This window comes from Mucilaginibacter sp. P5_A6, assembly GCF_056400585.1.
In genome coordinates this window covers 172,570-287,912 of sequence record NZ_JBFUKZ010000001.1, presented here as the reverse complement: position 1 = coordinate 287,912, position 115,343 = coordinate 172,570, and the positions used below count along the sequence as shown (strand labels likewise).

Annotated in this window: 96 protein-coding genes (2 of these 96 only partly in view); 42 read left to right on the top strand and 54 right to left on the bottom strand. The window is 41.8% G+C overall.

Translation table 11 applies throughout. The features are described 5' to 3' along the window. The 3 genes from AC1DO4_RS01245 to AC1DO4_RS01235 form a co-directional block, all read left to right on the top strand. Window positions 1-1,635, top strand: the 3' portion of a protein-coding gene (locus tag AC1DO4_RS01245; protein ID WP_477412202.1) for a sodium-translocating pyrophosphatase. The gene continues 633 nt to the left of window position 1, outside the view; the window shows 1,635 of its 2,268 coding nt (coding positions 634-2,268); its start codon lies beyond the left edge, outside the window; its stop codon occupies window positions 1,633-1,635. Between the two features lie 1,049 nt (window positions 1,636-2,684). Continuing rightward, window positions 2,685-4,163 carry an amino acid permease gene (locus tag AC1DO4_RS01240; RefSeq protein ID WP_477412200.1) on the top strand — a complete coding sequence of 493 codons (1,479 nt, stop codon included), beginning with the start codon at window positions 2,685-2,687 and terminating at the stop codon, window positions 4,161-4,163. Window positions 4,164-4,300: 137 nt separating this feature from the next. Next, window positions 4,301-4,870: a MarC family protein gene (locus AC1DO4_RS01235; protein WP_477412198.1), complete on the top strand. Its 570-nt coding sequence runs from the start codon at window positions 4,301-4,303 to the stop codon at window positions 4,868-4,870. Window positions 4,871-5,346: 476 nt separating this feature from the next. Here the strand turns inward: AC1DO4_RS01235 and AC1DO4_RS01230 are convergent, their stop codons facing one another. The 4 genes from AC1DO4_RS01230 to AC1DO4_RS01215 all read right to left on the bottom strand — a co-directional run bounded on the left by AC1DO4_RS01230 (window position 5,347) and on the right by AC1DO4_RS01215 (window position 10,506). Next, the gene (locus AC1DO4_RS01230) at window positions 5,347-6,516 is read right to left on the bottom strand and encodes an RsmB/NOP family class I SAM-dependent RNA methyltransferase (protein WP_477412196.1); all 1,170 of its coding nucleotides are present in this window, start codon (window positions 6,514-6,516) and stop codon (window positions 5,347-5,349) included. Further along, window positions 6,513-7,757 carry an ABC transporter substrate-binding protein gene (locus AC1DO4_RS01225; protein ID WP_477412194.1) on the bottom strand — a complete coding sequence of 415 codons (1,245 nt, stop codon included), beginning with the start codon at window positions 7,755-7,757 and terminating at the stop codon, window positions 6,513-6,515. Before AC1DO4_RS01225 ends, AC1DO4_RS01230 begins: the two co-directional genes overlap by 4 nt. Continuing rightward, window positions 7,714-9,243 (bottom strand): glutamine-hydrolyzing GMP synthase, encoded by a 1,530-nt coding sequence (guaA, locus tag AC1DO4_RS01220; protein WP_477412192.1) that lies wholly within the window; start codon window positions 9,241-9,243, stop codon window positions 7,714-7,716. The genes AC1DO4_RS01225 and guaA overlap by 44 nt, the downstream gene beginning before the upstream one ends. A gap of 903 nt (window positions 9,244-10,146) precedes the next feature. Next, complete coding sequence (locus tag AC1DO4_RS01215) at window positions 10,147-10,506, bottom strand: hypothetical protein (RefSeq protein WP_477412189.1); 360 nt, start codon at window positions 10,504-10,506, stop codon at window positions 10,147-10,149. 150 nt (window positions 10,507-10,656) lie between these two features. On the opposite strand from AC1DO4_RS01215, the gene AC1DO4_RS01210 reads away from it, so the two are divergent. Then, window positions 10,657-10,995 (top strand): single-stranded DNA-binding protein, encoded by a 339-nt coding sequence (locus AC1DO4_RS01210; protein WP_477412187.1) that lies wholly within the window; start codon window positions 10,657-10,659, stop codon window positions 10,993-10,995. Window positions 10,996-11,535: 540 nt separating this feature from the next. On the opposite strand, the gene AC1DO4_RS01205 is transcribed toward AC1DO4_RS01210, so the two are convergent. From AC1DO4_RS01205 to AC1DO4_RS01190, 4 genes are all read right to left on the bottom strand, one after another. Beyond that, on the bottom strand, window positions 11,536-12,978 hold the full coding sequence (locus AC1DO4_RS01205) for a PAS domain S-box protein (protein ID WP_477412185.1): 1,443 nt from the start codon (window positions 12,976-12,978) through the stop codon (window positions 11,536-11,538). A gap of 61 nt (window positions 12,979-13,039) precedes the next feature. Continuing rightward, window positions 13,040-13,744: an SDR family NAD(P)-dependent oxidoreductase gene (locus tag AC1DO4_RS01200; RefSeq protein ID WP_477412183.1), complete on the bottom strand. Its 705-nt coding sequence runs from the start codon at window positions 13,742-13,744 to the stop codon at window positions 13,040-13,042. Between the two features lie 159 nt (window positions 13,745-13,903). Continuing rightward, complete coding sequence (locus tag AC1DO4_RS01195; RefSeq protein ID WP_477412181.1) at window positions 13,904-15,679, bottom strand: aromatic amino acid hydroxylase; 1,776 nt, start codon at window positions 15,677-15,679, stop codon at window positions 13,904-13,906. A 96-nt stretch (window positions 15,680-15,775) separates the two neighbouring features. Next, complete coding sequence (locus AC1DO4_RS01190; protein WP_477412179.1) at window positions 15,776-16,906, bottom strand: flippase-like domain-containing protein; 1,131 nt, start codon at window positions 16,904-16,906, stop codon at window positions 15,776-15,778. Window positions 16,907-17,167: 261 nt separating this feature from the next. On the opposite strand from AC1DO4_RS01190, the gene AC1DO4_RS01185 reads away from it, so the two are divergent. Next, window positions 17,168-18,037, top strand: coding sequence for a carbon-nitrogen hydrolase (locus tag AC1DO4_RS01185; protein WP_477412176.1), 870 nt, complete (start codon window positions 17,168-17,170; stop codon window positions 18,035-18,037). Between the two features lie 128 nt (window positions 18,038-18,165). Further along, window positions 18,166-19,233: an agmatine deiminase family protein gene (locus AC1DO4_RS01180; protein WP_477412174.1), complete on the top strand. Its 1,068-nt coding sequence runs from the start codon at window positions 18,166-18,168 to the stop codon at window positions 19,231-19,233. 98 nt (window positions 19,234-19,331) lie between these two features. On the opposite strand, the gene AC1DO4_RS01175 is transcribed toward AC1DO4_RS01180, so the two are convergent. The 8 genes from AC1DO4_RS01175 to bglX form a co-directional block, all read right to left on the bottom strand. After that, on the bottom strand, window positions 19,332-22,130 hold the full coding sequence (locus AC1DO4_RS01175) for a glycoside hydrolase family 2 protein (protein WP_477412173.1): 2,799 nt from the start codon (window positions 22,128-22,130) through the stop codon (window positions 19,332-19,334). Between the two features lie 161 nt (window positions 22,131-22,291). After that, on the bottom strand, window positions 22,292-23,845 hold the full coding sequence (locus tag AC1DO4_RS01170; RefSeq protein ID WP_477412171.1) for an FG-GAP repeat domain-containing protein: 1,554 nt from the start codon (window positions 23,843-23,845) through the stop codon (window positions 22,292-22,294). 174 nt (window positions 23,846-24,019) lie between these two features. Beyond that, window positions 24,020-25,576 (bottom strand): FG-GAP repeat domain-containing protein, encoded by a 1,557-nt coding sequence (locus tag AC1DO4_RS01165; RefSeq protein ID WP_477412169.1) that lies wholly within the window; start codon window positions 25,574-25,576, stop codon window positions 24,020-24,022. Between the two features lie 16 nt (window positions 25,577-25,592). After that, a complete protein-coding gene (locus tag AC1DO4_RS01160; RefSeq protein WP_477412167.1) occupies window positions 25,593-26,912 on the bottom strand; it encodes a vanadium-dependent haloperoxidase in 1,320 nt (439 codons plus the stop codon). Window positions 26,913-26,922: 10 nt separating this feature from the next. Then, entirely contained in the window at window positions 26,923-30,540 is a 3,618-nt protein-coding gene (locus AC1DO4_RS01155) for a VCBS repeat-containing protein (RefSeq protein WP_477412165.1), read from the bottom strand. Window positions 30,541-30,622: 82 nt separating this feature from the next. After that, window positions 30,623-32,389, bottom strand: a complete 1,767-nt coding sequence (locus AC1DO4_RS01150) for a RagB/SusD family nutrient uptake outer membrane protein (protein ID WP_477412163.1) — start codon at window positions 32,387-32,389, stop codon at window positions 30,623-30,625. Window positions 32,390-32,414: 25 nt separating this feature from the next. After that, a complete protein-coding gene (locus AC1DO4_RS01145; RefSeq protein ID WP_477412161.1) occupies window positions 32,415-35,582 on the bottom strand; it encodes a SusC/RagA family TonB-linked outer membrane protein in 3,168 nt (1,055 codons plus the stop codon). Between the two features lie 932 nt (window positions 35,583-36,514). Next, entirely contained in the window at window positions 36,515-38,827 is a 2,313-nt protein-coding gene (gene bglX / locus AC1DO4_RS01140) for a beta-glucosidase BglX (protein WP_477412159.1), read from the bottom strand. Between the two features lie 198 nt (window positions 38,828-39,025). Here bglX and AC1DO4_RS01135 point away from each other — a divergent pair, with 198 nt between their 5' ends. Beyond that, window positions 39,026-39,787, top strand: coding sequence for an NUDIX hydrolase (locus tag AC1DO4_RS01135; RefSeq protein ID WP_477412157.1), 762 nt, complete (start codon window positions 39,026-39,028; stop codon window positions 39,785-39,787). A gap of 211 nt (window positions 39,788-39,998) precedes the next feature. Here the strand turns inward: AC1DO4_RS01135 and AC1DO4_RS01130 are convergent, their stop codons facing one another. Next, window positions 39,999-40,235, bottom strand: coding sequence for a hypothetical protein (locus AC1DO4_RS01130; protein ID WP_477404402.1), 237 nt, complete (start codon window positions 40,233-40,235; stop codon window positions 39,999-40,001). 145 nt (window positions 40,236-40,380) lie between these two features. Between AC1DO4_RS01130 and AC1DO4_RS01125 the strand changes: the two genes are divergently transcribed. From AC1DO4_RS01125 to AC1DO4_RS01115, 3 genes are all read left to right on the top strand, one after another. Next, entirely contained in the window at window positions 40,381-42,249 is a 1,869-nt protein-coding gene (locus AC1DO4_RS01125; protein ID WP_477412155.1) for a M1 family metallopeptidase, read from the top strand. Between the two features lie 225 nt (window positions 42,250-42,474). Next, window positions 42,475-43,773, top strand: a complete 1,299-nt coding sequence (nhaA, locus tag AC1DO4_RS01120; protein ID WP_477412153.1) for a Na+/H+ antiporter NhaA — start codon at window positions 42,475-42,477, stop codon at window positions 43,771-43,773. A gap of 220 nt (window positions 43,774-43,993) precedes the next feature. Further along, window positions 43,994-44,803, top strand: a complete 810-nt coding sequence (locus tag AC1DO4_RS01115) for a hypothetical protein (protein WP_477412151.1) — start codon at window positions 43,994-43,996, stop codon at window positions 44,801-44,803. Window positions 44,804-44,938: 135 nt separating this feature from the next. Here the strand turns inward: AC1DO4_RS01115 and AC1DO4_RS01110 are convergent, their stop codons facing one another. The 4 genes from AC1DO4_RS01110 to AC1DO4_RS01095 form a co-directional block, all read right to left on the bottom strand. Then, entirely contained in the window at window positions 44,939-46,150 is a 1,212-nt protein-coding gene (locus AC1DO4_RS01110) for an AGE family epimerase/isomerase (protein WP_477412149.1), read from the bottom strand. Between the two features lie 79 nt (window positions 46,151-46,229). Beyond that, window positions 46,230-47,414, bottom strand: a complete 1,185-nt coding sequence (locus tag AC1DO4_RS01105; RefSeq protein ID WP_477412147.1) for a glycoside hydrolase family 130 protein — start codon at window positions 47,412-47,414, stop codon at window positions 46,230-46,232. 14 nt (window positions 47,415-47,428) lie between these two features. Further along, complete coding sequence (locus AC1DO4_RS01100; protein WP_477412145.1) at window positions 47,429-49,282, bottom strand: sodium:solute symporter family protein; 1,854 nt, start codon at window positions 49,280-49,282, stop codon at window positions 47,429-47,431. Window positions 49,283-49,838: 556 nt separating this feature from the next. Further along, complete coding sequence (locus AC1DO4_RS01095; protein ID WP_477412143.1) at window positions 49,839-50,717, bottom strand: AraC family transcriptional regulator; 879 nt, start codon at window positions 50,715-50,717, stop codon at window positions 49,839-49,841. A 518-nt stretch (window positions 50,718-51,235) separates the two neighbouring features. Here AC1DO4_RS01095 and AC1DO4_RS01090 point away from each other — a divergent pair. Genes AC1DO4_RS01090 through AC1DO4_RS01080 form a run of 3 tightly spaced genes read left to right on the top strand, consistent with a single transcriptional unit; the run spans window position 51,236 to window position 53,847 of the window. Beyond that, entirely contained in the window at window positions 51,236-52,042 is an 807-nt protein-coding gene (locus AC1DO4_RS01090) for an MlaE family ABC transporter permease (protein WP_477404293.1), read from the top strand. A 12-nt stretch (window positions 52,043-52,054) separates the two neighbouring features. Further along, window positions 52,055-52,828, top strand: coding sequence for an ABC transporter ATP-binding protein (locus AC1DO4_RS01085; protein WP_477412140.1), 774 nt, complete (start codon window positions 52,055-52,057; stop codon window positions 52,826-52,828). A 23-nt stretch (window positions 52,829-52,851) separates the two neighbouring features. Beyond that, window positions 52,852-53,847, top strand: coding sequence for an MlaD family protein (locus tag AC1DO4_RS01080; RefSeq protein ID WP_477412138.1), 996 nt, complete (start codon window positions 52,852-52,854; stop codon window positions 53,845-53,847). A 363-nt stretch (window positions 53,848-54,210) separates the two neighbouring features. Here the strand turns inward: AC1DO4_RS01080 and AC1DO4_RS01075 are convergent, their stop codons facing one another. Both AC1DO4_RS01075 and AC1DO4_RS01070 read right to left on the bottom strand, forming a co-directional pair. Further along, entirely contained in the window at window positions 54,211-54,405 is a 195-nt protein-coding gene (locus AC1DO4_RS01075; protein WP_477404287.1) for a hypothetical protein, read from the bottom strand. A 525-nt stretch (window positions 54,406-54,930) separates the two neighbouring features. Further along, on the bottom strand, window positions 54,931-55,326 hold the full coding sequence (locus tag AC1DO4_RS01070; RefSeq protein ID WP_477412136.1) for a nuclear transport factor 2 family protein: 396 nt from the start codon (window positions 55,324-55,326) through the stop codon (window positions 54,931-54,933). 142 nt (window positions 55,327-55,468) lie between these two features. On the opposite strand from AC1DO4_RS01070, the gene AC1DO4_RS01065 reads away from it, so the two are divergent. Beyond that, the gene (locus AC1DO4_RS01065; protein WP_477404283.1) at window positions 55,469-56,479 is read left to right on the top strand and encodes an AraC family transcriptional regulator; all 1,011 of its coding nucleotides are present in this window, start codon (window positions 55,469-55,471) and stop codon (window positions 56,477-56,479) included. A 258-nt stretch (window positions 56,480-56,737) separates the two neighbouring features. After that, window positions 56,738-57,130, top strand: a complete 393-nt coding sequence (locus AC1DO4_RS01060) for a DUF6896 domain-containing protein (RefSeq protein WP_477412134.1) — start codon at window positions 56,738-56,740, stop codon at window positions 57,128-57,130. Here the strand turns inward: AC1DO4_RS01060 and AC1DO4_RS01055 are convergent. Continuing rightward, window positions 57,127-57,585, bottom strand: a complete 459-nt coding sequence (locus tag AC1DO4_RS01055; RefSeq protein WP_477412132.1) for a hypothetical protein — start codon at window positions 57,583-57,585, stop codon at window positions 57,127-57,129. The genes AC1DO4_RS01060 and AC1DO4_RS01055 overlap by 4 nt on opposite strands. 311 nt (window positions 57,586-57,896) lie before the next feature. On the opposite strand from AC1DO4_RS01055, the gene AC1DO4_RS01050 reads away from it, so the two are divergent. Continuing rightward, entirely contained in the window at window positions 57,897-58,094 is a 198-nt protein-coding gene (locus tag AC1DO4_RS01050) for a hypothetical protein (protein WP_477412130.1), read from the top strand. A gap of 94 nt (window positions 58,095-58,188) precedes the next feature. Here AC1DO4_RS01050 and AC1DO4_RS01045 read toward each other — a convergent pair whose 3' ends face one another. The 6 genes from AC1DO4_RS01045 to AC1DO4_RS01020 all read right to left on the bottom strand — a co-directional run bounded on the left by AC1DO4_RS01045 (window position 58,189) and on the right by AC1DO4_RS01020 (window position 65,392). Then, window positions 58,189-61,839 carry a carboxypeptidase regulatory-like domain-containing protein gene (locus AC1DO4_RS01045; RefSeq protein ID WP_477412128.1) on the bottom strand — a complete coding sequence of 1,217 codons (3,651 nt, stop codon included), beginning with the start codon at window positions 61,837-61,839 and terminating at the stop codon, window positions 58,189-58,191. A 228-nt stretch (window positions 61,840-62,067) separates the two neighbouring features. Then, a complete protein-coding gene (locus AC1DO4_RS01040) occupies window positions 62,068-62,427 on the bottom strand; it encodes a hypothetical protein (RefSeq protein WP_477412126.1) in 360 nt (119 codons plus the stop codon). Window positions 62,428-62,663: 236 nt separating this feature from the next. Continuing rightward, window positions 62,664-63,023 (bottom strand): hypothetical protein, encoded by a 360-nt coding sequence (locus tag AC1DO4_RS01035; RefSeq protein WP_477412124.1) that lies wholly within the window; start codon window positions 63,021-63,023, stop codon window positions 62,664-62,666. Beyond that, a complete protein-coding gene (locus tag AC1DO4_RS01030) occupies window positions 63,020-63,664 on the bottom strand; it encodes a TNT domain-containing protein (protein WP_477412122.1) in 645 nt (214 codons plus the stop codon). The genes AC1DO4_RS01035 and AC1DO4_RS01030 overlap by 4 nt, the downstream gene beginning before the upstream one ends. Window positions 63,665-63,930: 266 nt before the next feature. After that, complete coding sequence (locus tag AC1DO4_RS01025; RefSeq protein ID WP_477412120.1) at window positions 63,931-64,272, bottom strand: HopJ type III effector protein; 342 nt, start codon at window positions 64,270-64,272, stop codon at window positions 63,931-63,933. A 121-nt stretch (window positions 64,273-64,393) separates the two neighbouring features. Next, window positions 64,394-65,392, bottom strand: coding sequence for a family 43 glycosylhydrolase (locus AC1DO4_RS01020; protein ID WP_477412118.1), 999 nt, complete (start codon window positions 65,390-65,392; stop codon window positions 64,394-64,396). A gap of 500 nt (window positions 65,393-65,892) precedes the next feature. Here AC1DO4_RS01020 and AC1DO4_RS01015 point away from each other — a divergent pair, with 500 nt between their 5' ends. Next, window positions 65,893-66,168 carry a DUF4342 domain-containing protein gene (locus AC1DO4_RS01015; RefSeq protein WP_477412116.1) on the top strand — a complete coding sequence of 92 codons (276 nt, stop codon included), beginning with the start codon at window positions 65,893-65,895 and terminating at the stop codon, window positions 66,166-66,168. A gap of 34 nt (window positions 66,169-66,202) precedes the next feature. On the opposite strand, the gene AC1DO4_RS01010 is transcribed toward AC1DO4_RS01015, so the two are convergent. Continuing rightward, window positions 66,203-67,885 (bottom strand): D-arabinono-1,4-lactone oxidase, encoded by a 1,683-nt coding sequence (locus AC1DO4_RS01010; RefSeq protein ID WP_477412114.1) that lies wholly within the window; start codon window positions 67,883-67,885, stop codon window positions 66,203-66,205. A 235-nt stretch (window positions 67,886-68,120) separates the two neighbouring features. Here AC1DO4_RS01010 and AC1DO4_RS01005 point away from each other — a divergent pair, with 235 nt between their 5' ends. Beyond that, complete coding sequence (locus AC1DO4_RS01005; protein ID WP_477412112.1) at window positions 68,121-68,378, top strand: VOC family protein; 258 nt, start codon at window positions 68,121-68,123, stop codon at window positions 68,376-68,378. A 152-nt stretch (window positions 68,379-68,530) separates the two neighbouring features. Here the strand turns inward: AC1DO4_RS01005 and AC1DO4_RS01000 are convergent, their stop codons facing one another. Continuing rightward, on the bottom strand, window positions 68,531-69,241 hold the full coding sequence (locus tag AC1DO4_RS01000) for a hypothetical protein (protein ID WP_477412110.1): 711 nt from the start codon (window positions 69,239-69,241) through the stop codon (window positions 68,531-68,533). A 155-nt stretch (window positions 69,242-69,396) separates the two neighbouring features. On the opposite strand from AC1DO4_RS01000, the gene AC1DO4_RS00995 reads away from it, so the two are divergent. Next, window positions 69,397-70,152 (top strand): hypothetical protein, encoded by a 756-nt coding sequence (locus tag AC1DO4_RS00995; RefSeq protein WP_477412108.1) that lies wholly within the window; start codon window positions 69,397-69,399, stop codon window positions 70,150-70,152. A 157-nt stretch (window positions 70,153-70,309) separates the two neighbouring features. Here AC1DO4_RS00995 and AC1DO4_RS00990 read toward each other — a convergent pair whose 3' ends face one another. The 3 genes from AC1DO4_RS00990 to AC1DO4_RS00980 form a co-directional block, all read right to left on the bottom strand. Further along, window positions 70,310-72,205, bottom strand: a complete 1,896-nt coding sequence (locus tag AC1DO4_RS00990) for an SPFH domain-containing protein (RefSeq protein ID WP_477412106.1) — start codon at window positions 72,203-72,205, stop codon at window positions 70,310-70,312. A gap of 223 nt (window positions 72,206-72,428) precedes the next feature. Beyond that, window positions 72,429-72,830, bottom strand: coding sequence for a type II toxin-antitoxin system VapC family toxin (locus AC1DO4_RS00985; protein WP_477412104.1), 402 nt, complete (start codon window positions 72,828-72,830; stop codon window positions 72,429-72,431). Beyond that, entirely contained in the window at window positions 72,827-73,123 is a 297-nt protein-coding gene (locus AC1DO4_RS00980) for a type II toxin-antitoxin system Phd/YefM family antitoxin (RefSeq protein ID WP_477412102.1), read from the bottom strand. Before AC1DO4_RS00980 ends, AC1DO4_RS00985 begins: the two co-directional genes overlap by 4 nt. Window positions 73,124-73,232: 109 nt before the next feature. On the opposite strand from AC1DO4_RS00980, the gene AC1DO4_RS00975 reads away from it, so the two are divergent. The 5 genes from AC1DO4_RS00975 to AC1DO4_RS00955 all read left to right on the top strand — a co-directional run bounded on the left by AC1DO4_RS00975 (window position 73,233) and on the right by AC1DO4_RS00955 (window position 75,631). Further along, window positions 73,233-73,391, top strand: coding sequence for a hypothetical protein (locus AC1DO4_RS00975; protein ID WP_477412100.1), 159 nt, complete (start codon window positions 73,233-73,235; stop codon window positions 73,389-73,391). Between the two features lie 55 nt (window positions 73,392-73,446). After that, a complete protein-coding gene (locus AC1DO4_RS00970; protein WP_477412098.1) occupies window positions 73,447-73,854 on the top strand; it encodes a lipocalin family protein in 408 nt (135 codons plus the stop codon). Window positions 73,855-74,062: 208 nt separating this feature from the next. Further along, window positions 74,063-74,608, top strand: a complete 546-nt coding sequence (locus AC1DO4_RS00965; protein ID WP_477412096.1) for an RNA polymerase sigma factor — start codon at window positions 74,063-74,065, stop codon at window positions 74,606-74,608. Beyond that, window positions 74,589-74,858, top strand: coding sequence for a hypothetical protein (locus AC1DO4_RS00960; RefSeq protein WP_477412094.1), 270 nt, complete (start codon window positions 74,589-74,591; stop codon window positions 74,856-74,858). Before AC1DO4_RS00965 ends, AC1DO4_RS00960 begins: the two co-directional genes overlap by 20 nt. Window positions 74,859-74,947: 89 nt before the next feature. Next, complete coding sequence (locus AC1DO4_RS00955; protein WP_477412092.1) at window positions 74,948-75,631, top strand: ClpP family protease; 684 nt, start codon at window positions 74,948-74,950, stop codon at window positions 75,629-75,631. 134 nt (window positions 75,632-75,765) lie between these two features. Here AC1DO4_RS00955 and AC1DO4_RS00950 read toward each other — a convergent pair whose 3' ends face one another. From AC1DO4_RS00950 to AC1DO4_RS00930, 5 genes are all read right to left on the bottom strand, one after another. Further along, window positions 75,766-76,992 carry a multidrug effflux MFS transporter gene (locus tag AC1DO4_RS00950; RefSeq protein ID WP_477412090.1) on the bottom strand — a complete coding sequence of 409 codons (1,227 nt, stop codon included), beginning with the start codon at window positions 76,990-76,992 and terminating at the stop codon, window positions 75,766-75,768. Window positions 76,993-77,066: 74 nt separating this feature from the next. Beyond that, entirely contained in the window at window positions 77,067-78,239 is a 1,173-nt protein-coding gene (locus tag AC1DO4_RS00945) for a BamA/TamA family outer membrane protein (protein ID WP_477412088.1), read from the bottom strand. A gap of 258 nt (window positions 78,240-78,497) precedes the next feature. Next, entirely contained in the window at window positions 78,498-78,848 is a 351-nt protein-coding gene (locus tag AC1DO4_RS00940) for a glycine zipper domain-containing protein (RefSeq protein ID WP_477412086.1), read from the bottom strand. Window positions 78,849-79,060: 212 nt separating this feature from the next. Beyond that, window positions 79,061-79,873, bottom strand: a complete 813-nt coding sequence (locus tag AC1DO4_RS00935) for an alpha/beta fold hydrolase (protein WP_477412084.1) — start codon at window positions 79,871-79,873, stop codon at window positions 79,061-79,063. Between the two features lie 7 nt (window positions 79,874-79,880). Continuing rightward, complete coding sequence (locus tag AC1DO4_RS00930; RefSeq protein ID WP_477412082.1) at window positions 79,881-81,197, bottom strand: gluconate:H+ symporter; 1,317 nt, start codon at window positions 81,195-81,197, stop codon at window positions 79,881-79,883. Between the two features lie 395 nt (window positions 81,198-81,592). Between AC1DO4_RS00930 and AC1DO4_RS00925 the strand changes: the two genes are divergently transcribed. Together AC1DO4_RS00925 and AC1DO4_RS00920 are read left to right on the top strand one after the other, a co-directional pair. Further along, window positions 81,593-81,952, top strand: coding sequence for a response regulator transcription factor (locus AC1DO4_RS00925; protein ID WP_477412080.1), 360 nt, complete (start codon window positions 81,593-81,595; stop codon window positions 81,950-81,952). Window positions 81,953-82,970: 1,018 nt separating this feature from the next. After that, window positions 82,971-83,342, top strand: coding sequence for a response regulator (locus AC1DO4_RS00920; RefSeq protein ID WP_477403848.1), 372 nt, complete (start codon window positions 82,971-82,973; stop codon window positions 83,340-83,342). A gap of 69 nt (window positions 83,343-83,411) precedes the next feature. Here AC1DO4_RS00920 and AC1DO4_RS00915 read toward each other — a convergent pair whose 3' ends face one another. The 3 genes from AC1DO4_RS00915 to AC1DO4_RS00905 form a co-directional block, all read right to left on the bottom strand. Continuing rightward, a complete protein-coding gene (locus AC1DO4_RS00915) occupies window positions 83,412-83,783 on the bottom strand; it encodes a hypothetical protein (RefSeq protein WP_477412078.1) in 372 nt (123 codons plus the stop codon). A gap of 71 nt (window positions 83,784-83,854) precedes the next feature. Further along, window positions 83,855-84,361 (bottom strand): GbsR/MarR family transcriptional regulator, encoded by a 507-nt coding sequence (locus tag AC1DO4_RS00910; RefSeq protein WP_477412076.1) that lies wholly within the window; start codon window positions 84,359-84,361, stop codon window positions 83,855-83,857. A 175-nt stretch (window positions 84,362-84,536) separates the two neighbouring features. Beyond that, on the bottom strand, window positions 84,537-85,601 hold the full coding sequence (locus tag AC1DO4_RS00905; protein WP_477412075.1) for a hypothetical protein: 1,065 nt from the start codon (window positions 85,599-85,601) through the stop codon (window positions 84,537-84,539). Window positions 85,602-85,907: 306 nt separating this feature from the next. Between AC1DO4_RS00905 and AC1DO4_RS00900 the strand changes: the two genes are divergently transcribed. The 7 genes from AC1DO4_RS00900 (at window position 85,908) to AC1DO4_RS00870 (ending at window position 95,540) form a co-directional block, all read left to right on the top strand. Continuing rightward, window positions 85,908-89,027 (top strand): tetratricopeptide repeat protein, encoded by a 3,120-nt coding sequence (locus tag AC1DO4_RS00900; RefSeq protein WP_477412073.1) that lies wholly within the window; start codon window positions 85,908-85,910, stop codon window positions 89,025-89,027. A gap of 35 nt (window positions 89,028-89,062) precedes the next feature. Continuing rightward, complete coding sequence (locus AC1DO4_RS00895; RefSeq protein WP_477412071.1) at window positions 89,063-90,943, top strand: hypothetical protein; 1,881 nt, start codon at window positions 89,063-89,065, stop codon at window positions 90,941-90,943. A 37-nt stretch (window positions 90,944-90,980) separates the two neighbouring features. Beyond that, window positions 90,981-92,081, top strand: a complete 1,101-nt coding sequence (locus AC1DO4_RS00890; protein WP_477412069.1) for an HU domain-containing protein — start codon at window positions 90,981-90,983, stop codon at window positions 92,079-92,081. Further along, a complete protein-coding gene (locus AC1DO4_RS00885; protein WP_477412067.1) occupies window positions 92,078-92,791 on the top strand; it encodes a MotA/TolQ/ExbB proton channel family protein in 714 nt (237 codons plus the stop codon). The genes AC1DO4_RS00890 and AC1DO4_RS00885 overlap by 4 nt, the downstream gene beginning before the upstream one ends. Beyond that, complete coding sequence (locus tag AC1DO4_RS00880; RefSeq protein WP_477406599.1) at window positions 92,788-93,189, top strand: ExbD/TolR family protein; 402 nt, start codon at window positions 92,788-92,790, stop codon at window positions 93,187-93,189. Before AC1DO4_RS00885 ends, AC1DO4_RS00880 begins: the two co-directional genes overlap by 4 nt. A gap of 137 nt (window positions 93,190-93,326) precedes the next feature. Continuing rightward, window positions 93,327-94,145 (top strand): energy transducer TonB, encoded by an 819-nt coding sequence (locus tag AC1DO4_RS00875; protein WP_477406601.1) that lies wholly within the window; start codon window positions 93,327-93,329, stop codon window positions 94,143-94,145. A 75-nt stretch (window positions 94,146-94,220) separates the two neighbouring features. Continuing rightward, on the top strand, window positions 94,221-95,540 hold the full coding sequence (locus tag AC1DO4_RS00870; protein WP_477412065.1) for a bifunctional folylpolyglutamate synthase/dihydrofolate synthase: 1,320 nt from the start codon (window positions 94,221-94,223) through the stop codon (window positions 95,538-95,540). A gap of 12 nt (window positions 95,541-95,552) precedes the next feature. Here the strand turns inward: AC1DO4_RS00870 and AC1DO4_RS00865 are convergent, their stop codons facing one another. Then, on the bottom strand, window positions 95,553-96,077 hold the full coding sequence (locus AC1DO4_RS00865) for a GNAT family N-acetyltransferase (RefSeq protein ID WP_477412063.1): 525 nt from the start codon (window positions 96,075-96,077) through the stop codon (window positions 95,553-95,555). A gap of 61 nt (window positions 96,078-96,138) precedes the next feature. Beyond that, entirely contained in the window at window positions 96,139-96,630 is a 492-nt protein-coding gene (locus AC1DO4_RS00860; RefSeq protein WP_477412061.1) for a lipocalin-like domain-containing protein, read from the bottom strand. 119 nt (window positions 96,631-96,749) lie between these two features. Here AC1DO4_RS00860 and AC1DO4_RS00855 point away from each other — a divergent pair, with 119 nt between their 5' ends. The 4 genes from AC1DO4_RS00855 to AC1DO4_RS00840 all read left to right on the top strand — a co-directional run bounded on the left by AC1DO4_RS00855 (window position 96,750) and on the right by AC1DO4_RS00840 (window position 99,845). Further along, window positions 96,750-97,085 carry a winged helix-turn-helix transcriptional regulator gene (locus AC1DO4_RS00855; protein WP_477407797.1) on the top strand — a complete coding sequence of 112 codons (336 nt, stop codon included), beginning with the start codon at window positions 96,750-96,752 and terminating at the stop codon, window positions 97,083-97,085. A 94-nt stretch (window positions 97,086-97,179) separates the two neighbouring features. Next, window positions 97,180-98,172: an L-glyceraldehyde 3-phosphate reductase gene (gene mgrA / locus AC1DO4_RS00850; protein WP_477412059.1), complete on the top strand. Its 993-nt coding sequence runs from the start codon at window positions 97,180-97,182 to the stop codon at window positions 98,170-98,172. Window positions 98,173-98,281: 109 nt separating this feature from the next. Continuing rightward, window positions 98,282-99,259: a Gfo/Idh/MocA family protein gene (locus tag AC1DO4_RS00845; protein ID WP_477412057.1), complete on the top strand. Its 978-nt coding sequence runs from the start codon at window positions 98,282-98,284 to the stop codon at window positions 99,257-99,259. Between the two features lie 82 nt (window positions 99,260-99,341). Continuing rightward, the gene (locus tag AC1DO4_RS00840; RefSeq protein WP_477412056.1) at window positions 99,342-99,845 is read left to right on the top strand and encodes a hypothetical protein; all 504 of its coding nucleotides are present in this window, start codon (window positions 99,342-99,344) and stop codon (window positions 99,843-99,845) included. Window positions 99,846-99,907: 62 nt separating this feature from the next. Here AC1DO4_RS00840 and AC1DO4_RS00835 read toward each other — a convergent pair whose 3' ends face one another. After that, window positions 99,908-100,084 carry a DUF6496 domain-containing protein gene (locus tag AC1DO4_RS00835; protein ID WP_167335440.1) on the bottom strand — a complete coding sequence of 59 codons (177 nt, stop codon included), beginning with the start codon at window positions 100,082-100,084 and terminating at the stop codon, window positions 99,908-99,910. 268 nt (window positions 100,085-100,352) lie between these two features. Here AC1DO4_RS00835 and AC1DO4_RS00830 point away from each other — a divergent pair, with 268 nt between their 5' ends. Then, window positions 100,353-101,447, top strand: a complete 1,095-nt coding sequence (locus AC1DO4_RS00830; RefSeq protein WP_477412053.1) for an AI-2E family transporter — start codon at window positions 100,353-100,355, stop codon at window positions 101,445-101,447. Between the two features lie 62 nt (window positions 101,448-101,509). Here AC1DO4_RS00830 and AC1DO4_RS00825 read toward each other — a convergent pair whose 3' ends face one another. Then, on the bottom strand, window positions 101,510-101,710 hold the full coding sequence (locus AC1DO4_RS00825) for a hypothetical protein (RefSeq protein WP_477412051.1): 201 nt from the start codon (window positions 101,708-101,710) through the stop codon (window positions 101,510-101,512). Window positions 101,711-101,792: 82 nt separating this feature from the next. Between AC1DO4_RS00825 and AC1DO4_RS00820 the strand changes: the two genes are divergently transcribed. The 4 genes from AC1DO4_RS00820 to AC1DO4_RS00805 all read left to right on the top strand — a co-directional run bounded on the left by AC1DO4_RS00820 (window position 101,793) and on the right by AC1DO4_RS00805 (window position 105,093). After that, a complete protein-coding gene (locus AC1DO4_RS00820; protein ID WP_477412049.1) occupies window positions 101,793-102,755 on the top strand; it encodes an MBL fold metallo-hydrolase in 963 nt (320 codons plus the stop codon). Between the two features lie 25 nt (window positions 102,756-102,780). Then, window positions 102,781-103,671: an alpha/beta hydrolase gene (locus AC1DO4_RS00815; RefSeq protein ID WP_477412047.1), complete on the top strand. Its 891-nt coding sequence runs from the start codon at window positions 102,781-102,783 to the stop codon at window positions 103,669-103,671. Window positions 103,672-103,753: 82 nt separating this feature from the next. Beyond that, window positions 103,754-104,134: a hypothetical protein gene (locus tag AC1DO4_RS00810; RefSeq protein WP_477412045.1), complete on the top strand. Its 381-nt coding sequence runs from the start codon at window positions 103,754-103,756 to the stop codon at window positions 104,132-104,134. Between the two features lie 74 nt (window positions 104,135-104,208). Then, complete coding sequence (locus AC1DO4_RS00805; protein ID WP_477412043.1) at window positions 104,209-105,093, top strand: alpha/beta hydrolase; 885 nt, start codon at window positions 104,209-104,211, stop codon at window positions 105,091-105,093. A 120-nt stretch (window positions 105,094-105,213) separates the two neighbouring features. Here the strand turns inward: AC1DO4_RS00805 and AC1DO4_RS00800 are convergent, their stop codons facing one another. From AC1DO4_RS00800 to AC1DO4_RS00770, 7 genes are all read right to left on the bottom strand, one after another. Then, window positions 105,214-105,771 carry a hypothetical protein gene (locus AC1DO4_RS00800; RefSeq protein ID WP_477412041.1) on the bottom strand — a complete coding sequence of 186 codons (558 nt, stop codon included), beginning with the start codon at window positions 105,769-105,771 and terminating at the stop codon, window positions 105,214-105,216. 21 nt (window positions 105,772-105,792) lie between these two features. Then, entirely contained in the window at window positions 105,793-106,590 is a 798-nt protein-coding gene (locus tag AC1DO4_RS00795) for an FHA domain-containing protein (RefSeq protein ID WP_477412039.1), read from the bottom strand. 11 nt (window positions 106,591-106,601) lie between these two features. Next, window positions 106,602-110,693 carry an FtsW/RodA/SpoVE family cell cycle protein gene (locus AC1DO4_RS00790; RefSeq protein ID WP_477412037.1) on the bottom strand — a complete coding sequence of 1,364 codons (4,092 nt, stop codon included), beginning with the start codon at window positions 110,691-110,693 and terminating at the stop codon, window positions 106,602-106,604. Beyond that, window positions 110,693-112,126 (bottom strand): PP2C family protein-serine/threonine phosphatase, encoded by a 1,434-nt coding sequence (locus AC1DO4_RS00785; RefSeq protein ID WP_477412035.1) that lies wholly within the window; start codon window positions 112,124-112,126, stop codon window positions 110,693-110,695. Before AC1DO4_RS00785 ends, AC1DO4_RS00790 begins: the two co-directional genes overlap by 1 nt. Window positions 112,127-112,216: 90 nt before the next feature. Continuing rightward, window positions 112,217-113,179, bottom strand: a complete 963-nt coding sequence (locus AC1DO4_RS00780; RefSeq protein WP_477412033.1) for a hypothetical protein — start codon at window positions 113,177-113,179, stop codon at window positions 112,217-112,219. Window positions 113,180-113,212: 33 nt separating this feature from the next. After that, on the bottom strand, window positions 113,213-114,646 hold the full coding sequence (locus AC1DO4_RS00775; protein WP_477412031.1) for a serine/threonine protein kinase: 1,434 nt from the start codon (window positions 114,644-114,646) through the stop codon (window positions 113,213-113,215). A gap of 272 nt (window positions 114,647-114,918) precedes the next feature. Then, window positions 114,919-115,343 carry the end of a glycoside hydrolase family 20 protein gene (locus AC1DO4_RS00770; protein WP_477412029.1) on the bottom strand. It continues 1,861 nt past the right edge of the window, so 425 of the gene's 2,286 nt are visible here — the last part of the coding sequence; its start codon lies beyond the right edge, outside the window — the gene reads right to left on this strand; it ends in the stop codon at window positions 114,919-114,921.

Here is a 115,343-nt window from a genome sequence, read left to right as displayed (position 1 = left end):
CTTGTAGGTAAGGTAGAAGCCGGAATCCCCGAGGACGATGTGCGTAACCCCGCCACCATCGCCGATAACGTTGGTGATAACGTAGGTGACGTAGCCGGGATGGGCGCCGATTTATTTGGATCGTACGTGGCAACTATGCTTGCCACCATGGTGCTGGGCCGCGAAATGGTTGGACACGACGGAAACGCATTAGCAGATAATTTCGGAGGTATTGGCCCTATTTTATTGCCGATGGTGATCGCCGGCATAGGCTTAATATTCTCTATCATTGGAGCATCGTTTGTAAAAATTAAAAACGAAAACGACAGCGTACAGAAGGCATTGAACATAGGTAACTGGATGTCAATTGTATTAACCGCAGTTGCCACCTATTTTGTAGTACAATGGATGCTGCCTGCAGGTGAGTTCCGTATGGTACGTGATATTGATGCAGCCGGTACATTAAAAGGCGGAGCAATGGAATTTACCAAAAATGGCGTCTTTCTGTCGATAGCGGTGGGCCTGATAGTGGGTACACTAATGTCGATTATAACAGAATACTATACCGCCATGGGTAAACGCCCGGTGCTGAGCATTATCCGCCAGTCGTCAACCGGGCATGCTACCAATATTATTGGCGGCTTAGCTGTGGGTATGGAATCAACCGTGTTGCCTATCCTGGTTTTAGCTTCGGGCATTTATGGATCATACCATTTTGCAGGGTTATACGGGGTTGCTATCGCCGCTGCCGGTATGATGGCTACTACGGCTATGCAATTGGCAATTGATGCCTTTGGCCCTATTGCTGATAACGCCGGTGGTATTGCCGAAATGAGCCGCCTGCCCGAGGAAGTACGCCACCGTACAGACAATTTAGATGCCGTAGGTAACACTACCGCCGCTACAGGCAAAGGTTTTGCCATTGCATCTGCCGCGTTAACCTCGCTGGCCCTGTTCGCCGCCTTTGTGGGTGTTGCAGGCATCGAGCATATTGATATTTACAAGGCCGATGTTTTGGCCGGCTTGTTTGTGGGCGGCATGATCCCGTTCATCTTCTCGGCATTGTGTATCTCGGCAGTAGGTCGTGCAGCTATGGCGATGGTAGAAGAAGTAAGGCGCCAGTTCCGCGAGATCCCGGGCATTATGGAATACACGGCCAAGCCCGAGTACGAAAAATGCGTGGCTATATCAACCAAAGCCTCTATCCGCGAGATGGTTGCGCCGGGATTGATCGCGCTCATCACACCTATCATTATCGGTTTCTCTTTCGGTCCCGAAGTATTGGGCGGCTTATTGGCCGGTGTTACCGTATCCGGTGTGCTGATGGGGATCTTCCAGAGCAATGCCGGCGGTGCATGGGATAACGCTAAAAAATCATTCGAAAAGGGTTGTATGATCAATGGCGAAATGCACTACAAAAAATCAGAACCACATAAAGCATCAGTAACGGGTGATACCGTGGGCGATCCGTTTAAGGATACCTCGGGCCCATCAATGAATATTTTGATCAAACTGATGTCTATCGTTTCGCTGGTTATTGCACCGCATTTGAATGCAAACCATGTTGCGCCAACTGCTATGAAACAGGAGGTTAAAAAACAGGTTGTTGTACAGGCTTATACTTCGCCTGTAATTAGAGTGGATAAAAAAGGATAATATCGTTTTCAATATATGAAAAGCCACCTGGTGAGGGTGGCTTTTTTTATAAGTGTTCCGTTTGAGGGCAATGGAACACCCCGAACGCTTTGGAACGCATTATAGCTGATTATCAACAACTTAAGCTTTTTAAAAATCAACAAAGACCGGAACACTTATCAAACTGATAATCAACATTATAAGCCAAAAAATTAACTCCTGATTAAAATCAAGCTGCCGATCTGCACTCCAATATCCGAAATTTATCTCGCGCAAAGACGCAAGGACGCTAAGTGATTTGCTTTTTTTTCTTTGCGTCTTGGCGTCTTTGCGTGAAAAACTTCTCCATTTAAATCCGTTCAAAACCTATGCATTAAATACACAGTAATCCTGCTTTCTTTGTTGATTAATTTCTATATAGTGTCCCTATCTTCATTATAAGTACACTTATTTTAAGAAAAATCAATTTATATCGTGATATATTAATTAGAAACTTATCATCCGCCTATCTCTCAAATCCGGCAAACTTTGGCCTCAATTTAGCAAGCACAAAAGTCATAAATCAAAAACCAGCAGTTTAATGGCATTTAAAAAATTGGAAAAACAGTAATGACGCGTTGATTTTAGAACCCAACAACCATGTACGAGCGTAGCGGCAATCGCGAACTGTGCAGGTCCACCCTGTATAGCATGCGATTGCTTCGTACCTCGCAATGACATAGATTAAATTAAAAAATAACACTGATAATCAACAACTTGCAGACACGCCTTTATAAGACACAAAGCAATCCCGACTATGCAGATCGGATTTGCAAAGCTGCGCTGTAAGACGGGGATTGCTTCGTACCTCGCAATGACGCGTGGATATGCGCCTTATTAGAAGTATAAAAATATTTTTTTAATAAATCATTTTCAAACAACTTTTTAGCTAAATACTTCATTTTCAAATTATAATTTGGGTAATTTAATCAAGTCCATTGTTACATTCTGCTCTTTATCTTTTCAATAAATTTAAGTACGTTTGGGGATGACTGATTTTATTAATTTTAACTGAATATTTAATTACAATTATGCGATTTAAAAAACCTCTTGATTTATTACTAAAAGAAGCCGCAGAAACAGGCGGAACTACATTAAAGCGTACTTTAAGTAGTTTCAACCTTGTTACAATGGGTATCGGTGCAATAATTGGTGCAGGACTATTTTCATTAACCGGCCTCGCCGCTGCTAACAACGCTGGACCAGCAGTTACCATTTCATTTGTAATTGGTGCAATTGGGTGTGCGTTTGCAGGCCTATGTTACGCAGAGTTTGCAAGTATGATACCTATTGCAGGATCGGCTTATACTTACTCTTATGCCACAATGGGCGAGTTTGTCGCCTGGATAATTGGCTGGGATTTGGTATTGGAGTATGCATTAGGAGCAGCAACAGTTTCTATAAGCTGGTCGCAATACCTCACTAAATTTTTACATTTTTTCAATATAGAATTTCCCCCGCAGTTTACCAAGTCGCCATGGGAAGATATTACGCTTGCCGACGGTAGTGTGGTGCATGGCATCATGAACCTGCCTGCTGTTTTCATTATAGTATGTTTATCGTTATTGTTAATCCGCGGAACAAGAGAATCCGCTTTTATCAACAATTTACTGGTTGTACTTAAAGTAGCGGTGGTATTGGTATTTATAGCTGTTGGTTGGGGCTTTATCAATCCGGCTAATCATACACCATACATACCACAAAATACAGGAAAATTTGGCGAGTTTGGCTGGTCGGGAGTATTACGTGGCGCGGGTGTGGTTTTCTTTGCCTTTATTGGTTTTGATGCTGTTTCAACCGCAGCGCAGGAAGCCAAAGATCCCAAGCGAGGCATGCCAATAGGGATAATTGGTTCGTTGGTAGTATGTACCATACTGTATGTGCTGTTTTCGCACGTAATGACAGGTGTTGCAAATTACAAGGAGTTTAAAGAAAGTGCAGCTCCAGTTGCGGTAGCTATTGCCAAAACCCCTTACGCCTGGTTGCAAAAAGCTATCATTGTTGCTATATTGGCTGGTTATTCATCAGTAATATTAGTGATGTTGATGGGCCAATCGCGCATATTTTACACCATGTCTAAAGATGGTTTAATACCAAAGGCATTTTCAAAAGTTCACAAAAAATTCCAAACTCCATATAAATCAAATTTACTATTTGCGGTATTTGTAAGTATTTTTGCTGCGTTTGTACCGGTAAGGGTAGTAGGCGAAATGGTATCTATCGGCACCTTGTTCGCGTTTGTGCTGGTATGTATCGGCGTATTGGTAATGAGGAAATCAGATCCGAATACACCACGTCCATTCAGGACACCATGGGTTCCGCTTGTGCCTATTTTAGGTGTAATAATATGTGTTTTAATGATGGTTTCACTTCCTCTTGATACCTGGATAAGGCTGGCAGTATGGATGATAATTGGTTTAGTAATTTATTTTGCTTACAGTAAAAAACATTCATTGATCAGGAAAGGCATTGTGAGCATACCACAGGATCCTGTAAACCCTCATTTATAAGATATCAAAACAATACAATTAAAAAAAGGCACTGAAAATCAGTGCCTTTTTTATTAACTTCTTTTTTAATACCCGAGCTTTAATTGCACTTTTGCTCAGTTTCCGGTTAAAGTCAATAAAGAATAAATCCTAAAGCCATGCATCCACTAATTTTCAGGGAGGTATTATCAGTTACGATGATCCTTTTCGCTATTATTGATATCCTGGGCGCTATACCCGTTATTATCCAGGTACGCCAGCGTGTGGGGCATATCGAATCGGAAAAAGCAAGCATAGCAGTATTGATTTTAATGATCGTTTTTTTGTTTGTGGGCGATGAACTGCTGGCCATTATCGGGCTCGATATTTCATCATTTGCAATAGCAGGCTCGTTGGTAATATTTATTATCGCCATGGAAATGGTATTAGGCGTCGATTTTTTTAAGGAAGAATTACCTCAATCTGCATCAATCGTCCCTATCGCCTTCCCCCTTATAGCCGGCGCCGGCACCATGACCACCCTGCTCTCATTAAAATCGCAATATCAAACTCAAAATATCATTGTGGGCATTGTACTCAACACCATAGTTGTTTACCTGGTACTCAAAAACGTAAAATGGCTCGAGAAACTGTTAGGGCCGGTTGGGCTTAGTATATTACGCAAATCGTTTGGGATAATTTTATTGGCTATAGCTATAAAACTTTTCAGGAGTAATACGCATTTGTAGATGTGCAGATTACAGATTTCAGATGTGCAGATGGGGCTGCAAGTGCTTTCATCCCCCCCGTCATTGCGAGGCACGAAGCAATCCCAAACTATGCAGATCGGATTTGCAAAGCTACTCTGTAAGTCCTACCGTGTGTACACATCTTTATCCTCAGGTTTCTTAAAGTAAGATTGTCATTTCGAATCCTTGGAGGGAAGGCCTATGGAGGGCAAGGGTGAGAAATCTTGTACGACTTTCAAGCGAACTATGCATGTCAGCTTAGCATATCGCACAAGATTTCTCTTTCGCGCCCCGCTCATTCCTCCCCTTGCTCCATCGAAATGACATTTTCTTATTAAAAAGATGTGTACACACGGTAGCTGTAAGTCGGGGATTGCTTCGTGCCTCGCAATGACGGTAGGAAAAAGCATTGTCCAAACCGCCAACAACCTCGCAACGGTTGAAGCGTATTAAGCCTCGCGGTTTTCACTCCCCCTTCAGGGGGCCGGGGGGCTCAACCTCGCCACAAACATTGTATCGGCCTTATGCTCATAGCCTTTCAGCACCTTGCTTTCTTCCAGCTTTAGGCCAAGCTCTTTTACAAGGTAATCAACCACATCTTCATTCTCGCCTTTAAAGGCCGAGCAGGTGATGTAAATAAGTGGTTTGCCGGGCTTAAGATATTTCACCACGTTTTGGGCGATGCTTTTTTGCAGGCGCTGAAAAAATTCAATTTTTGCAGGCATAAACTGGGCTATCATCTCGGGTGTACGGCCCCAGGTGCCCGAGCCGCTGCAGGGGGCATCAAGAATGATCCCGTCAAATTCATAATCGTGCAGGGTTTGATCGATATTGGTGGTCAGGTCGAGCACCTTTTTTTGGTACTTGGTTAAGCCCGCCAGCTGGAAACGCTCGTCGAGGTTAGCCAATACCGATTCGCGGATATCAGATACTACCAGTTTTATATTGGGCTCATCCTCGTGCAGCAGCAGCGATTTACCGCCCGAAGCCGCGCAGGCATCCCACCAGCTATCCCAGCGCTGGGGCTTAAAAAAATCGCCTGTTTGCTGTGATGAAAGATCCTGTACCTCAAACCAGTTTTGTTTAGGAAAAATAGTTTCAAGCCTTGTACCATTAGGCAAAGCGTAACAGCCGTTGCCTTCGTCTTTAAATACAACTCCGGCCTTGTTCAGTTGAGCTTTAACCAGGTGGTCGTACCCATTGCGTACCCGGATAAATAGATCGGGCTGGCAAAAAAACGATTTTAAAAAGGCATCCTTATCAATGCCTGCCGATACCTGATCTATCCAGGGGAACACATCCTCAAGCTTAAAAGCCGGGTAAGCTGTTTTTACAAGGGCAAGCTTATCATCCACATTAAAACTTACGCAAGCGGCCCAATCAGGCTTAAAATTTTGAAGGAACGAGTTAGTTTGGGTATGGCATAAAAACTCGGCTACAATAAGCCGTTCGTCGGTAGCCAGGTTGGGCAAGGCCCGCCCTATGCGGAAATAATTATATATTAAACGGCTGGCTACCCGCCTGTCGGTAGAGCCCATTTGTTTGTTTTGCCTGTAAAAACCGGGTAAAAATTTACTTAAGGGCGTATCAACCGGGTATTCACCTATTATGCGCTGAAACGTTTTAAGCTGGTTTATTGCCTTCATTCTACCTGTTTTAACTCAAAGTTACTATACATTAATACATTTACATGGGTGTTTACCCAACCCAATCCCGGTTTTTTTATAAAGCGGAAGTTATTGTGCAGGCCCGTAAAACCGGCCTTATCAAGTGATGCAAAATTGTTATCAATCAGTTGTTTGCCAAAATACATCCCTTCATCAAATCCCTTTATGGCATAATCGGTAGGCTCAACATGGTAAAGCCTGTGGTATACCCTTATAAACTCCATACTGGCGTCTGATTTGTAATCAACCTGGTCGGCAGATGTAATATGGGTTTTTAAGCGCTGCAAAATATCAACCTTTAAAAAACCAAACTTTTGCCAGCTTGGGTGTCCAAACAGCACCACCGGGTAATGCCTGTTCAGGGTATCTAATGATCGCAGGGTAACGTTCAAAAAAGCCTGGTCGGTAGCGGCTACCACAAACACATTTTGTTCTGTTTTTGAAAGCTGGGGAATTAAACCGCTAAGCTGTCCTTTTGAAATAACAACGGTTATTATCCTTATCTTCTTTTTACTTAAACTGTCTGTTGCATTTTTAAATCCCCTCACATAGTCCTGTTCCTGGCTAAATCCCGAACGCAGAATAAATATTTTTTTAGGCTTTAACTTATCATTGATAAACTGCGCGGCACCCCAGCCATGATACTCTAAAGGTGGCATAACAGTTATCAAATTGTCGCTATTAATTGTGGCAGGCGATGCCGGTGACAGCGGCGAAACAATTGGCGACTTTGTATTAAGCCCCGTGGCAAATATCTTTATACCATCGGGAAAAACCGGGCCAACAATAAGGTCGCTGTTTTTGATAAGAGGATTAAGGGCCAGGCTATGCGATTGCGCGTCCTCATCCTTTGAGTCGTACAAACGCAGTTTAAAATTAGCGCCATCAGCCGTTAGCGAATCCAAAGCCAATTTAAAGCCCTGGTAATATTCCACGCTCATATTGGCCTTGGTGAGGCCCGATGATGTGTATTTTGACCCGGGCCTTAAATGATCCAACCCCATAGGCAGCATCATGGCTATGGTTAATGGTTTTGCCGCCCCAGGTTTTACCGGTGGCTTTTCGGCAACCTTTGGTTTTTCAGTTTCAGTTTGTTTTTTTACGGGTGTGGTTACCGGCCGCACCTTTGGCGAACATGCAGACAGTACCAGCGCCGTTAAAAAAAACAGTAACCATTTATTCCCACTCAATTGTAGCAGGTGGTTTCGAACTGATATCATATACTACCCGGTTAATTCCTTTTACGTTATTAATGATCTCGTTACTGATCTTGGCCAGCAAATCGTAAGGTAAATGGCACCAATCGGCTGTCATTCCATCCAACGATTCCACCGCACGCAGGCAAATTACGTTCTCATAAGTGCGCTCATCGCCCATTACCCCTACCGACTGAACCGGCAAAAATATTGCGCCGGCCTGCCAAACCTTATCATAAACACCGTATGACCGCAAATTGTTGATATAAATCGCATCGGCCTCCTGTAATATAGCAATTTTTTGCGGGGTTACATCACCTAATATCCTGATTGCCAATCCCGGACCCGGAAAAGGGTGCCTGCCTAAAATATTAGGATCGATACCTAATGCCTTGCCAACACGCCTTACTTCGTCTTTAAACAGGGTATTTAAAGGCTCAACAACCTTTAGTTTCATAAAATCGGGCAGTCCGCCAACGTTATGGTGCGATTTGATGGTAGCCGATGGCCCCTTAACAGAAACCGACTCAATAATATCCGGGTAAATAGTACCCTGGCCAAGCCATTTTACATCTTTAACCTCGTGCGCGGCATCATCAAATACCTCAATAAACACCCGGCCAATAGCCTTCCGTTTCTTTTCGGGGTCGCTTAAGCCTGCCAGTGCATCGTAAAAACGACTTTTGGCATCAATTCCTTTTATATTAAGGCCCATGTGCTTGTAGGAGTCGAGCACCTGCTCGTACTCGTCCTTGCGTAAAAGACCGTTATCAACAAATATACAATGCAGGTTTGTACCAATGGCATGGTGCAGCAATACCGCCGCAACCGATGAATCAACACCTCCCGATAACCCTAACACTACCTTATCATCACCTAACTTCTCTTTTAAAGCGGCTATGGTAGTTTCAATGAACGAATCTGGTGTCCAATCCTGGTGACAGCCGCAGATATCAACCAAAAAGTTTTCCAGCAGCTGCCTGCCGTCGATACTATGTGTTACTTCGGGGTGAAACTGGATGCCGTACGTTTGGGTGCCGGTTACCTGGTAAGCCGCAACTTTTACGGTATCGGTACTGGCAATAATTTCAAAATTATCGCCGATACTGTCAATGGTATCGCCATGAGACATCCAAACCTGCGAGCTTTCGGGTATATTTTTAAACAGCGGGTTTTCCCTGTTAATGTATTCAAGATTGGCCCTGCCATACTCCCGGGTGCTTGATGGCAGCACCTCGCCGCCATGAAAATGCGCCACATACTGCGCCCCATAGCAAACCCCTAATATAGGTCGGGTAGTGTGAAACTGCTCGAAATCAAAATGAGGAGCATCCTCCTGCCTTACAGAATAAGGACTGCCGGAAAGGATGATACCTTTTACAGTGCTGTCAATTTCGGGATAATGATTAAAGGGGTGGATCTCACAGTAAATATTGAGCTCCCTGACACGGCGCGCTATAAGTTGGGTGAATTGCGAGCCAAAGTCAAGAATGAGGATTTTTTCTTGCATGGGCAAAGATAAAAATTAGATGTGAGATGTGAGATATGAGATTTGAGATTTTGGATGGAACGTTTTGATTTGGGAGTTTGCCTGAACCAGAAACCACAACTCACCGTCATTGCGAGGTACGAAGCAATCCCAAACTGTACAGAGCAGCTTCAAAAGGCTGGATTTTTCGTGTTAACATAACACCTCAACCACCGTCATTGCGAGGCACGAAGCAATCCCAAACTGTACAGAGCCACTATTTGGGTGCTAACTTTACACTTTGTGGTAACCAATAACATCGTCCCGCTCATGGCCGCGGGAGGGCCTAGTCCTTTTTGTCTTGAAACAAAAAGGACCAAAAAATTCAAGTCAGCAGAAATGCTTCTTTGCGCTCAGGGCCTTCCCTGCAAAACGGGCAAAACCTGGGCTGGAATTATTTTGCCCTTGCCCGCATATCCCACACATGCAAAAACTTCCTATGCCCTGCAGCCGCACAACCCCACATTGTTTTGTCCGTTTTCGTCCGAAGCTGTTCTGCTGACGCTTTAGGGAAACGAAAGCTTTTGATTCCTAATAAACAAATAGACCATCATTATAAGACACGATGCAATCTCTTAACTGTACAGGGCGAAAATAGCAAATCTTGCTACCTGATACTAACTACTTGTTACTTTTTTCCACGGTGTTCCCGCCGACTGGCGGGCGGGCTTTACACTCATACTGCACAGGCCTTAACCACATTGGCCGGTATCCGTTTCAATCCCTAACACATTGTCTGAATCGGAATTTTCAGAATTAAAGAATTATCAGAATTTAATTCAAAAAATTCCACTAATCCGACAAATTCCGGTTCAGACAAAATCATCTGCACATCAAAAAATCTTGATACTTGATACTAACTACATGATACTAACTACCTGCACATCAACTTTCCTCCCTTTTAACCAGCAACACCTCATCCCCGTCCAATAACAAGTACCCATATTCGTAGCAAAACATATAAGTGGAACCCGTTTTGGTTTGATAGATACTGGTGATGTGGTCAAAATCGAATCCTTTTGCTGCCATTTTTTTGCGGCTGGTTTTTGTTTTGCCGGTTGGGTTTAACTCTTCCAGTACACGGCGGTTGCGGCGCAGGATGTTGTTGATATTGCGCACCAGGTTATAGCTGTTGCTGTTAAGCTGGTTGTTGTAATTATTGCGGCATAGGTCGTTACAAAACTTTTTATCGGCCCGGCCATGTAGGGGCAAACCACAATCCAAACAGTTTCTTTCCTGGTTCATGATATAAAGATACACGATTACTTATCCATTTGCAAACGCTTACAAACGGAAACTATCGACTATAAACGGTTATTATCCGGTTAAGTTTTCGGGGTAGCTGCACCTTTGTATCGTTATCAAAACACATATCAAACATTAAAAAATAAAACGATGAACTCATTAAGAAACAGTGTACGCCTTGTAGGCAACTTAGGTATGGACCCGGAAGTAAAAGTTTTTGACAGCAACAAAAAAATGGCGCGGATCTCCATAGCCACCAACGAGAGCTATAAAAATGACAAAGGTGAAAAGATAACCGATACCACATGGCATAACCTGGTTTTGTGGGGCACACAGGCCAAGCTTGCCGAAGATTTTTTAAAAAAGGGTGATGAAGTAGCCATTGAAGGCAAACTGGCCAACCGCAGCTATACCGATAAGGAAGGAGTGAAACGCTACGTATCTGAAATAGTAGTAAATGAATTTTTAAAGGTTGGCGCAAAAGGCTGAAGAGCAAAGACCTGTGAACAACCAAAAGGTTCGCGCTGGATAGTTGGTTCGGTAGAAGATCGCTTCGCGGTATCGCCAATGGAGGAGTTGTAAATTCCTTGTCAACCTATCCACGCGTCGAGTCCCCACCAGCGTGGCTGGAAAAAAAGTAATGACATGGTTGCAAATGGGGTTGTTGTAGAGACGCATAATTGCGTCTCCCGCAGGACATTCAGGATTGCTGAGATTTGCATGAGTGATTTGCACGCAGGAGACGCAATTATGCATCTCTACATTGGAAAATTCAAAAAAATAGCATTGATAATCAACAACTTGCAACCACGTCATTATAAGGAACCAGGCAATCCCCGCCTTACAGAGAAGCTTTGCAAATCCGATCTGCATAGCTTGGCATTGCTTCGCGCCTGGTAACGGTCGGTTTATCTATTTTTAGACAGCTCTGAGGAACGAAGGATCTCCTATTCGCACATTGTACAGGGCGAAGAAGCATGGCGGTGAGTAGGTCCTTAACTATCGTTCAGGATGATAAAAGAGTTGCCTTTATGAAGCTTGCTTTTCGCTCGCTTTTACGTATAAAGTTTTTTCAATAATATCATGAATAACTTTATCAAGCTCTTTGGTGGTAATATATAAGTAGTCAATTATTTCGCTGTTCAGCGGGTTCGACGTGTTAAACTTGTCGAACAAATTTACCAGGCCCAAAATGGTGGCAACCGGGCGTCGTAGTTCATGGGAGCTTATAGCAGCAATTGACTGAAGCCTGTTGTTTTGCTCTTTAATATCCTGCTCGTTTTTTTTGCTTTCGATTAAAACCCGCAAAATGTTTACCGTTCGCCCTATCAGGTGTAGTTCGTCATTGTCTGGTTCGCGCACGGTGGTATAATAAATACCAAACACAGCTAAAACCTTTGCACCATTTGAACTTATTACCGGTGTAGACCAGCAAGCTTTTAAACCAAATGGTTTTATCATATCGGCATAGTCGACCCAAAGGGGATCATTTTCTACATCGCTTACAATAGTTTGCTCCCGATGATATACCGCATTGCCGCATGAGCCCACACCCGGGCCAACCGGAAGGCCTTCCAACTGATCGCTATAAGCTTTTGGCAGCCGCGGTGCAGCAAGGGTATACAGCTTTTGCTGCGCGTCATCAACTTCCAAAACCGAGCAAATCATATCGGGGAATATTGCTTCGATCCCCCTAAGTAATTCGCCGGTTGTTTGGGCAAGGGTATGTTGTGTAGCTGCATTTAACTCCAATACCCTTTTCTCCAATCCCAACACCCATTCCTGTATTTTTATTTCGGTAATATCTCTTATAAATAACGCAAGTTGATTATCATAAGGATATATATTAATGCGGAGCCAGGAGTTTAAGTATGTATTTAAATACTGAACCTGTACAGGGGTATTATCGTTTAGTGATCGTTGACATTCGCTGATAACCTCTGGTATTATGCCGAGGCTTTTTATATTAATAAAACCCGATTGTTTAATTTCTTCGGCGTTTAAACTGGTCATGGCCTGAAAAGCCGGGTTAAAAGCTATTATATTCCAGTCGGTATCAAGCACAATAAAACCCTCGTTCAGGTTTTGGATGGTATGCTGCACTATATCATTACCCGGCGGCTCAGAAATAACAGGCGCGTTTATCCGGGGAGTACCTGTTGAATAGATAAGGTTATCATCATTTAAAATAGCCGACCAGGAAACATTGTAATAGCCGCCACCTTTTGCCTTAACCCTGCTTTGATAATCAACCGGTTTCTTACTTAACAGCAGGCTGCCTTGTGATTCTTCCCTGCTTTTTTCATCCTCCGGGTGGCATATTTCGGCAATATTAACGCCCGTCAGTTCGGCCTCATTATAGTTAAATAAACTTTGAAATGAAGGGTTTGAATGCAAAATCACACCATTCATATCCATCACAAAAAATACATCTTTTGAACGAGTAAATAGGGATGTGAATCTATTATCCATATGAGGTTATTACGCTGTTTTCTTTGTGTAAGTTATAAAATATTTATAATAAAATAATATTTTATGGCGTACTTACTGCAACTGGCAAAATTTTACCGTTAAAAAATTTATGACCTGTAAGCGCAAAGTCGGCTATATACTTACCCATTTCAAACGCTAATACCGGAGATTGATAGCCCGGAAAAGCCTTTTCCAGCATTTCGGTTTGTGCCGATCCCAGTGCCAGGCAGTTTACTTTTATATCCTGATCGGCAAGTTCCTGCGCCAGGCATTCAGTTAATGTATGCAAAGCCGACTTGCTGGCCGAATATGCAGATAAACCCGGAAACTTTGCACTACCCTGGTAACCGCCCATACTGCCAATATTGAGTATGTGCCCTCCGGCAGGTATTAATGATAAAAGGGCTTGTATAATGCGTACATGACCTATAAAGTTACTTTGCAGCATTTCTACAAAATCGGTTTCAAGTAATTGCATAAATGGTTTATTTATAAGCACCCCTGCATTATTTATTAAAACATCAACCTGGTTATCAAAGTTAACCTCGATAAATTGTTTTAAGCCTTCGTAATCATCATGTACAATATCAAAGGTAAGGGCGTATAACTGGCAATCGGGGTTAAGGCCGTGGGCAATCTCCAGCAAGCGTTCCAGTTTATCCTGCGAGCGTGCAAGCGCTATAACCTTATGGTTTCCGGATAGTATAAGTTCAATTACAGCCTCAAATCCTACGCCGCTGCTGGCGCCTGTTATTATGATATTCATGTGCCCCCTAACCCCCTAAAAGGGGGAATGATTTTATGATAGTTACTTAATTATTTCAGAACCGTCATTGCGAAGCATAGCCTCTCCCAGGAAGGGTTGGGCCTATGCTTCGCAATGACGCATTTTTATTTGCGTAAGATAACGTTGTTATCATCGCTCCTAAAATACCAATTTTTGCTCAACAGGATGCCCGATCAGGTAAAAACCATCTGTGATAAGTTTTTTTAATTCGGGCTGATCTTTTATTTTTTGTTCCAGAAAACCACGGATCTCAGCCGCCAGAAATGGTTCAATCCCCTCATGCTCCAGTAGTTCCAGTATTTCCAGGGCGCAAAGCCAGTCGTCATGATGATTTTTTTGCAGTTTAAGCCAAACGTTGCCTAAAAAGCCATAATCACCTTGCTTTTGGCGGCAATCCCGCACCTGCTGATACAGCTTGTGTAATTCCTTATTTTTAAAGCTATGCTCTACATGATGAGTAGCGGTTTTTGATTTATAAATTAACTCGTCAAATGCTTCCTTATCTGCCGCACCACAAAATACCGACGTGATCTTTTCGCCCACAGCCATATCATAAACACCCCACGACGGATCAAACAATACCGCGCCATTTTCATCAGTTACCATACAATCTGTAAAAGAGATCAGCTGCGTTTTTCCGCCCGATGCCAGGATGCTTTTAACTTTGCCTTCAACGGTAATACCACTTTCAAATTCGAGTGTTGCATCTTTATTAATGGCGATACCGGCATTTTCCAGTTCTGCCAAACCCATGTTTTCTAAAGGCTGCATATTTTTAAGTTTACCAACCGGCGAGCTAAAGCCATCTTTATGATAATTTTTTCCATGGCCTTTCAGTTGTTTATTATTAACTGATAAAGCAGCAGGCCCGGTGATCTTTAAAAAATATGGATCGCCATTTTTATCGGTTTTAAAATCGGTCACCGTACCCGAAACCTGCAGGCCCGAACTGTAAACCGCTGTACAGGTATTTTTACTTTCAAAAGCCTTACCTAATCCATAAGCCCCACCCCTGCGGAACGACATGGTATTGGCAAATTCCTCCAGCACATCTACCAGGTTTTGAAAGGTTGGTGTTACAAAAAGCTGTGGCTGTGTTTTAGTGATATCATAACTATAGTTCACCGCATCAATAGTGTACCAGAGTTTTTTTACCTCCGTCGTCATACAACTGGCGCTTTCGCCAATAGACGAGAGCAGGCCGGCGCCGTAAATCTTTGGGTTTTCTAATGTACCAATCAAACCGTACTCTACCGTCCACCAATGCAGGCGGCTTAGCAAGGCCATTTCTGATGGTTCGCCTATATTCTGCTGCCGGTAAGCTACCCGTTCATCGGCCTTCTTCACCTCTTCCGGGTCGGCATCGGGCATTTCTTTTAGTATCGATAAAGCCCGTATGGCTTCGTAAAGTTCAAAATCCTGTGCCGAAAACATGGCTTTTGCCCCTATCGAGCCAAAATAGCTCAAATATTCGTGGTAATCCTTATCAGCAATAATTGGCGCGTGCCCCGCCGATTCGTGAATGATATCGGGCGCAGGTGTATATTCAATATGCCGCGACTGGCGGATATCCGCTGCAATAACCAGCACCTTGTAAGCCTGGTATTCCATAAAGGCGGCTGGTGGTATAAAACCATCAACAGTAACTGCTCCCCAGCCAATTTTGGCCAGGGCATCGTTCATTTCCTGCAGGTTGGGGATTCTTTCTATAGTTAAGCCGGCTTTGGTTAAACCGGGAATGTATGGGTAATAGGCAACATCCTTTAAGTAACTATAATTTTGCCGCATTACATAGCGCCAAACAGCGTGGTCAATGGGCGTGTAATGCTCGTAATGTTGGTCGACTATAAATTGTTTTAAATGACCGGGCAACGCAGCAACCTGCGGATTGTGAAAATCATTAAAATGGCTCATTTACGTTTGGTACGGTTTATAAACAGAACGTAAATTTAGGAAATAAGATTGCCTTTACTGAAACAGGTTGATAGTAATTTATGGTTTTTTATAACATTAATCAGAAGGAAGATCCTTTTCTAATCTATCTGTACGAAATACATAGTAAACACCCATTAAAGAAATAAGGGCCGACACTACATAAAAAGATAAACTTAAAACTACGGCCAGTTCGCCGTTCATTTGGAATTTTTCGACGATTACCCACTTAAATATAAACTCCCGAAAGCCAAGCCCACCAACGCTAAATGGTATAACTGCTGCCATAGACGACATCAGGAACGCCGATAAGTAAGGGGCGAATTTACCGATGTGATGTAAGCCTATCATTACACACAAAATTGTAGTTAGCTGTAATGATTGTAAGGCCACTGCCTTTAAATGAGCCTCAAAAAAGTACCTGGTGTATTCTTTAAAAAATTTGTGTGCCACAAAATAATACACCGCCGTTGCACTTAAAAATATGGCCCCTGTTAGTAAAGGACTAATATTTAACTGCGGAAGAAAAATAACAAGTACGGCAGTAATTAAACCAATTGCCCAAAAACCGCTTAATCTATCAAACAAAATTGCCCAGAAAACTTTTTTAGCAGGCATTTTATAACTTTTGTTCAACAGGTATATTTTGTAACCATCGCCGCCTATGCCACCTGGTAAAAACAAGTTATAAAACATACCAAGCATATATAAGCGTAAATTAAATCTCCAGCCGATGTGTAAATCTATAGATCTGAAAAAACTTAATAACCTTGAAGCGGATACAATAGTTGAAAGAAAAAAACATATCACAGCAGCCAGCGCCCACCATGGGTTCGATTGGCTAAGTAATTCTTTAACCTGGTCAATTTTTATTTTACTAAAAACATAATAAAGCAAGGCACCGGTAACGCAGATCTTTAAAATCAGCTTGGTAATATGCCACAGGGTACTTTTAAATGTTTTAGGCTTTTTTTCGGAGGTAATGGTTTTCAAATCCTCCAACGGAAAGGTCTCAGCCGGGTTAAAGGGCCCTATATAATCTTCGTCGTATTGTTTGCGTTTTTCAGTATCGCTCAACACCTGGTAAGCTTCAGCAACTAAATCATTGGGAGCCTTACTATTACTGATTTTGCGATATGCTTCGTCAATATCATTTAATGTAGCACTGGGGTCGATGCCTAAAATTTCGTAATAATCCTTATCTATCATTGTTGAAGCAAATTAACGGCAACCGCCATTTTGGGTGCAAAGCTATGTTATTTTTTTATTTAGCTATATGAGGACAATGATTTAACAAAATTTAGCAATTATGTTTTGAAAAATTTAAAACCAATACAAATTAATTGGTGTAATCAACTACAACATCGGTGCAATCATAACGAAATGATAATATTCAAATCAGTGTAATCAATAATATAAATCGATGCAATCCTAAATTCAATTGTTATTTTTGCGCAAATTTTTATCAGTATGAATAAAGTAAAGGTTGGCATAGTGCAAATGAGTTGTACTGCAGATAAACAGCAGAACCTGCAAAAGGCCATTATTAAAGTAAGGGAGGCAGCAGCCAAAGGCGCCCAAATAGTTTGTTTACAGGAGCTGTTTACCTCGCTTTATTTTTGTGACGTTGAGGATTACGACAATTTCAAACTGGCCGAAGCTATACCTGGCCCATCAACAGATGAGTTATCAAAAATTGCTGCCGAACTTAACGTGGTAATTATTGCTTCATTGTTTGAGAAACGTGCGCAGGGCCTTTACCATAATACCACTGCTGTTTTGGATGCCGATGGCAGCTACTTAGGCAAATACCGCAAAATGCACATTCCCGATGATCCGGGCTTTTACGAAAAATTCTACTTCACCCCCGGCGACCTGGGTTACAAGGTATTTAAAACCAAATACGGCAAATTAGGTGTGCTCATCTGCTGGGATCAATGGTATCCCGAAGCTGCCCGTATCACCTCGTTAATGGGTGCCGACATATTATTTTATCCAACAGCCATTGGCTGGGCCACTACTCAGGATGAAGCTACCAATGTGGAACAATACAATGCATGGCAAACCATACAACGTTCGCACGCGGTAGCCAACGGCATACACGTGGTAAGCGTTAACCGTGTTGGCGAAGAAGCTGGCGTTAAATTCTGGGGCGGATCATTCTTTGCCAATCCGTTTGGTGCAATTATCCAGCAAACATCACATGATGAGGAAGAGGTTGTTGTACAGGAATTAGATCTGGATAAATCTGATTATTACCGTAGTCACTGGCCGTTTTTGAGGGATAGAAGGATTGACAGTTACCAGCCGATCACCAAACGTTTATTAGACGAAGATTAAATTACTTCCTCACCCATCGTCATTGCGAGGTACGAAACAATCCCCGACCTACAGAGCCACTCTGTACAGTTAGGGATTGCTTCGTACCTCGCAATGACGGGTGGGGTATACATATTTGCTTACCAACTATGAGCCAAAATACTTCAACTATACAAACCCCTGCTTCGCAAGGATTTTCCTTTCCCGCTGAGTGGGCAAAACACACAGCAACCTGGCTTTCATGGCCGCATAAAGAGGCTTCATGGCCGGGGAAAATAGATACCATTTACCCGGCATACATCGAATTCATCAAAGTATTAACCAAAGGTGAATTAGTGCGCATTAACGTGGTTGATGAAAACATGAAGGCATCTGTGGCTTTTCAGCTGCAACATGCCGGTGTTGATATGAGCCAGGTGGAGTTGTTTGAATTTGCTACAAACGATGCCTGGTGCCGCGACCACGGACCCGCGTTTTTGATCAACCCGTATACTAAACAAAAAGCTATTGTTGATTGGGGCTATAATGCCTGGGGCGGCAAATATCCCCCGTTTGACCTGGATGATGTAATCCCTACAAAAATTGGTAAACATTTTAGTTTGCCGGTATTTAATCCGGGTATTGTAATGGAAGGTGGCTCTGTTGATTTTAATGGCAAGGGCACAATTTTAACCACCACTGCCTGCCTGCTCAACAAAAACCGCAACCCGCATTTAAACCAGGACCAGATTGAAGGCTACCTGCGCAACTATTACGGCGCCGAACAAATTTTATGGTTGGGCGATGGCATTGTTGGTGACGATACCGACGGCCACATTGATGATATTACTCGTTTTGTGAACGAGGATACCGTAGTTACTGTTGTTGAAGAGAACAAAAACGACGACAATTATCACCTGCTGCAGGAAAACCTGGAAGCTTTAAAAACAATGCGCCTGCTCAACGGCAAACAATTAAACGTTGTGGAACTTCCCATGCCCGATGAGGTGGTCCATGATGATACCCGCTTGCCGGCATCGTACGCTAATTTTTATATAGCCAACTCGGCTGTTGTAGTACCTACCTATCGTTCTGTAAATGACGATAAAGCATTACAAATCATTCAGCAATGCTTCCCCAATCGCGAGGTTGTGGGTATTGATTCTACTGATATCATCTGGGGACTTGGAAGTTTCCATTGTTTGAGCCAGCAGGAACCAAGCCCCCCAGCCCCCTAAAGGGGGAGTTTTTGATATGCAGATTGCAGATGTGCAAATGATATAAAAACAAAACGCCTGACTTTTTGAGCCAGGCGTTTTTGTTTTAGCAATATTTATTATTGTTTCGAAGCTAATGCGATTACTTGCTTATCCAGGTTCCAGCCTTCCAGTAATATGGTTGGGGTTATGTTACCTAATTTGGCAGCCGGGGCGGTTACAGATACAGTTATGCTTTCGTATGGCGCCAAAGTGAAATAATTTCCTGTCCAGTAGCTTGGCATAATTTCTTCACCGTTTTTCATGAGTTGCGGGCGTACAAAAAATGCCAGTTTATTTGATGTGTTGGTGAATTGAACAGTCCACTTACTTTCTACAGTACCTTTTTCGGTTTTGATAATTTTGGCGCTTACCCGGGCATGTTTCATATTGTTAAGCGTTTTGAATTCATCTGTTGCAGATAGCCAATAAGCGTTGTGCGATACCGTTTTGCCAACAGAATTTTTCAGGTTAAGCACTACAAAGCTTACACCCTGCGTGCCCGCCAGGATATCTTTCAGCTGAATGATTTCCTGTACGCCATTTGTAGCTAAACTCACATGCTCCACTTTTGATGATTTAATGAGCTTGCTGTTGATGTCAAAAATATCGGCAGTGGCAATAAGATCGCCGGTTGAATGGTGGGTACGGTTAATGATTGCCACACTTGAGTTATCATAATTAYACTGAATATGCACCGGTTCGCAGGCGTTTTGCATGGAATAATAACCTGCATTTGGCTCCAGGTACCAATCATAGATCTGCCAGACCACACTTGGCAGGGCGGCATTCAGTTTCCAGAGCATTACGCCACCGGTTTCGTTCAGTTTATGGCCGTCGGCTTCAAAAATACCCTGGTAGCCTATATAGTTCATAAACTGCATCTTATCAGAGAAATTTACGATATCGCCCGGCGCACCATACCTTTTGACCATTTCTTCATAATACTTATCATACTGCCCCGCACCTGTTGCGGCATCATGGTATCCCCAGGTATTGTTTAGCGGGAAAGGCAGGGTTTTATCCCAGGTAAGGTTAGGGATAATTTTAGGCAGCGTAGTATAAGGCGGTTGCGATGGCAGACCGGTTTCATCTTTAAATACCCAATCTTTACCTGCATCGGCCAGTTTGTAATAATCCTTAGGATCTTTCCATGCATACGGCCCGCCGCTGTACACGCCTGATGGCATATCATCCGGCCATGAGCCTTTCCATCCCTCAGGCAGTTTGGCAAAGCCTGATGAGCTTGGGATAAATGGCCTTGTACCATCCAGTTCGATGATATCATTGCGCATTTTATCATACAATTCTTTGCGGGCATGGCCTTCGTTACCGCCAGTCCAAACCAGTAAACTTGGGTGATTACGTACGCGGTAAATGGTGCTCTCCACATTTTTTATAAATACGCTTCCTTCCAATGGCCAATCAGGCGAGCCTTTAAATTCTCCCTGGGTATCTCCCGTGATCCAAAAATCCGACCATACCATTTGTCCGTATTTATCGGCCGCATTCCAGAAAGCATCGGGTGGGGTAACTCCGCCACCCCAAATGCGCACTAAGTTTACGTTGGCATTGCGGCACAGGTGCATTTCATAATCATACCGGGCCGAATCGCGGTTCACCATCATGTCCGGTACCCAGGCACCGCCTACCAAATGCACTAACTTACCATTCACGTAAAATTGGCGACGCACAAAACCATTCACCATGCTTGCTTTGGATGATACCTCACGCACGCCAAAAACAAAGGTAGTATCATCACTGATGCCCTTTACATCAGCATATTGCAGGCGAATACGGTACAGGTTTGCCTTGCCATAACCATTTGGCCACCATAGTTTGGGCTGATGGATAATGAGCTGGCTAATCTTATCGGCATTTAATTCAACTGCCTTGCCAGAATTTGCAGCAACGAAAATTGCTTGCGTGAACTGAACAGGTAAGCCCGTAAAATTCTCGGGGTTTATGCTGATGGTAAGCTTGCCATTATTAGCAACGCTGGTATTGTTTGATAATGTTAAATTCAGGGAGAGCGTGGCTACGCTGGTATCGGGCAGGTTTGGCAGGTCGGTTACCAGTTTTGGCCTGCCAATAGTAACGGCTCCTGTGGTACGAAGAAAAACAGGCTGCCAGATCCCCATATTACGATCGCGCACCGGCGGAATCCAATCCCAGCCTGCGGAGCATAGCATGGTTACATTTTTACCAATATCCCCGGTTGGGCCACCGTTTTCATAGAATGGGCCTAAAGCCTTCAGCTGTTCTTTTGCGGGATAACCGGCATAATCCAAAGGATATATTTTTACTGCTAATGCATTATCGCCACCGGCATTAATGGCATTGCTCACGTCCAGGTTATGTTCGGCAAACATACCCGCCATCTGGGTGCTATCGGTAATTTGCTTTCCGTTAAGCCATACAGCCGCACGGTAGTTGATGCCTTTAAATATCAGCTGAAACTGTCTGCCCTTATCACCGGCCGGCACTTTAAAGGTTGTGCGGTACCAATAAGGCTTTTTCCATGGATTGGGATCGTTGGGTAAATGACTATACTGCTCCAGGTTGTACTCTTTATTAAACTGATCTGATGCATCAGGAATGAGCATATTATTTAAACCTTGATACGGATCGGGGTAAATTTTATTGGCAACCAGCCCTGTCAATACCGTTGATGGCACTTTAACCGGGAACCAATACACAGGCGAATGGTATTTAACACTTGATAATTCGGTACCGGTAGCGTTCACCAATGCCGAAGACTGCAAATCGAAATCGGATAACTTAACCTGTTTTACAGGCGCAGATTGAGCCAGCAAAAAGGCAGGCAAAACGCATGCAGCTAAAACACCAAAGGCAATATAAATAGTTTTTTTCATCATAATGCTTTTTTAACAGGGATGCGGTGCCTCCATTTAATAAATGGATAAGGAAACATCTCTGGCAATAAATAACAACGGTAAAACTAATTAACACACGGCAACATGATAGCGTACTTATTTATCATTTTCCAATACAAATGATACAATTTGCATTTTTATGCTTACTTTCTGAGCGTATTTTGCAACATGATTACCGGATGGTACATGTCCCAGCTCGGTTTGTAGTCTTTTTGGTTGATAAGTCCGGAACCTCCTGCCGAAAAATTCCCTAAAACGATATCTAAATCACCATCCTGATCGATGTCGTTCACATCCATCGCTATCCACCTGCCATACCCGTTAACAGGAATCTCGTGCACTTTGAATTTACCGGGGCTGGTTTGTTCATGGTAAGTAAAACCTTCGGTGGGATGGTATTTAAAATCGGGGAAGAACGCGGTCACGGCGAGGTCAAGGTCACCGTCTTTATCAAAATCGGCAGCCACGGCTTTTGAGCAGCCATTAATGTGGTAAAAATAAGTTTGTTTAAATTTCCAGTTGCCCTGGTTGGTGAAAATGTAAACCCCATGATAAGGTTTAAATATAGGCGAGTAATCATTATTATCGCCACAGGTGTACAAAATATCAGGCTTACCATCGCGGTTAAAATCAACCATTTCAAAACTGCTTGAACCATATGCCGGCGGAAAATGTATAAGATTTTGACTGGCAAATCCTCCTTTTTTGTCATTCAAAAACAACCAGATACCTTCATCAGCCTGGGCAAACAGGCACACAATATCAGGCCAGCCATCGTTATTATAATCACTGATAAAAACCTGGGATGGCCCCGGTATCGCCCTGACAGTTTTTTTTATAAATGTATGATTTGCCCGTTGCTGAACCAGGTACAACCCTCCCCGGTTATGTCCAAAACCACAGGATACATAATCTACTAAACCATCCTTGTTAAAATCGGCATAAGCGCTTTTTACCGGGCGCGGCAGGCTATCAGTAATTAACAGTGAATCTTTATTTGCCGATCGGCTATTAAGGTTTATGCTTATCATTTTCCCTTTCAGCTGATCGTTTGGCGGCAGTATGCCTATGCAGGTTATAATAGCTCCATTTGGCTCTGCAGTTGTTTTAAAAAAATTGGCATCAACTACTCCCGAATTAAATTTCTTTACGAGGGTTGATTGAAGATCGTTATCCCATTTATAAAGATTGCCGCCCATGTCGCCTGTGTAAAAATGCTTATCGTTTTCATTATAGGTAACCATGGTAGTCATAGCAGGCCCGTTAGCCGTATCTGCATTTTTTGGCCGTTTCAGGGCGAAAATAGCCCAGTCTTTTATTGCTGTGGGTTTTGGTATGATCAGCCTGGCAGGAGCCGAATATTTATAATAAACCAGGATCTTGTGCCAGTCGGCAGCAGATATGGTTGAGGTTGAAGAAACAAGGTAATCATCCATAAAAGGCCGTAAACCAAATTTGGGTGCCATGCCCGGTAGTATACTCTTTTCCCATGTTATTTTATCCAAAAGCGACGGATCTGGTGCCTGGTGACAGCCAGAACAACGTATTTGGGCAAGCTTTTTACCTTCGGCAAGGTATTTTTCTTCACCTGATGATAAACCATCATCCCCGCAGCTATTGAAAACCATAACGGTAATAAATACCGAAAAAATAATTAAACAGATCTTATTTGCGGATAGCCGTTGTTTTTTTATCATGGACACTTATGCTTCGTACCTAGCCTATCCTATAACAAGTTGTAGAATTCCAGACTTATGAAGTTTTAAAACGGCGAAGCCCTCAACGAAGCCAAAAACAATATTATCGAGTTAAGCTTAGTAAATCTTTCGCCGTTGATGAATTAAAAGCTTAAATATAACACTAACCAACCCCTATTTTTTCAGGTGATTTTCGAGCACGATGAGCGGCAGGTTGCGATCCCATTGCGGTTGTAAACCATGAATAAACATAAAGCCATTGGCATAATTACCAAGAATGATATCAGGCTTACCATCATTGTTCAAATCGGCTACATCCATACACATCCAGCGGCCATATTTGCTTATTGGTACCGCATGTGGTTTAAAATCAAATGCTTTGGTTTGTTCAAAGTAAATAAACTCCTCGGCAGGCGTGTTTTGCATATCTGCAAAAAAGGCAATTGTTACAATGTCAAGGTCGCCATCGCCGTCAAAATCGGCAGCTATAGCTTTTGTACAGCCGTTTATTGGATAAAAGTACTTTTGTTTAAAATTCCAGTTGCCCGTATTGGTAAAAATATACAAACCATGGTAGGGTTTTAAAATACGCGAATCGTGATAATTATAACCACAGGTATAAATCAGGTCAGGGTTCCCGTCATGATCCATATCGGCTAACTGGAAGCTGGTTGAACTGTTTGTTGGCGGAAAAGTTAGCAGCTTCCTTGTTGTAAAACCACCTTTTTGATCGTTTGTTAAAAGCCATAGCCCCTCATCACCTGTGCCTGTTAAAAACATTACATCGGGCCAGCCATCTTTATTAAAATCACCTTTTACAGCCTGTACCGATCCTGCCTTATCCAGGATGGTTTGTTGCATATAGGTTTTATCCTTATTTTGTTTTAATAAATAAACTCCTCCTTTTTTATCACCCTGGCCACAAACTACCACATCACTAAGTCCATCTTTATTAAAATCGCCGGTTATGGTTTGAACCGGGCGGGGCAGATCAGACGCTATGTAAGTTTGCGTAGCATTCGCGTCTTTAGCATCCAGGTTAACTTTCACTATTTTTCCATTCGGAAAATCAACCGGGGCCATACGGCCAATGGCCGAAACAAAGCCGATGTTATTTCCTGCTTCATCTTTATCAAAACTAATGCCTACTCCGGCAGAGGGCAAAGATGCTAATGAGTCGACCTTTAAATCGGCATCCCAGGTATACAATTTGTCGTTTACTGCATCGGCACTGTACAACTTTTTAGTTGCTGTATTAAACGCAACGGCAGTAGTAAAACTGGTAGAATTTAACGGTGCCGGCTTTTTTAATGTAAAACCAGCCCAATCCTCAACTAAAGGAACAGGCTTTTTGGCAGGTAATAAGGTATCGGGTGCAAACTTTTTATAATAATCAACTATAGTAAGCCATTCTGTAATGCTTGCTCCGGTTGTATCCTTTGGATCCTTTTTGAAAAAAGAGCTTCCATAAGTTGATACATTGAGCATAGGCGCCATACTAACCAATACATGGTTTAACCAAACATTTTTGGGTAAAGCATTAACAGGTGTTAACGCATGACACCTTGTACACTTTAACTGTACCAGGTTTTCCCCATCCACCTTAACATCTCCGGTTAATTTATATGGTTGTGGCTTTGAGTTACAGCCATACATTAACGTAACAAGTGATAATAAAACAGTAAATAAAAGCAGGTAAGCAGTAACCAGGTAACTCTTTTTAAAATTCATAAAAACCTATATGCAATTATTTTTCTAGTTTTAGTTTTTGCCAAATATATTCGCCAACCTGCCTGCCTTGCGCGGCGCCCTGGTTTACGCTGTTAAGATAATGTATGCCGCCATAAAAACGACTTATAGACGTCTCTTCCGAGGCTTTTAAAAACGAATCGAAATGGCGCTGCATACCTATATATTTTAAATCGCTGGTATCCTGGTAAGCAAAGTTATCGCCAAACAGGTGCGTAAGCATTACCGCCGAAGCTGCACTGATATCACTATGCCCGCTTGGATACTCGGGGAATGGCGGAGTTTGAAGCATAGGCAGCCAATCGTGATCAATTTTTTCATTGATAACTGTTACCGGCCTTATGTAATTAGTTTCATATTTAACCTGCCAGCCACAAATAAAGGCATCAAACAAAGCGATGGATGTAAGCGCGTAAACCTGCGCCGTTTTTACTACATCAGCATGTGTTTGTTTACAGGCAATGGCTGCAATACCTATCCAGTGGCCGCCGGGGGTTATTTTTTTATTGGCAAACATCATGTGCCCGTTATGCTGTATTACAAATGGATTATCATCCCAGAAGCGGGCAATTGTTTTTTGCTCTTCGGTAATATTTTTACTCAACTGGTAAACCTCCATGTTTTGCTTAAAGAAAACGCTGTTTTTGTCTTCACTAAAAGGAGGTGGCGGCGGTAACTTAAACTGTGTTGAGGTATCAACCGCAAAAGTGTGCATAGTGCCCCAGCAAAACTCAACACCGTCAAGATAGTCTGGCGCGGTAGGACGCCATTGTCCCGGATCTTCGTTACCCAAAAACCGGGGCTTGCCGCGGGTTTGCGGATAATTATCAACAGCAGAGCGTTTCAGCATGAACTTTCCTATTTGCGTACCAAATGCTATTGAACGCGCGTAGGTAGAATCGTCAAGATTATCTTTATACATAGCGTATACCTTATCCTCATATTTCTGAAGGGTATCAACCGAAAAGGTGATTTTATGGGCTACCGTAAAAAAGGCCTTGGTAGCAGCCAATGTAAAATTGTACTTTAAATCCTTTTTTGGTTCGGGCGGTTTGCCAAAGCCCTTTAACTGGGCTGCTATTGAATTGTAACCGGGGTTTGCATAGCGTACTGCCTCATAAGCCGCCAATGTGGTATAGCCGTAAATACGACTGGCTACCGGTGGCGAAAACACATCGTATATAATCACCTGCGTTAGCTGATCAACATTATTATGTAGTACATCGGCATCTTTCATTAAAGCCGTTTTCTTTTTTTGCGTACAGCCATACACCAGGAATAGGCAGGCAACGGCTATACATATTTTAAAATATCTCATATACAAGTAATTAATTAAGCTGAACGGTTCGTTGATGGCCATAGCTATCAGTGATGGTTACTGATGCCATATTACCTTCAATATTAAAAAATCTGCCCGATTGCGACAAGAAAGAACTGCCATTATAAAACTCCTGTCTGGTGATTTTACCATTTTTGTATTTTATGGTAGCAAAAGCATCCAAAGGCTGTAAACTCACCGTTTTTACGGGGCGTTTAAGTTCAAATAATTTCATCATGTCGCGGTTTTGGGTGGCAGCTAAAAGATAATTGCCCTTAGCTCCCCTTAACTTAACCAGGGCTTTGCCATCGCCGGGAATGCACAACCCGCTTTGTAAAATGCTAAGCGGTTTAAAATTGCCTTTGCCATCACCCTTAAGTATCAACCCGTTAAAAGCATCATAGCGTCCGGTTGCAACTTCGGTACCATAATCGTTTCCGTTTAAAGCCACATCAAGGTTACCATCGCCATCAAAATCATCAACGGTTATACCGCAAAGTGCCGACATCTGGGCATCTATTGGCAAAGGTAAAGCTGTAAATTTACCGCCCCCATCATTGCGTAAATAACATGATTGCAGGTAATTCACTTTTAACCTGATGGCGCCTTCGCGCATTTTCGGGGTAATTACGGTGTCCATAGTAGCTACTGCGAACGACTTATAATTTTGGTATTTTATCCTCATGCTAATCATCTGCTTCACAATATCATCGCGTCCAAAAGCCGGAAACTCCTGTTTCACCCCTTGCTGATCGTTCAGGAAAACAGATGGAAAAGCGTCATAGCTGCCATTGTTATCAAAATCTTTAGCGGTTATATAAATCGGGTACTGATCTGAAGCCTTGTAGAATGTGTTAAGCCCGGTATTGCCAACTATATAATCGATATCGCCATCATGATCAAAATCGCCGGCGGCAATGGTGTTCCACCAGCCTAATTTATCCTGCACACCTGTATTTGCTGTTATATTTTTATATATGCCCTTATCATTTTCAAGGAAGGTTATCGGCATCCACTCGCCCGTAAGTATAAGGTCGGGCCAGCCATCGTTATTAAAATCGGTAAAGGTGGCATCACATACCAGGCCGATATTTTTTAATCCCGGCGCCGCTGACGGAGATACATCTGTAAATTTTATAACACCACTCTTACTATCGTTACGCAATACAAAGCTTGATACCGGCTTAGGATAGTTCCATGGATCCACACGGCCGGATACAAACAGATCGAGCTTGCCATCATGGTTAAAGTCGGCTGCCTTTACACATAGCTTACTGGTAAGGTTTTTAGGTAAGGCATCGGGCTGCAGCGTAAAGTTACCTTTTCCATCGTTTAGGTAAAACCTGTCCTGGTAATTGGCAGATCCCGGCTGGGTTTCAAAACCGCCGCTGGCTATATACAAGTCCAGCTTGCCATCGCCATTGGCATCAAATAATAGCAAACCTTCGTCCTTTGCACCGGCTACCTGCGCCAGGTAGGCTCCCATATCCATAGGGTTGATGGCCGGCACTTTTACTTTTGACTGAGGCAGAAGATCGCGCTGTTTAAATTTCCCATCGGCCTGCTGCAATAATAACTGTGCAGGGTATAGCGTGGTACCGCCAACTACCATATCATCAAAACCGTTACCATCTACATCGCCAACTGCTACCGCAGGAGTGTACTGTGATAATTTATGCGGAATTAATTTTTGTACATTAAAATCGATATAATCCTTTTCCTTATGTTTATAGGTAATACCTGCCGATTTTGTCACCTCGCGGAACAATGACCTGGTATTTAGCACAGGCCCTTTAAATGTATAAGGCTCCCTGGCATCAGCCATATTTACTTTAATGGTTTGATTGGTCTTAACATCCTTCAAAACCTGTTTTTTACCGTTATCCCATCGTATCACTACCGAATCGAGCCGGGCTGTTTTACCTAAACCAAAATGTGCAATATTTTGAATAGTTGATAAATAGCCACGGTAAGGTGTATTTTCATATACCTGTTGTTTACCATGGTCATAATAAATATTGGCGAAAGCGCCAATGCCGCCCAGGTTTTGCAAACCGCCGTGAAATTGTATGTGTAAATAGTTGTTTTCAGTTTTATTTTTTTCGCGGGCTGTATTTTTGTAGATGAAAGCTTCGTCATCAATATTATTGATAATCATATCCATAGTTCCATCATTGTCCAGATCGGCATAAGCCGCACCGTTTGAAAACGATGGCGCATCAAGCCCCCAGTTTTTTGTTACATCAGTAAACTGCAGCCCATCGGTATTTTTAAATGCATAGTTGGGTATTTTTACAATCGGGATCTGGTCGAGGATCTGTTTGCTTGAAGCAATTGCATAAGCCCTGTCCCTGAATGTAATAAAATCATGATCGGTAACATCGCGGGGATAACCGTTGGTTATAATTAAATCGCGTAAGCCGTCGTTATCAAAATCGGTGAGCATTGGGCCCCAGCTCCAGTCTGTTTGGCCTACGCCGCTTAAAAAAGCAGTTTCGCTAAAAATCGGTGCGCCTATTGAATCATTTTGGCCCAGGCGCGGGCCTCTGTTAATTTGTAAAGTATTACGTGTATATTGATATTGCTGACCGTAATGATCAAAGTTTTGAAAAATCTGGTAGTTATTGGCGGGCATGAACATCTTTTTACGATAGTTATCCTCGGGGTTCATATCAACCTCAAAAACATCGGCCAGGCCATCGTTATTCACATCCTCAATATCCTGCCCCATTGCGCTAAAGGCTGTGTGTTTAAAATATTCTTTTGATCTATCGGTAAAAGTGCCGTCGCCATTATTGATATACAGGATGTTATCGGGTAAAAAATCATTGGTTACATAAATATCTTTCCATCCATCCTTGTTTATATCAACAATACTGCTGGCATGGCCATAACCTTCAATTGTTATTCCGGCCTGTTTAGATACATTGGTATACACCGGGTGCTTTAACGCGGCATTCCAATCGTTACGGTAAAGCCTGCCTGTACTGCGGTGGCTGCCATCCCTAACTACCGGCCTGAACACGCTTTGATTATCGCTGGCTATAGCTTCATTAACGGTAAGGTACATATCCAGGTCTCCATCGTTATCGTAATCAAAAAACGAGGCCATGGTGGAGTGTACATTAATATCCAGGCCATATTCCTTAGCCATTTCTTTAAAAACAGGTATACCATCCTTACCTGTGCCCTGGTTAACATAAAGCAGGTTGATCCTTTTAACAGAGTCATCCAATAAAGTATTACATACATAAATATCGGCAAGGCCATCATTATTAATATCAACAACAGCCACTCCCCTGCCCCAGCCGCCTTTGCCGCCTACGCCTGCTTTGGCTGTTATATCTTCAAACTTCATATCCCCTTTGTTTAGATATAACCTGTTTGATACGGTGTTACCTACAAAATATATATCCTGCAAGCCATCATTGTTAAAATCACCTATGCCTACGCCGCCGCCGTTATAAAGGTTAAGCTTGGTAAGGGGGTTTATTTTATCATCCTCAACTATGGTATTGCTAAAAGTAATACCCGATTGTGATGATGGAATCAGTTTAAACAATGTTGGTTTTTCGCAGCCTGTTAGCAAACATATAAACAGGCAACTTAAAAGGAATATATACTTCATGAATTTTGAGCAGTAGGCTATAAAAAAAGGTGGAGATAATTATCTCCACCTAAATTAGAATAATTGAACCGGTTATCAAAAATTAATAACCAGGATTTTGTTTTAATACAATTGGGCCTTTTGAATTGGCAATGTCAATTTGTGCCTGAGGAATAGGGCGATACTCATCCTGATTTTGTGTAAACTTAGCGTCTTTCAACGTAATATCAATGCTCTTGTCACTTGCAAAAAATGCATTTATCTCGGCAGCCTGGTAAGCGCTACCCCAACGTTGTAAATCAAAGAAACGGTGACCTTCCATTGCCAGTTCAATTTTACGTTCAAAACGTACAGCTTTACGTGCATATTCCTGGGTTGGGAATGAAGTGTAAAGACCAACTTTGTAGTTAGCTGCCGGTGTAGTTTGAACAGTATAAATTGATTTAGAAGCATCATAAGGTGAATTTAAATAAACCCAGCCGCTTGTTATTTGGGCACGTGCACGCACCATATTTACATCGGCCATTGCAGTTGCAAGGCTACCAATTTCAACTTCGCATTCTGCCGCCCATAAAATGATATCAGAATAACGGATGAGATTAACGTTGTTTGATGTACTTAAAGCAGAAGTCCAGGTATTTTCTGTACTTGTATTGGTACCAACTTCGCTTTTTGAGTAAACATTCTTTTTAGGGCTGAAATGACCGTCAGATCCCGGGTTACGAATCCAGGCATCACCAGGGTGCGGCCCCCAGTCAAGATAAGGAATCCCTTTACGGCCCATGGTAATATCAATACGAGGATCTAATGTACCGGTGTAAGTAACATCAGTTACAGCAGGTGCTGCGTTAAAATTATCAAGCAACGGCAAACCTGCAGCGTCAGTTTTATAAGAGTTTGCTAACCATTGTGATGGATTAAAGAAACCGCAGCAACCACCAGGACCACCGTTGTATGGAAAGTTAAGGTTATCGCCCTGGTTACTATTGTTACCCAATGAACCATCGTTTACAGAAGCCTGAACAGCAAATACTGATTCAGCACTGTTTTTTTGACCGGCTTCAGGGCTGAAATTTTGCTGGAAGTGATCATTTAACGCATATGTTTGACCACCTGCAGTTTTACCTGAAGTCATCAATGTAGCCAACAAAGGTTTTGCATCTGTATACTTCGCTTCGGCCATGTAAACTTTTGCGAGGTAAGCCATTGCAGCATATTTGTTGGCGCGGCCTCTTTGAGGTTGAGTTTCTGGAAGATTTTCTGCAGCAAATTTAAAATCAGCTTCTATCATCGGATAAATATCTTTATCGTTTTTGACGTCACCAACATTCTTAAGTTCAATTGCTTCATCTACATAAGGAACCATAAAAAAGTTACGGCGTAGTTCAAAGTAGAAATATCCTCTTAAAAACCTTGCTTCAGCAGTTATCCTTTTTACATCATCAGCCGAAAGATCCTTCGCGTTTGGAATACCACGTAAAACATCATTTGCACGCTGAACACCATCATACTGGGCACTATATTTTCCAACTATAAAGGCATTTGTGGCCGGTAAATTAAAGGAGGCTACCGGGGTTTGGTCATTTGCACCATCGGATGGATCTGAACCTTTGTAGGCATCACCACCGGTAATACTACCAAACATCCAGTTTGATGGAGCGGCAGACTGTCCTGCACCAGCACCACCGTAACCATCCAGCTCCGAGTAAGCACCTATTAATAAACTCTCAACACCTGCTTTGTTTGACAATAGAGCAGGGTCAATCTGACCAAGGGCCGGCTTATCCAAAAAGCTTTTTTTACACGCGTATACTGTACATATTAACAGCAAGCACAGCGGGATAATTAATTTTAATTTAAATTTTTTCATGACTTGTATCTATTTAAAATAGTTGTTAAAACGTAGCCTGTACACCTATTAAATAAGTTTTCTGATTGGCTGGATAGTTACCAAAATCAATACCGAAGTTGGTGTTGTTGTTCAGGTCAGATGGCTGAATTTCAGGATCTAAACCTTTGTATTTTGTTATTGTGAACAAGTTAGCACCTTGCAAATAGATTCTTAATCTTGATATACCTATTTGTTTAACCTGTGAATTTGGAATACTATAGCCTAAAGTTAATGTTTTCAACCTTAAATATGAACCGCTTTCCATGTAATATGAATTGAAAACAGCTGTATTACTGAAGTTTGCAGCTGCAGTTAATACCGGTATTGTAGCATTTTGGTTAGTAGGTGTCCATGAGTTAGCTATGATACCTTTCGCAACACCACCTTTAAATACCTGTGGAAAATCTGTCCAGTATTTTACGTAGTTGATATTCTGGTTACCTTTTGAACCATAGAAGAATGCATTAAAATCAAAGTTTTTGTAATTAGCATTCAGCGTAAAGCCATAAGTGAAGTCAGGGTTAGGATTACCAAAGAAAGTCCTGTCAGCATCTGTGATCTTATGGTCTCCGTTAACATCTTTGTATTTAAAGAAGCCCGGCGCAGCGCTTTCCTGTGTTGGTGAGGCAGCTACATCTGCTGCATCTCTGAATAAGCCCTGAACTACATAGCCAAAGAACTCACCCATTGGCTGACCTGGTTGGAACCTTGTAAATGAACCTATACGTGTTGAACCACTGCTAGGGCGATCATAATATTTTTTACCCTCTGGCAAGCTAATAACGCGGCTTTTGTAGCTGGTGATATTACCGGTGATATCGAATTTAAAATCACTGCCAACATTACCATGATAGGTTACACTCAAGTCGAAACCTTTATTACTGATGTTACCGGCGTTAACAAATGCATTAATGGCACCGCCTTGTGCGGCCGGAGGATCTGGACGAAAAAGCAGGCCAGTAATATCCTTTTTGTAAAGTTCAAAACCAATTTCCAGTTTATTATTCAGGATAGTTGCGTCAAAACCTATGTTGGTAACTTTATCTGTTTCCCAGCTGGTTAAAGCGTTACCTATCTGTGAACGATAAATACCTAAAACAGCACTGTTACCTGTTCCGCCAATATCATAATATGAATTTTGAGGATTTGCCGCGTATAAATTGGTTGCATTAAATTTATCAATGTTACTGATAGACCCTAATTCACCATAACCACCGCGTAGTTTTAAGTCATTTAACCAGCTAACATCTTTCAGAAATGACTCTTGTGAAATCCTCCAACCTGCAGTTATCGAGTAGAATGTACCATAACGATGCTCAGGAGAAAATACTGACGCACCGTCACGACGCAAAGTACCACTTAACAGATATTTATCACTGTAAGCATAATCTACTTTACCAAAGTATGAGTAAAGTCTTAAGTAATTGATATCGATGTTTTGGTTACTTTGACCTTGTGGTGAACCTGTATCCAAATCCACATAAACAGGTGTAGTTGATACACTGTAATTAGATCTGCCTGCACGTAAACCTCTTTGATTATCGTTAAGTGCTTCTTCACCAAGTAACAATTTAACATCGTGTTTACCAAATTTTTGGTTGTAAGTAACCGTGTTGGTCCAGATCCATTTACTGTGGTAACCAGCGCTTTCCTGGAAAGTATTTGGGTTAGTATTACCTTCGGCGTTTTCAACAGCAGTTGGGTTAAAACTCCAATAGTAATAGTTTTCAAAAGTACCACCAATGCTTGTACGGGCAGTAAAATGTTTCAGGAAGTCAACTTCTGCAAAGATATTTCCCTGCATTGTCCAGTTGTAACCTTTATTGTTTTTTGCACGTGTTTGTATGGCAACAGGGTTTGATGAGTTACTTAAACCTGCCGATTTTGTACCTGCAAAATTACCTGCGATATCATATACAGGGATAACAGGAGGCTGACGATAGGTGTAAGAAATAGCGTTACCTTCATTTTGGTTACCAATTGTTGGGTTATCCTTATTAAATAAATAAGCATTTTCGCCAACGCGGATATGATCGCCAATTGCAAAATTGGTATTAACACGCATTGCGTAACGCTTTAAATAAGTATTAAGCAATGTACCACGTTCATTCAAGTAGTTAACTGACATCAAATAGTTCGATTTATCGCCGCCACCACTTGCAGTAATATTATGGAATGTTCTTGGTGCAGATTTAAATACTTCGTGAAACCAGTCGGTACCAACTTTATTGGTTTTAGTGATCTGGTTGCTATTAATGTTATAGGTTGCAGGGTTTGTACCCGGATCGCCTTCATTAGCAGCAGTTGGGGTAATATAATCTTTCAATATGGCGCCGCCTGTGCCGGGATACTGTACGCTACCTACTGATCTTTGAAGCGCATTAGCGTATTCCTGGCTGCCTGCCATGTGGAAACCATCACTTAAAGGTTTCTGGCTGCCATAATAAGCATCATATGTAATGGTTGCTCTGCCCGATTTACCTTTTTTTGTTGTGATAACTACCACACCGTTTGAACCCTGTACACCGTAGATAGCCGCAGACCCCGCATCCTTCAGTACCTGGATAGATTCGATATCATTGGCATTGATGTCTTCAAATTTCCCCTGAACACCGTCAATTACATACAGCGGGCTTGAGTTACCGGTTGAAGTAATACCACGCACACGTACAGCACTCTGACCACCTGGAGCACCGCTGTTAATAACGGTAACACCTGCTGCCTGGCCTTGCAATAACGCAGCTGCCTGGCCACCTGGTACAGTTTTTAAGTTGGCAACGTTAACAACAGCAACCGAACCGGTGATGTCTTTTTTACGTTGCGAGCTGTAACCTGTTACCACTACCTCGTTCAGTGCATTGCTGCCTGCAACCAGGGTAATTGAAATTGTTGTACTGGCGCCAACTTTAACTTCGCTGGTTTGGTAACCAATGTACGATACTACCAGCGTTTGGCCGGGGCTTAATGTAAGGGTGAATTCACCGTTAACATCTGTTACAGCGCCCGTAGTAGATCCCTGGATACGTACCGACGCTCCAATGATTGGTAACTTGTCATCGCTGCCGATAACTTTACCCTTGTACTTTGTTTGGGCTGTAACTACCAATGAAGAAACTAAGCAGCATAGTAGCACGCATAGGAATCTTCCTTTTAGGAGTAAACTTTTAAACATGAGATTGAGATTTAGTTGATTAATATATTTGATTTAAGATCTTGTGTTCTATTTGGTGTTTTTTAAGTTTGCAACTCGACTATAACATGCCTCGCAACGATTTTTTTGGTGAGAACAAAAAAACCTGGAGGCTGGCTCACAAAAAGGCGCCAGGCAAAAAATGAAGATTTTAAAGTGTTGGAATGTAAAAGTCTAATCATAAATGAACTTCCTGTAACAAATTTAACCTGTCCCCGTTACCCTCTTTTCATGTTCCTTAAATACTAAGGTATACACTACTAAATGTTATAATAATATCAGAATTTGTATTGTTTCTGGCGTTCCAGAAATTTATATTGGCTATGCAACTAATGTAATGAGAGTGTATTGTTTACACAAGTGAAAAGTGCAGATTTACAAATTAATTATTTATACAACCATTAAGGCGTTAAAATCACAAATTGTGAATATTTTATTAACAAATCATTAATAAAAAGATCACTTATTTAAAATTTTTATAAAGTAAAAATCCTGCTGTTACGGATAATGTATCATCAAAATCATGCGTTAAGCATTTATATTAGTACAAAATTGTTTTATCCCTTTGAATTTTACCCTTGTTAACGCTATAAAAATGTTACACAATTTACTACAGTTAAATGTTAAAATATCATCATAATTGAGCAGTAATGTCATTACAACATTTATTATTTTACGGATTTATAAATGTAGTAGGAACATTTATAAATAAAATAATAAATGTTCCTGCTACATTTATTTACAAGCGAACGTAACATTGATATTTGTCAAAAAATGCCTTTCCACTAAAAAGCGCTATACATTTTAAATGCATAGCGCTTTTTAGTGGAATATATTCAACCTTATAAGTCAAGGGATCATATAAGACATTATATATTATTATTAAAAAATATCTTAACAATAATTTCCATATCCTACTTGCTCCACCACACAGACGCCATATGAGTATCACTTGAATTGGTGCCAATTTGTACAACAAATTCCCCCGGCTCCCACTCATATTTTAACTGGCTGTTGTAAAACTTTAATTGCCCGGGAGTTATTGCAAATGATACCTCCTTAGCCTCACCCGGCTGCAGGCTTATCTTTTTAAAATTCTTCAATTCTTTTACCGAACGGCTAACAGAAGCTGCAGGATCACTGATGTATAACTGAACTACTTCCTCGCCTGCGTATTTACCGGTATTGGTGACCGTTACGGTGGCGGTTAAGGTTTCATTTCCTTTTAATTTGGTTTTACTTAATTTAACGTCGCTGTAACCAAATGTGGTGTAGCTTAAGCCATAACCAAACGGATAAAGCGGATCATTTGAGATATCCAGGTAGTTTGATTTAAATTTAGATGGCCCCTTACCATCATAAGGCCTGCCGGTATTTTTGTGGTTATAATAAATAGGGATCTGCCCTACACTGCGCGGGAAGGTGGCAGTAATTTTACCGGCCGGATTATAATCGCCAAATAAAACATCGGCTATTGCATTGCCGGCTTCGGTGCCTGGTGCCCAAACATCAAGTATGGCGCTGGCATGGTCGTTTTCCCAGGTTAAAGTAAGCGGGCGACCGTTAAACAAAACAATAACAAGCGGTTTTCCTGTTTTGGCCAGGGCCTTCAACAGGTTCTTCTGGCTTTCGGGAATATCAATATCAGCACGGCTTGATGATTCGCCCGACATGMTTTGCGACTCGCCTACTACCGCCACAATCACATCCGATTTTTTTGCAGCTTCAACAGCGTCGGCAATCATTTCATCAACCGGTTTTTTATCCTGGGTTACCATTTTCTGGCCAAAAAAGTTAAGCCTGTTTATAAAGCTAAGGTCATCGGTAATGTTTGATCCTTTTGCGTAGTTGATTGTCACATTATTGCCTGCCACGTTTTTAATACCCTGCATCACACTAATTGATTTTTCCCATTCACCGGCCACTACCCAGGTGCCCAGCATATCGCGCTGGTTATCGGCCAGCGGGCCAACCAATGCAATACTCCCTCCTTTTTTAAGCGGCAGGGTTTGCGCGTCATTCTTTAATAATACAAATGAATGTTTAGAAATATTACGGGCAATACCGCGGTTTCCGGGCGTTAACACATCGGTGGCTTCCCTTGCCGGGTTAATAGATTTATAGGCATTATCAAACAGGCCCAATTTGTATTTTGCCTCAAGCACACGACGGCAGGCCAGATCAATATCCGCCTGGCTTATTTTACCTTCTTTCAACGATTTTTTAAGCGTTGTTAAAAAGCCTTCGCCAACCATATCCATATCCAGTCCGGCTTTTAATGCCAGTGCCGATATTGTTTGCAAATCGCCAAGGCCATGGGCTTCCATTTCGTTTACAGCCGTATAATCTGATACTACAAAACCTTTAAAACCCCATTGCTTACGCAGTAAATCGGTTAATAACCATTGGTTGCCTGTGGCAGGTATACCATCAATAGTATTAAATGAGCTCATGAAACTGCCTGCGCCTGCATCAACAGCCGCCTTATAAGGCGGCAGGTAATCCTGGTACATTTTAATGCGGCTCATATCAACCGTATTGTATTCCCTACCCGCTTCGGCCCCGCCATATAATGCAAAGTGTTTTACGCAGGCCATAACCGCATCGGCATTTTTCATGCTGCTGCCCTGATAACCCTGTACCATCGCTTTGGCTACCTCCCCTCCGTACCAGGGATCTTCGCCCGATCCTTCGGAGATCCGCCCCCAGCGGGCATCTCTTGCAATATCAACCATTGGCGAAAACACCCAGTTTAGCCCTTCGGCAGTGGCTTCTTTAGCAGCTATCTGGGCCGATTGTTTAATCAAACCCATATCCCAGGTAGCCGACATCCCTAAAGGGATAGGGAAAATGGTGCGGTGCCCGTGTATAACATCCAAACCAAATATAAGGGGAATGTGCAACCTTGATTTTTTAACGGCCACGTCCTGTACTTCTCTTACCTTATCGGCGCCCCAAATGCCAAATACACCACCAATGGCGCCATTTTTAATTTTGTCTTCAACTCCCTTATTTACCACCGAACCTGTTGTTGCTGCACCGCTGGTTACCAGGTTAAGCTGACCAATTTTTTCGTCGAGTGTCATTTTCTTCATCAAGCCACTCACAAAAACATTCATTTTCGTGTCCACGGCTTGGGTTTGGGCCGATACCTTATTAAAAGGCAGCAACACCACACAAAGCGGAATAACCCTGGCTATAAGTTGAGTTGAAAAATTCTTGTTCATTTTTTTAATTTACGTTGATAGGAAGATTAATTAACAGAATTTGATAGGTAAAAGCGCAATATGCCCCTTGTATAACTACTTAATTAAAAATTATCGTTTATAATTGGCTATAATACAGCAACAAACTTATTGTGTATAAAGTACACAATAGTAATTATTATAATTAAATAATCAAACTATTTTTGTAGAATAGCGCAAATGTTAAGCAAACAAGAACTAATTGAGTACTGTAACGAGGCCCGTAAAACCTACCTTGAGCATATTTCTATTGACTGTGTGGTTTTTGGATTTCACGAAGGGCAAATGAAGGTGCTGCTGTTAAAAAACCACAACGAGGAAAAATGGTACCTGCCCGGCGGCTTTGTGCTTAAGCGCGAACCTATTGAAATGGCGGCCAACCGCATACTACATGAACGCACCGGCCTTGATGAGATCTTTTTGCAGCAGTTTCATATTTTTGGTGATCCGGATAGGTCAAAGGTGCACAATGAGATGTATGCCGATATGCTGCCGCCCGAGCAAAACTGGTTCTCGAACAGGTTTTTAACTATAGGCTATTATGCCTTGGTCGACTTTTTTGAAGTAACACCAAAAGCCGACCGTTTCTCGGAGCTATGCGGCTGGCGCGACCTGGATGATATGCCCGAACTGCAGCTGGATCATTCCCTGATATTTAAAACCGCTTTGGATACTCTGCGCCTGCAGCTAAACTATCAGCCTATTGGCTATAACCTGATGCCAAAAGAATTTACCATGCCCGAGCTGCAAAAACTGTACGAAACCATACTGGATAAAAAACTGGACCGGCGCAATTTTCAACGCCGTATATTAGGCTTTGGCATCCTTAACCGTGCCGAGCAACCCCGTAAGGGAGGAGCACATAAAGCCCCTTATTTATACTCTTTCGATCTGAAGAATTATAGTAATGCATTAACGGAAGGTTTTAAGGGGGGATGGTAGAGATTATACCCATGACGTATTTGCAAAAAAGCCTTTTGTCATGCTGAACGGATTGAAGCATCTATTATACGCCATGCTTCTTCGCCCCGTACAGTCTCCGAATAGATCCTTCACTCCGTTCAGGATGACAACCTTTTAAAACGTCATTTCCCCTTCAGAGTCCCCGGACTTTAGTTCTCGCAATCACGATCTATTTACTTAATTTAAAACCCTATTCCGCCACATACTCCAGCTTCACCTGCACATTTAAACTTTCGTTCATTTTGGCAAACTGGCCCGAGTTACGGGTAAAATCGGCATCGGTATCCATATACATATTGGTTATTTTAACCATTTCGGGATGCTTATCGGTGCCTATATTATAGGTAAGGCCCTGGCCACTCTCTAAACTTTCTTTAAGTTCGAGGTATTGCCTGCCTGTAATGATGATCATTTTTTCTGCAGTCATTGTAATTCAATTTATAATTGGAAATACTTAAACAGGCTGATAATGGTTTAGCCGGATGTAATAATAACGTACTAACTGTTAAATCCAACAGCTTTATTTTCCTGTTTATTATATTTACCTCAAATATAACTGATAATCTGGCTTCATGATCAACCTTAAAAAATTACTCCCTGTAGTTTTACTATTGGGCACTACCATAGCATCGGCACAAATAACTTTACCATTAACCACTACCCTGCAAAAAACCTATACCAAAGGCACACGTACCAAAGGTGGTGCGCCTGGTATAAATTACTGGCAAAACACGGCAAACTATACCATAAAAGTAAATTTCGACCCTAAAACCCGCTGGCTTAGCGGCACAGTTGGTATCGATTATATCAATAACAGCCCCGATACACTTAAAAAAATCCAGTTTAAGCTTTATCCCAATATTTATCAAAAGGGTGCAATACGGGATATGGCGGTATCGCCAAACGACCTTACGGATGGCGTGCAGATCAAATCCATGAGCATAGATAACCAGCTATTAGATAGCGCAAAGCGCCACATCAGCGGCACCAACATGGAGGTAAAGGTGCAGCCTGTCAGTCCTAAACAAAAAGTTCATTTAGATATTGCCTATTCCTACACGCTTAACAAAACATCACATATCCGCACCGGGCAGGTAGATGATGGCGCTTTCTTTATAGCCTACTTTTTCCCGCGTGTTGCTGTTTATGATGATATTGATGGCTGGAACGAATACCCGTATGTAGGTTCGCAAGAGTTTTATAATGATTTTTGTCATTTCAGCGCCGAGATCACTGTTCCCGGCGATTACCAGGTTTGGGCAACCGGTGATCTTAAAAACCCCGATGAGGTTTACAATCCCAAATACGTAAAACTGATAACCGCAGCGGGCCATGATGATAAGGTAACTGATATTATTACCGAAGCGGATTTGGCGGCAGCGGATATAACTAAAAAGAACCTTACCAATACCTGGAAATTTGAGGCCGATAGTGTTACCGATCTGGCCTTTGCCACCAGTAATCATTACATCTGGAAGGCAAGCAGCCTGGTTGTTGATCCAAAAACCGGCAGGCGTACCCGTGTAGATGCAGTGTTTAACCCTGCCCATAAGGATTACTTCGCGGTAGTAAATTATGCCCGCAAAACGGTAGAAACCATGAGCTATAAATTCCCTAAATGGCCTTACCCATACCCGCATGAAACCGTTTTTGACGGCCTGGACCAGATGGAATACCCCATGATGGTAAATGACAACCCGCTGGATCAAACCGAGGATGCGATAGAATTAACCGACCATGAGATCTTCCATACCATGTTCCCCTTTTATATGGGGATTAACGAAACCAAGTATGGCTTTATGGACGAGGGCTGGGCAACTATTGGCGAATGGCTTATTAGCCCGGAGATTGACCCTACAATTGTAGATCTTTATGGCATGGGCGCGGTAAATGTTTCTGCAGGATCTGAACAGGATTTACCGATCATGACACTTACCCCCGCGTTAACAGGCGTTGGCAAATTCATCGATAATTATCCTAAACCAGGCCTGGGATACCTGTATGTAAAAGAAATGCTGGGCGATAAACTGTTTACCAAAGCCCTGCACAACTACATCAGCCTTTGGCATGGCAAACACCCCATGCCGCACGACTTTTTTAATTGTATGAACGCCGGAGCAGGCATCAACATGAACTGGTTCTGGAAAAACTGGTTTTTTGATAATGGAATACCCGACCTTGCCATTAGCAAAGTAACCCATGCGGCATCAAAGTATACCGTTTCAATTACCAGCATAGGCAACAAAGCAGTACCCATACATCTCACCGTTTTTTATGTGGATGGCAGCAAGCAATTGGTGGGCAAAAGCATTGTGGCGTGGGCAAAAGACAACAAAACAACCACGCTGAGTTTTATTGCAAAAGGGGCAATAAAACAAATCTTGCTGGGCACCACTTACGATGCTGATGCAGATAAAAAGAATAATGTTTGGAAACCCTGAGGTTGGAGCAAGGATTTTGGGAGTAAAGATAAAGGACAGGGAAAAGAAGCTAAGACTTCTCCCAATCGTCATGGTAACCGGCCGTTTTTGAAGGAGATATACGATTAAAACAAACACGTCGATGGGTAGGTACGAAGCAATGACGGTTCTGAAAACTTATCAAATACATAACGCCAATCTTCTGTCTTGATACTTGATACTAATTACTTGATACTAAAAAAAATAATGAGGCAAAAACTACCAATTGATAAATTCACCGAGCCGGTAAGTAAGTTCATACACCAGGAGCATACCAGCGGGATAGTGCTTTTTATTAGCGTTTTGGCGGCTATTATTTGGGTAAATTCCCCGTTCGCGCATTCATACCATCAGGTTTGGGATATTAAAATTTCGCTCGGTTTTGGGGGCTATGTGCTCGATCATCCATTGCACCTGTGGATAAACGACGGCCTGATGGCAGTATTTTTCTTTGTGATAGGCCTGGAGCTGAAACGGGAATTTATGGCCGGCGAGCTATCTACCTTAAAAAAGGCATCGCTGCCCATGGTAGCCGCTTTGGGCGGGATGCTGGTGCCTGCCCTCATTTACTTTTTCATTAACAAAGGTACAGATGCCGAACATGGCTGGGGTATCCCTATGGCTACTGATATTGCCTTTGCACTTGCACTTCTATCTATAGCGGGCAAGCAGATTCCATCGTCGGTAAAAGTGTTTCTATCGGCTTTGGCTGTGGCCGACGATTTGGGTGCCGTATTGGTCATTGCCATATTTTACAGCTCGCATATTGCGCTTGTGCCATTAACTATTGGGGTTTGGCTATTGGTGATATTACTCATTGGCAATAAACTGGGCATCCGCAGTATTATTTTTTATTTGGTGATAGGCTTCGCGGTTTGGGTAGCATTTCTACTCTCGGGCGTGCACGCTACCATAGCCGGTGTACTGGTAGCATTTACTATCCCCGCGCGTACACGCATCAACGAAAAAAGCTATGCCGAAAGCCTGAAGAAATTGTTATTTGATTTTGAAAAACAGATCCCAAACAACAGCACCCTTACCACATCCGAGCAACACCATACCATCGAAAAAATAAAAGAACTAAGCATGGATGCCGAAACACCGCTGCAAAAAGTAGAGTACGCCCTGCATCCCTGGGTAGCTTTTATAGTAATGCCGCTGTTTGCGCTTGCAAATGCCGGGATCATTATTGGCGCCGGTTTCTTTACATCGTTGCTTAACCCGGTAAGTATGGGCGTAGCCATTGGTTTGCTTGCAGGTAAATTTGCAGGCGTTTTACTGGCAACCTGGCTAATGGTTAAATTTGGCGCGCAGCTACCCGCAAAAGCCAGCTGGAAACAAATTACAGGCGTAGCCCTGTTAGCCGGGGTTGGTTTCACCATGTCGCTTTTTATCTCAGGTCTGGCATTTACCCATCCCGAAATGGTTAACCAGGCTAAGTATGGGATTTTGCTGGCTTCGCTATTGGCGGGGATTTTGGGGGTGGTTGTGTTGAAGAAATCGTAAGGGTTTTTTGAACCAGGATTTTATCTGAACCGGAATTAAACGAATTATAGAATTTTGCCACAGTGGTTTAGCTTATGGTCGGAATATATTTACTAATTGATATTCAGCATCTTATTTGTTAAGAGTAACATATAAGTAACAAACGGAATTAACGGAGTCGAAAAATTAATGGTCAGTTTACATTGCATGTAATACGTCATCGGTTTTGTATCTTAGAACTATGGAAATAAATTTGATCGCAAAGAATAAGATAGCCGACTATATTCAGCAGCAGCCCCAAGCGCAAACAGCTTTTTTAAACTGGCTTAGGGATTTTCCTTATAGGGAAGCAAAAAGTATATCCCGGCAAATTGAAAGATCATCCCCGGGTGAGTCTTCTTCTGCGTCCTCGCCATTAAATAACGGCGAATACCAAATTGAGTATCGTACTAATTATTTGCTTAAAACCACTTATATTTCTTGGCTGGGTACACGAAAAGAACTGGAAGATTATATGCATGCCGAGTTTAAAAAAGAACGGGCCAAAAATCCGGGTTTAAATTTCCGAGTTATAAAAACAACCGTCGTACTTACCCCGCCGCCGATGTCGTCCTCAATAAAGCATACGGGAGAAATAATGGTAAATGCGGACGGCAACCCAGTCAATATTAATTTTATTAAAGAAGTAACCGTACATCCCAGACCACTTTATGTAGAAAGCGATCTGGATTACAGAACAAAGGTAGAATATGAGCAGGCCTTAAACAGAGCTATTTCTATTTTTGACGCCCGACCAGATACACCCGAATTTGAGGAATTAAGTTCATTGCTGCCATTAGTGAAACACTATGAGGATACCAAACTTATTTTACCTGAGTTGGACATATCTGATGTTATTAGGCTTACTATAAAAAACTTCGACTTACTCAGGCCGATGTTAAAACCCATAATTGGTCGGCAAGAAGAAGTAGACCTGTTTTTGGCAGGCAAACAACAACTCCCAGAACAAATGCTTAAGTTAATATGTAATAATCTTGGAATCCGATATTAATCTAAGCCTTTTTTTAACCAAAATACATCTAACACTTGTTCAATTTTTGAAGAATTCTTAGTTTACTTTTGCATTTTAAAAATCTCTGATGGCAGGTATTAATCTTCTTGTCCTTATCAAAACATAAGTAATTTTTTATTTTATCCGTTTTATAATTTCAATACAAGCCCTGCTGTTGTGATAAGGGCATTTCCAAAGGCCAACCTTATCTTCACCAGGCATAATGCTGCCGTCTTCCTTTATCCCCCAAAACCATTCACCGTTTTGCTGATCCAGTATTTTAGCCTTTACAAAAGCCCAGTTTTTTACAGATAGATCAAGGTATTTTTGATCCCGGCTGATTTGCCAGGCGTTAAAAAAGCCCACCATCGCCTCGGCCTGTACCCACCAGTGTTTCTCCTTAATGAGGTGATGTTTGGCAGGCTCGTACTCGTACCATAAACCGCCGTCGTTATCCAGGCCTTTCAAAACAACATCGGCTATCAAAGGGCACATTTCCTCAACATCCTCTTCCAACAATATGTCATTTATTACCTCGGCAGCTTCCAGCAAAAGCCAGGTTGCCTCAATATCGTGCCCGTATGATATCGTATCCGATTTTCGAGTCCAATCTTCATCAAAGAACAACACGAGATGATGGGTTTTTACATCGATAAAATGATCGAAAAAATTCCCTATCAGCGTTTTTATCTGCTTCCGGAGTCCTTTATCGGGCCAGATCCGGTATAGGTTGGTGTACGCCTCCAGTACATGCAGATGGGTATTCATGGTCTTCTTTTCGTTGGCGTCTTTGGCGCTCAGGCGCAGATCGCCAATAGGTTGCCAGTCGCGGGTGAAGGCTTCCAAGTAACCGGTTTTATGCTTGTCGTAGCTTTTATTAACCAGTAAATGATACAGGGCTATTGCGTGTTCTTTCACAGCAACCAAGCCCGAAGCCCTGTAATATTCGCTCAGGGCATATATGGTGAATGCGCTGGCATAAACCTGCTTTTTAGTATCCAGTTTATTGCCTTCATAATCAACCGACCAGTATACACCGCCAAATTCGGCATCAATAAAATACCTGCTTATATAAGCATAAGCCCGGTGCGCCATTTGCAAACTTTCGGCATCCGGCCTTAAATTATAAGCCGCCGAAAAGCTCCACAAGATCCGCGCGTTCAGAACCGAACCTTTGGGTGCATTGGCGGTAACATTGTTATCATTATCTATCTTACCAAAAAAACCGCCGTTTATCTCGTCTGGCGCATGTTTTTGCCAGTAGGCAACTATGTTACTTAACTCAGTAGTAAGTTCGGTTTTGTAGTTTGCCAATATATCTCCGGGACCATCTGTATGTATATGCATTTTTTATAGATAAAAACCGCTACAAAGCTAAAAAGTCATTGTGATGGAATGATATTAAGGCTATTTTCTTATAAAAATTTCAAACAGCATCCTGCAAATTTTTATTCCTGTTGATAATCTCATAAACCGTATCAACCGAAGTTGATGATCTAAATCCATCCGCAGGGGTATTCACCACATAATCAACCAGTTTATCAACTGTGGTGGTAGCTACATGCATGCGTGAATCTGATGAAGCATAATAAATAAATACTTTGCCATCCTCATCGGCTATCCAGCCGTTACAAAAAACAACATTTGATACATCGCCCACCCGTTCTTCTCCCTCGGGCGCTAAAAAGTAACCACCGGGCTTGTATAAAACTTTGGTGAGGTTATGCAGGTCGGTCATGAACATGTACAGCACATAACGCAACCCGGCTGCGGTGTTACGTACGCCATGCGCCAGGTGCAGCCATCCTTTGCCCGTTTTTATAGGCGCCGGGCCCTGGCCGTTTTTGGCTTCGTAAACGGTATGATAAATTTTATTATCGATGATAGTTTCCTGGTCAATAACCGCATTTTCCATGTTATCGGTTAAACCAAAACCAATACCCCCACCCGTACCAGCGCTTATAAAACCATCCTGCGGACGGGTGTACATGGCATATTTGCCATCGACAAACTCGGGATGCAACACTACGTTCCGTTGCTGCGGCGAATTGGTTTTTAAATCGGGCAGGCGTTCCCACTGCGCCAGGTCCTTTGTGCGGGCAATTCCACAGGCGGCAACAGCCATTGATTGATCGTGCGCCGGGGCGGCGGGGTCTCTCCTTTCGGTGCAGAACAGGCCATAGATCCAGCCATCCTCGTGCTGCGTTAATCGCATATCGTATACATTGGTATCAGGCTCATCCGTTTGCGGCAGATCGATAGGATATTCCCGGAAAGTGAAGTTGCTCACGCCATCGGGGCTTTCGGCCACTGCAAAAAAGGATTTACGATCTGCCCCTTCCACACGCACCACCATCATATACCTGCCATTAAACTTTATAGCGCCGGCATTAAAAGCCGCATTGATACCAAAACGCTCCATGAGGTATGGGTTGGTAGCAGCATTCAGGTCATACCGCCAGTTGATGGGGGTATGTGCCGCCGTAAGCACCGGGTTTATATAACGATCAAAAACACCATTACCGGTACCGGCTGTTTGATTGGGTTTTGTTATAAGTTGTTGTTGTTCCTGTTGCAGCAGGGCCAGCCTTTTTTTAAATTCAGGGGTCATATATATCTATGCTATCAATAATCTTTTAATTTATTCCACCATGTTCTTTTCAGGATCAGCATGATCACAGCCAGCAAGGCTACGGTTACCAGCAATGGCATTTTTCGGTTGAGGATGAGATACATGGGCAATATGGTAAGGCATAGTTGCCCTATTGTACCTATTACCACGTTGAACATATTCAGTTTGAAGTTTTTATTGGGTACGAAGCTTGCATCCTGCGCCATTACCAGTTTTTTAACCGGCTGCCAGAAACCCCAGGGACGTACATTGCTGTAAAAAGCTTTTAAAACCTCCATATCTGTAGGTGCGCTTGCATAGGAGCCTATAACCGAACCGGCCATCGAGATTAAAAACAACATCGGGAACCAGTACAGCAGCGCTCCGGTAGGAAATAACTGCGGAAACAGGAAGGATAACCCGGAGAATATCATCGAGGATAAAATGCCGGCCAGCATCCCATAAAAGAAGCCATTGGCATTAAAGCGCCACCAATGCCATTTGAGCACGTTGGATGCGATGTAGCCGCCGTAAAGCGCCGATACGATCCATTGCAGCACACTGTTTACATCCTTTACAAAAAAGCCCAGGAACACCCCTACTGCTACTACAACTACTCCAACCAGGTAATTCATAGTGATGATTTTTTTGGTAGATGCTGCAGGGTTATAGTATTTAAGATAAATATCGTTAACAATATAGGCCTGGGCCGCATTCATGGTACCGCTGAATGTACTCATGAAGGCCCCTAATAAACCGGCAAGCAACAAACCCACCAACCCTACAGGTAAAAAGTTATTGATAACCGCCGGCAAAATCCTTTCAAAATCGATACTACCGGCGGCATCTTTCAGGTTCATTTCATGGTAATACAGCAAACCCAATATGGTTAAACTTACAATAAGCGAGTAGCGGATAGGCAGCAGGATAATGCTTACAAATCCGCTCATTTTACTGGCTTCCTCGGGCGAACGGGTGGAGAGGATCTTTTGCATATCGTAATTTGGCGCCGGTCCGGCCAGCGCCGCGAAGAAACCTTTAAAAGTCATCATCATAAAAAACAAGCCGAACAGCGAATAACCGTCTTCCTGTATTTTTTGGTTAACCTCGGTAATAATGCCCGACCAGTTCATATCCAGGTGCTTACCAAAAAATGGACTGTACCAGCCGTCAGGCACGTTGAGGTTATGCGCGGTTAACTTGTTGGCAGCTATAAAACCTATCCAGATACAGGCAACAGACATAATGCCGTACTTAATCATGTCGCCCAAAACAATGCTATGCATGCCGCCCAAAATGGAATAGAACATAGCAAACAGTGTAAATATAATGCCGTAAATATGAGGCACATACTGCGGAGCAATATTGAAGGGAACATATACCTTCACCAAATCCCATGGAATAAAGATCTCGATGAACTTACCCAGGCCAATAAACCCATAAGCCAAAAAGCCCAGGCAGCTTAATAAAGCAAATGCGATCACTATTTTGTGTGAGCTGCCTACACCAGGGCCGGTTTTGCCAAAACGGGTAGCCAGCCATTCGGCACCTGTGGCAGCGTTTGAGCGGCGCAGCCACCGCGAGAGGTACATCATTAAAAACACCTGGTTAAATACCGGCCACAGCCAGGGGATCCAGATGCTTTTCATGCCATATACAAAGCACAGGCTCACCATCCACATGGTGCCGCTGATATCAAACATATCCGATGCATCACTCAATCCCAGCTTATACCAGGGCAGCGATTTACCACCAAGCATATAACTCTCCTTATTTTCGCGGGCCTTTTTACGATACCACAAACCAATAAAAATGGTGCTTAGCAGGTACAACACTATGATGGTAAGGTCGACTAAGTGCAGCTTCATCTATATAATTTGAGAATTTGAAGATTTGAGAATTTGAAAATTCCAAATTCTTATCAAACCCATTAATTGGCGTTTCCAAAAATGGGTTTATAAAAGCTATTTTTATAATACTTTTTTAACCTTAAATTTTACTTATTGACGAGTTGAGTAAAATTCATGATGAATTGGCTAATATTTTGAAGAAGAAAAGCCAGCTCTTGCCTGATATTTTAAGATGCACTTTACACTCTACTTTGGTATACCTTTGCAACACCTTTCATACACTTTCCAATCACTTTACCGTTATCTTCCATATACCTGACAGAACCCTTAATCCAGCCCCGAAATACATGTAAAACACTTGAAATAAAGTAATTATATTTATTTTTTTGTATTGTAGTTCTTTAGAAAAAAGGGAAGTAGTTATAACTATTGCCGGGAAAAGGCACCCCTTGTGACTACATCCAAATATACAAAAAAAGTCAAAGTTTTCCAACCGCACCCCGTCAAAACAAACGCTAAGCAGCTAACTTTCGGAATGTTCACTAATCTTCAAATTACCATATTTTCAAATTGCTTAAATAAACACCCGGTTACCGGTGTACGTTTCCCTGAACTCTTTGGGGATACACAGCTTTTTGCGTTTAAAGATCCTGTTGAAATTAGAGATATTGTTAAACCCGCATTTATAAGCTATTTCGGCAACGGTGGCGGTGGAGTCTATCAGCATGCGGGAGGCGTGGCCAAGGCGGATCTCGTTTAAACTATCGATAAAGGTTTTACCTGTACGTTTTTTGATAAACCTGCTGAAGGAAGCCTCGGGCATGTTGGCAATTTTTGATACCTCGGCAAGGGTTACCTGTTTGTTGTAGTTTACATTCATGTGCTCAAATACCTTTTCGATACGGCGGCTGTTGTAATAAAACTTATCGTTGGTAAAACTCGGATCAGATAACATCCTCATATTGCGCGATATAGAAAGGTCATGCAGGATAGACATCAGCTCGAGCACCGAATCAAAGCCGCTCTTCTTATCCAGGTTTATGATCCGGTCTTTCAACGCCAATATCGTTTCGGGCGAAAAAACTATCCCGCGTAGCGAGCGCTCCAGCATGCTTTTTACAAAGCTCATCTGGTTACGTTTCAGGAATTTTTCATCAAACAAATCTTTGTGAAACTGGATGGTTACCTCGGTAATCTCCTCGCTCTGGCATTGGTGCGTAAACCAGGCATGGTACAAATTAGGGCCAACCAGGGCCAGCTCCACATCATCAATCACCTCAATATGGCCGCCTACCACACGCCTGGCGCCTTTGGCATTAATAACCAGGTTAAGTTCATACTCATCATGGTAATGCAGCGGGAAATCGAACTTTTTTTTAGCTCTCGAAAAAATGGTAAAGCAATCGCTGGGGGTGAGCGGCGTTATTTCGCGCATCACATTACTTGCAGGCATAAATTGTACAGGTTTAAATAGAAGAAAATATTGATACGAATTTAACAAACAAATATCAACTATCCATCATTTTTGTAAGTTTTGAATAATTTTCTTCAGTGTATCCCATCATCTTATCTGCCAGATCACCATAAAAAGCAACTATTTTCCAGGCAATTTATGTGTATATAAAACATCAAAAAAATGAGAAAAATCATAGAAAAATCGAGAAAAATCTATAAAAAGTAGTCATTTATGCGACAAATTTTTACACTTAATTAACGCTCATATAAATTGTAACATTTAGGTTTGCACCTAAATAGAATTTTAACTTTTAACCCAAATGGTCAGTACTTAAAGTACACGTTTATGCGGGTAAGGGCAGGCATTTAACTGATGATATTAAGGCAGCGCATAAAGCATTGGTCATAACAATTTAACATTGCGTCCTATAATATATTCACAGGCAAACAAATAGTGAATAATTGTTGTAGATTAACCATAACAAAAAAGAATCAAAAACTACTACCCCATATTTAATGGATACAGCAGAAAGCACACCGGCAGTAATAAAAAAAAGGTCGAAACTCAGGCAAAGTGTTACCGATTTTTTTATCAGCCTGTACCGGATTAACCAGTTCATTCTCCGCTTTTTCAGGGAGGCGTTTATGCCGCCTTTTGAGCTTAAAGAAGTAATGAAACAATGTTTTGAAGTAGGTGTACGCTCATTTACATTAATAACCGTAACCGGCTTTATTGTCGGGGTTATATTTACCAAGCAATCAAGGCCGTCGCTTTCGCAATTTGGGGCTCAGTCGTGGCTGCCGTCATTGGTTTCTATAGCCATTATGCGGGCATTGGCTCCCTTGGTAACTGCATTAATAGCATCGGGTAAAGTTGGCTCAAGCATTGGCGCCGAGCTGGGCTCCATGCGCGTAACCGAGCAAATAGACGCCATGGAAGTATCGGGCACCAAACCTTTTAAATTTTTGGTATGCACCCGCGTGCTGGCCACTACGCTTACAATCCCCATTTTATCAACCTATACCGGCTTTATTGCTATAGTTGGCGGATTTTTAAATGTAAACCAAAACGAGGGCACTACCTGGAGCACGTTTATACAGGAAGTATTTGATCCCTTAACTTATACCGATTTTGTGGCATCGCTTGTAAAATCCATTGTATTTGGGTTTACCATTGGCATAGTGGGCTGCTACCAGGGCTTTAACTCCAGCAAAGGAACCGAGGGTGTGGGCAAGGCCGCCAACGGTGCCGTGGTAACCGCCATGTTCCTGGTATTTATTGAAGAGATTATTATAGTACAGATAACCAGCTGGTTCCGTTAATTACAGGGAGATATGGAGAAGAAAATAGTAAAAGCAGACCACAACAACCCGGTTATCAGCGTAAGGGGGCTCGAAAAAGCTTTTGAGGATTATGCCGTTTTGCGTGGTATCGACCTTGACCTGTACCAGGGCGAAAACCTGGTGGTGCTGGGCCGGTCGGGTTCTGGAAAATCTGTTTTGATCAAGATCATATCCGGTTTGCTAAGTCCGGATAAAGGCGAGGTTAACGTACTGGGGCATAACCTGGCCCACATCAGCGAAGAAGAACTGCAGCAGCTGCGCATCAGGATAGGTTTCTCTTTTCAAAACAGCGCCTTGTATGATAGTATGACGGTACGCAAAAACCTGGAGTTTCCGCTGGTACGCAACCAAAGGAGCATTACCCGCCAGGAGATCAACACCGCGGTTGAAACAGTGCTTGATGCTGTAGGCCTGTCGCAAACCATTAACCAGATGCCATCCGAGCTTTCGGGCGGGCAGCGTAAACGGATAGGGATAGCGCGCACGCTGATCCTTAAGCCCGAGATTATGCTGTATGATGAGCCCACCGCCGGCCTCGACCCTATTACCTGCATCGAGATCAACGACCTGATTAACGAGGTACAGGAACGTTTCAACACATCATCCATCATTATAACACACGATTTAACCTGCGCCAAACAAACCGGCGACCGCATAGCTATGCTCTTAGACGGGCGTTTTCAGCGTACCGGCACCTTCAAAGAAGTATTTAATACCGACGACAGCCGGGTTAAACCTTTTTTTGATTACAACTTTATACAGTAAAAAAAAGACATTATACCATTATCATGGATTCATCAGAAAATAAAAAAGCAATTATAGTAGGCGTATTTTTAGCCTTAGGCTTAATCCTGTTTATACTTGGCGTATTCACCCTTGGCGGCCAGCAAAAGTCTTTTGTAAAAAACATAAAGCTCAGCTCGGTTTTTAGCGATGTTGCGGGGCTAAAAAAGGGCAACAACGTTTGGTTCTCGGGCGTTAAGGTAGGCACCATCAGCGCGGTTAAATTTGTAGGCCCCGCCGAAGTACAGGTTTTTATGAATATCGATGAAGCCTCCCAGCAATACATCCACCGCAATGCCCAGGCTAAAATCAGCTCGGATGGTTTAATAGGTAATAAGATCATTGTGATAGATGGCGGCAGTCCGCAGGCGCCCGAGGTACAGGATGGCGATGTGCTGCAAGCCGAAAAAATGCTGTCGACAGATGATCTTCTGAAAACCCTGCAGGAAAATAACCAGAACCTGCTTGCCATAACCACCGATTTTAAAGCCCTGAGTCGCCAGATACTGGCTGGTAAAGGAACCGTTGGCGCTTTAATGGCCGATAATACCATGGCCAACCAGTTACGCGCCTCGATGCTTAACTTACAGGCAGCCACCCAAAGCGCGGCCCAAATGGCCGTGCAGCTTAACCACTTTAGCAATAAGATGAATACCAAAGGCGGCCTTGCCGATAACCTGCTTACCGATACCGCTACATTCAACAAAATAAGGCAGGCGGTAAACCAATTGCAAAGCGCCGCTAACAATGCATCAACCCTAACCAATAACCTCAACAAAGCCAGCGACAAGCTGAATAGAACGGATAACGCCATTGGCGTATTACTAAACGACCCCAGAGGCGCAGTACAGGTACAAACTACCCTAAACTACCTGCAACAAAGCTCCATCAAACTAAACGACGACCTGGAAGCCGCCCAGCACAACTTTTTCCTGAAAGGTTTTTTTAAGGATAAGGCGAAAAAAGCGAAGGCAGATAGTTTGAAAAAGGCGGGGCAGTAAGCTTTACAATTCAATTATTATTGTCATTATAAGATCTAAAATCCGGGGACTCTGAAGTGGGAATGACGTTGTTAAAAGGCCTGTCATGGTGAGCCTGTCGAACCATAGCGGGCAAAGTCCTCTCCGCACGAGTCTTCGACAGGCTGCCAATGACAAGTCTATAACTTGCTGATTATCAGTATTGAAAAAATGTCATTTTCAATGCGATTATTTGTAACCAAATAAAGATTACTCAGACTGACAGGCCTTTACACCTCGAAATCGAATACCTCATGGGTAGCGCCGCGCGGCAATCGCGAACGGTGCAGGTCCGCTCTGTATAGCGGGATGAAAACAGCCGGGAATAAAAACTAGGCTAACTATTTACTTTTCTGGCGGAGGTGTAGTATCAGGCGTACTGATTTCGGGTTTTTCTGCAGGCGGCACCTCCTGCGGTATATTTTCGGGTCCTTCTTCGGGTACCTGTGGCTCACCCGGATCGGTAGGTTGCCGTATTTCCGGCCTTTCGGGTGTAACCGGCATTTCATCCGGTTCTATGGGCATCGTTCTCTTTTTCATATGGAAACAACAATGCAGAATTAGCAATGTTTGCAAAGCAGATGTGTGGATGTCTCTCTTGCCTGAACCTTGATTTATAGGATTAGGAGATTGCCAATTTATAACTGGGTCACAAGTCAGCCGTCGCGCTATTCCACATCACAAGACTTGCGCCAAGATGGTGCCGCCCACTAAATTGCCGGGCATTTTTTTGATTGATCATAAGCTTCTGGCATATAAAGATCGCCGACCAGAGTTAATCCTTCGCTTTTGAACTGAATTTTTTGTTTCATAATATTTACCGGAAGAGTTGCCTCTTGACCGTTTGTGACAAAATATATAAAATTAATTTTCGATGGCCATTATTTATAGGGATTGGCGTAGCTGAAATATGATTAAATGCTATATTATTGATGGAAGGATATGTATAGTGTTGAACCGGGTAGTGAGTATGATAATTTGCAGTTCTTGCAGGATATAATTTATATGAATTCTGTTAGATTCACAAAACGCCCTGAAGAACTGCAAATTTATACCGCATTGATTTTACTTGCCCCAAAAATCATCTTCCTGCTCCTCGTCTTCGGTAAAAATTTCAGCTTGATGAATCTGGCCATTCTTAACAGTGTAGAGATCAATGTTTATTACATTCAGCAACTTCAGGGAATTTTGAGCTTGCCAGTGAAGTACACAGGCTACTTTGTCGCCATTTACGGAAATAGAATTGTACTCATTTAATTTTATGGTATTGTTTGATAATTCAAACATCTTCCCAACCATCTGAAATACTTCATCGCGGTTATTTTTTACACCAGACAATTGATTATTACCTGGTTGCTTCCACTGTATTTCAGGGTGTAATAAAGTTTCCAGTTGTCCCAAGTCGACAGCCTGAACTGCGTTTAAAAAATTTACTACTACTTGTTTTGTGTTGTTTTCCATGACAATTTATGAAGTTTAGTGATTTAATATTTTCAAAGATCAGATATTGAACCTGCCAGGAATTACCATTAAAAGAAAAAGGCTTACCATTTTACGCCAAAATTTGTTCGAGAATCTTAGGGATAGTAATTTTATCTGTACTATGGCTGACCAACAAAAAAAATTGATAATCGGATTATTAGGCTACTTGGCACAAAGGGAATGTTCACCTGATGATTTATGCCGGCTTGCGAATATTTCAATGAGCCAGTTAAGAAATGATGAACAACCACTTACTGAGAAGCAGATAAAAGATGTGTGGATTAATGCAGTCCATATAAGTAAAGATGATTTATTTGGTCTTCATTTTGGTGAATCGCTTCAGCTTTCTGCCCTTGGAATTGTCGGGGAACTTATAAAAACCAGCGACAATGTTGGTAGTGCATTAACCATTGCAGCATCATTTACACCACTGATAACCACCGCCTTCGTTTTAGCTATTGAGCAACAAAATGAAACATTTTCTATAGAATTTAAATCAGAAATTACCGATTGGCAACAGATTTCGTCTATTACACAGGTGTTGGATTTTCTGATGGTCTTTGTAATACATGAACTTGATGGACTGGTAATGCGTAAATTGCATCCCCTGGAAGTATCCATCGCCCGACCGATTAAATATAAGTCTGAATATGATAGAGTGATGCGTTGTAAAACGATTGCAGACGCAACATCAAATAGAATAACCTTTGATAAAGCATATTGGAATCTGGAAATTATAACTGCTAATTACGATATGCAACAGTTTCTCTTACAAATTAGTAGCAAGGCTTTGCAAATGAATGAAAATTCAAAAACTTTGAAAAGCCGCATTTACGACTATATGATTGCCAACTCATATTTAGGTGTACCGTCACTGGATGACGTCGCCTCGAATTTCAATAGCAGCGCACGTACCTTGCAAAGAAAACTTAAAGATGGCGGCATAAGCTTCCAACAACTGGCGGATGAGGTTAAGAAATCTATTGCAACAGACTATCTACAAACAGGGGATTATTCGGTTAAAGAAATATCATATATGCTTGGTTACAATGAACTAAGTGCGTTTACGCGAAGTTTCAAGCGCTGGACCGGCTATCCACCTACAAGTTTTCAGCGAATAACCAGCAACTGAATCATTCCGCTAACCTCTGGTCGGTGTTTTCACCGCACCAGCCTAAGCCTGGATATTGCATCTAACACCCGATTATAACCGTAACAACTTTACATGATAACAGTGGCTGTTAAAGCCTTTTTGAAAAACGGGATCATCAACAAATTGTCACTTATAATGATCCTGATTTAGAACAAGCGATGATTTTCTCACATAAATACAAGTCGATCAACTATATTTACACTCAGCACAATCCCTCAAATCTTAGAATTAATTTATATGGCCGACATTGAGAGATTGATAAAAGATTTTCAGGACTCTGTCAAAGAAGTAGTTGAATTATTCTACAAGAAATACAGCAGGAAAGATCTCCTGTGTGCATGGCATGAAGGAATTTATCCTCAGACCGGTAAAATAGGCCCAACTGCCAAATATTCCTTTCACGGGTTAGGACTGGCCGTAGAATTAAACGATAAAACTATTGACTTTGACTTTGGGGAAGATGATCGTATCGATGGCTTTGATACCTGGAGGCTATGGAAATTCGCCGACTCTCAAACAAAGTATAAAAAAAATTATACCAAACAGTTCATAGAGACCGAAATACTAAAGCTCAAACAAAGCAAAAAAATCTACAAGTTACCCGGGGAACATAATTACTACTATTCTTAGCTTCCTCCGCTGTTCGAAGTCTCCGACTTCGAACCACTATGAGCCATCATGATAATTTTAGCTGCGAAATAAGCCGTCACATCCGTAACTGTCGCCYATGCTTCACTTTCATCATAATCAAGTTCTCTATAAGGCAAAAATAAGTATATAACAGCTCCTGTTTCTAWCAGGCTTATAACGATATTAGGTAATTCTGACAGCACATTTTTCTTCAGCACAAATAAACTTATGATATACAGGGGAACAGATATTATCGACAGAAAGAGCAACCCCCACTTGGTCCATCTGTATCCTTTTCGTATTAAATGTGCGATAAGAATAGTGAGGACAAGGGCGAGGAGTTCTTCGAGTATTCCTGGCTTAGGCTTAACTATAAAATAGCCAACCGCGCTAGTAAACGCAGATGCTCTCACCAGGTTTGAGGCAACTATTAGATTATGGTTGGTAGCGTTCATCTCTGATTAATTTAGGCCATGTAAGATAAGAAATTTTGGATAAGATCATTTCATTCCAGCTGTTCGAAGTCTCCTGGCTTCGAATCGTTTAGCCTCTGGTCGGTGTTTTCACCGCACCAGCCTAAGCCTGTATACTGCATCTGATCCCTGATTACAACCGTAACAACTTTACATGATAACAATAGCCTATTGAGGCCTTTTGGAAAACAAGATCATCAACAAATGGTGCGGTTTTTACCTTAACCTTCCATTTAGAAAAGATATTTGATTTATTGTTTTAGATTTAGCGAGTTAAACTAAAATCTTCCAACATGGATATCGGCGGTTATTTTATTGTTTCTGTAGTAGTGGCATTGGTAAGTATATTATTGACAAGGTTTATCTTAAGCATCCCCACATTTTTAAGGAAGGCGGATACGATCATCAGACTTTTGTCTGTGATTGCAGAAAGGCAGGGAGTTGAACCAGAAACAGTGGAACGTATCAGAAACGGCGGGACAATTAAATAAATTAGCGGCCCTCTGTGTCGTCCTAAAAAAGTTTGTGAATCCCCGCTGTTCAAAGTCCCCCTTCAAGCAGCAAGGTTATATGAATATCTGTTTTTTACTGGCTGCTCTTTTTTACTATAAACGACATATGTTCGCTTAATGGGCCATTATCACCAAGCCCTTGTACATTCAACTGGAAGCGACCTGCTATATCCCCGGTATAGAAGGATACGTTTACTTCATTTGCTGAATTGATCTTGATTTCAGGATTCCAGTAAATAGTTGATTCATATGCAGGTTCTGAACCAGAAATTAATGTCTTATCTATCGGATAATATTCCTTTGGCAGGTTGATGCCATTTATAATACGATTATATGTTTTTTGTGAATCATCTTTGACAAACAAAATGCAACCTTTATAAACAACAGGAAAAAGGCTGCCTTTCATAATATATCGACCATTAATGAAAGGCTTATRTGATCCCGGAGAAGTAATAGTATGGTAAGAGCAGTTTAAAATACCGTTTTCACATACAAAATCGTTGCATATGCCATTTTCTTCCTTATGCCATTTGATCCCATCGATGAAAGAATCATTAATCTTTTGAACTTTGATAATTACTTCTTTTAAGGCAATAGTCCTGTCTATACCAGGGAGCATTTGTTGAGAATAACTGACCACAGGCAAATACGTCGCCGGCTCTGGTGAAAGATTGAAAGCCAGGCTTTGACTTATCTTCGGATAAGGGTCGGATATGGTAATTGAGTACATTTCGGGTATTTTGCCTGCAATCATCAACCTGAGCCTTTTACCCATATTTATAAGCATATTTTTTGGCTCCAATTCAAATGTACCATCGGCGTTTGTATCAAACGACTGTATCCCATCGCCATTATTTATAGTTATTGTAACCGGTTTTTTCAACGGCCTGCCAGAAACCTTAACCTGCCCCGTAAAACGAATAATAGACTCTGAACCGACAGTATCCGAAGGGAGGCCGGTCATTAAACTTCTCCATGAATATTTTCGCCAGCCTCTTACCAAAAGCAAGTCCTGTACATAATCCACATTATCATAAGCTTTGCCAAGTGGATCAGGAGGAATTTGCTGCAGTTGGGAAGTTAAATACGCATATGTTGTAATATCAATTTGCTTTGAAGATTCCAGCCTGTTAGACTGAACACATGCAACCGAAATTTTTGCATTACTTTCTACGCCATCTTTATTTTTAAGTTTGAGCCTAAGATTAACTTTCTGCCGGGTCATGTACTCACTTCTATCAGTTTTTAAACTGATGACCGAAGTTTGTTGATAATGAGCAAAAAAAATCCTTTCTGCCAACGGCCTTCCGGTGATATCCAATAAAGTGATCGTAGCTAATCCTTTGGGTGCATCAACAAGCATTATCCTTATATCTGTTGACAAAGGGGCGATTGTTAGTTCGCGGTACGCGATTACATCATTGAAGTTGTGAACCAAAAGAATAACTTTCTGCTCACTAACGCTTTGCAGCTTTACTTTCAATGTATCGTCTGCAAGTGCATTAACGATATGTATTGAGGCACCCTCCGGCGAGGCAGGAGGTAAAAGATAAGTCGTATCCCGTAAAGAAATGTTTGCTGTTTTAAGTATTTGAAATGAATAAACACAATTTTTTTCCGGAATGAGTCTGAATTTACCAATGCCATCATATCCTGTTGATATGGTATCCGTGATTTTTCCGTTTTTTAACACCGTACCGGAAATCCTCAGGCTTTTTCCTGTTATCGATCGCGCTTCCCAGCCGATCAGATTCACTAAGCCTTCAATCATATCGCCCCCTTCCGGATAAAATTCCACCACTGGTTGGGCATAAAAGTCGGGAATTTTTAGTTTAAGTAACTGGACGTCTTCATTTTTTGCCACCTTTACATCCAGGGCAATTCCGGCTGCTGGCAGTACATCTATTATATATTCTCCAAGACTATTTGTCCTGGCATTACGAACTTTAGTACCTGTTGTGTATGTTATGTTAAAGCCAGATTTGTTGGCCAACTCACTTGACTCTATTTTAACCAATGCTTTCAAAAGGCCTTTAGCATCGGGGATTGTATCCATTAATTTAATAGACGACCGGAAGTGTGAAGTTTTAGCAGTTTTAATAGTAACGGGCTGATCGAATGACATAACAGGTTTCCCCAGTGAATTAAGAACATTGGCATACACCAATAAATGATAATTACCAGGCCCAACAGTATCGGGGATATTAACATTAGCGCACCAGGAACTATCCTTCATTGCAAAAAGTTCCTGAACAATTAACCTCCGATCATTATTGTCCACTAAGGCAACCGAAAGGGTAAGATTGTTTTCTTTTATTCGCCCCATCAAATAGGCTGCTAACCAAATGGTCTCATTATTTGTATAAATAGTTTTGTCTGTATGAACATACAGCAAACTATTAGTATTTTTCTTCTTGAAATTTGAGATTTTTTTAACCAGCGAATCCTGAACTTTGTTTCGCATTTCAGATGAATTTATGGGCGGTTGCTGAAGAATGTTAGCCTTAAGTTCAACTGGGGGTTCATAATTCAGGGGTAGCATTTCAGCTATTCGGAAATTCCCCCAGGCGCCGCTATAAGCTAAGCTGTTTGGCGATAGCAGGCTTCCATTGCTATCAAAAAAAGCATTGGGCTCATTAAATGTAATTAATGTAGTTTTGGTATTACCGGGATCAGTCAAGTGCCCTACACCTCCGTTCTTTGCGAAATGATGGTTATCGCTGTGAATAACAAAAAGTCCGTCATTTTCACAACTTAGTTCATAGCTTTGAGAAGCATTTGTTCTTTTTAAAACTTCGACGGGAGTTAAGGGATAATCTCTCAGAACGGGAATATTTTTATCTAATTTTGACTTTGCGGTCCAGAAGGATAGAGAGTCCCCTGCATTACCAGAAATTGCCTTAGTTTTCAAAAAATAATTCACCTTCGCTATTATCAGACTATCCGGCGGACGTCGGGAATTCGGTTCGAATGCGTATTGATATACCCGAAATCCTTCTTCCTCCATTTGACCGGCAATAATTGAACGTAAAAAGTGCATTGAGGAATTTTGATATATTTCCAAACGTCGTTGCTGCCATTTTTTTTGTTGGTTGGTCGTTCCCTTTAATTCTTCAAAAAATACAGAGCCATCATAATGAGTTTTTAATGTTCCGAAATAGTTGCTGATTTTATAAAAGTTGCTTAACAGGTATTTTATTCTATATCCAAGACCCAGATTTTCGATTATTAAAAAGTCTGCAGATGATGCGCTTAGCGTATTTGATGCATTATCATAATTGAAGTCGAGCATTTCCGGATTAATGATTTTGCAATCACGAGCCATGGCAGATGTGCCTAAAAACTCGTCACTGAACTGCTTTAAAGATTTTGTAAAATTTGCATTTTTTTGAGATTTTATTTTTACCTCCATCAAACCAATAACTTTGGGTTCGATCTTAATATCCGGGAGATTATTTTCATTTTTATCAATTATCAACGACTGTCGGAAAGTCTCAAAACCAACCATCGACACAACTAACTCGTAGTTACCCTTTTTTATGTTGTTCAGGACAAACGAGCCGTCACCCAAAGTTTGTGTACCATTTGTTGCATTACTTAGGAATACATTGGCATTGATAACTGGCTTACCATCCTTATTATTAACAACCTTACCAGACATTTTAATTTGCCCAAAGCCGTAAAACGGTATCAATAGAAAAAACAGAGTTAAGTATTTTTCCATAATGTGATAATAATAATTCAGGTTTACCAATAAAATTGGAGCAAATAGGAGATACTGATTTTGCTAAAGTAAGGTATAAATTTTCCCTTATAAAGGCAGAACATTTTGGTCAGATTATAATAATCTTAAAAAAATTGAATAACCCGTGGTTCGAAGCCTCCGAACAATTATGAGCTATCATGATAATTTTAGCCGCAAAGTAAGCCGTCACATCCGTAACTCTCGCACCTATGCTTCACTTTCATCATAATCAAGCTCCCTATAAGGCAAAAATAAGTATATAACAGCTCCTGTTTCTAATAGGCTTATAACGATATTAGGTAATTCTGACAGTACATTTTTCTTAAACATAAATAAACTTATGATATACAGGGGAACAGATATTATTGATAAAAAGAGCAACCCCCACTTGGTCCATCTGTATCCTTTTCTTATTAAATGTGCGATAAGAATAGTGAGAACAAGAGCGAGGAGTTCTTCGAGTATTCCTGGCTTAGGCTTAACTATAAAATAGGCAACCGCGCTAATAAACGCAGATGCACTCACCAGGTTTGAGGCAACTATTAGGTTATGGTTGGTAGCGTTCATCTCTGATAACTTAGGCCATGTAAGATAGGAAAATTGGATAAGGTCATTTAATTCTCCCCGCTGAAGCCTCCGACGAACAGCGGGGAGGTGTTTCTATGCCAGACTTTTACGCTTGAATAGCAGCAGTCCTATCACCCGTAAAACCCCTTCCTCCTCCTTCCCCAAGGAAGGAATCGCACATCCCCCGCTTTTATAATCTTCCGAACACCTATGGACTCTAACAACGGCTTCGACAGCTAATCAACTATCCAAAAACCTTCCAGGTAAAGCATATAGCGACCGGGTTGAAATTCGCCGTAGGCAAAAACAACTATAGTATTACCTTTTTTATAATAATACAGCCTGAGGTTATTGCTGCCCTTATATAGGTTCAGAAAGCCGCCGTCGGTAACAAAAGCTCCGGTTTTTATAATGAATTCAAAGTCGGCGGCACTGATAGCGCCCTGTAGCTCTTCGAGGGTATTATTGGCAAAGTCGTTCAGTTTTATGGCGGCGACCAGGGCGGTTTCACGGCTCAAATTGAATGTTTTGTGCAGTATCTCCTGTTCGGGGCCATCAAATATGAGCGACTTTGCCTTTTTATAATTGGTTATCATTTTTGGGGCCGTTCTTTATCTTTTTGTTCGGCAATATACCCTCCTTTTTCCAGATCATTGATATTATAAGGTAATTCAAACTGAACACCTAAACCGGGCTTATCAAACCAGGGGATAATCTGACCTCTTTTTACACTGTCAATAGGTTTTACAATTTTATAAACCCTGTATGGCGATTGTAAGGTTTTATCGGGCAAAGCGCGTTTTGGAAACGGCACACCTACAAATGATACAAAGGTACCCTTGTCCTGGAAAACACTGTCGGCATCGTAATAACCTCCATAGCGATCAACCAACAGGCCGGCCTGCAACGTAATCATTTTTAATGACAGGGCGCCACGGTTTGGGGGCCAGCCGCCGTTAAGGTTGTTTGTGCTGAAAAACTGCGCCAGTTGGGCCCATTTTTCGTTCTTCCATAATTGCCAGGCAGTTTTCGCAAGCGGCTTTTTGGTACTGTCGGCAAAATCGGCAACAGAGGCTACAAAAACACTAAACGAAACGCCGCGTACAAGGCTGTCGTTTTTTTGATGTCCCCTTCCTGAAGGGGCTACGTGTTTGTGTGTTTTTTGGGATTGCGCCGTTTGCGCATTGACAGCAAAAGGCAGCAGTACTGCCAACAGCAATATTCTTATTGTTTTCATAGGACAAGATATTTGGTTTATTAATTAGCTAAAGATAATATATGTAAATATTTTATCAATGCAAACCGGCATATTTATTTTTAATAATATGTTGGTGTTATTAAGAATATCAAGGCAGATGAGTTAACTACTGATCACAAAAACTCACCCCACTGTTGGAAGCCTCTGACTTTGAACTACTATGCCTGTTTCTCCAGGATGCTTAAACAAACAATAATTCTATATATCTGAATCTATACATGATTTTCGCTGACCCTAAACCGCTATTATTTCGCGGTCAACGCCTCACCTTCAAAAACAACGCCAGGCCAGCCATRGGCCATAAACTGCCTGATATTTTGATGGTCCGCAGCGTCCGGATTAGCCAATACCGACTGGTAATGCTCGGCAAATAAATAGAGTGTGTCTGCCGCGCTTAAGTTGTTAAGTTGGGCACAGGCAAAAACCTTTGCACTCCCCTGGTTTTGTGTAGCCTCGTTATAAACATCACCATTTTTAAAGGCTGTTGGTTGATGATTGTAATACGTTTCAATCAATTTTATAACTTCGCTAAACAGCACCGATCCCTGTTGGGATGCTGTAATTAACGTAAGTAGTTGCTCCTTCATTCAGAATAATTTTTCGCGAAAGTAAAAAAGAAAAATCAATTCCTGTTGTTCGAGGTCGGGGACTTCGAATTGCGAGGATACTTTAACAGTTGAGGTAACAATTAAATGTTGAACGTTTTAATTACGGTTTCAAATCTACATAAGTGGGCAAATCCCGGTCGCATGACAGTTTCCCATCAGCATACCTGAGTTCCACCACCTGCAGACTGGATCGTTGCTTTTGGTAGCGGCTCGCCTTCGCCCCTGTATTTCCGGGGTGCAGGAAATAAAACAAATAAGCCCGGCCGTTTGAACTTACACGCACATCGCAGTGCCCGCCTTTGGTTCCGTCATCCGGTCCCTTGCCTGGTTCCGCAAGCAAATTAGCACCCGGTTGGCGTTTCCATGATTTCATGTCGTCAGAAGAATATACCGCCAGTCCCTGCCATACATCGGTGATCATCCAGTACTTATTTTTCCATTTGAAAACCTTCGGCCCCTCACCCGGCTGATCATAAATTGCTTTCTGCCCATCTGTCCAATGGTATAAATCAGCACTATTTGCAAAATAAATGGATTTATGGTCTTTCTCATTGTTATACCACATTCGCCATGTACCGTCTGGCAATTGCAAAACACAAGGATCAATTACGTTGTCATTAATGAGTTTCAGTGTCGATTTATATTTCCAGTTCAAAAGATCTTTACTGGTAAGATGAATGATGTTTCTCGGATGCTCCCAGTCATTAAACACGCCTGGTACATAAGTGAGGTACATGTGGTAAACACCTTTATACTCAATCACCTCGGGAGCCCAATAGGTAAACCCTGCATCCGGTTTATAGTCGATTTTAGCTGTAACGCGATATTTCCAATTAGCTCCGTCGGCAGATTCGGCTATACCTATCTCGGTGCCGTGCACCCACGCCACGCCTCCACCGGTTGTGTCAGTTGCACGGCGGTTGGTATAAAACATAAACCATTTTTTTTGGGCGCGGTTCCAAATTAACGTCGGGTCGGCGGCGCCGTCGTATAACGGATCGCGGAAAAGCGGCTTGGGAGCCAGTTTACCCTCCTGGCTTTGCCCGTAAACCTGGCAAAGTGACAAAACACAAAGTAGCAGCAATGAGAACTTTTTCACTCGTATATTTTTTTGTTAAGATTGGTTACAGATAAAATGGCGACGCGTCGCTATGCCGCAAATAAAGTAAATTAAATCTGATTTAGCTTATGGTCGATGTTTTCATCGCACCATTGTTAGTTACTCGTTGTTCAAAAATCCCATCATCAGCTATTGATTCCTGTTCAAGCTGTAGAAGGCTGATTTGTGATTCGATTAGCTTATATCTTCGTCAATCGCACAAGCATTAATATTACAATTGATATCAATATAACAACAAGGCCCGCCACAGAAAACAGCAACCAAATTTCAACACTATCAAACCCGGGAAAAAGCCATTTAACAATCGGCTCCGTCAAATAAATATACAGTGTTGACGAGATTATCCAAATCAAAAAATGGGTTAAAATAATAATGGTCTTATTTTTCTTCATGGTACCATCCTGCTTTTTTGTAACAACATCAGCAAAGCTGAGTCAAAAGGAAATAAAAACCCATTATTCACTTAATAAAACTCAATCATGACCATAAAAGAAACCTTTTACCTGCACGGCGATAACCTGCTTAAAAAAGTAAAAGAATTGATAGCCGACGGCAACGTAACAAAAATCACCATTACAGATCATGCCGGCAAAGAACTCATGACCTTCCCATTAACAGTTGGCCTTATAGGTATTTTACTGGCGCCGGTACTTGCGGCCGTTGGCGCCGTAGCCGCCTTTGTTGGCGATTGCAGTATTACGGTTGAAAGAGACGGGCCAAAAAGCGAAGACAAAGCAGAGAAAGAAGAGTTGTAAAAAAAGCGGCTCATCGCCGCTTTTTTTGTTTGCTTTACAGCTGTGTTAAAAACAATTCTGTCACAGGGATCCCTAATTTTGAACGCCAGTAATCGTTTACAAAAACTTGCTGAGGATCCATTGTGTTCCTTAAATTCATCCAATCATTCCATTTGGGGTACTTATCGGCTATATATGTTACTCCCGGTACGTTGTTAACCGTGTCGGGGATGTATTTCCCCCAGTGTGGACGAAAATTAAACGGCGCTAATAAATCCCAAAAACTTTGATAAAATGTTGCCGGATCGCCCAGGTTATTGGCAAACCAAAACACATCTATACGTATAACATCCTGGTTGTATGAAGGACTAAGCCAAAAAATATTTTGTTTGGCCGCATAAATTTCACAGCTAAAACTAAGGTCGATAGTAATTGGCTGGCTATCGTAATAAGTTTTCAGCGCATCCATCACCTGCTCCGACTGGTTAATATCTATCCATAGCTCGGTAAACCAAACCGGCATCAGCTTATCGCTCATTTGGTTATCCATAGGTAAGCCTGTATACCAAAGATCGGCAAATAGCTGCGGCCCTTTATTGGCATTTGTTGGCGTATCAACGGGCACAAAAATGTCCATTATAACAGGAAATATTTTTGATCCATAAATACTTTCTACAAAGGCTTTAATAATTTCATATTCCATATTATCGCCGATAAGGTTTTTCAGCCAGGTGGGCCATTGGCCAATAGCGGTATATAAAAGATTGGCCGCTACGTTAGCCGCATCGGGTTTGCCAAAAATATAAGGTACTTCTTCATATGGTTTTAGTCCATCAGCAAGTGGTTGAGTCCCCTTTAAGTCATAAGCATGTTTTGCGTAGGCTATGGCTCCGCTTTGATCTGTACGCTGTGCCTGCCAAACTACCATCCGCGACAGATCCTTTTCCGGGTTTTCATGATTTTGCTGCGGCCACCACATTAAGCGGGTATACTCGGTTTGCTGTAAAAAAGTTTGCATATTTGGCAAACCGGGGGCATTTCCGAACAGGTTGATCAGGGTGCATTGGTCTGTATAAGTAATAGTTTCCGATCCCTCGATATAAAACTGGGGCGAGCAGCTAAAGGTTGCAGAAACAATAACGCCAAACAAGCCCATTGAAGCTATACCTGCTGCATAAAATGGATCATCCGGATTATTGGCCGGCTTTGTAAAAGTAGTTACAGCAGCGCCCTCCCCTGCCTTGCAGGTAACTATATCAACGCTTATCAATGCATCCTCAAAAGAATATTGAGTTGAGCCGCCCGAAGAAGAGGTTGATAAAAAACCGCCAACTGTTTGATGTGTTATGCCGCCCAGATCGGGCAGTGAACGATTTAATGAAGGGTCGCCTGCAGCAGTACCTAAGTTATCTAAATAATAACATAAGGAATTTTCCAGGGTAGAGATTTTTGTAGGGTCAAAAGGGTCGGGGCCGAGATGGCAACCCGCCTGCACTTTTACAGTGTCGGCATCAAGCATCTCCACACCATACATTTTTGCAAGCATAATGTACTTGTATTTTTTCCCGGTTGACGATTGCTGTTCTGTTTCAAGCGTCCCCACCAACGGAAATGAGTGGCCGGAGCCGCGAACGCAAATGATCTCGTTGTTGTTCGCGGCCTCATTTACCAGGGCAATTACATCGTCGTTGCTTTCGGGCAACCAGTAAGTTGCCCCATTTACAATTATTGTTTCCATACTTATAGGTTTATGTTGGTTTACGTTTAGCTAATTTAACTAATAATTATTTAATATCGCAATTATAATATTATTAATTTTTACATTAATAATATTATAGATATTTTACTTTTAGTTAAGTTCAAATTGAACTTTTTAGCGCTCTTTAGCACAAGTATTAAGCGGTCTTCAATTTTTACAAATCTGTTTTTGGCGGCGAGTTCTAATTTACAGCGCATGAAGGATATGCCGACACATGGCTTTACCTGTGGGCAGCGCGGTATTAATGGGCATGAATATGCCCGCCGTCAGAAGGACCCTAAATGCAGGTAATAATTTTATGGTAACATTGGATACCAGCAGCGAGGAACAGACTACCGGGCTGTTTAATAGCATTTCGGCAGGTGGCTTTGTAATGATGCCTGTTGAACACCAGTTCTGGGGCGCTTTTTTTTGTATGCTTACCGATAAGTTCGGGATTCAGTGGATGCTGAGCTGTGAAGTAAATAATTAATTTTAGCAAAACGTTCAGATTTAACCCATGGCCGATAGTACCAAGCCGACCGAAATACATTTCAGGTTAGCCTGATAATCGCATAAAAGCAATTGATCTCTTAATATCCCCAAACACAAACTTATAACCAATTGCCATACTGCCTGCAAAAATTATTGCTCCAGCTGCGTATTCCTTTTATCAGCCGGTATTTTCAGGAAAGCTTTATAATTGGTATCAAGATAAACCAAAAGGTTAAAATCTTTACTGAAGTAGACCCCGGGCGATGGCGTGTACAAAACCAAAAAGTCGTCCATATCCTTACCTTTTAAAGGCAGGTATTTGGATATATAATCGGCATTAAAAACTTTGGCAATTTCGTCCTGCTGTTCCTGGTCTTTCAAAAATTCAGCTTGTTTAGCTTTTCTTTTTTCGTCCTTTTTAAAGTAATGGAGTCTTAAAGCTATTCCCCCCGTGTAATTTCCTTTTGCATCCCGCTGATAAACCATTGTTTGGTTATGATATTCGGGAGCCAGGAATGATCCCGTATGTATAGCTTCGGTTGCGGTTACATTTACCTCGTTAAGCATATTATGCCGGGGCGTCAGGAATATTTCAAGCGGCTTATTACCGGTAAGTAAAACCGTATCCGATTTGTAAAAATAACCGCTAAACACCAACAATTCGCCGGCCTTACCCTCTATACTAAATGCGCCCAATTTATTGGTGATCATGAATTTGCGGGTGCTTAAATTTTCAACTTTTATACTTTGCAGCACCACACGCGTTTTATTTTCATATACTACCCCGTTTTGCACACTTTGGCCAAATGCAATTGCTGCCGGTATACTGCAAAGGAATAATAAAAGCAAATGTTTAAGCATCTATAAAAATAATCATAAAATTTAAACTGCCGTTACACCCAACAGCATTTAACAAAAATTAACAGCTTATATAATAAGCTAAATTTTTGCCGCATAACGTTCAAAACTTTATAAGCAGATATTATTTATATTCGCTAACCCTAATCCAAAACCTAATGCCTGATATAAATCCATTTTTTAACCGGTATAAAGCATTAAGGAATGCCGAATTACTTACTGTTATTAATAACCCTGATAATTATCATCCTTTGGCCGTTGAGGCCGCTCATATAGAATTAAATAACAGACAGCTCACTCCCGAACAACTTGAGCTGCTTTATATCGACGTTGAAGCCGCCGAACAGCAAAAGGTTATTCATCAGCAAAAAGCAGCCCGGATAGGTCAATCCATAGTTAACTTTCTAAACCCACTATCAGCAGCATTACCGCCCGTATCAAAATATATTAACATAATTACTATTATCGCAGCAGCCCTGTATATAGTGGCTTTGATATTTGGTGGTAAATTAATATTAATCGCCTTGTTTAACCCGGCTTTTTACAGCCCGTTTTTCTTTTATTCATCTATCTCCTATTTACTGCTCCCGATAGGAATCTTACTTTTCGGGTTACGAAAAAAAGCCGGATGGCTAATATTATGCCTGGTATCAACTTATAAGGCTATAGAATTACTTATCATTTATAAAAAAGAGATCGGCTTTAAACTGAATAGTCAATTTGGTTCAGAAATTACCGATACAAGGCTGGTAATATCTGGCATTGTAATTTTGTTTACGCTATTTGTTGCCGTATCCGTTTGCCGCGCCAATATCAGGAGCGTATACAAAGTAAGCGCCAGGACAAAAGTACTTACTATTGCCCTGGCTGCCGGCTGGGCACTATTTGATATACTTAAACCTTTTGGGGTATAGCACAAAAGGTGCACCCTAAGATGCACCTTTTATAAAACCGTCATTGTTATTACGATGGTTCATTTACTACTCACTACTCACCACTCACCACTCTCCATTCACCACTCACTACTCTCCATTCACCACTCACTACTCTCCATTCACTACTCACCATTCACTACTCACCATTCACTACACCTCCACTCACTGCACCATCTTCATTAGCCTTCTGTAGCTTCCTGAGCATTTCGCTGCCTATAAGGGCATCTATCATGCCGTTACCGCCGCCATCTTTACCGCTTACCAGTATTTCTGGCACCAGTTTAATACCATTGCTGGCAAGGGCTTCGGCTACACGTACTATGGCGTATTGCTCGGTACCCATTGCTTCGGTTTTCTGTTTAGTTACTTCAGCTTCGGCCATACCTATGGCTTTAATTTTTGCACCTTCGGCCAAGCCGTTCACCTCTGTTGCATTGGCATCGGCTTTGGCGTTCACTGTTTTGGCTTCGGCATCAGCTTTGGCTATTGTAATCTTAACTTCGGCATCGGCCTTGGCGTTAATGGTTTTGGCTTCGGCTTCACCACGTGAGGCGGCAACCCTTGACGCTGCCATCTGGGTATTGATCTCTACCTGGCGGGTTGATTTTACAACCTCCGGCTGCATATCTGCACCGGCCCTGGCGCTTTCAAACTCCTTACGCTCAATTTGCGCGTGGCGTTGTATTTCGTAAGTCACTTTTTCCTGTTCAGCTATTTTACGGTCGGTAAGGGTTTTCATTAAGGCGGCTGGCGGCACTATATCGCCTATCAGTGTATCCACCCCTATTACGTTATAAGTTTGCAGTACCGTGCTGATATGTTCTTTGGCATCATTTTGCCTTTGTATACGGTTTGCCAAAAAGCCTATCACATCACTCCTTTGTGCCGAGTTACGGAAATAGTTGGCAATGGTAGGTTCCAGTACCTGCGATACCAGGTTTTTCATTTTACCAAAACGGGCTATTACTTTTGGCGCTTCGTTGCGGGGCACGTGTATAATCTGCGATACATCCAAATTGAATGTAAAACCATCACTTGATCTTACGGTAATTGTGCACAGGTTCTTATCCAGCTCATGCGCTTCTGTGCGGCTATCGGCCCAGTTTAATACAATGTTGGTAGTAGGCACAATTTCTACCGCGTGGGTATATATGTTTACAGGGTGTTTACCAGGGTCAAGCGGTTCTTCCCAAACACCTTTTTCGTTACGTTTTACAATATTACCGTGCTTAAAAGCATCGCCGCTGGTGTCTTTACCTTCGGGCCCAACAAAGGAGTTTACCACACCTACATAACCAATAGGGATGTAAACCATATCCACCTGTTCCACAATTACAAACCAGGGATTTAGGTAATAAGTACCTGCCAGTATCACATCTTCCTGCAAACCTTTACGGCCGCCCGCGTTAATAAACGCTATTGGATCCTGGAAGTTTTTATGACCATCCACCGAGTAGCCTGCAATTTCGCCCTTTGCCAATGGTTCACCATCAAGCGTTGTAATAACACCCACCTTGTTTTCCTGGATCTGGGTAATAGGCACCATCACAATTTCAAACAAAAAGGTGTTGATACGGTAACTACCCGGCGTAAGAAAGGCAGCCTGCGGACCTTTCTGCCCGTTGTTATCCAAAAACGCTATCGCATCCTGGAATTTGTCGCAGTTTACCGGTTTGCCCAGTACCCTACCGGTATCCAGGATGGCTCCATCCTTCGCCTTCACCAGCCCCAGTTTGTTTTGCTCAATAATGGTAAAAGGCTCCATGGTAATACCGTACTGCCATGGCCACATGCCCCAGTACAAACCCGGCGCAAGCGCTTTGGCCTGCATACCGGCCTCGCCGGCAGTGGCAATAATACGGCCATCGGGAAGGCGTGATTTGCCCGACAGGGTGAACTTTTTTACCACCAGGCCAATACGGTCGTCGGGGACTATCACCATACCAAAAAACACCCGCAAAACAAACTTGTACATTACAAGTACCAGAATTACAGGTACAGCCCAAAATAACATCGAAATTGAATTGTTCATTTTTTTAAAAGATTTAGAATTTTAATTTTTTGATTTTTAACGGAACCCTTAAGGTGCGGGCCCTCACAAATAACATATAGCTTAAACTGGATTGGAGTACCTTGGCTATATAGTGTCATTAAGACAGTTGCAATTACAGGATGTTACAATTATTTTGAAAAATATTTTTTGATTTCGGATATCGGATGTGTGATTTCGGGTTTGTTACTTGTATTTATTTGATTTATAGCCAAATTAACTTAAGGCCAACAGATTTATATTGAGCTACATTTTTATCCTTACTAAGCAGTGTTAAGTTATTGGTAATAGCCTGCCATATCAGCATCCTATCAAAGGGATCGCGGTGCCAAGCTGCATTAAGTTGATGATAACCGGATGATTCTGACGGCAGGAGCGGCAGTAAACTAAACCCGGTTTCTTCGGCATGTTTGGGCAGATCATCAGGGGTTACGCCATTTAAATCCAGCTTTCCTAATGAGTATTTTAACGATATCTCCCAAAACGTTACTGCGCTTACAAAAACTTCGTTATTCGCATCTTCCAGAATAGTAATCACTTTGGATGATAGTTTTTTCTGATCTGATATTGCCCACAATAAGGTGTGGGCATCAAGTAGAAAACTCATCCTAACAATTCCTCCTCCGTCATTCTGAAGTCTTGTTTAAAACTTACTTTTACCTTGCCTTCTAATAAACCAAGTTTTCGTTTTGGTTTTAAAAGCTGCGACTCTGGTAAAAAGTAGCCCACAATTTCCTTTTTCTTGCCGTAAGTAACAGCAAAACCCACTCCGGCTTTAACCTGTTCCAGCACTTCCGCAAAATGAGATTTAAATTCTCCAACAGTCATTGTTTTCATCCTACCATTCTTTTTACAATAATACATTTTACTTGACAAGTTGTCAAGTAAAATTCTCTTCATTTTATTAAAACTATTTATAATCTTTTGTAAAATCCGATACTTTTAGCAATTGCAAACAATTTTAAACCCTCATGAGTTTAAATAGTAACATCATTAAAACCCTACGATCATGGCAACGCCAGCATCAAATAAAACCGTGACTAAAAAAACAGTCCCCGGTACCAATAACCCGGACAAAAAGGAACTCAAAACCGACTTCCCGATGAGCGAAAAAGACGAAGTAAAAAAAGCCGAGGAACGAATGAGAAAGCAAATGAAGGGCAAATAATTTTCTGTTTATTTTGGCGACAATTTTATAGCTTAGGCAAACAATTATAACCGTTATGATTAAACATAGCTTTTTGTTGCTGGCTGTTGTGTTACTGTTTATCACAGCTTGCAAGCCTTCGGTATCGGTTACTACCCTTACCGGTAAATGGAAATACGTGAAGGTGGAGCATCCCAATGCCAGTCCGCCCGATACCATGAAAAAGGCCGAGCTGGATGAGGTTGTTCCCTATATTCAATTTACCCCCCAAATGAAGTTCCTGATAGTATGGGGAGGGAAATTCCTGGCGCATGGTACCTATACCCTTAATGGCAGTAACATGAATATAACAGAAGTACTGCCCGATGGCAAAACCCGCAATTATGTTTTCACCGTATCGGAGCTAACCGAGAGCAAGATCATTTTTGAAACCATTGGGGCAGACGGTTCCAAGGTGACAGCCTTTAGGGCAAGTAAGTTTTGATTTATGTTGCGTGGTTCGTGTTGCCTGGTTTGTGATTCGTGTTGCGTGGTTCGTGTAATTCAGCATCACTTTGGTGACATACAAAAGTCCTTTGTCTTTTGTCCAAAAATCCTTGCTCAAAAAACCCTTGCTCCTTGCTCAAAAAATCTTTTCTCCAAAAAAGGTGATATATCTTCCTTAACTTGCACATAGTAATAAACAGTAAACAATGGATGCGGTTAAATTACAGGAGCAAGCAGCAAAAAGGCAGGAGCTTTTTATCGGCTTATACAAAAAAGTATTCCCGGCGGTGGCAAAGTACGTGGCTAAATGCGGCGGATCATTTGATGAGGCAAGGGATGTTTTCCAGGATGCTTTGCTCAGCTATTACGAAAAAACACGATCGGCTGATTTAGCCATAAACAACAGCGATGGCGCCTATATTTATGGCACCGCCAGGTATTTGTGGCTCAAACGCTATAAAGAAGGCAGGCAAACATCCCCCTTAAATGAAGCAGATACAGCAAACACTACTGCCGAGATTGTAACCATTCCCGATGAAAACAAGCTACTCCGCTTCCTGGAGACGGCTGGCAAGCGTTGTATGGAACTCCTCCGCTCCTTTTATTTCGATAAGCTCCCGATGACAGAGGTGGCGCAAACGTTCGGCTTTTCGGGTGTACGCTCGGCAACAGTGCAGAAATATAAATGCATCGAAAAAGTTAGGGAAACAGTTAAACAAAAAGCATTAACGTATGAGGACTTCCTTAAATAATATAGCCTATATAGAAGCCCACCTGCTTAAAGCGCAGCAACCCGGCGATGCCTTGTTGTTTGATGCAAAACTATTGCTGGATCATGACCTGCAGGTTGATACAGCGGCCCAAAAGCAGGTTTATGCTTTAGTGCAGCAATATGGCCGCAGGCAGCTAAAACAAGAGATAGAAGCCGCGCACCAGCAACTATTTACCCAACCCGAACACTTGAGTTTTAAACAAAAAATAGCCCGATTTTTCAAGTCATGAGTCAGTAGTCTTAAGTTCCAGGTCGTTATAAATCATTAGACTAAAGGCTTCCAACCTGAGACTCCGAACTTAACAAAAACCAAAATTTTATGAATATCGATAAACAGGAATTCCGCAAATATGCGGTCATGCACCATGCTATTGCCGGTTCGCAGGTAGATAGCTACATTTCAGGGGTCGAAAAAAATATGCTGCCCACAGCCATGACTCCCTACATTACCGAAGAGCGCGAAATGCGCGTTGCCCAGATGGACGTGTTCTCGCGCCTCATGATGGACCGGATCATTTTCATGGGCCAGGCGGTTGATGATAACGTGGCCAACATCATCCAGGCCCAATTGCTTTTTCTGCAGTCAACCGATGCCAAAAAGGATATCCAGATGTATATCAACTCGCCCGGTGGTTCGGTATATGCAGGCTTAGGTATTTATGATACCATGCATTTCATCAGTCCGGATGTGGCAACCATTTGCACAGGGATGGCCTTATCAATGGGGGCGGTATTACTTTGCGGCGGTGCGGTAGGTAAGCGGGCGGCATTACGGCATTCCCGGGTAATGCTGCACCAGCCATCGGGCGGGGCGCAGGGTATGGCCTCTGATATCGAGATAGCATCCCGCCAGGTACTCAAAATAAAGCAGGAACTTTACGAGATTATTGCCAAACACAGTGGCCAGCCTTATGAAAAAGTATATGAGGTATCAGATCGTGATTACTGGATGATAGCTGACGAGGCTAAAGAGTTTGGGATAATTGATGAGGTATTGATGTAGATAGATGTGCAGATATACAAATTTCAAATGTGCAGATAACGCGTTAACGAAACCCTGAATGATCAGATTTATAAGTCATGCCGAACTTTGTTTCAGCATGACTTACTACTTTTGATTTTTCTTTTTTTAAAGCATCAATGCGCCGCCACGGCTGCTCCGGCCACAGCCTCTACTTTATTCTTAATAAACCTCCTGCCAATAACCAATACCAATAATGCCACTATGGATGAAGCCGCCATTACCCCTGCCATTGGCAAGGTAGTTTGGCTTTTTATCAATGTAATACCTACTGATGCCAGCGAACCTACTGCCATTTGAAAAGCTCCCAAAAGTGCAGAAGCTGAGCCGGCGTTTTTGGTGAATGGTGCCAGCGACAAGGCTGATGTATTGGGGCTGCAAATCCCTACACAGCATAAAACCCCAAATATTACGGCTATAGTGCCGCCCATACCAAACCAGCCATTTAACGATGCTATCAAAAACACAACAGAAATAATTACCATGCAAATGAGGAAAGTGTTTACCAGTTGCTCGCTGCTGTATCTTTTCACCAGCATGCTGTTAACCTGGCTCGACCCAATAAAACCTATCGAAAGCCCGGCGAAGATCCAGCCAAAGGTTTTCTCGCTCACTTTAAATACCTCTATAAATACAATGGGCGATGAGGATACATATGCAAACAAACCGGCAAATGCAAAGGCCCCGCTTATGGCATAAGTGAAAAACTGGGGCTCTTTTATTACCTCCAAAAAATTATTAATGATGGGTTTTGGTTTTAAGGAGAATGAGGGATCGGGCTGGTAGCTTTCGGGTAAAAAGAATATTACAGCTAATAAAATCAATACAGCTATGATGGTGAGGATTAAAAATATAACCTGCCACTCAAACGCGGCTGTTATATAGCTACCAACAGTAGGTGCAATCATTGGGGATGCCCCAAGTACCAATATCAGCAAGGCAAATACTTTGGCATTATCCTTCACCGGGAACAAATCGCGTACCATGGTCATGGAAGCCACTCCTGCCGCGCAGCTGCCCACCGCCTGGAAAAACCGCATAATGATCAGCATCTCTAGCGAAGTGGAAAAGAAACAACCTATAGATGTTACAATGTACAAGCATAGCCCAAAATACAAAGGTTTTTTACGCCCGAACCTATCAAGCAATGGGCCATACAATAACTGCCCGGCCGAGATCCCAATAAAAAAGCTGGAAAGTGACAGGGCCACCTCATCTGTACTGGTGTGCAGGTATTTTGCTATTGCCTTAAAACCGGGCAGGTACATATCTATAGAAAAAGGCCCTAAAGCGGTAAGCGAACCTAATATGAGAATTAAAAAAAAGTATCGCTTTTTGGTCATATGTTGTTAGTAGATGGCCGGTAGACCATGGTTAATGGATTAAATACGGGCCAAAGATACCACTAACTATGGACTTAAAAAGTTTCGCCCAAATTAAGGTTTATTGAAGAATAGTTGCGGCTTACTCCATAATCGAGACTGATATTTGTACCCGACTTTTTGTTGAATTTAAACCTAAGCCCCGTACCACCAGCCGGATGCCAAAAGGTAAATTTCATATTATCGGGCTCGGTTACGGAGTTTACATTGGCAAATAAAACAAAGCCAAGCAAGCCATTACGGGTTATATCGCGGCGGTATTCAGTTTCAAAATAGGCAAGGCGCTGGCCCCTGTAACGATTTTGCTTAAACCCACGGCCCGATCGTTGGTAAGGTTCCCAACCTAAACTGGGCAGGTTAAGATAGGGGGTTCCTGGTGTTAGCGATGTCCAATAGTACGACCAAAATGCCAGCACATTTTTAGGCCCCGAATTGGTTAGCGAAACGTACTTACGCACATCAATATATAATGATTGCCAGTTGGTATGGCTTCCCAACAGCCTGGTATTAAACCGGTAGGATACATTGGCATAAACTCCGGGCAGTGGATCTATTGAATTTTTACGGGTATCATACAATAAGTTTAAAGTTGCCCCTGATGAAAACGCATCCTGGTTTGTAGCTGTACCATATTTGTAATTAGCAAAGTTACGCAGGTTATTGTTACCCTGGCTTTCCATATCTACATAGTAATCCAGGTTGTACCCTACCCCAGCATAAAAATATGGTTTTATTTTTTTAAGCACGGTTTGGTAAAAACGAACATAGTTATACTCTACCAAAAACTTATGATCTTCGGGCATATTGCCACCAAGGCCCCAGGTATATTGTGGGTAAACCAGTAAACGGGTATCGCCTACAATATTCCATTCGTTATTATTAAGCCATATGTTTGATCTGATGGGCAAGCCATAACGGCCTTTTAAATTAAAATAAGGCGTGAATGTAAAACTCGAAAGGTTTGTTGTTGCCAGGTCGCCGAGGTAAAAACCGGCTGTAGTTGAAGTAAACAACGCCCGGCCGCCGCTTCTCCCATCTGAAGAAGATATGGGCAAAAATGAAAAATAAATTTTCTTTTTTTCGATAGCTGATATCTTCCTTGGCTTAATACTGAACACGGATCTGAAGACATCTATCAGGTCTCGCTGCTTAACAGTATCAGCTCTGTTTTTAGTAGTGTCAGCAACAGGCGTGAAACTTTGCGCCATTGCGGCATAAGAAATAAAACAAAATAATAATGCTATAAACGCTTTACCCATTATACATTAAACGGAATACTTAAATATGCAGTTTGGTATTTTTAACAATTAACACAAATGCTTTAACGAATAATTTGATTTTTAAGCATGCAATAAAATTTATTTTCTCCGGACCCTTTTACCAGGCCCCGTGCCTTAAGATAACAATAAAAAGCCCACGATTAACATAACCGCAGGCTTACCAGGCTATTTTAACCTTTTTTAACTTTATTGGTATTTAACCGTAGTAACGGTAGTGGTTTTGGTATATGGGCGATGGTGCCTTGGGTGGGCACGGCGCCAGGCAATACGGCGCGCACGTTCTTTCTTCTCTCTGGCCCTGCGGGTTTCATTACCAATAATGTAACCTCCTCCTGCACCAATTGCACCGCCAATTAAAGCTCCGCCTACGTTATGGCCAACTAAGCCACCAACAACGGCGCCGCCGGCACCACCTATAATAGCCCCTTTTCCCTGATCGCTAATTCCCTTTTTCTTTGTAGTTTGTGCCTGTATGTTTGATGCAAACGTAAGCAGGAACGCAAAAAACAGGCAAGTGGATATGATTAACTTTTTCATAAAAATATTATCTGGTAAGTGTTATAAAATATACCGGGTAACACCTATACAAATAACAAGCCGAAATGCAGATGGCGGCAAGCAGGTTCAAGCGGGCAAATAGTGATTTAAAGACAGTTAACAATACATACCAACAAGACTATCAATGCATTGACTAATGAACAAAGATAACGAAAAACTGCCTGCTAATACCTGCCAAATGCAGAAACAAGCTATTTCAAAAACGCCAGTACTGTATCAGAAAACTGGACACTTTTACCCGCAACATTATGATCGCCGGGGATGTAGGTTAATTTTGATCCGGGAATAGCCTGCTGAAGTCCTTCTTCAGATCCGCCATCCTTATCCTCAGTTCCACAAATAATTTGCACAGGTATTTTCACTTTAGCAAGTTCCTGTTTACTGGTTGAGGGCTGGTGCTTTTGCTGAAACATTAATGCGGTAACATCAAATAATGGATTACTATGGATGTATTTGATCATGCCATCCACATCATGAAAAGTTGTATCGCCCATCAATGCTTTGTAAGCATGCACCCGCCTTGGCCAATCGGGGTTGGTATAGGCATCGCCCATGCCGCCCATTACCAGTTTTTGCACCCTTTTATCTAAAACCAAAATACGCGATGCAATGATAGAGCCCCGCGAGTAACCCACCACATTATATTTTTTGATACCTAAACTGCTTACTAAACCCATTATATCCTTTGCCTCGGCATCGTTGGCATACCCGGCATCGGTATGAGGCTTATCCGACCGGCCATTGCCTCGCTGATCAAGTATGATCACTTTATAGCCGGCATTCAGCAGATCGTTGAACAATGGACCATTCTTCCAGCCCTGCCCGGTACCCGAAAAGCCGTGGATCAGCAAAACCGGAAAACCATCACCCTTAACCTCGTAATAAATTTTTGTACCATCAAATGAGGTGTAATAACCACCTCCTACAGCCTCCTGGGCATAATTAACATTGCTGGCGGTTAGCAAAAGCAGTAAAGCGGTTATGAATTTAAAGATCTTTTTCATGGGAGCATTATTTTACAAACTGGTTAATAATTAATACCCCGGCCAAACCGACCACCGACACCAATGTTTCCATCACCGACCATGATTTGATGGTATCTTTTATGCTAAGGTTAAAATATTCTTTATATAGCCAAAATCCCGAATCGTTCACGTGTGAAAACGCGAGGCTGCCTGCGCCTATGGAAAGCACCATCAGGTTAGGGTTCACATGATTTTGCGCTACTAATGATGCCACAATCCCCGCGGCGGTTAATCCCGCTACGGTAGCCGAACCTAAGCTAACGCGTATTATTGCGGCTATAACCCAACCCAAAACCAAAGGTGGTAAATTAAAGGTCTGCAATTGGGAGGCTATCTGGCTGCTTACACCACTGGCAGTTAATACCTCTTTAAATGCACCTGAGCCGGCAATAATGAGCATTATCAAAGCAATGTCTTTTATAGCGTCGGTATAGTTTACAGCCAGCTGGCTCATTTTTTTTCCCTGTTTAATGCCCAGGGTATAGGTAGCTACAATAAGAGCTATCAGCATAACAATAGACGGATCGCCAAGGAAGGCAATGATTTTTAACAGATCTTTATTTTTGATACCCAGGTATGGTAAAAAAGCGGTAAGCATTAACAGCATTACCGGCAGCAAGGCAGTAAAAAAACTATTTGCCGCCCCGGGTAATTTATCGGGGGGCAATTCCTCGGCCCTGAATGTGGCAAGTGGTTCTGATGGTATTTTTTTTAAGAATTGGGCAAATACCGGTCCGGCTAATACAATAGCAGGTATGGCTATCATTAACCCGTAAATAAAGGTAGTAGCCATATTTGCATGAAACAGTACCACCAGGGCCGATGGTGAAGGGTGCGGCGGCAAAAACCCGTGCGTAACCGATAAGGAAGCCAGCATAGGTAAACCGATGTATACAGCAGGTAGCTTATACTTGTATACTACAGAAAATATGAGCGGCACCATGAGCACAAAGCCAATACCATAAAACAGCGGAATACCTATAATAAAACCGGCGGTAACCAGCGCCCATTGAATGTATTTTTCGCCAACGGCTTTAACCAGTACCTCGGCAATTTTTTGGGCAGCGCCGCTTACTGCTACCAGTTTACCAAGCATAGCGCCCAGGCAAATAATAATGAGCAATTGCCCCATAATATCGCCCATACCTTTTTGTACCGATGCGGTAACCTTATTTATAGGGATACCCAGCATTAAGCCGGCAGCTATTGAAACGATAAGAAAGGCGATAAAGGGATTTAGCTTAACCCAGCTTACTAATAAAACAAGCAGGATAATACAAACAAGAATAATTAATAGTGCCATTACATCAAACTGTTATATTTTTAGGGAGGTAGCTTTATTACAAAACAAAATGTTATCCGCCTAAAGTAATAACAATATTTGAGTTTAGGATTTATAATAGGCAAACCTTTTTAATATGCTTGCACAAACAAAATCATTACTGCCCACTTAATTATTCGTTAAAAACAAAATTGCTTCGACCATATTAATCGCATTGTAATAATTACTTAATTAAAACAAAAATGTTACTCAAAAATCACTTCCATTTACCATTCATTAATTAAAATATTTTAAATTTGTGTGTTGATTTATCCGATAAAATTTTAGCTCAGGCACTACCCCTTAAATTGTTCGGATAATTTTCCAACGCACTTACTTAAATACATTTTCGGCCTTTTCACTTTTTAATGCTTTTTATGTCAAAACGTATTTTGGTATTAGATGATAACCAGGACATTTTGGAAATTGTTCATGAAACCCTTACTTACGAGCAATTTGAGGTAATCAGCACCGCTGATAACCTGGAGGTACTACCGCTAATTGAAAAATTTGCTCCTAATCTTGTTATATTAGATTACCGCGTTGCCGGCACAAATGGCGGCGAAATTTGTAAGAGCATTAAGGCTCACCCAAAATTCTGCGACATTCCGGTTATCATTTTTTCAGCTTATTTAAGTAACGAAGATCCCCTGCTAATCTACGGCTGCGATGGCATTATTAATAAACCCTTTGACCTTATTGAACTTGTTGAGAAGGTTAATAACCTGATAAAATAAGGTTTAGACCATCGACTGCCGGGTGTAAAACTATATCCTCACGCCAATTTTTTTTAATACCTTTTGATTGAAATTGATAAGTATTTAAAAAAAGCGCCTAAAAAAAGCTTTTATTGAAACAATTTTAATTTAACCATTAAAATAATTTTAATTACATAATAATTAATCCAAATAGTTAGGATATTGACAATTTTCATATCTTTGTTTAGTATTTTTAAACAGAACGTTAGATACAATAAACCCCTGATTGTATTATGGTTTTATCAGCAAATCCACAAACAAGCAGTACCAGGCAAAAAAGGCTTCCGGTCTGTCCCAAATGTAAAACAGAGCTTGACAATCGGGTTCCAAGAGGTTTTTTTGCAAGAAATATATTATTTTTCCTTCCGCTAAAAAGATATGTTTGTTATAGGTGTAACCGTAAACGCTACCTGCTTGGTTAAAAAATTTAACCAAAAGCATATATAAACATACGTTTAAGTACTATTTTAAACGTTTTACGCTTATTTATACAAAGGTATCTTTACATTCGTCGCCTTATCAATTTTATGGCAGACGATCAGGATCATAGCGTAAAAACAAGAAAAAMATATTATTGTGGAAAATGCGGAACCCCATTCCATTTCCAAATGCACAGAGGATGGTTTACCAAAAACTTTTTGTTTTTTTTACCAATAAGAAAGTATTTCTGTGCCAAGTGCAAAAAACCCAGCTACATACTTACCGATAAAAACGCATAGTAATAACCGAAGGCTTATCAGCTATTTCTCTTTATTATTTGGTGAGTACTTTTTTGCACAGATGCCCTTTCTAATTACTACAATTAATAATTATTAAAAAAAAATCACACTGTTTCAGCCCAAAAGTGTGTATAAACCAAATATTATTCTCGTTTCAAGGTGCTTATCAATAAACTTGGTATAACATTTGCTTTGTTTTTAACATAAATATAATCGGGCATTAGCTAATATTTAATTAGTGATAAATTATATAATTAAAGACAGAAAAGGATAATAAAATGAGAAGGATATTAGCGGTGGATGATGACAATGATATATTGGAAGTTTTACAATATATACTTGAAGATTCTGGCTACGAAGTTGAAACATTATCAAACGGGCACAACTTATTTGCCAAAATAAGGGAGCACCAGCCAGACCTAATACTGCTGGATATTATGCTTGGCGGTTTAGACGGACGCGAATTGTGCCGACACCTTAAATCGGTTAAAGAAACGCATGATATACCTGTTATCTTAATTTCTGCAAGTCATTACGTTTCGCTAAGTTCATTAAGTCAGGATGGAAGTCCAGATGATTTTATAGCCAAACCATTTGATATTGATGTTTTGCTGCGAAGTATAAAAAGACAGTTAAATACAGCAGCTTAAACAAGTTCATTTTATAAAAACAAAAAAGCAGGTTGCAAACGCACCTGCTTTTTTATTTTATAAATCTATTTAAATATTAACATTAAAAGCTTTATCCCTTTTGGCGCGGTTACGCAATTTAAAAAACACTACCAGGTTTAAAAAGTGCATAGCTCCTAATATCAGGATGATCCAGCCTAATTTGTAGCTCAATACCTCAACCACTACCCGGGTATTGGGTATGCCGCCGGTTTCTTTCAGGGCCAAACTCATGTAACCTATATTGATAAGGTAAAAACCAACCACCAATAGCTTGTTTACAGAATCGGCAAGTTCATTATTGCCGTGAAAAATATCTACCAGGAAAATGCGCCCGTTTTTAAATAATACCCTTGCAACCCATACTGTTAATGCAATGCTTACCAACAGGTAAACAAGGTAAGTTAAAATAAAGTAGTTCATGATTGTGTGATTTTATTATATATAAATTATTGAATTTTCAGAAAAAAATGAAATATAAAATTAAAAAAATATTACTTGAATATTTTAAATATTGAACCAAAAAACCAGCTCTCTTCAGCTTTCAGCATAGTTTCTAAGGTTTTGTTTACGTTTTTTGCAAGCTTACTAATATCCGCTACCGATGTTTTAAAAGTTTTATAAGCGGGGTCTTTTTCATCCCCTTTAACCTCTGATAACTGCGACAGTATTTTTAAAACAGGATCAAGCTCGCGTTTTTTACGCTCTTCAGCTACCCGGCGGGCAATTGCCCAGGTATCTTTTTCGGCGTAAAAAAACTCCTTGCGCTCTCCAGTTTTATGTTGTTTTTCAACCAGGCCCCAGTCAATCAAATCGCGCAGGGTCATGTTGGCATTACCACGGGATATACTCAATTCGGCCATCACTTCCTCGGTAGTTAAAGCTTCTGGTGAAACCAACAGCAACGCATGTACCTGGGCCATAGTGCGGTTTATTCCCCACTCCGATCCCAATTTACCCCAGGCCTCAATAAACTTAAGCTTTCCTTCTGCCAATTCCATGTACAAATATAAATAAGTTTTTAAACTTTCAAAAATAAATGAAAGAAAAATAAATGTGCAAATTACAGATGTGCAAATGATTTTTTGAATTATCATTAATTTATCGCCAAAGTACTATTGCTCTTGCCATCACATTTTTTTCATCTGCACACCTGTAATCTGCACATCCGCACATCTACCTTCCCAGCTCTTTATCAATCTTTTTATCCCACTGCTCCTGTACATAATGGTTAATTCCGTGGGTGGTTTCATCATCGTATTGCTTTTGCATATCGTTCATCTCCTTAAACGAATCAAAGTATTGTACGTTAATTGGCCCATCATAATTTTCAACGGTCAGCTTTTCTTTTTGTAATTGCTTTTTAAAGTGCATGGCAATTATTTTCACTATATCAAAATGCCGTTGCTCGTGGTTAAGGTTGTATGCGGTTTGCGCGCCCTCCTTTACCCAGCAGGCACTTTTAGGGAGGTAAGCCTTAAGCCTCAAATGAACATTAATTATCCCCTTCACAATCTCAACCTCCTCGGCATAACCAAAACTCGGGAAAACCTCGGCCTCGAATTTACTTGCAGGGGGCTTTTGTTGAAAATCGCTCCATTTTATTGGTCTTTTAGCCGAGTAATAAATGGTATCTCCTTCGGGCTGTTCGGTATAATCGGTAAAAACAAGCTTTACACCTTTTACCAGCTTTATATTGGTATCAGCTTCTTTGTTTATCCAGGTATTAAAATAGATGAGTCCGCTTTGGATAGCGTTACTTAACATCACTGCCACATCCATTTGCTGCCCCGAAGTACGGGTATAATTTGAATTCGCTTTATAGCCAATCAGTTGTATATCATTCTCACCTCTCCGCAGGGTAAAAGAAAAAACAACATTTAGTTTTCCATTAACCCTTCCTCCGGCCTGCAACGTTTCATCTAACTGTAGTTTTTTTATATGGATAATTATGGCGCGTAATGCTTTGTTCGTTACCAGGTTTCTGCTGATGAATTGCTTGATAGCCAATGAGGCGCCATCTTTCAGATCAAGCGTATACTTTGGCGTAGTTTCGTTTATTAGCCCGGCAGGAAGTAACCTGGTTATAACACCCCGGTCATCGCGTTCATCTACAACGTCGGCTATATGAAATTCTGTTGCTGAAAATAAAAATTGCTGATCATTTAAAACAATTGGGCCGCTTATTTTTTGTGCTTTACAAAACACCGGAAAAAGTAAAAAAGCAATTAACGTTATCATCCTTTTTGCCGGAGGTAAGCTACAGCTGTTTATCAGGATTATAGCAAAAATCAAACAACACATACAGTAAAAAATGTCATTCATCACTTTTAATGTTTAAAAAAAATGCAGCAAATTACAGTAATTCCTTATTTTTGGTCCAATCGTCCGGCGGTTGTAGATCGTCATCAATTTTAAAGTTTTCCACACACATATCATCTTTAGTATTACCTTCGTTAATAAAAGTGTTTTCCACATTTGTTAACTACTTGTGTGAATTAGCCTTTTTCGTTTCGCTATTTTAGCACCATCGTTAGTATGCGCTTTATGATCAAAAAAAGATACATCCCCCTGCTAATCCCGGTATTTATTGTTTCAACCGCTCTTGCCCAGCAAAATCCATCTACCCAGGTTTACCGCACTTATCACTCAGCTATCGACCTGATGGACAAGGGTAAATACGTGGCCGCCGCCGAGCAATTTCGCCTTGTTGAAACATCCCGGCTTAAAACAACCACCCAACCGCAGTTTGAATCAGACCTATCGCTGGTTAAAGAAAACAGCCAGTATTACGAGGCTTTCTGCGCCCTTAATTTGAATAACGATGATGCCGAAAGCATGTTTTTTCGCTTCATTAAAGAGCATCCCGAAAACCCGCTTACCCGGCAGGCTTATTTCCAGATTGGTAAATCATACTTTAAACAGGGTAACTTTGAAAAATCTTTAGAATGGTTTAATAAGGTACAGGCCGGCGAACTTAACGGGCACGATAATACCGAATACAAATTCCGCAAAGGTTATGCCTATTTCTTCATTGGTAATTATAAAGAAGCCCAACAGCTTTTTGCCGAGGTAAAAGCCAAGAAAACCGAATTTACCGAAGATGCAACCTATTACTTCGCCTATATAGCCTATCTGAATAAAGATTATCACCTGGCTCTAGTAAATTTTGAAAGGCTAAAAAACTCTAAAAAATACGAGAATAGCTATCCTTATTACATATCAGCCGTTTACTTTTTAGATAAACGCTATGATGATGTGATCCACTACGCTGTGCCCATTGTGAACAGCACGCATCAGCAAAACGAAACCGAAATGCTGCGTATTATAGCAGCATCGTACTTTGCCAAAACCGATTACGATAACGCGGTTAAATACTACGGCCGTTTCCAGGACCGCGACCAGGGCCGTACCCAAAACACACAGGATAGTTACCAGATAGGTTATACTTTTTACAAAGTGGGCAACAATGCCCAGGCTGCTACCGAACTTGAAAAACTGGTAGAGCAAAAAGATGTATACAGCCAGAGTGGTAATTATACACTGGGTGATGTTTTCCTGAAGATGAATAACAAGCAAAGCGCGCGCAACGCCTTTCTTAATGCTTCAAAACTTAGCTTTGATAAGCAATTACAGGAAGATGCTTTGTATGAGTACGCCAAGCTATCCTATGAGCTCGATTTTAATACCGATGCGCTTGCTGCCACACGTTTGTACCTTAAAAACTATCCGCGCTCGCGCCGCAACGATGAAATGAAGGTATTACTGGGCGAGGAACTTTTAAACTCCCGCAATTACAAGGAAGCGGTTGATATACTTGAGCCTATTCCCAATAAATCACAAAGCGCGCAGATAGCTTATCAAAAAGTTACTTATTACCGCGGTTTGGAATTTTATAACGAGCGTGCCTTTGAAAACGCTATCGGCATTTTCCTGAGATCGTTAAAAAACCCGATTGATACTAAAACCGCGGCCCTTACCACTTACTGGATGGCCGAATCGATGTACGAGGTACGTAAATACACAGAATCGGTTGAAACCTTTGAGCAGTTTTTGGCTATGCCCGAAGCTAAGGAAACCGATGTGGCCAACTACGCCAACTACGCCTTGGCTTATGCTGCATTTTATGGCGAGCAATATAAAAAAGCGGCTAATTACTTCGAGAAATTTTTAGCCGGCGATGTAAAAGATGTAAGTACACAAAATGATGCGATAACCCGTATTGGCGATAGCTACTTTGTTTTGAAAAGCTATGGTAAGGCATTGGATTATTACAACCGTATTATTGCCATGCACAACCAGGGCGAAGACTACGCCTTGTTTCAGCGTGGTATGATACAGGGCCTACAGGGATCGCTTGATACCAAGATAAGTACATTGAATGATGTATTGAATAAGTTCCCCAACTCTGATTATGCCGATGATGCATCATTTGAAATAGCTTATACCTATTTCCTAAAAACAGAGGGTGATAAATCTAAAACCGATCTGCAGGCCATGATCCAGAAATATCCGCGCAGCAGCTATGTTCCGCGTGCGTTGGTTACCATTGGTTTAATTGATTATAATGCAGGCAATGATGACCTGGCTGTTGAATCATTTAAAAAAGTGATACAGGATTATTCATCAACCGATGAGGCTAAGCAGGCGCTTAAACAAATAGAAAAAATATACACCGATAAGGGAGACGCCCAAACGTTTATCAGCTACGCTACTACTACCCCAATTGGTAATTATACCACCGCCGACCAGGAGAACATCATGATTACCGCGGCCAATAACCTTTACTTAAAAGGCGACTGGCAAGGTACCGTAGGCGCCGTAAACGCTTATTTTGATAAATTCCCGGCAAAACAGATCTATGAAAAACAGGCAAGATTTATCAGGGCGCAAAGTTTAACCAACCTAAACAGGACACAGGAAGCCGTAGCCGATTACAATTTAATATTAAACGATTGGACAAGCGCTTACAGTGAAAAATCGCTGATAAGCATGGCTAAGCTTTACATACAACAGAAAAAGTATAATGATGCTGTGGTGTTCCTGAAAAGGTTAGAGACAAACTCCGAATACAAGGCCGATTATACATTTGCCATTAATAACCTGTTACTTTGCTATTCGGAAATGCAAATGCCCGACGATGTACTTAAATATGTAAAACTGGTTAGGGATAACGAAAAATCGGCACAGGAGGATAAATTCCGCACTGGTTTGTATGCCGGTAAAGCATACCTGCAAAGAGGTGATACCACAACCGCTGTTAAGGAATTAAACTATACAGTTACCAATACCAAAACAGTAGCCGCTGCCGAAGCCAAATATAACGTGGCCCTGGTTGAGTACTTAAAAGGCAGGTACAAAACATCGCAAAAAATGTGTTTCGACCTGGCTAAAGAAATGCCAAACTACGACTACTGGGTAGCTAAAACTTATATTTTATTGGCCGATAATTATAAAGCCTTAAAGGATAATTTCCAGGCTAAGGCAACGCTGCAAAGTATTATTGACAATTACAAGGCCGATGATGATATACTATCAACAGCCAAACAAAAACTGGATACAATAAATGGAGGCAAATCAGGTAAAACTGCTGCACCTGCCGTTCCTGATACTACTGAAAATAAACAGGCGCCGGCAGATACCACTAAAACTCCATCTCAAAACTAACAGGATTTCAAAGAATAATAAAAAGAAGACAAGCAATGAACTCAAGATACACCTATACGCTGCTTACCTTAATAATAGCATTATACTTTGTTCCTGCACAAGCGCAAACAAAGAAACACGCGAAAAAGGCAACCGTAAAAACAGCAGCTAAAGCAAAAACCCCTGCCAAGCCTGTAAAAAAAGCACCGGCTAAACCCGTAACAAAAAAAGCAGCCGTTACCAGTGCTTCAAAAAACCTTGGAGATGCGGCGGCAAAAGTAAACCAGGATACTACCAAAAAAGGAGGTAGCGGCAACAAACCGTCAAATGGCGGCAGCCTTTCTGAAGAAATAGTGGTAACAACGGCATACAAACCTGTTTTGGCCGATGCTGTTAAGATTCGCCGTAACCCCGACCTGGAAGATAAAGCACCCTTTAAAGCACCGCTTACCTATACTACTTTAGATAAAAAACTTGACCAGGACTCGGAAATAAAACACCTCGACCCACAAAAAAGGCCGGCCGAACAGGACTCGATACTGCTTAATAACTATGTTAAAGCTGGTGTAGGTAACTTAAAAACCTTATTCGGCGAAGCTTATTTTGGTAATGGCCGCGACCAGGCTTTGCAGGTTGGCGGTTTCCTGAAACATTTCTCGCAGGCCGGATCATGGGAAAAACAAAACGAAAGCAAGGATGAAGTTGGTGTGTTTATCAAAAGCATCAATTCAGAAAACACCATCAGCGGCCGTTTAAACTATAAACGTCGCGGTGTTTATTTCTACGGCCACCCCGATTCAATTCCGCTGCCATTCACTCCTCAAAAGCAACATTTTAACGAAATTGGTGGTGAGGTTGAACTGGCCAAAAACTTTAAGGATGTTGAAAATGATTTCACTTATGCCGTAAAATTAAAAGGCTATTCTTTCGGCAATGCTTACCAGGCGAGGGAAAGCAATATTGTATTATCCGGATTTGTAAACCAAACCATTAAACAATTTTATACCGGTTTAAGCGCTTCGGTTGATCTATCCAATCCAAAAGATAGCCTATACAATTTAAACAACAGCATCCTTAGGTTAAACCCTTACATTAAATTCCAGGGTACTAATTATAAAATTGACGCAGGTGTAAACATTACAAAGGAATTTGGTGATTTTAATCGCTTTTCCATTTTCCCGGCAGCTAAACTGGAATACCAGGTGATACCCAAATATGTGCGCCTGTTTGTGGAAGCCAAGGGCGATATCAACCGCGCATCCATCCGCGATTTTGCCAACATCAATCCTTATATCGATAAAAACATACAGCTTAAAAACTCTGTTGATCAGCTGGATATCAGCGCTGGTTTAAAAGGCACATTAGCACCGGGGCTTAGCTTTAAAGCTGCTGTATTTCGCAATAGTGTAAAAGATATGCCGCTGTTGGTAAGCAATCAAACGGCCGAAGGCTATAAATTTATTGTGATATACGATAATGGCCGATCGCGCGTAAGCGGCTTTAATGGCGAGCTGGACTTTAAAGCTACCGATGATGTAAATATTTTTGGCCGTGTTGAGTTTAAGGACTATAAAATGAATACCGAGGCTGAGGCCTGGAACCTGCCTAAGTTTTTGTTAACCGCAGGTACTGCTATCCACATAAACAATAAAGTGAGCATAACAGGTTCGTTATTAATACGGGGTTCGGCATATGACAGGCCATTCGGAATTGTACCGGGACCGTTAGGAACACCGGCTGCCAATTCAAGCATATTATTAGCTAAAAGATCTATCAGCTCATTTGCCGATCTGAATGGTGGTGTTGAGTACAGGGTAACGCCGGTAATTACTGTATTTGCACAGGCAAATAACATTTTAAACTCGGGTTATCAAAACTGGGTATACTATCCTAACTACGGATTTAATATCTTTGGCGGCGTCGGTTTCTCGTTTTAAAGATTTTGATATTTACAATAAACCGTACTTTTAGCAAATGGATATAGCCAATTATTTAAGTGAACTATTGGGCCAGCACGGCGAAATAAGCGTGCCGGGCCTGGGCTATTTTGTGCACGTACGTGTAAGTGCCAGTTATGATGATGCAGAGCGTAAATTTTATCCGCCCGGTTATAAAATACAATTTGATCCGCAGGCCCTTGATGATGATACCTTAACAAGGTACATTGCCGAAAAGAAAAAAATCTCGCTGGCTTCGTCAAAATATTTTACCGAAAAATATATAACCGCCTTAAAACAGGAAGTTGCCCTGCAGGAAGTAGCATTTGCCGATCTGGGTTGGTTTTATATGGATAAGGGCAAAATCGCCTTTAAATCGCAGGTGAGTAATACTGATAATGCTCCTTTTTATGGCTATGAAGCCATCAGCATAAAAAAACTAAACCAGGTTGAAGAGCCCGAAAAACCAGCGGCCGTACCAGTACCCTCACCAATGCCGCCACCCGTTGTGGTTGCGACAGAGCCCTTACCGCTCCCCCCCCCAATCAGGGAGATACCTTTACCGGCACATACGGCCGACCAACCGGAAGAATACGTTGATGACGAGCCTGAACAAAGGCAGGGTTTGAGCATCTGGGCCATTATATTGATTGTGGTGATAGTTTTGGCAGCCGCATTGTTTGCTGTGTATAAGTATAACCCCGGTTTATTAAATTTATCAAAGGGCGGGCAAATGCAAGTGCCTGCGGAGTCAAAAGCTCAACCGGTACTTAAACGCGATACAGACACAGTTAAAAAGGCAACCCTACCTGTTGATACTACAGCAAAAGCAATTTCTAAACCCGACCCGGCGTTAAATACTACAATAATTAATGCTGATACAATAAAAAGAATACATTATGAGCTTTTAGCAGGGGCCTTTAAAACACAAGCTGAAGCAAACAAAACCATACAAGCTTACAAAAGAATGGGATTTACCGCGCATATAATTGAAAACGTGCCCGGCAGATTGGTTAAAGTAACCTTAGGTACCTATTATGTACGCGATGAGGCTGTGGCTGCCAAACAAAAAATATTAAGTACAGGTAAGATAAGCAACGATAATATAACTATACAACCATATAATCCCAGGAAATGACTTTATTATTAATACAACAGGTAACAGATACAGCGAAGCACTTAGCAGATACCGCTAACCATACAGTAACCCAATTAGCACAACCTCCAGAAGAATTACGTTTTGGCGACCTGCTGATAAAAGGCGGCTGGGTAATGGTACCTATTGGCATACTGGCTGTACTGGGCCTGGTTATATTTTTTGAGCGTTTTTTTACTATCCGCAAAGCTTCAAAAAACGAATCGAACCTGATGGTACAGGTGCGCTCAAGCATTCACTCCGGTAATTTAGAATCGGCCATTGCCATTTGCCGTAACAGTAACTCGCCTTTGGGCCGCATGCTGCAAAAGGGTTTGTTACGTATCGGTCGCCCTATAAAAGATATTGAAGGTGCGATTGAAAACATTGGCAAGTTGGAAGTATCAAAGCTGGAAAAAAACATAGGTATATTGGGGATTGTAGCCGGTATTGCACCAATGTTTGGTTTCCTGGGTACCATCGCCGGGGTAATCAAGATATTTTATGACATATCCAAAACAGACAACATCAGTATGGGTGTTATATCTGGTGGTTTATATGTAAAAATGGTAACATCAGCCGCCGGTTTAATGGTGGGGATTGTGGCCTATGTTTGTTACCACGTTTTAAATATGATGGTTGATAAAGTGATCCTGAAACTGGAAACTGATGCTATAGAATTTATTGACCTGTTAGAGGAGCCAAGCAAATGAATTTAAGAAAAAGACATAGGGGTGCATCGGCAGAGGTTCATACATCAGCCATGAACGATATCATGTTCTTCCTGCTTTTGTTTTTCCTCATCGCGTCAACAGTTACCAACCCTAACGTTATTAAACTGATGTTGCCCAAATCATCAAGCGGGCAATCGGTATCAAAAAAAACAATAACGGTTTCGGTAACCAAAGACCTGAAATATTACGTTGATAAAAAGGAAGTGCCTGTGGCTGCACTGCAAACAACACTATCAGGCTATAAAACACTGGCAACAGAACTTACTATTGTTTTATATGTTGATAGAACAGTAGCCATTCAGGATGTGGTACAGATAATGGATATAGCACAAAAATTAAATATAAAACTGGTACTGGCAACGGAACCTAAGGGATAGAGAGTATCAAGTAGTTAGTATCAAGTATCAAGATTTTTTTATGAGCTTACAATCAATTATTGCAGCCGTCCTGATACTTGACCCGTTACTAACAAGGCAGCTGTCTTAATACTTGATACTAAATACTTGATACTAAAATGGAATACAGGGAAGAAGAAAATAACTATCCAAAGGCGTTTTTGTTAACAGGCATTATTTTGGCTGTGTTTTTCCTGGTATGTTATATAATTATCCTTCCGATGCCGCCTAAAACCGAGGACGGTACCGGTGGGATCCTGGTAAATTATGGTACAGTTGATGAAGGAATGGGGAGTGATTATATGAGCACTGAGGAACCTTCTGTTGCCGAAAAAGCCAACCATACCAAGCCGGATAAGGTTACCCCTGCACCGCCAACCGAAGAAAAACCACAGCCCGAAAGCAGCGATAAAGCTGTTGTTACCCAAAATACCGAAGATGCACCCGAAGTTGCTGCTCCAACCAAAAAGCCAACAAATACGGTAACCGCTGCCCAACCTACAAAAACTGCAGCAAAGCCGGTTGTGAACCAAAACGCGTTATATAAAGGCAAGGCAACTACCGGTACAGGCGAAGGCGACGGAACCGGCAATAAACCCGGCAACCAGGGTAAACCAACAGGTACCACTCTTACTAATAATTACAACGGAACAGGATCTGGCAATGGCGGTAATTTGAACATGTCGCAACGTAGTTTTGTAAGCAGGCCTGCTGTTAGTGATGATAACCGACAAAGCGGCAAAATCATGGTTGATATACGTGTTGATAAAGATGGTAACGTGGTTTATGCCCGTGCAGGTGCCCGCGGTACTACCATATCTGACGCAGCCCTGCTCCAGAAATGCGAAGACGCGGTTAAAAACTCCAAACTTAATCCACTCGACTCGGCACCAGAAACGCAGGTTGGTACAGTAGTATTTGTATTTAAGGTAAATTGATTTTTAGTCTGCAGTTTACGAACGATAGACCATTGCAACAGTTTATTTTATAAGTTTGCACCCATTGCCATAGCTATGGACTACCAACAAACCATCCAATACCTCTACACCCAGCTCCCGATGTTTACGCGCGACGGGGCTTCGGCATTTAAAGCTGATCTGCATAATACCCTTGAGCTTTGTAAACGTTTAGGCGATCCGCAGCATAAATTTAAAAGTGTACACGTTGCCGGCACCAATGGCAAAGGTTCCACATCGCACATGCTGGCGGCGGTTTTGCAAACGGCTGGTTATAAAACCGGGCTTTATACATCGCCCCATCTTAAAGATTTTCGCGAACGGATCCGCATAAACGGGCAAATGATCAGCGAGCAAACTGTTATTGATTTTGTGGCTGGGCACAAGAAGGATTTTGATGAGATAGGTCCTTCATTTTTTGAAATGACCGTGGGCCTCGCTTTTAAAGTTTTCGCGCAGGAAAAAGTAGATATCGCTGTTATTGAAGTTGGCCTGGGCGGCCGCCTGGATTCAACTAATATTATTACCCCCCTGCTCTCTGTTATCACCAACATAGGCTGGGACCATATGAATATGCTTGGCGATACCCTTCAACTGATAGCAGCCGAAAAAGCCGGTATCATTAAACCGGGCATACCCGTAATTATTGGCGAAAACCAACCCGAAACAGCAAGAGTGTTTATTGAAAAAGCAATTAAAGAAGAAAGTAACATCTTGTTTGCTTCGGATTTGTGGGAGATTGATCAAAAGCCAAAAGTCAAAAGTCGAGAGTCAAAGAATGATTTACTTGAATTGAATGTTATAAAAAACTCACCACTCACCACTCGCCACTCAGCACTCACCATTCATCTCGACCTCACCGGTTCCTATCAGCTTAAAAATGTAAAAACGGTTTTATCTGCTGTAGATGAATTGCGCGTGCAAGGGTTCACGATAACCGATAATGATATAGTTACAGCGCTATCACAGGTAAAAACCTTAACAGGTTTGCATGGACGATGGGAAACGCTGAACCAAAACCCGCTCACCATTTGCGATACCGGGCATAATCCGGATGGTATAGAAGAAGTAATGAAAAACATTGCGTCTGTTGACTACCGGCACCTTCATTTTGTAATTGGGATGGTAAATGATAAAGATATTACCAAGGTATTAACCATGCTGCCCAAAGATGCTACCTACTATTTTTGTAAACCCGATATCCCACGGGGCCTTGATGCTGAAAGCTTAATGCTAAAGGCCGAAAGCTTTGGCTTACATGGCGAATTTTATGCTTCGGTAAAACAAGCCCTCCAATCGGCACAAGGTAACGCCGGCGACAAAGACCTGGTTTTTGTTGGAGGAAGTACTTTTGTGGTGGCTGAGATTGTCCAATAGCCCCTAATTCTGTTACTCTCCTTTACTGATTTTAAACCAACTATGAGGTTCGCCTCGCAAGTCAAAATCTTCTATAAATTTCAAGCCTGTTTTTGTAAGTACGCTTTTTGATGCATGATTGTTAATATCAGCCATGCCAAAAATTTCATCTAATTGTAGTTGATTAAACCCATAATCGCGGGCTGCAATTGAAGCTTCTGTTGCATAGCCTTTTCCCCAATACCTCTTTATGAACCTATAACCCAGATCATAATATCCAATCTGGTGATTTACTTCCTCATTTATAAATTTAAGCCCTGCCCAACCTATAAAATCGTCGGTATGTTTTTCAATAACCGCCCATCGGCCAATGCCAAAGTCTCGATATTGCTGCCTTATAAAATCTATAATTTCTCTACTCTCATTTATGGTATTGAGAGGTTTATTTCCCAAAAAACGATGCACTTCCGGATCCGAATCCAACTCAAACATTCCTTTGGCATCTATTGGTATTATTTCCCTCAAAATCAATCGGTCAGTTTCAGCGAAAATCGTCATAACAATTGGTAAACAATAATGAACCTATATTAAGTATAAATTTTCAATATCTGTCCATAGCTTATTCAATCCTTCTCCACTCCACCTCTCCCGTTACAGCCCCTCCTGTAGTTGGTGCAGGCACAGTATACTTAAAAGTTGAACCTATCAACGTAAATGGCCGTTTTTGCTGTGTCTCCTCCCAGTTGGGGAATGAGGCATGTTGAATATTAAATGTAATAGTACCATTAGTATCATCAATGGTATATGTGCCAAAATGGGCATTACTGCCTTTTACCGCGGCACGGTTCTCCTCGTCGGTGCCTTTACTTTTATCGTTGGTGGTAAACCTTTGTCGCCCCTGACTAAATATCTGCAGCGCATAGTGGCCTTCGGCATCAAACATCAGCAGCCCCTGCGGAGTATCCCCATATAAATGAACCCGGCTGCCATCTGCAAGAATATTATCTACAGCAACCAGTTCATAAGTTCCGACTAATTTGGTTTCCTTTTTCTGAGCGAATGCCACCAGGCTGCTCATTATACAAATTATGGTTATCAGGTTTGTTTTCATGTATCAAAGTTATATTTGTAGCGTACCGTTATCAAGTAGGCACTAAAAAGTAACCTGGTCACTTAAAAGTTACCAAACTGTAAATCAGCTATATTAATTTTGATTTAATAGATAAAAAAATGAAAAGACAGCTGCCCAAATGTGGAATAGATTACGCCTTTCAGCGCATAGGCGGTAAATATAAAGGCCGAATTTTATGGCGATTACGTACCGGTATACTTCGCTATGGCGAATTGCGCAAAACAGTTACCGGTGTTACCCCAAAAATGCTTACCCAGGCACTAAGAGAACTGGAAGATGATGGTCTGATAACCCGCAAAGTTTATGTTGAAGTACCACCCAAAGTTGAATATGAACTTACCGGAACCGGCCGCGAGCTATTACCCTTTTTATCCTTATTAAGAGACTGGGCCAGGCAACAAATGTTGGTAAATAATGTAGAAGCCATGCCGTAAAGCATTCATCATCACAAAATATTTACTTCTGATATCTATATTAAATTATATTTTTACGAACATTAGAAAACATCTCAACCCTCACCTTTTATATATGACTTACGTTCCATCTGCAGACAGGTACAAAAAAATGCAATATCGCCGTTGTGGTAATAGCGGCATCAAATTACCGGCTATTTCGCTTGGTTTATGGCACAATTTCGGGCATGTTGATGTTACGGAAAACTACCGTAAAATTTTGCATCTCGCTTTCGACAGCGGTATAACCCATTTTGACCTGGCAAACAATTACGGCCCGCCTCCAGGCTCGGCCGAAGAAAATTTCGGCCGTATTTTAAAAGAAGATTTCCGGGGCTACCGCGACGAAATGATCATCAGCAGCAAAGCCGGTTATACCATGTGGGATGGCCCTTATGGCGATTGGGGCTCAAAAAAATACCTGGTTGCCAGTCTTGACCAAAGCTTACAACGCATGGGTTTGGAGTATGTAGATATATTTTATCACCACCGTCCCGATCCCGAAACGCCGCTGGAAGAGACAATGGCTGCCCTTGACCTTATCGTTCGCCAGGGTAAAGCTTTATACGCAGGTATCTCTAACTACCCTGCCGATCTTGCTGCAAAAGCTATCAAAATATTAAAGGACCTGGGTACGCCATGCCTTATCCATCAGCCCAAATACTCTATGTTTGAACGTTGGGTTGAAAACGGTTTAATGGATGTATTGGGCAATGAAGGTGTGGGTTGTATCCCATTTTCTCCATTGGCCCAGGGGTTATTAACTAACAAATACCTGCATGGTATCCCCGAGGATTCAAGAGCTGCTAAAGCAACCGGCTTTTTACAGGTTGCCCAGATAACCGACGAAAGGTTAAGCCAGATAAAACGACTTAACGATTTGGCCCTGCAACGCAACCAAACACTGGCCCAAATGGCATTGGCCTGGCTATTAAAAGATAACAGGGTTACATCGGTACTGATTGGTGCGAGCCGCGCCGAGCAACTTGCCGATTCGTTAAAGGCATTGGATAACATTGGGTTTTCTGCCGATGAATTAGCGCAGATAGAAAAGATATTGGCCTCCTAACGCCCTAAAGGGGGAACTGCTAAGCAGTCTTTATTGGGACCAGTTCAATTTCAATTAAACAAAATTAAAAAAGTCTCCTCCCTTCAGGGGGAGATTTAGAGGGCTACTAATGACAACTATCAATTGGGGCATAATTGGTTGCGGGGATGTGACCGAAAAAAAAAGCGGACCAGCATTTAAAAAAGTTGCGGATAGTGCACTTATTGCAGTTATGCGTCGTGATGCGGCCAAAGCTGCCGACTATGCCAGCCGGCACCAGGTGGGCAAATGGTATGATGACGCTGATAAAATGATGGGCGAAGCAGATATAAACGCCATATACATTGCCACTCCCCCGTCATCACACCTTGATTATGCTTTAAGCGCGCTGCAAAAAGGCTTTAATGTATACGTAGAGAAACCGGTTACCCGAAATGCCGCCGAGGCGCGGGCCATGGCGGAGGCTGTAAAACAAAGCAGCTCAAAACTAACAGTAGCGCATTACCGCAGGGCTGTACCCATGTTTTTGGCCGTAAAGGATCTGTTGGATAAACAAAAAATTGGCGAGGTACGTACCGTGCAGATCAGGATGTGGCAAAGCAGCAAGCCTAAGCTCATTGCCGATACCAAAACCAACTGGCGGGTGCTTCCCGAATTTTCTGGCGGGGGATATTTTCATGACCTTGCTCCTCATCAGCTCGATTTGATGTTGTTTTATTTTGGCGAACCTGAAAGATATCATGGATTCTCGCTCAATCAGTCGGCCTCATCACCTGCCGACGACCATGTTTGCGGAGAGATTGTGTTTAAAAACAAGGTTGTAGTTAACGGCTCCTGGTGCTTCAACGTTGCCGAAAGCCTTACTACTGATACCTGCGAGATCATCGGAACCAAAGGAAAAATAACCTTCCCGTTCTTTGGTAATTATGTAAGCTGGAAAACCGATACTGAAGATGAAACTATAACCTTTCAGCATCCGCAGCACATTCAGCAACCAATGATAGAAAAGATCGTTTCCTACTTTAAAAACGAAGGTCCAAACCCCTGCTCTATTGACGAAGCTGTTACGTTAATGGATATTATGGATACATTTACAAAAACTAATTGAGCAGTTTTTCCTTATATTAATAAATTTGCAGTGGTTCCGGGTTCGGGATCTCATGTATTAATTAATTCTGTAAAAACAAAAAATGAAAAAGATACTAACGCTTATAATCGCGATAACCGCTTTTACCCTAACTGCAACGGCACAAAAATATGATGTACCCATGCATTACGAATTGCAAACCGATGCCGACTTTATCATGTACGAGCAACAGGTAATTACAACTGCCGACTGGCTGCAGCAAACAGGCTGGAAAGATAAAAGAGATAAAAGACAGGCAGCCCGGTTATTTATTTTAGCATGGGTACAGGGCTCGCGTAGCGTATCGGTATCTATCAATAAGGCGGTTAATGATTTGTCAGATCAAAACCCCGAGTTGTTATTTACCTACACCTCACAATACGCAAAATATGCATTGCAACATAAAAACGATTTTGACAAAAACACCGCCAATCTTGTAGCATTACGGGCCGTGATAGCCAAATACAACATTGAAGAATCGCACAAAAAAGATGATGATGTAGAAAAGCTGGCACAAATTAACAAAGAGGGTAACCTGGCGAGCTGGATAAGCACTGATTTTAAATAGATCGTAAAATTAAAAAAACCACAAAGCCGTCTTTCGCGATAGCTTTGTGGTTTTTTTAATATTTAACTTTTCTTTTTAGGCACCTTTGCACCGGCTTTGCGCGCCTCAGATAAGCCTATCGCTATAGCTTGTTTTTTGCTGGTTACTTTTTTGCCACTGCCGCTTTTAAGCTTTCCTTCTTTCATTTCATGCATGGTCTTTTCAACTTTTTCCCCTGCTTTTTCTGAATACTTTGCCATAATATTAGTTTTTAAGTAGATACCCTAACTAAAGCAAAACATTTGCCAATTTTGACAATAAGCCGCGGTTGAAAAATTAATTAAAATTGACCGGCATTTTTTACATACTATCTGTGAAGTAAGTTTACTTCCAAAAAGCCGGCACGATTTACAACATTCCCTTACAAAGTAAAAGGATAAATTTAGTTGATCAATATTTTTTATATCTTCAAGCATCTGATTTAAATATCCGTTACCCATTTCAAAAAACAAATTTAACCACTACCGTATGCCGGCAAAAAAACTGATAGCCCCTTTTTACGAACGCCTTGCACTTACCTTAATAGGCTTTTTAGCTCTGGGATATCTCATTATTGTGGGTAAAGACATTCTTGATCCACTCATTTTCGGTTTCATATTTGCTATTTTATTGTTGCCTATTTCCAATTTTTTAGAGAAAAAACTACGGTTGCCACGCAGTATGTCTTCCCTGGTATCAATACTTTTAATGGTTGGCCTGGTAAGTGGAATATTATACCTGGTAGGCTCCCAGATCTCAAACCTGGCCAACGACTGGCCAATGCTTAAAAACCAGGTTACACAATCCCTGCACGACCTGCAGGAGTGGGTGCAATCGGCTTTCCATATTAACGCCAGCAGGCAACTAAAATATGTTAACGATGCTTCTAAAAAGATCATGGAATCGGGTACCGATGTGGTGGGTACAACATTTGGGGCCATATCATCACTCATGATATTTTATGTATTCATCATGATCTTCACCTTTTTTATATTGCTTTATAGGCGTTTGCTGCTGCGTTTTATCATTTGGGTTTTCAGAGATGAAAACTCACACGTGGTGATGGATATTGTAGAGAATATTCAATCCATTTTAAGACAATATATCCTGGGCTTACTACTCGAGATGGTGATAGTGGCCAGCGTGGCAATTACTATTTTTTGGTGGATTGGGATAAAATACGCCGTTTTGCTGGGTATTATTGTGGGCTTATTTAACATCATACCATACATAGGCATATTTACCGCTTTATTGCTTAGTGCCATTATTACCTTTGCTACCGGCAATATTGCTAAAACAATTACAGTTGTAGTAAGCATAATATCCATCCACGCCGTTGATGCTAACTTTTTACTGCCAACCATTGTAGGCTCAAAAGTGAGGCTTAACGCCCTTATCTCTTTCATTGGCATTGTGCTGGGCGAAATGATTTGGGGGCTTTCAGGCATGTTCCTTTCTATCCCCGTGATAGCTATTTTTAAGATCATTTTTGACAGGATAGAAAGCCTTAAGCCATGGGGTTACCTATTAGGTGGCGACTATGAATACAACAAAGCGGCAGCCGAAAAAATGAAAACAGAATAAATTTACCTTATAAAATTCACTCAGTTCATTTTAACTATTGGAACATTTACTTTAAATTTGTTTCATACAGATACCCTTATAAAATAATGCAAATTGTGAGTAATAACCCGCGCCCGGTTTACAGGTGCAAAAAATGTAAGGAAATCCTTAACACCAGGCGTAAGCGTGGCTTTTTTATTAAAACAGTATTGTTTTGGCTCCCCGTAAAAAAATTCTTTTGTGAACGCTGCCTTACCAACAGGTATCATTTTTAAAACACTCATTTTATTTTGTTTAATTGATGGGTATATCATTAATTTAGTAGTTTAACAATTGCATCATATTGCATTTGATACATTACCTGTAATGAGCCGTAAATGCACCTCAGTAATCATATTTATATTCTTTCTGTTGCCGTTTTTTTCGGTGGCACAAGTTAAAAATAGGCCGGCTTTCAGGCTGGTGCCTTTGGGCGTTTTGGGTGGTATTGATGAAAGCAACTTGTCAGCTTATATGCTGGCGGCTAATGGAACCAACGATTACATCTGTTTAGATGCCGGTACATTGCATTATGGCATAAAAAAAGCCATTGAAAATAAGGCTTTCGCTGTGCCGCAGGAAAAAGTATTAAGGCAATACATCAAAGGATATTTCATATCGCATGCCCACCTCGATCATCTCGCCGGTTTGATCATCAACTCGCCGGATGACAGCACCAAAAATATCTACGGGTTGCAAAGCACACTTGAAACCCTAAAAACCCACTATTTTACCTGGGCAAGCTGGGCCAATTTTGCCGACCAGGGTGAAACCCCGGTCCTAAAAAAATTCCATTACCAGGTGCTTAGTCCGGGTAACGAAATGGCCATCGATAATACCAACATGAAAGCGCAGGCATTCCCGCTGAGCCATTCAAACCTTACCAGTACCGCCTTTTTGATACATAGTAATAGTGCTTATGTTTTATATTTAGGCGATACCGGACCAGACGAGATTGAAAAAAGCAGCAACCTAAAAAACCTTTGGCAGGCCATTACGCCACTGATTAAAAACAAACAGTTAAAAGCCATTTTGATAGAAGTATCTTTCCCCAATGAGCAGCCGGAAAAAACGCTTTTTGGGCACCTTACGCCTAATTGGTTGATGACCGAAATGGATAAACTTGCCACCTTTACCGGTAAAACAGATCTAAAAGGATTAAATGTTGTTGTTACTCATTTAAAACCACCTGTAAGCAATATCAGCAAAATAAAAACAGAGCTTAAAGCAGAAAATAAATTACAATTAAACCTAATTTATCCGGAACAGGGCAAACTCCTGAATTTTTAACGATCAGCCAAAACATACCAAACCCATGAAAAATATTTTAAAAAAATGCCTGTTCTTTTTCTTCATTTTAAGCGTTAGCTCCTCTTTTGCACAGCACCAGGGCAAAGTAATTGAAGAGCAAACAGTTAAAAGCAAGATATTGAAACGCAACGTAAAGTTTACCATTTACCTGCCTGCCGACTATGAAACTGCTAACCGCACTTACCCGGTTGTGTATCTTTTACATGGCTATACAGATGATAATACCGGCTGGCTACAATTTGGCGAGATTAACCGTTATGCCGATAAAGCCATTGCCGACGGTACCATCCCGCCGATGATCATTGTGATGCCAAATGCCGATTCGAGCTGGTATATTAACTCTTACGATGGTAAAGAAAAATATGAGGACTTTTTTATTAAAGAATTTATGCCACACGTTGAACAAGCTTATCGCATAAAAACCGAAAAACAATACCGTGGTGTGGCAGGCCTGTCAATGGGTGGCTATGGTACACTGATATACGCAATTAAATATCCTCAGCTGTTTTCGGCAGCAGCAGCCCTAAGCGCGGCCGTACTTCCTGAGGATCAGATGATCAGTCAGCCAGATGAAAACTATGAAAAGGTTTTTGGCCAACTGTATGGTCGCGGGTTAAAGGGTAAAGACCGCCTAAGCAAAGCCTGGCAGGCTAATTCTGTTTTGGACCTGGTACAAAACAAAACCACAGATGAGTTGAGCAAAGTGCGTTACTGGATTGACTGCGGTGATGATGACTTTTTAACCAAAGGAAATTGCCTGCTGCACATCGCCCTTACCGAAAAAAAGGTACCACACGAATATCGTGTACGCGACGGCGCACATAACTGGACCTACTGGCGTACCGGCATAACCAACGCGTTGGATTTTATGGGTGACAGCTTTAGACAGAAATAGGTTTCAGATATGCAGATTTCTAATTACAGATGTGCAGGTTTAGCTGTAAATGATCTTAATACTAATTACTTGATACCTGAATATGGCACAAGATTTTGAATTACCGGTTTCTGCGGATATCCTGGAAATGTTACAGGGTCGGGAAATTTTTGTTGCGCAGTTTTTGAATAAGGTGTTTGATGATAAACAAATCTATGCTAACTTTTGCCGGGGCCTGGCATCCTATTTTTATGATGAAGGTGGTTCTCCGGAGGTACTTGAGTTTGATATCGTTAATGCAACTTTTAATGCTGATAGTTTAACAGGAACCTTCAAATGCAACTTTGTGGTGCATTATTTTTTTGGCTGCAGCGATATTAAAAATGACAAACACGAAAATATTACCTGGAAATTTAAAATTGACCATACTAATCTAAACATAGCTTTTGTTGGGGAAGAACCCTGGGTAAGGGATGCTGATTAATAAATGTGCAGGTGTGTGAATAAAAAACAGTAAAATGATTTAACAAGCCAAATAAATCTTAATACTTGATACAAATGAAAAAAATTCTCCTGATTTGTTTCCTTCTATCAGCGGCAACTGTATATGCGCAGAATATCCCCGTGGGTAAAGTGATAGAAGAGCAAAACGTTAAAAGCGATATTTTAGGGTATAACGTTAAATATGCTATTTACCTGCCTGCTGATTATGAAACATCAAACAGGAATTACCCGGTAGTATACCTTTTGCACGGATATGGTGATAACCAAACCGGCTGGTTACAGTTTGGTGAGGTTAACCGCTATGCCGATAAAGCCATTGCCGAAGGCAGGATTCCGCCGATGATAATTGTAATGCCCGATGCGAAGGCTACCTTTTATATCAACTCCTATAATGGCAAACAGAACTATGAGGATTTCTTTTTCAAAGAATTTATACCAACAGTTGAAAAGGAGTACCGAATAAAAAACGTCAAAAAATATCGTGCAGTTGCGGGGCTTTCTATGGGTGGTTATGGCACGCTCATTTATAGCATAAAACACCCGGATATGTTCTCGGCGGCAGCAGCCTTTAGCGCGGCAGTACGCAACGATGAAGATTTTATGGCAACAACCGATGCCCGCTGGGCAGAGGTATATAGCAAGATCTTTGGGCCAGATCTTAAAGGCGCTGAGCGATTGAATGATACATGGAAAAGCAATTCTATACTTGGCTTGGTGCAAGGTAAAACTACCGATGATCTTAAACAGGTACGTTACTGGATAGATTGCGGCGATGATGACGCATTAAGCAAAGGGAATTCCCTGCTACATATTGCTTTGGTGGAAAAAAAGGTTCCTCATGAGTTCCGGATCCGTGATGGTGCCCACAACTGGACCTACTGGCGAACCGGTATTACCGACGCGCTGGAATTTATTGGCGATAGTTTCAGGCAAAAATAAGCTTGGAATATTGGAATAGATGTGCAGATTCCAGATTTCAGATGTGCAGATTAGTCTCGTAGTCATTTTTAGAAATCATCATTTGCACATCTGAAATCTGCATATCTGCACATCCGGAGTTTACTGATCACTTAGCAGATCGATACAATTTTTCCTGAGCGTTTCCAGGCGTGCAGGCAGCATATTAAGTGCCTTGTCATCTTTTAAATTCCTGTAAAGTACCTTGATAATTACCAGCGTATTATCGTCCGGTTCGCAGGCCTGGGCTTTTTCGAGATGGGGCAATGCAGCTTTTGCTTTGGTTATGTAGATTGCATCAACAACGGTTTGCTTGCCGGAGATGTCTTTTATATACAGGTAACCTAAAGCCCTGTGTGCTACATAATAATCCGGCTGGAAGACAATAACCAATTTATAGTACTTAATGGCCTTTATACTTTGATCATCATCCTCATATAATTTTGCCAGGGAGTTATAAAAACTGATGCGTACTTTTTGAGTTAATTTAGCTGTATCGGGTAGTATCTTCTCGGCAAGGGTCATTGATCTGGCTGCATCTGCATTCATCCGGGCTTCGTTAAAATCAATGTAGGTGTTGTAAACCTCATCGGCAGTTTGCGCATGAGCCAGCGTACTTGTGGCTATCGCAATTATTAATAACAGGATTTTTCTAAGCATATGATTGGTAACTAATCCTGATTATCCTTCGGCTTTAATACTAAATAAAAACACTGCCGATTCGCCCAAAATCACCTGGTCGCCCTCGCTCATGGGGTGGCCTATTTGGGTTGAGTTTAGCTTGATCAATTTATCATCCGCTGCAATATTAATCTTGGTTTTATTACGCGGAGGTACACCTCCTTCATCAGCAAAGATCATAAAGCACTCCGTATCCTTGTTCCACTCAATATGGGCATGCTGACGGCTGATGAACTTATTACTTTCATCATTACTTACGGCCGGAAACACAATCTTATTCAGTCGGTATGATCCATTATCTGTCACCGCTTTTTTATCCCGGCCAATATTGATCTTGCCATCTGTTGCCTTAACTACATACTCCTCCTGCTCAGCCTCACCACTCAATATCCGGATATAGGCTACTGCCGATGAAGCGTTGTGCGCAACTTGCCTGCGGGTATGCATCAGGAAAGCTGCATCGAGCTCCGGAACCTTGGAAGCTTCTGCGGGTAATACATCAGTAAAGATCACCTCTATCGTCCAGTCGTCAGGCAACTCAATAGCATAATCATCGGCTATTCTTTGGATCTCGTTACGAAAAACTTCTTTTTCGTGCACGTAAACCGCACCCTCATACAAGTGTTTTTCTTCTGCAATTGGCGTAACATATAGCAACAGCTCTTTAATATGCCTTCCCTCGCCACCTTCTACCTTTTGCAAGGCTTCTTTTATAAAACGTAATAACGCATCGCGCAGGCTTTTTACATCCATTGGGCGCTTTTCGCCCCCGTTTTTACTAAAAAAATTAAATGCCATGTTCCATATTTTTATTGGTTCGCTTCTTCTGGTGCTTCTATCTCTACCGGAGCTATACTTTTCATATAACCTTTCTTTAGCAGGAATGGGATTACATGCTTACCTGCCAAATGAACCGCGTCTGATGATCCTTTAGTTGATTCTACACGGATACAAACAACCATATTACCTTTTCCGTTTGCCTCAGGTGCAAAAAAAACATACCAGCCATCATTCACACTTTTGTTTTTTACTATGCGCTCGGGCGTACCGCTTTTGCCGGCCACTGCTATGCCTAATATAGGTACTTTAGGCGCACTTTGGGTTATCATATATTGCCTTAGCAAACCCGCATACTCCGGCTTGTCAGTTAATTTGATACCATCTTTTACTGGTGTTTTTGTTTTGCCAATATTGAGTACAAAGCGGTTAGCCAATAGTACGCCATTATTAGCCACACCCGATACCAGCCTGGCAACAGATGCCGGGGTAGCAATCAGCTCACCCTGCCCCCATGCCATGCCCGAGATACCTTTAGCCCTGGTTTTATGAATATTGTTAGGGTCATAGCGCGGCCGGGTATTAAATTCCGTTTTGCGCCATAGGTTACGCCATTTTTCTTCCTGGGCATCATTGTCTGCAGGCTTATTGTAATAATAGCCGCCTACCCCGTGCAAAAACATCCCTGTCTTCATATAAAGGTTAACCATATACTCTTCCAGGTGTTGTTGATTGGCCAGCTTAATAAAATATACGTTGTTTGATTTTGCTATGGCCCGTTCCATTGTGATCGTCCCGGTTTCATCCGGCTCAATGCCTTTTGTTCGGATGCGTTCCCCCATACTCACATGATAGGTAACTTTAGCAGCATCCATCCCCAATTTGTTAAAGGCCGACATAGCGGTCAATACCTTGGCTGTTGAGCCCGGTTGTGAGGCGTAGGTAAAACCCAGGTCGGTAGTGGTCATCCAGTTGGCTAACTTGTTCTGATCGGCTTGCGACATGGTCAGCTGATCCCAATTGTGCACAGGAGGTAAAGGATATTGCGCAGATACCAGCACATCGCCGGTATTGGCTTCCATTACTACAACAGATACGCGATTATCATATAAGGAAGTATCTGTAGCTATAGATTTCTGGATGCTGGTCTGCAGATCGGCATCCATGGTTAGTTTCACATCACGGTTCCGGTTCTTGAACGCAGCTACTTCGGGTCCGTTAATATCAGTCAGCAGCAAAGGCGCCAATGCGCTATAATCTTTTTTAGCTACCGTCATTTCCTTTACGCCTCGTGGTAAAAACCTGTCTTCCTGAAAACGGGATGCCTTTACATTATAACTGGTAATGGGCATCTTAAAACCACGTAGTTCGGCGGCATGTTCATATTCGGCAAAATAGCCGTTGGTGCTGCCGTTAAATACACCGGTGTTTGCATCGCCCGTCCAAAAAAACATTTGTTCTTCGAAAGGATAAAACCTTTCCAGCCGCTTATGTACAGCCGAATCGAGGTTATAATCCTTTATACCCGATGACGCTAATTTCATCCTTTGTTTTGAAATCAACTCTGGCTTACTGGTAGCCAGTATCAAACCATTTCTATCCAACAATGAACCAGCCTGCAGCTTGTTCATCAGGATGGCAATACGCGGGTTATAGCTAAACATCCTCAATCCGCTTTTATCAGCAACCAAAGCTGGTTTAACCACCCATTTTTTATTGTCGGCACTATAGCGGGAAACGTTTACTGTTAACAAAACCACCCCGGCCAATGCAGCTGCCAATGCAGGCACCAGGTTTTTATCCTGTTGTTTGGTGATAAAGCTCATTTGCACCTGCGTACCTTTTACCATTGATACCGACAGTAAAAAACCGGTGGCCAATAAATTAATTACCAATGATGAACCACCATAACTTTCAAAAGGCAGGGATACCCCCGATAATGGCAATGCACCGATAGATCCGCCTGCTATCAGCAAAAACTGCACAAAGGTACATACACCAATGCCTGCACTAAGGTAAAACAGTAACGGCGTACCCGTTTGCCGTCCAATGATAATAGATCGGTGCAGGTACAGTAAAAACAATATAAACACAGCTGCCATCCCTGCCCAGCCAAACTCTTCGCCTATAGAAGGCAATATCATATCAGTATGCGCTTCGGGTATGGTTTTGGCAAAGCCCTGGCCTACGCCCTCGCCGGTTAAGCCGCCGCCAGCCATGGCCCAAAGACCGTTGGCAACCTGGTCCCCACCATACACTTCATTGTTCCAGGGGTCTTGCCAAATGGCTTTGCGTTCCACCAGGCGCTCAACCGGGCCCGGAATGATCTTATCCAACCCCGGAATTTTATCGATAGTTAAAAACGCGCTAACCACAATAAGCGCCATAATAGCCGATTCGCTCAGGAACCTTGGCTTTAAAAATCCAATCAAACCCAGTATCCCAAAAGTGACGCCCGTACTTAGCCAAACATTGTCAAAAAACCAGGTGATTAACACAAATAAAATCACAAAACCAGCCATCGACAAAAAATCGCCGCGGGAGAAAGAAAACAGGATAATAAACGTGAAGCAGATAACCATTGCCGGGCCCAAATCGCCCAATACCAAAAACAGCAGCAGAGTTATAACGGTAGCTATTAAAGCAAATGAAAAAAACGACCAGCGCTTACCCCAACTGGCGTACTGACTGATGAATTTCTCATTAGCAGCGAAAAATCCCGCAAGGAAAATAACGATCAAATATTTGACTATCTCGCTGGGCTGAAATCCCAAAAGGTTAACCTTTACCCCGCTGCCTTCCGGACCCGTGCCAAATAAAATGGTGCTGAACAAAATGCCCATAGCCACAATAGCCCATGGCCAGCCATTAGCAGCACTGCGCGCCTTTTTAAATATCAACAACCTATACAACGCCGAGTCTGCAGTAAACCGTCGCAGGTTGATGAACAGCATAAGGCAAACGGCACCAACGCCCATACCTAAATACATAAGGGTGTCTTTGGCTAAAAACCTATCCCTTAATGGGTCCTGTAAACTCAATAATGTAAGGAACGAGATGCCGGTGAGCATCATTACCAATGGCAAAATCAATTGATCGGCCTGCGGATAACGGTAACTGAGGAGAATATGGATCAGGATGAACCCGCCAAAAAAGCTGGCTGCTATTATCCAGTACCAGCTATTAAAATCGTCAATTGTACGAACAATGAATGCCCCCTCCTTTTTCAGGATATTAAAATCACGGGTCGAAAGCAGTTTTATACTATGCGCCGATTGGAAAAAGTTGATAGTTTTATCACCATCCAGCTCTACAACCCCTTGTGAGCGGCCAAACTCAAAACCTGGTTGCAGGGGCAATAGCTCAAAGGCTTTGTCTGTAGGCAGGTTTTTAAATTCATATTTGCCATTGGCATCGGTACGGGCAAAAGCAGTTAGTGATTGCAGCTGTCGCTTTTTATCGGCATTTAAAACATAAATTTTTTTGACAGCTGGAGAGTTTTCGGTTGTTGTATTTTTAGCGGCGGTTTCCTCGTCGGAGTAAATACTGTCTTTAGGCAATACCATATTCAGCCTAACCAAAACGCCCGCAACAGGCTGATCTTTATGTTTGATAGCCCCCCTGATGCTATATTCACCAAGCCCCAGGTCGGTTTGTGCAGATATTTCCGGTGGATGATTTTTTTCCTGCGAAAACCTTATAGAATCATCACCGGTGTAGCCCAGCAACTCACGCGAATCCATAACCCTTTGTCTGAACAACTCGCCGCCCCGCGCAATGGCGTCATCGGCATTAACATAATACCTGCGTTTGTTGAGCTCACCGGCATTGTCAAAAGCCACGGCTGCATTTGCTTTACCCGCAATAATTGATTCGATGTAATCAACATCCCTGGGATCATCAAAATAGTAGCCTTTTTTTAATAACGCGGCTACGTTTTTGGCAGGATTTGGCGCATTAAGGTTTACTATAGTACCATCAAGAAGCCGTTTATCTACATCAACAAACTTTTGCTGCAAAACGGTATAAAGCTTGCCAAATAACACAGCCAGCACAATACCGGTGAGCAATAAAAACAGCCGTTCCATTCTCCTGCCCGGAGCATTAGGTGTACCCTTATCCATTATTTTTTGATGGCTTTGGGTAATGAATCTATCTTGAACATACCACCAAACAACCTGCCCGAAATGTATTTTTTATCGGGGAAAATATAGGATGTTTGTACAGGCAATACACAGTTGTTAAACTGCACATATTTTAACACCAGTGCGTCGTTGTGCGTTGCAACCGCCACCCGGAAGCCTTCAAAAGCTACACTGTCCAACACCACATATTTGCTTTTGGGCGATAGTACTATCCCGGGGCCGTTGTAGGCAGAATCCTTTTTAAATACAATTTTACCTTTTGCTTTTATGTACAAACTATCCTTTGTAATGTAAATGGAATCGCTCAAAATAATAGGTTCCTTAAAGTCGGCATCCGAGAGTATAAGCGTATTGCCTTTTAATTTATTGAGGGTGTCTTGTAGTTTTATCTCTCCCGCACTTTTCGGCTTTAGGGTTTTAGTTGCTACTGCTGATTTAACGTCATCATGCTTTAGTTGCTGGTTAAGCCAGTACTGCCATACAAATCCGCATAAAAACACCAGGAAGAGAATAGAAAGCAGCACTACCGTTCCCCGGTTACTTTTACTTTTCACCGGTATTTTTGTTGGTCCGTCGGGCAGTTTGGGCTCATGTTTAGGGTCGATGATCTCCTCCGGCACCCTTGTGGCGGCCGCCGGACGGGTAGCGTTTTGCTGGCGCGGGGCTTTATCATTATGCGCAAGCACCACGGTCACGTTATCTTTGCCCCCTTTGCTATTAGCTGCGTCAATTAGTTTCGCGCCTTTATCTTCTAAGGTCCCGCTGCCGGTTAAAATACCTTTTATCAGGCTTTTATCTACCATATCGGTAAGGCCATCACTGCAAACCAGCAGCATGTCGCCAGGTAAAAACGGCGAATGGCCTGTCTCTACAAAATCAGCATCCTTAACTATGTGCGGGTCGAAACCGAGCGCCTTGTTGATCTCGTTACGTTTGGGGTGATCCATAGCGGCCTCTTCACTCAACCTGCCTGAATCTTCCAGGAAGCCTACAAAAGAATGATCTTTTGATATTTTGATGAGCGAATTATCGCGTAGCAAATACAAACGCGTATCGCCTACGTGGGCATAGTAAAACTGGTTGTTCTCTAAATCAATAACAGCAAGTGTAAGCACACAGGCCATGTTTGCCAGTTGTTTATCCTGTAATTTCCTTTCATAGATCTGCCGGTTAGCATTAACAAACGTGTTCACCAGCAAAGGGGTTACGTCGCCGGCTATGTATGACAGGTCTTTGATGATACACTCGCGTGCCATATCCGCAGCAACTTCACCACCTACATAACCACCCACACCATCAATAACGCAGGCAATGATAAAATTGCCATCATCGGTTTTTTGGGCAATAAAGGCGTCTTCATTATTATCCCTTTGCCTGCCGGTGTCTGTTATCCCGAAAAAATTATTTGTCATGGTTTCTACTGGATTTTTTTATGTCGATAAAATGGGCCAGCAATAATAAAACGCATATTGCCAATAAGCCTATTGATAATATTTGTGACATTAGGCCTCGGGTTTAAATATGTTGATGCCGATAATACCATTCAGCAATATTTTTGAATTAAAGGGCAGCTCCACCCATTGCGGCGAGTTTACATCGCTGCGGGTAACTTCCTGCTCATTAATCATGGTAAGCTCGCCAAAAGAGGATAAATAAAGCTTACCATCGGCCTTATTCATGCGGATACGCAGGTGCGGTGTATTTACCCAATCGCTCGGGATCCTGAACACGGCCGCTTCTTCACGGGTTTCTTCATTGCCTGATACTACAATATCCTCATTCTTCATCAGGAACTCTACCTTCCGGCCCACAAACTGCTTATCGGGCATAATGGTATCCAGCCGGGCCAAAACCTGTTGCCCTGGTTTTACCACATCCTTTTCATTATAATGCAGCTCGTTTGAGTAGGGTAGCTCGTAATAGCCCTCGCTATAATAAGTAAAGCCTTTAAGGATGTCGTTACTGATATCCAGGGTTTGTGCAACGCCTGTGTGGCGGGGGATAAAAGTAACCCGCAGGTTCTCCTCCTTTTTATTACTGCCCGGTAATAATTTGCCTATAAAACCTTTGTCGCCTTTGGCATAATCCGGGTGTGATACAAGCCTGAACACCCATTTGGAACTTGATGGCTCTACCTTTTTACCAACTTCCTGGTGTTCGCGCAATAACTCATAAAACTTTTTTACCGATTCATGTACGATAATACCAAAAAGCCCCGAGCGGTTATTGATAAAATCCTGGTAATCCTCTTCATTAAAGCTGATGATATACTCGTGGTAAAACACCACGCGATCGGCAAAGGAAAGCTGACCAATTGATTCTTTGAATTTTTCGATAATGTACATATAAACATCATCGGGCGTAAGTGTTTTATTATTTACTGCAGCTACCGCGGCGGCTTTTCCATTCGGTAGAAACCAGTCCTGCAGACCTATCTTTTGCCAAAATGTTGATTTAGATTCCATTCTGAGGATCTTTAGAGATTAACTATCTATTAACTAAAAACTCAATTTTGATGTATCGGCTGCCTTTACGCTATCGCGATAAAATTGCGGATCGCTTTTAGGTTTATGCCTCACTCCCCTGAGTATTGAATCAGCAATTGAATCCACCTCGGGCGGAATACCCGATGCATCATCATTATTATTGACCGGCTTATTTTCATTGCTATCCGGCTTTACGCTGTCAATCTTTGCCTGTTTAGCAACACGGCTTAACGTATCCCGCGGAGGTGGTGTCGATTTAAAAAAAGTATTATAAATGCCCCGCCGGTGTTTAATAGCCATAACCGAAGAAAACCCGGTAAGTACTACCAATAATACAATTAAACCGATAAATACCGGTTTGGAGATCCGCACTGCGTGCTTGCCAACAACAACAGGTGTTTCTGTACTATTGTTTATAACATGTACGCCCCTTGCACTTTCGGCCTCCTGGTAATAAAGCAGCAGTCCTTGCAGGCGTTCGTTTTCCTTCAATAATACCGATGCATTCCATGAATCATCGGCCTGGTTGCTGCTTACCGCGGCAATGCTGCTGTGTACCAGGGTTTCCTGTAGTTCCATCCCGTTAGGGAAGCGATGCTCGGGCTCTTTCTCCAAACATTTTGAAACAATTTGCAGGAGCCATGCAGGCACTTGCATCTCGTGTTCCTTTTTCTTATCGGCCCAGCTGGCTGGCAAATTCTTTTTACGCAGCTCCATTACATCGGGCACCTGGTTATCCATGTGTGCCAGCATCACCGCATTACGGGCGGTTTCGCCATTATCGCGCAACGGGAAAGGTACCTGCCCGGCTATCAGCTCATAAAGAATGATGCCGTAGCTGTACACATCAGTCTGGAAATACATCAGCCCCTCATTCTGCTCGGGCGCCATAAACTCTATGGCTCCCGCATGGCGGATACTGGTACGGCGCTGATCATCAGACATAGCCGAAAGACCAAAATCCAGCAGCACATAATTGCCTGTATGAATATTGAACTTTACGTTATTACTTTTAATATCGCCATGTTTTACCGAAACCTTGTGGCAATGCGAAAGCGCATTGGCCAGCTGATCGGCGAGTTTAATGATCTCCTTAATGGTAAAGATAGGTTCGTGCGGTGGTTTCAGCAGATCTTCCAGATCGGGACCATCAATATATTCCATCTCGATAAAAGGAAACGAACCACTCTCGGTAATGCCCGAATTTAATATCTTAACCACATTAGGGTTAGGTTCTTCGTTTACCTTTTTTAGTTTTTCAACCTCGTTTTGGAAATTTCTGAAATTTTTATCGTCGGTACTTTCGGTATGAATAGGGGTCGGCAATAACTTTACCGCTGTGATAATGGGGCCATAACGCCGTCCTTTATAAACTGAGCCTTGTCCGCCCGTTCGCAAAGCCCCCATATTCTCCAAACCTTCGGTTATTGTAAATACTTTGCTCATTGATTATTATTGCAGTGCTATAAGGTAAAATAACAATTAGTTAAACTTTGTTACCTCAACATAACGCACACATTAGTGTTTGGTTATAAAAATATGAAAATTTATGTGCAGATGTGCAAATGAAAAACAGATGTGTAAATTCAAATGTGCAGATTTCAAATTTCATATGTGCAAATGAAGCCTTTCTATAATCATCTGCATATCTGTAATCTGCATATTTCCACATTCGCAGCTCAGTCATCTGCACATCTGAAATTTGCATATCTGCACATCTATCTAACACTAATTTCATCAACCAATAACCAGGCCTTTGCCCCGGCAATATATTCGCCCGGCGGTATTATACCTTTATTAGTGCCCTTTACCCTGATGTACCGGACTTGCAATGGTTTTATGCTGGCCCTAACCTCATTGATGCCATTGGCAGTAAACGCAGTTTGGCGATAAACTTCAGTGTAGGTTTTTCCATCTTCGGATACTTCAAAGGTGAGCAGCGTTGGTTCCCACATTTTTTGCCAATGATATTTTAAAATATTGATACCCAATTGTGATATTGTTTGTACCGAACCCAGGTCGACTATAGCATCCAGGTCATTGCCGCTGAAACCATACCATTGCCCATCATTATATAATTTGCTGCCGAATACACCATTTACCAGACCGAAAGTATTACCCGGGTTATAACCTCCCTGTGGCT

Excerpts from the sequence above, each read along its gene's own strand:
- AC1DO4_RS01240 (WP_477412200.1), top strand. The coding sequence starts at position 2,685 with ATGCGATTTAAAAAACCTCTTGATTTATTACTAAAAGAAGCCGCAGAA.
- AC1DO4_RS01235 (WP_477412198.1), top strand. The coding sequence starts at position 4,301 with ATGCATCCACTAATTTTCAGGGAGGTATTATCAGTTACGATGATCCTT.
- AC1DO4_RS01230 (WP_477412196.1), bottom strand. The coding sequence starts at position 6,516 with ATGAAGGCAATAAACCAGCTTAAAACGTTTCAGCGCATAATAGGTGAA.
- AC1DO4_RS01225 (WP_477412194.1), bottom strand. The coding sequence starts at position 7,757 with ATGATATCAGTTCGAAACCACCTGCTACAATTGAGTGGGAATAAATGG.
- guaA (WP_477412192.1), bottom strand. The coding sequence starts at position 9,243 with ATGCAAGAAAAAATCCTCATTCTTGACTTTGGCTCGCAATTCACCCAA.
- AC1DO4_RS01215 (WP_477412189.1), bottom strand. The coding sequence starts at position 10,506 with ATGAACCAGGAAAGAAACTGTTTGGATTGTGGTTTGCCCCTACATGGC.
- AC1DO4_RS01210 (WP_477412187.1), top strand. The coding sequence starts at position 10,657 with ATGAACTCATTAAGAAACAGTGTACGCCTTGTAGGCAACTTAGGTATG.
- AC1DO4_RS01205 (WP_477412185.1), bottom strand. The coding sequence starts at position 12,978 with ATGGATAATAGATTCACATCCCTATTTACTCGTTCAAAAGATGTATTT.
- AC1DO4_RS01200 (WP_477412183.1), bottom strand. The coding sequence starts at position 13,744 with ATGAATATCATAATAACAGGCGCCAGCAGCGGCGTAGGATTTGAGGCT.
- AC1DO4_RS01195 (WP_477412181.1), bottom strand. The coding sequence starts at position 15,679 with ATGAGCCATTTTAATGATTTTCACAATCCGCAGGTTGCTGCGTTGCCC.
- AC1DO4_RS01190 (WP_477412179.1), bottom strand. The coding sequence starts at position 16,906 with ATGATAGATAAGGATTATTACGAAATTTTAGGCATCGACCCCAGTGCT.
- AC1DO4_RS01185 (WP_477412176.1), top strand. The coding sequence starts at position 17,168 with ATGAATAAAGTAAAGGTTGGCATAGTGCAAATGAGTTGTACTGCAGAT.
- AC1DO4_RS01180 (WP_477412174.1), top strand. The coding sequence starts at position 18,166 with ATGAGCCAAAATACTTCAACTATACAAACCCCTGCTTCGCAAGGATTT.
- AC1DO4_RS01170 (WP_477412171.1), bottom strand. The coding sequence starts at position 23,845 with ATGATAAAAAAACAACGGCTATCCGCAAATAAGATCTGTTTAATTATT.
- AC1DO4_RS01165 (WP_477412169.1), bottom strand. The coding sequence starts at position 25,576 with ATGAATTTTAAAAAGAGTTACCTGGTTACTGCTTACCTGCTTTTATTT.
- AC1DO4_RS01160 (WP_477412167.1), bottom strand. The coding sequence starts at position 26,912 with ATGAGATATTTTAAAATATGTATAGCCGTTGCCTGCCTATTCCTGGTG.
- AC1DO4_RS01155 (WP_477412165.1), bottom strand. The coding sequence starts at position 30,540 with ATGAAGTATATATTCCTTTTAAGTTGCCTGTTTATATGTTTGCTAACA.
- AC1DO4_RS01150 (WP_477412163.1), bottom strand. The coding sequence starts at position 32,389 with ATGAAAAAATTTAAATTAAAATTAATTATCCCGCTGTGCTTGCTGTTA.
- AC1DO4_RS01145 (WP_477412161.1), bottom strand. The coding sequence starts at position 35,582 with ATGTTTAAAAGTTTACTCCTAAAAGGAAGATTCCTATGCGTGCTACTA.
- AC1DO4_RS01135 (WP_477412157.1), top strand. The coding sequence starts at position 39,026 with ATGTTAAGCAAACAAGAACTAATTGAGTACTGTAACGAGGCCCGTAAA.
- AC1DO4_RS01130 (WP_477404402.1), bottom strand. The coding sequence starts at position 40,235 with ATGACTGCAGAAAAAATGATCATCATTACAGGCAGGCAATACCTCGAA.
- AC1DO4_RS01125 (WP_477412155.1), top strand. The coding sequence starts at position 40,381 with ATGATCAACCTTAAAAAATTACTCCCTGTAGTTTTACTATTGGGCACT.
- nhaA (WP_477412153.1), top strand. The coding sequence starts at position 42,475 with ATGAGGCAAAAACTACCAATTGATAAATTCACCGAGCCGGTAAGTAAG.
- AC1DO4_RS01115 (WP_477412151.1), top strand. The coding sequence starts at position 43,994 with ATGGAAATAAATTTGATCGCAAAGAATAAGATAGCCGACTATATTCAG.
- AC1DO4_RS01110 (WP_477412149.1), bottom strand. The coding sequence starts at position 46,150 with ATGCATATACATACAGATGGTCCCGGAGATATATTGGCAAACTACAAA.
- AC1DO4_RS01105 (WP_477412147.1), bottom strand. The coding sequence starts at position 47,414 with ATGACCCCTGAATTTAAAAAAAGGCTGGCCCTGCTGCAACAGGAACAA.
- AC1DO4_RS01100 (WP_477412145.1), bottom strand. The coding sequence starts at position 49,282 with ATGAAGCTGCACTTAGTCGACCTTACCATCATAGTGTTGTACCTGCTA.
- AC1DO4_RS01095 (WP_477412143.1), bottom strand. The coding sequence starts at position 50,717 with ATGCCTGCAAGTAATGTGATGCGCGAAATAACGCCGCTCACCCCCAGC.
- AC1DO4_RS01090 (WP_477404293.1), top strand. The coding sequence starts at position 51,236 with ATGGATACAGCAGAAAGCACACCGGCAGTAATAAAAAAAAGGTCGAAA.
- AC1DO4_RS01085 (WP_477412140.1), top strand. The coding sequence starts at position 52,055 with ATGGAGAAGAAAATAGTAAAAGCAGACCACAACAACCCGGTTATCAGC.
- AC1DO4_RS01080 (WP_477412138.1), top strand. The coding sequence starts at position 52,852 with ATGGATTCATCAGAAAATAAAAAAGCAATTATAGTAGGCGTATTTTTA.
- AC1DO4_RS01075 (WP_477404287.1), bottom strand. The coding sequence starts at position 54,405 with ATGAAAAAGAGAACGATGCCCATAGAACCGGATGAAATGCCGGTTACA.
- AC1DO4_RS01070 (WP_477412136.1), bottom strand. The coding sequence starts at position 55,326 with ATGGAAAACAACACAAAACAAGTAGTAGTAAATTTTTTAAACGCAGTT.
- AC1DO4_RS01065 (WP_477404283.1), top strand. The coding sequence starts at position 55,469 with ATGGCTGACCAACAAAAAAAATTGATAATCGGATTATTAGGCTACTTG.
- AC1DO4_RS01060 (WP_477412134.1), top strand. The coding sequence starts at position 56,738 with ATGGCCGACATTGAGAGATTGATAAAAGATTTTCAGGACTCTGTCAAA.
- AC1DO4_RS01050 (WP_477412130.1), top strand. The coding sequence starts at position 57,897 with ATGGATATCGGCGGTTATTTTATTGTTTCTGTAGTAGTGGCATTGGTA.
- AC1DO4_RS01040 (WP_477412126.1), bottom strand. The coding sequence starts at position 62,427 with ATGAACGCTACCAACCATAACCTAATAGTTGCCTCAAACCTGGTGAGT.
- AC1DO4_RS01035 (WP_477412124.1), bottom strand. The coding sequence starts at position 63,023 with ATGATAACCAATTATAAAAAGGCAAAGTCGCTCATATTTGATGGCCCC.
- AC1DO4_RS01030 (WP_477412122.1), bottom strand. The coding sequence starts at position 63,664 with ATGAAAACAATAAGAATATTGCTGTTGGCAGTACTGCTGCCTTTTGCT.
- AC1DO4_RS01015 (WP_477412116.1), top strand. The coding sequence starts at position 65,893 with ATGACCATAAAAGAAACCTTTTACCTGCACGGCGATAACCTGCTTAAA.
- AC1DO4_RS01010 (WP_477412114.1), bottom strand. The coding sequence starts at position 67,885 with ATGGAAACAATAATTGTAAATGGGGCAACTTACTGGTTGCCCGAAAGC.
- AC1DO4_RS01005 (WP_477412112.1), top strand. The coding sequence starts at position 68,121 with ATGGCTTTACCTGTGGGCAGCGCGGTATTAATGGGCATGAATATGCCC.
- AC1DO4_RS01000 (WP_477412110.1), bottom strand. The coding sequence starts at position 69,241 with ATGCTTAAACATTTGCTTTTATTATTCCTTTGCAGTATACCGGCAGCA.
- AC1DO4_RS00995 (WP_477412108.1), top strand. The coding sequence starts at position 69,397 with ATGCCTGATATAAATCCATTTTTTAACCGGTATAAAGCATTAAGGAAT.
- AC1DO4_RS00990 (WP_477412106.1), bottom strand. The coding sequence starts at position 72,205 with ATGAACAATTCAATTTCGATGTTATTTTGGGCTGTACCTGTAATTCTG.
- AC1DO4_RS00985 (WP_477412104.1), bottom strand. The coding sequence starts at position 72,830 with ATGAGTTTTCTACTTGATGCCCACACCTTATTGTGGGCAATATCAGAT.
- AC1DO4_RS00980 (WP_477412102.1), bottom strand. The coding sequence starts at position 73,123 with ATGAAGAGAATTTTACTTGACAACTTGTCAAGTAAAATGTATTATTGT.
- AC1DO4_RS00975 (WP_477412100.1), top strand. The coding sequence starts at position 73,233 with ATGGCAACGCCAGCATCAAATAAAACCGTGACTAAAAAAACAGTCCCC.
- AC1DO4_RS00970 (WP_477412098.1), top strand. The coding sequence starts at position 73,447 with ATGATTAAACATAGCTTTTTGTTGCTGGCTGTTGTGTTACTGTTTATC.
- AC1DO4_RS00965 (WP_477412096.1), top strand. The coding sequence starts at position 74,063 with ATGGATGCGGTTAAATTACAGGAGCAAGCAGCAAAAAGGCAGGAGCTT.
- AC1DO4_RS00960 (WP_477412094.1), top strand. The coding sequence starts at position 74,589 with ATGAGGACTTCCTTAAATAATATAGCCTATATAGAAGCCCACCTGCTT.
- AC1DO4_RS00955 (WP_477412092.1), top strand. The coding sequence starts at position 74,948 with ATGAATATCGATAAACAGGAATTCCGCAAATATGCGGTCATGCACCAT.
- AC1DO4_RS00950 (WP_477412090.1), bottom strand. The coding sequence starts at position 76,992 with ATGACCAAAAAGCGATACTTTTTTTTAATTCTCATATTAGGTTCGCTT.
- AC1DO4_RS00945 (WP_477412088.1), bottom strand. The coding sequence starts at position 78,239 with ATGGCGCAAAGTTTCACGCCTGTTGCTGACACTACTAAAAACAGAGCT.
- AC1DO4_RS00940 (WP_477412086.1), bottom strand. The coding sequence starts at position 78,848 with ATGAAAAAGTTAATCATATCCACTTGCCTGTTTTTTGCGTTCCTGCTT.
- AC1DO4_RS00935 (WP_477412084.1), bottom strand. The coding sequence starts at position 79,873 with ATGAAAAAGATCTTTAAATTCATAACCGCTTTACTGCTTTTGCTAACC.
- AC1DO4_RS00930 (WP_477412082.1), bottom strand. The coding sequence starts at position 81,197 with ATGGCACTATTAATTATTCTTGTTTGTATTATCCTGCTTGTTTTATTA.
- AC1DO4_RS00925 (WP_477412080.1), top strand. The coding sequence starts at position 81,593 with ATGTCAAAACGTATTTTGGTATTAGATGATAACCAGGACATTTTGGAA.
- AC1DO4_RS00920 (WP_477403848.1), top strand. The coding sequence starts at position 82,971 with ATGAGAAGGATATTAGCGGTGGATGATGACAATGATATATTGGAAGTT.
- AC1DO4_RS00915 (WP_477412078.1), bottom strand. The coding sequence starts at position 83,783 with ATGAACTACTTTATTTTAACTTACCTTGTTTACCTGTTGGTAAGCATT.
- AC1DO4_RS00910 (WP_477412076.1), bottom strand. The coding sequence starts at position 84,361 with ATGGAATTGGCAGAAGGAAAGCTTAAGTTTATTGAGGCCTGGGGTAAA.
- AC1DO4_RS00905 (WP_477412075.1), bottom strand. The coding sequence starts at position 85,601 with ATGATAACGTTAATTGCTTTTTTACTTTTTCCGGTGTTTTGTAAAGCA.
- AC1DO4_RS00900 (WP_477412073.1), top strand. The coding sequence starts at position 85,908 with ATGATCAAAAAAAGATACATCCCCCTGCTAATCCCGGTATTTATTGTT.
- AC1DO4_RS00895 (WP_477412071.1), top strand. The coding sequence starts at position 89,063 with ATGAACTCAAGATACACCTATACGCTGCTTACCTTAATAATAGCATTA.
- AC1DO4_RS00890 (WP_477412069.1), top strand. The coding sequence starts at position 90,981 with ATGGATATAGCCAATTATTTAAGTGAACTATTGGGCCAGCACGGCGAA.
- AC1DO4_RS00885 (WP_477412067.1), top strand. The coding sequence starts at position 92,078 with ATGACTTTATTATTAATACAACAGGTAACAGATACAGCGAAGCACTTA.
- AC1DO4_RS00880 (WP_477406599.1), top strand. The coding sequence starts at position 92,788 with ATGAATTTAAGAAAAAGACATAGGGGTGCATCGGCAGAGGTTCATACA.
- AC1DO4_RS00875 (WP_477406601.1), top strand. The coding sequence starts at position 93,327 with ATGGAATACAGGGAAGAAGAAAATAACTATCCAAAGGCGTTTTTGTTA.
- AC1DO4_RS00870 (WP_477412065.1), top strand. The coding sequence starts at position 94,221 with ATGGACTACCAACAAACCATCCAATACCTCTACACCCAGCTCCCGATG.
- AC1DO4_RS00865 (WP_477412063.1), bottom strand. The coding sequence starts at position 96,077 with ATGACGATTTTCGCTGAAACTGACCGATTGATTTTGAGGGAAATAATA.
- AC1DO4_RS00860 (WP_477412061.1), bottom strand. The coding sequence starts at position 96,630 with ATGAAAACAAACCTGATAACCATAATTTGTATAATGAGCAGCCTGGTG.
- AC1DO4_RS00855 (WP_477407797.1), top strand. The coding sequence starts at position 96,750 with ATGAAAAGACAGCTGCCCAAATGTGGAATAGATTACGCCTTTCAGCGC.
- mgrA (WP_477412059.1), top strand. The coding sequence starts at position 97,180 with ATGACTTACGTTCCATCTGCAGACAGGTACAAAAAAATGCAATATCGC.
- AC1DO4_RS00845 (WP_477412057.1), top strand. The coding sequence starts at position 98,282 with ATGACAACTATCAATTGGGGCATAATTGGTTGCGGGGATGTGACCGAA.
- AC1DO4_RS00840 (WP_477412056.1), top strand. The coding sequence starts at position 99,342 with ATGAAAAAGATACTAACGCTTATAATCGCGATAACCGCTTTTACCCTA.
- AC1DO4_RS00835 (WP_167335440.1), bottom strand. The coding sequence starts at position 100,084 with ATGGCAAAGTATTCAGAAAAAGCAGGGGAAAAAGTTGAAAAGACCATG.
- AC1DO4_RS00830 (WP_477412053.1), top strand. The coding sequence starts at position 100,353 with ATGCCGGCAAAAAAACTGATAGCCCCTTTTTACGAACGCCTTGCACTT.
- AC1DO4_RS00825 (WP_477412051.1), bottom strand. The coding sequence starts at position 101,710 with ATGAGTGTTTTAAAAATGATACCTGTTGGTAAGGCAGCGTTCACAAAA.
- AC1DO4_RS00820 (WP_477412049.1), top strand. The coding sequence starts at position 101,793 with ATGAGCCGTAAATGCACCTCAGTAATCATATTTATATTCTTTCTGTTG.
- AC1DO4_RS00815 (WP_477412047.1), top strand. The coding sequence starts at position 102,781 with ATGAAAAATATTTTAAAAAAATGCCTGTTCTTTTTCTTCATTTTAAGC.
- AC1DO4_RS00810 (WP_477412045.1), top strand. The coding sequence starts at position 103,754 with ATGGCACAAGATTTTGAATTACCGGTTTCTGCGGATATCCTGGAAATG.
- AC1DO4_RS00805 (WP_477412043.1), top strand. The coding sequence starts at position 104,209 with ATGAAAAAAATTCTCCTGATTTGTTTCCTTCTATCAGCGGCAACTGTA.
- AC1DO4_RS00800 (WP_477412041.1), bottom strand. The coding sequence starts at position 105,771 with ATGCTTAGAAAAATCCTGTTATTAATAATTGCGATAGCCACAAGTACG.
- AC1DO4_RS00795 (WP_477412039.1), bottom strand. The coding sequence starts at position 106,590 with ATGGCATTTAATTTTTTTAGTAAAAACGGGGGCGAAAAGCGCCCAATG.
- AC1DO4_RS00790 (WP_477412037.1), bottom strand. The coding sequence starts at position 110,693 with ATGGATAAGGGTACACCTAATGCTCCGGGCAGGAGAATGGAACGGCTG.
- AC1DO4_RS00785 (WP_477412035.1), bottom strand. The coding sequence starts at position 112,126 with ATGACAAATAATTTTTTCGGGATAACAGACACCGGCAGGCAAAGGGAT.
- AC1DO4_RS00780 (WP_477412033.1), bottom strand. The coding sequence starts at position 113,179 with ATGGAATCTAAATCAACATTTTGGCAAAAGATAGGTCTGCAGGACTGG.
- AC1DO4_RS00775 (WP_477412031.1), bottom strand. The coding sequence starts at position 114,646 with ATGAGCAAAGTATTTACAATAACCGAAGGTTTGGAGAATATGGGGGCT.